Raw genomic sequence first — 115,343 nt, forward strand, 5'->3', positions numbered from 1 at the left:
ATTCGATACCGAATCCAAGGGCATATTCCTTTGGATTGAGTGCTAGTTTCATTCGATACCGAATCCAAGGGCATATTCCTTTGGATTGAGTGCTAGTTTCTAACTTTTCAAACATATTAATTATGGCTAATCATCGGAAATACTTCGCTTTATTAATTCCTTTATTCTTATTTGGCTGCTCCAAAAATGATTTTTTGGACAAGAAACCCAATACCAATATTGTTATACCTCGCAGCGTCCAGGATATGAATCAGTTATTGGATAATCAGGCTATTTTTTTATACAATGGGCCTGCAATGGGAATTATGTCTTCTGATGAATATTATTATCCAACCACAGAGGTTTATAATTCAATGTCAACAAAAACCGAAAAAAATTGCTATATATGGAATCAGGATATTTATGACGGAGAGGTTACTATTCAGGATTGGAACGCGCCATATCAGGCTATTTACTATTGCAATGCCATTCTGGAACAGTGGAATAAACTTGGGGCTACCGACCAAGATAATATAGACGGAAAATTTGTAAAAGGTGCTGCACTATTTTACAGAAGCCTCTCCAACTATAACCTTGCTTCAATTTTTTCGCCTGCATATGACGAAAGCCGAAAAACGACTGACTTAGGCGTTCCATTAAAAGAATCCGCTGATATTAATGAAGTTAAACAACGATCTACACTGGGAGACACTTATAGTCAAATACTATCGGATTTAAGATCCTCAATAGGATATTTTTCAAATTCGTTTCCGACTCAAAATCGCAACAGACCTTCTAAAGCAGCCGCTTATGCCCTGCTTGCCAGAGTAATGTTAAGCATGCGTGACTATACACTGGCCGGAAAATATGCAGATAGCAGTCTATCCCTTTATAATAAATTGATTGATTATAACACAATAGATACGACGATTAGATATCCACTTACCAAATATAATGATGAGTTGATATTGGCAAACATCACTAATATATACTATGGCGCCGTAGTAACTGGGGCTCCCTCGGTTACGGCTACTGATAGCAATCTAATCAAAAAGTTTGATGGAAACGACCTAAGAAAACCAGTTTTTTTTAACCGGAGAATGGATACCTATTTTACGAAAACAGTATATGCTGCATCAGGCTACTATCCTTTCACCGGCCTTGCTGTGGATGAAGTATATCTAATAAAAGCTGAGAGTAATGCAAGAACGGGGAAACTAGATGCGGCAGTATCAGCAATGAATACACTCTTAGAAAAAAGATACAGAACAGGGACCTTCGTTCCCATCACAAATAAATCCGGTGATCTACTGGTCCGGATTTTATTGGAACGCCGGAAAGAACTGGTATGGCGTGGAACCAGGTGGACAGATTTAAAGCGTTTGAATAAAGAAGGGGCAAACATCGTCCTGAAAAGAGTGCTTGATGGTAAAGAATTTGTACTTCCTCCCAATGACCTCAGATATGTAATGCCTATCCCATCCGACGAAATAGCGCTAAGTCACATTCAACAAAACATTAGATAATCGATAACTATGAAAAATTTCGTAACACTTATTTACTTCGCGGCCATACTTTCGTTCAATGGATTTGGAAGTATTCAAAAGAAAGGTCTAATAGATTTTAAGGTACAAATTACCGATCCTAATCTTATTGGGAAAGATATTACAATCGAACATTATCATTATTACAACCCCGTCATTGGGGGTATATATTGCGAAAAATTTACTCAAAAAATAACTGGAGAAACAATATCCTTTTCAATTGACCAAAGTGAAAGGTTTGAATATATTAAAATTTCACTACCAGATCCCTACATGAGTATAGGGGATAATCTGTTCCTTGCTGAATCCGGAGATAAAATGATCTTAAACTTAAGTAAAGGTAAAATATCTTTCCTTGGAAAGGGGGCTGAGAAATATAATTGTCAACTGGAAATGACATCTATTGTTCCTGAAATAACGCCAGACATTCCTGCAGATCAGATTTCTATTTTAAAAAACGAACTAAACGAAAAAAATGGGGTATTAAAAAAACAACTTACAATTATTTCTAAATATCAGAATTCTTTGGACGTTGAAGATATCGAAATTTTAAGAGCAAATGTACGGTATCAGTCTTATTCCAATGCATTGACAGATATCATATTTCGTTTTCGTCAATCATCTGATTCTGTTGTAAGAAGGACAATACAGGAAATCTTTAACGAATTTATTGACAAAGTGGATTCTTCCGGCATGAACGCTGAGATGGAACTCAATAGCTCTTCATATATATACTATCTATATCTAAAGGAAAAATGCCTGGCGGATTTACATCATTCTGTTAACGATCCCAATAGCGATTATGGATTTAATGAACTTCATCAAAATATACTGGAAAAATATTCCGGTGCAGTTCGGGACAGAATACTTACCACATTAATTTTTTCCGTTAATTTTTTTGGTAAGGTAAATATGTTAGATGTGTTAACTAAAGATCTTGCATTAATTGGTGATCCGTCAAGCAAGGATTTACTTGTCACCAGGCACAATGCACTTGGAAGGGGGCAAAAGGCATATAACTTTAAATTAATCGACGRCCATGATAAATGGGTTTCACTGGATGATTTTAGAGGAAAAGTTGTGATTCTTGACTTTTATTTTAATGGTTGCAGCGCATGTGCAACGCTAACCAAGGCTATTGGTCCGATCTATGATGCCTTTATTGGAAATACGCAGGTTGCCTTCATCTCTATCTCAATAGACAATTCAAAAGAAATCTTTCATAAATCCATAAAGACGGGAATATATACCCATAAAGGCGGGATTAATCTTTATACCAATGGAGAAGGTGAAAATCATGAGATCATAAAATATTATGGGATTACTGGCTATCCTAAACTTATAATCATTGGAAAAGAAGGTACTATTGTAGATGGCGACCCTCCAATACCTTTATTAATCAATGGATCCACTTCAGGTGATAAACTTAGATCCATTATCGATCACGCTATAATAGCAGATTAATGATGCTTTTATTGTTTTTATAGAATGAGAAGATAGGCCAAAATATAGGCTATTAGGGAAGTAGGAATGGCTCTATTTACGGACACTTTCGCACTTTCATAAAGGTAAAAACCAACAAATGATAATTAGGGAAAAAAATTTGTTCCTATTGATGCGCACAATATTCTATCATCCGACACTTCCGATTTGGTATTTTCTGTTGTTCAGAAAATTTACATGTACTTGTAATATCAATCGCTGACAAGGCATTTTTCACACCTTTTCATATCAATATTCTTTGGGAAATTATGTTTTGTAATATCTTCCAAATGATCCTTCAATTACAGTATCATATGATGTAAAGAAACGGATTTAAACATGCCATCATACCAAAGAATACTATGGATAATAAACTTTGGCGACATCGGTCTTGATGTGTCCTCCGGCGGCTATTATTTGTGCTGCTGTAGGATTAGGAATCGAAGAGTTATTTAAGTCCCAGGGAGAGGTATATGCACAAATGTATGTGCTTGGAAATACGCACAACGCGGGATTATATCCGGTTGTTAATAAAGTATACTTGCCATTGTTCATTAAATTCACATAAGTATATACTGTCCGATTGCTTTTGGCATAAGCAGTTGCGAATCCAATAATTGCTGCCGTTGCAGCTAAACAAAAATTTATCGTTTTCATATGAGAGGAGTTTTACTTGTTATTTTTTTGTCTTATGGTTAAATTAAAAAACTAAAGTAATAAAGCACCTAACAATTTTCAGACGATGTAAATCAGGATAATGGATATTTTTTTCCTTATGCATTCGAAAGAATAAAGACTGCCCTTGTAAAGAGCAGTCTTTATTTATTTATTTACTTAAGGTACATAAACCTTTGCAACGTTGGTTTTGATATGACCACCTTTAGCCAAAATCTGGGCAGCGGTAGGTTTAACAACACCAAAATCAAAAGGAGATGTGTAAGAACAAATTCTAGTGCTTGGACCAACACAGTTGGCTGGATTATAAGCAACTGTCAATTTGGTATATTGACCGTTATTGTCTTTGTTCACATAAGTAAACACAGTACGAACAGTTGATGCGTAAGCAGAAGCCAAACCTACGAAAGCGGCCATAGCAGCCAAGGCGAATTTTACAGTTTTCATGTTTAGAAACTTTTAATGATTAATGATAATTGTTCAATCTTTACTTGCAAGTAATATTTTGTATGTTATTCCATTTCTTCCTTTTCATGACGGAATATACTTTTTGTCAATGTCATAACTGATGCATTACCCCCCAATACGCTATCCGACGTAGGGACTTTCGGAAAACTCATTGTTGTTCAGTATAAATAATAAGTATTTTGTGTGATGTCCTATTGGACTATTCAGATAGCATTGCTATTTACCAGCCCAGATATGGTTATTCTCAGTGGTTATTCTCAGTGGTTCTTTGCAATAGTAAATGCAGGGATTAATTCTATAATTCTCAGCTTCGCTAAAACAGCATTCGAATGTGTGATAACAATTCTATCACTGCTACCTGCTATGTGCCAGATCCATCTTCCTATCCTTTGGTTTAGCTCCCGAAGTTGCTTTTAATAGCCAGATTCCTATTCCAGTTAAGAGTAGTATGAAAATGTTTAACAATAAATGCTCGTTCCATGTCAATGAAGATATTATACCTCCGCACGTGCAAGGAACCTTATGATAATAGTTTAACTGGACTAATCCTATGTAACCAGTAAATAGTGTCATCAGAAACATAGATACATACAATCCTGCTTTTCTAGTTAAAGGCAATATAAGTAATATCACAGCTATAAATTCTGCGGCTGGTACAGCATAGGTTAGAAAAGTGCTGAAGCCCGGTGCGAATGGTTGCGCCTTCATTGATAGTTTATACTCTTGAAACTTCATAAGTTTATTAACAGGAGTATAAACAAAAAGGAATACCAGTCCCATGATTATTAACTCTAGTAAGATTTGCTTCTTTTTCATTACATAGTCTTTTGTAAATGCTTAAATTCAATGGAATTACTTGAAATGGAGTCGCTGTATTGTTCAGCCTTGGCAATTAATGAATCAATTTCCAGTCTTTTTCCAGGATCTGAATTAGTGCATTCCAGGAATATCCTGGCTAACCCGTCGCCTTCTGACATATTTCTCAATTTATTAGCAGCACTTTCAATATCTTCATTTATAAATGTAGCAGGGTGCTCACCAGAAACTATAAATGCCAGTAATACACCCAACGAATAAATATCTGTAGAAGGATCTGGTGACTCACTATTCATTTGCTCGGGAGAAATATATCCGAATGTCCCAAATAGGAATGGTGGCGCAGGTTCTTTTGAACTTAACTTATATGCAAGCTCAAAATCAATGATATGGACCTGATCATCTTCTGTAACGATAAAATTATTGTCCTGTATATCCCTGAAAACTATTCCTAGTTGATGAATAGTCTTTACTATTCGTACGATTTGTATGTAATAGTTTAGTAATTGTATTTTTTTGTTCCTAGATAGTTCTAACCAGGAAGATTTCTGCGTTATTTCATCCATTTTTATTGGAAGGAATACCCCGTCAATGTAGTCAATCACTAAGTAACAGTTATCATCCTGTTCAAAATAATCAACAAATTTAGCTGTAGGTACATGAACTCCGATTTCCTCCAACATCTGCCGTTGCCAAAGCAATCTGTCTTTTATAGTCCTTCCATGCGTGTCTTCCAAAGCACCATAACGGCCTTCCTTTACTACTACTGGTTTGAAAGCAAATTTTTTTAAGTTAAAGGCAAGGATAATATCCCCCTTGGGGCCTGGTCTTAAGTCTTTAATCTTTACGTACCATTTTCCATAGACTTTCCTTGATTTGATACCTCTGTATTTTTTATCAAGTTTAAATGGTATCCTGGATTTAGATGGTATGGAAAAGGTTATAGCAAATCCGTTATCATTATCCTGTGCTCCTATTATTGTCGCATATTGTCCATATATATTTTTACCGAGTCTGATCGCGTCAGGAACACCAGGTCCAGTATAGCCCTGGGTAATTGGGTTAAATATATTAACGACTTCAATTGCTTCCTGTTCCGAATTAGTGTAAATACTTAAGAACTTTCCTACCTCTGTAAACCCTAGCATTCCCGAATTAAGGTGATAGCTTTGCATTTCATCTTTAACGAGTCGAAATGCAAATTTCTTCTCACTTAGAAATGATATAACTTCTTTTAAAAATCTTACTGAATGCTCGGTACGCATGGAGATATAAACTGTCCAATTATTGTTGAATTCACCTTTACCATGATATAACCAAAAATCATCCTCTAAATATTCTAAACCATTTTCCTCCAACAAAGAGGAATATGTATAATAGATAACCGCGTCTGGAGAATTCATCATAATCTTTTTGACATGTTACGAAACAAACATTTTCATGGTTTGATGGCACCATTATTAAAGGCAGATAATACAACCATTAGCTTTCATAGGCTTTGCCTCCTCTCGCTTAAGTATCTGCTCACTAACTATTGGTCCCAGATCTTTTACTACTTGAAAGCTGCAAGGGGCATTGGGGTGATAGCGCATTAAATAGAAGTCATTTTCACTGACTCTAATGTAAATACTCCCCTCACATGAGTAGACATACTCAAATAATTTAGCTTTCGCCGTATCTGAATGTGAGAACAAAAAAAATAGAGTTATCAAATATGATGACATATTAAAAAAGAGGTTTTACGAGGTTCAAAGTTGGTTAAATCGAAATCTTCAGATCCCTATTTTCACGACATATAATAGACAATTTCATACGGCAGGTAACCCATGCAGCAATTAAATTTTCCTTCGATCTATTAGATCTAATGAATCTTRGAACTGCATATGAACTGGGTTTAGTCTGCAATCAGCATTTTAATTAATCAGATGTAGAGGCATAAGTATAACTATTCGGTGCACAAAATCTTGTACCCTCTGACTATTCATCTGCTTTCTGCATTTAAATATTGAAGTTCTACGATAATTGAAAATAGTGGGATTAGGGCTTTTCCCAATTCATTGTATGATCGCTGAAGGTTATTGTCGTTAAACTCTAAATCCATCCTGTCTAACTCTAATCTGGGGATATTATTCCGGGTTATTTTGGGTTTTATTTGTTGTTATCCTTATGACTGTAAAACTAAAAAAGACTACTGCAATAAATTGTCAGTTAATAAAAAATTGTGATTTTTTTTTTCTGCTGTTCTATTGCATTTAAATTGAGTAAAGTCATTATTCCAATTTTTCTCTACCTAAATAGAAAGGCAATTTCAAAGCAAATTTTGAACATTTTCCTATCCGGGAGTTGTACTACGCGGATCAATGGCTGGTTCTCGGTCAAAGTGGCCACTGTTCTAATATTAAATTTTTATTATCATTTAAAAACTGAAATAAGACTTCAGTAGAAGCATTTATTTTTCCATTTTTGTAATTGCGTTTTTATGAAATGTGGCTCATAACACTAATTGCCCCTTCAATTTTTGATGACAGATTTGCCTGATGAAATCCGGATTTCGACTGCTGAACTTGAAAAGTTTGCGGCCATATCGCAGTTTATAAAAGGTAAAAAAACATCAGAAAATGCAATCTGAAGATACTATTCGGTTGGTTCCTATATAGAGCAGATATTTACTATGCACAGCACTCACACATGGCTTTTTTTAGGGTTCACAACTAAGGTTATTAACTTGTATCCTGTACAGGTCATTAAGCCTCCGATCATATCGGTACTGCTGTTTCCAAGTCAAAGCCGTGTATCCTTTGGAAGCACCAATCTTTAGAATGACTACTTCCCCAGCAATAGAATATTGCGATTTTCTTTCTTCCCATTTTAATGCCCTCAAATAAAGCATTGTCATTATTGCGTTTTAGGGAGAAGTAAATAGCCCCCATTTCAATACAAGCGCTGAGAATATCCTTAGCACAGCATACCTTTAACTATAGCCAGTTTCCACCTAAACCAGCCACTGTATTAATATTAAGTTTTCATTATCATTCCCAAACTGAAGTTGAACTTCAGGGGGAGCATTTAGTTTTCCATTTTTCAATTATGCTTTTTATGAAATACGATGCGTCACACCCCTTGCCCATATTCAATTTCTCCGTGACGGATTTACCTGAAGAAATATGGATGCCTGTGGTTGGACTAGAAAAATTCGCAGTTATCTCGCAGTTTGGAAGAGTCAAAAGAGTACCACGAATGGTGACAGATAGAACTGGTACAATCCGTATTTATAAAGAACGGATATTCAGATCCACAGTCAGGCCCAGAAGCGTTTTTAAAGACGGCAACTATGGTTATGGGTTTTTATGTACTGTTTCTTATGGTTCTGCACATCATGTATTTGATCCCGTCCGTATGGTTTACTTCCTCTTCAAAGAAGAATACCCACTGGAAAATCTACACTATTTAATTTCTACTATAAATGGCAATGACCTTGATATCCGACCTGAAAATCTTGAATTAACATACGTTAGAAATTACAGGCTAAATTATCGCAGGTCTAATGATGGCAATGTTCTGGACAAGAAAATCAGGCTTTTCCGAAGGGCTACCTTCTCCCAGGATGTGATTTACCGTAAGTCATTGGTGTCCTGCTACTCACAAAGCGGTATTCGGATTACGACCTTTGAAAATCTGCAAAAGGCACAGCTATTAACCCAAATATCACAGGAGGAAATTCTGGATGCCATGATTCATCCTTCCACATTACTCAATAATCTTTACTGGCGCAGTGGTAAATGTGAAATGATTGATACCTCCATTATCAGGGCATATCTCGAAAGATCGGAGAGAATAAAAGCCGGTATTCAGCTTACCCAGTTTGATTTGAATGGTAATCCTATTGATGTATATTATTCAGTGGCTGATGCTGCTAAGGCGAATGACATAGCAGCATCTGAAATCCTGGATTGCTTAAATGGTCTGAAAGATGTCGCGGGTTGTTTCCTATGGAAACCGGGATTCTGTGATAAGCCGATACCTGGACTCTAATATCGGATTGCTGTTTTCTTATCGATTCAACTGCTGCACTTTAATATATACGGTTGATGTTTTTGTTCGAATCCTGGTTATCTCTCCAGGCAGAGCTTCTGCAGCAACACGGTCTCGGTATCGTCGAACGGCCGTCCATCCTGATGGAAAATATCGTGGTACCAAAGTTTAGGCTCTTCCTCTCCGCCTTTATTTCCCTGTGGATAGTTCGTTTGCGTTTTTCCGGCCACCAGCCCCCAATTGATCGCCGCTATATTAGCCTTCTTTAACATGGGTGTAATTATCGTAAACGTACTTTGATTTACCCGCTTCATGTACTCCGTGCAAAAGAGCGGCCTGTCATACTTTTTCAGGCTGTCTATGGCCTCTTTCATCGAAACAGAGTCCCTATAATTATGAAAACTGATCACATCAGAATTTTCCAACTGGAATTTATTGAAATCTTTGAAGTCTTTATTCCAGATCCCAATGGTAATCGGCTGGCTGAGCTGCACCGACCTTGCCCAGGTAACTACGTTTTTCAGCAGCGGCCAGCTTTTGTCCCCGTGTCCGAAATGTCCTGGTTCATTATACAAATCCCAGGCAATAATCCGCTGGTCATCTTTTAATGTGTTTAGAATATCCAGTACATAATTTTGTAAGGTATCCATGAGCTCCGGTTCACGGTCTATTCTGCTACCTGGATCTTTCAACCATCTGCTGTTGTGGACACAGGGTATTGGCGGCGCTTGTGGACCGCCATGGTACTCATCCCTCCAGCAATCATCAAAGAAAACGAACATTGTTTTTATCTTATGGCTATCTGCGATCTGCAGGTACTGGGCAATCCTTTGCTTAAATCCTGCGGAGTCCTGAACCCATGCTTCATGATGCAGGTAAACCCGCATCACATTTAACCCGATAGCTGCTCCATAACCCAACTCCCTGTCTATTGTTTGCGGATCGAATGTTTCTTTCTGCCACATTTCGAGCTGATTTACAGCACTGGAAGGAATGAAATTCGCACCACAAAGCCATTTCTGGGTTTGGTACCAGCTCTTTGCTTTTTCCTTATCCCAGATAGTTTGAGCATTTGTTGATTGCGAATAAATAACGAATAATAATACGATAGGGGTGAAAAGACCTTTCATAGTTTGGTGCTGGAAAATATGATTAAATCCTGGAAATCATGCGACATCCACATGCGATTTGAAGATAGGAAAAATATCCTATTTTCCGACCAAATATTAAGAATCCGGTTTTATGATTTATCGCTCCATTCTACTCTTTCTGTCAATAACGCGGAAAAGATGAGCAATAACACCATAGGAAATACCTGGTACCGGAATACAATGGGTGAGGCCAATATACCGAAACAAGCATTCCCCAATATTAAGATGCCGAAAAGTATGATCGTTCTCTTAAATAAACGGTCTTCCTGTCTGTATTTTTTGTCCCGGCACCAGCTAATGACTAACCATATAAAAACAAGGTTAAGTGCCCCAAATAAGGCAGGAAAAAGGAAAAGGATCGCCTTCTGAGCATGTAAAGACACCACTTTAACTTTATCATTCGGGTAGTCAAACCAGTAAGTAGCAATAGAAGATACCGATGTTTGCCCAAGGTTATACACCTCCAGTTTTTCTATCGGTGGAACGAAGTAATTAAAAGTATTTGGCAGGAGGAAATATCTGGCGAAAGGTACAGGGTAGCTTTTTGCCAGAAATGCACCATAGGCGGAATAGACTGGCGAAACAGCCCCCCAGGAAGCGATACCTCCACTACTGTCAACTCGATCTCCCATTTTTTGAGCCAGGTACCATTTTAAGGGAGCTTTGGGCTCTTTCAAATAAACCGCTCCATCTGCAGGACCAATGTTTTTCAGCTCCGATCCTTTTTTTTCGAAAAAGCGGAGTACCAATTGGTGAAATTCATTGCAGGCAGGTGGCGGCGCTTGATCCACCCGGATATGAGGTAACATGTACATCGCATTATTGGCCAGCTGCCACCCACCAAAAACTGAAAATTGTTTTGTCCCGGTAACTTTCCTCGTTTGTTCACTCGTGTAGCTTATAAAAATTCCCACCAATATGACTGGTAATAAAAATCCTAAAAGCTTCAAGGAGCGTTTCCATGAAGATAGCAGGTAGGCAATGCCACTGATAACCGGATAATAGATGGCATTGTACCGAACTGTAAAAGCATAAAAAATCAGCAGCGAATGAACCAACAGCAGGATTAACGTTGGCCTATGTTGGATTTGAATAAGCTGTGCCGCCCAAACCAGGCTAAGGGCAAGGAACAGCCCATCACTGGATATATAGTTACTCAGATACAAAATCAGCGGATTTAGCATCAATATGTAAAACAAAGTTTTTTGTACCAACACACCCGGCTGATAGTAATAAAAAACAGTGAACAATAAATACAGCGTGGCCCCCTGAATCAGGAAATACTGAAAAACAACAAGCGAGGTATCGGAATGACTTAAATGGTGAAAAAGCTGTATAAACTTGCTATAACCAATAGGCCATAGGTTTACTTTTAAGTCAGCAGCAGCAGCAAAAATATAGCTATAAGAGTCTGAAAAGAAATCCGCGTAGGGATAGAAAAATTTAAAAATGACCACCTCTACAATTAATAGTGGAATGGCGATCCACAAATACCTTTGGTTACTTTTTTCTTTCAAAGGACTGAGACTTAAAGCTTGAGGGAAAGCTGGCATAAATTATCATTTACTGTATAACAATAGGGATTTACGGGTATGCTCGATTGTCATGTATAGCTATTGAACGGCTTATTGTTCGTATTTTTTCTGCACAGCCGCTTTAACTCCAACGCTAAAACCATACACCATCGATTTTCAATTTATTATAAATCACTGCAACTGAAATACAGTCTGCGAAGAAATTACCTGTGAATATTTCCCTCCTGTCCGGTACCTTATCAAACATTTGTTTTCGCCTACAGAATATCTGAATCTTTGATTTCATCGTTTCCTTCCACGTAATTTAATGGATGATGTTTCCCCCGGTCATCAGCTATAGACCACTTTTCATCCCTAAGAAATATACCTCCGTTTTTTCCCTCATGCTGGTCTACGTCAATTGCAACCAATTTTCCCTGATAGTACATAGCTATGTTCTTCGCTAAAATGGTATGTCCAACAATAATCTGACTACAATTGTAAAAGTTAAGGGTACTGTCTATGGTAGCCATGCTTGCTCTTGGTGTCATAAAATATCCCCTGTACCAGAATGGGCCGTTTCTGTCGAAGAATACCTTTGCCTCTTCAGCTATTTGAGCTTTCTTCCTGCCGTAGTATGTTCTGCATAAGGTATTCAATTCTTCCAGAGACAGCCGCAATACATTTATCTGAGGTGAGATCCCTGCATGAAGAAAAAGCCGATCTCCGATTTTCTCCACAATATTTTTGGTCCTCAGCCATCTACCGAGTTCTGTATATTCATCATAGTATTGCATGTAATCCATTCCCATTCGTTTGGCACTTTCAAAATACTTGGGCTTCACATACCGTACATCACCACTTAAATTCATGATGTCGTGATTGCCTAACAGTGTGTGAACGTACCCTCCCGCTGATACTGCCTCCTGCTCTAATTTATACAGTAGCCATAAAAACTCCGGCACATACTCTCCCCGGTCAAAAAGATCCCCGCAAATCACCAGGTGGCCCTGGCCAAAAGTCCACCTATAATGCTTATCCATGACCTTATTCACCATCAGCAATTTGCGGAAAGACGCAAACTCTCCTTCAACATCTGAAACAGCGAATACCTTCTCTACCTGCTGCGTAACCGAAGGTTCCACCAGGAGTTCCTGCTTTATCGGAACTTCAAAATTCCAGTCTTTATGATCTCTAAATTGTACGGCTATGGCCATTCCGGCCTCCCTGATATATACTTTCCCGTCCAAAACTCCTTTGCTGATGAGCTTCCCCTCTTCATGAAACAGGTATGGACCATCCCAAAGTTTAGTGGAATCCTCCTGGCTGAAGGCATTGGAAAAAGCACTTAAAAGACCGATGACAGAGAGTAATAGTTTCGACATGATAGGATTTACTTTTTATCTATTTTTAATTTACCACCAAATATCTTCGGTTACGTTAATCAATTGTAAATGTTGGCTGCGAAGTTCACTAATTTCAAACTGCAGAAAATAAAAAAAGCCGGCGGTAAGGCCGGCTTATCTTTTAAGCACTTTATGAAAGTAACGCTAATGTCTACACGTTATGCTGCTGTAATCCACCAGGTATTACCAAACGGATCTTTAACACCTCCGGAACGGCCGTACGACTGATCCGTTACCGGCATCACTTCTGTCGCACCGGCAGCCAGCGCCTTCTTGAAAGTAGCATCGGCATCTTCCACATAAATAAATAATCCGGCATTGTCTGTTCCCCAGTTGTCACTGGTCTGGCCAAACATAATGATACTGTCACCAATGCTGATCTCCCCGTGCTTCAATGATTTCTTGTCATCCTGGTAACTGCGATGGCGTTCCTTTGCTCCAAATACCTGTTTGGTAAAGTCGAAAAATCCTTCTGCATTTTTCAGGATCAGATAAGGTATTACTTGATGGTGTCCTTCAGGTAATTTCATAATAACAAAATTTTAAGGTGATATTTCTACACAAAGGTGCGAAAGGTGTTCATCATAAAATTGGAAAAACCCGACATTATTCCCGCCAGTCGGTAGCACCGGAGTGACCGGAGAAAAATTGCTTTGGATGCAGACCGGAAAAAGTTTTGAAGTCGCTGATAAAATGCGATTGATCATAATATCCGCACTCCAGCGCAATGCTACCTAAACTCATCACGTCACGTTTATAGAAAGAAGCCGCCGCCTGAAAACGAATGATCCGCGAAAACAGCTTGGGAGATAACCCTGCATATTGCTTAAACTGCCGCTCAAATTGCCGCTCCGATAAATAATATTGCCGGGCGAGATCAGCGATGCTGGTGTCGGGTTTGTTATGGATGATATGCCGGATCGCAGAAAAGACGGGCAGTTCTATTGTATGCCGGGCAGCCAGCCGCTGTTCTGTGAAGCGACAGATGATACTGCAACGTTCCCGGTTATTGCTGGCAGCCATAATTTCTTCTTCCAGCTGTATACCTACGCTCTTTAGCAGATAACTCAGTTCTACAGCAACATTGGTGAGTTCAGACGCAGGTAGTGAAAACAGTAATGGAATAGCTTGCGGATAAAAATACACACCGAATATACTGAAGCCGGCGTCAATGGTGTAGCGGCGCAAAACATGGGTGGCTCCATGTAAACCGGCGGTGTAAGAACTACTGCGTTCCCCGTTATTTTCTATTTCATCAAAACGTCCACGATAATGAAATAACATCTCCACACAGGCATCTGCCATGTTATGATGGGTATACCCCGCCTCTCCTTCCATCATCCAGAAAAAGCGGATGATGTGTGCCAGATGAGGTGGGGGTGGAATAGTTTCGTAGCGCATACCTAAATTTACAAAGAATGTTGCTCTTTTAACGGGCTGCCATGGGCATTAGTCAATATAATCTGTTCTTCCCTGTCCGGACTCTATATGCCTGCCCGGAGAGAAGATATCAAAATAATACAGACTATCCTTTGCATATAGCGATTGCTGCGCCTTTAACCGGGCTTTAAAGCCGTTAAAATCCTTTTGACCGGAAGTAGTCCATGCGGTTTCTGCCAACGCCGCAATACGGGGAAATAACAGGAAATCCAGGCGATTATTGTTGTGAACGGTCTCCGTCCACAGGCAGGCCTGTACCCCCAGTATCAGCGATTCATGGCCAACGGTAGCCGGGATTTTCCCCATAGAGAAATCGTATACCGATTGCAGATTGTTGAGCTCACCATCTTTCCATCTCCGGCCAATTTTATGGCTGCTATCCTGCACAAAATCAAAATAGAAAGGTAAACGCGGACATACTACCACTGAATATCCCTTTCGTAAAGCCAGTGCCAGGCTCTCCGGTTTATCATGCCTCCACCAGCACACGATAGTGCTGTCTGCCCTTAAGGTGGTGGTGGCTATTTCATCCCAGGCAAGCACCCTGTTATGCAGCTTTAATACGGTGTCGGCCATACGTTGAATGAAATAATCTTCTACCTCCTTACGGCTCTGCAAACCATGCGCTTCCTTTAAACGCAGCACGCCACTGTCTTTATCCCAGCCTGCATTGCCGAAAGTCACTTCATCACCTCCCAGGTGTATCATCTGTGAAGGAAAAAGTTGATCCGTTTCCGTTAGTATGTCTGATAAATACTGATAAGTGCTTTCTTTGCCCGGATTGAATGTAAACTGTGGATACTTAGCCGTACCGCCGCCATCAAAAGCAGGATAGGCCCTGTTGGCGGCACCCGCATGTCCCGGCATATCTATTTCCGGGATAATGACAATACAACGCGCCTGCGCATAGGCCACTATTTCCCGGATATCATCCTGGGTATAATAAGCTGCGGCGGCTTTAGGGTCAACAATATTGCCTATGCCTCCTACTGTTGTCAGCAACGGGTACTTTTTAATTTCCAGTCTCCAGCCGGGCATATCGGTCAGGTGCCAGTGAAAACGATTTAATTTATAAAACGCCATCCAGTTGAGCAGCGACTTTACTTTCGCCTTGCCGAAGAAAAACCGGGATTCATCCAGCATTACACCACGCCAGCCATATTGCGGGGCATCGGAAATATTCCAGCAGGGAACTGCCAGTGTCTTTCCCGGTACAGTAGCTGTAGTGAGTTGTAACAGGGAGATGATACCATTAAATATACCTTCGCGATTGGTGGCCGTTATTACCGCTGATGCCGGGTTCATCGTAAGCGTATAGGCATCTTCGTTACTACCTCCTTTTTCTTTCTTCAACACAATGGAACTGGCTCCTTTGCTATTACTCACGGATACTTTGAGTTGATACCTGCGCAATAATTCCTCCTGCAGATACCCCGCCAGCGAACGCAGGGAAGTATCTCCCAGCCGGATGGTGGTTTTGCTGCTGATGGTAAATATGCCGGTCCCCTGCGTTGCCTTCACCGGCAAGGGTATTACCGGGCAAACGTTTTGGGCGGCAAGCGACGATGCCATAAAAAAGAGGACGATCATTAATGCGTGATGCTTCATATGTTGCACTGTTTTTTAAACAGACCTGTTTATAAACAAGTCCGCCGGTCGTTGAAGCGGCCGGCGGACAAAATAATAAAATATGCTCAGTACTTTGCCATATTAAATTTATTCTCTTCCGTAATGTGTATCGCATGCTCTCCAAACCACTCCACAAAGCTTTCCCATTTTTCATTATTAGCCAGTTCCCAATGATTAAAAGCGATTTTATCTCCTTCGCTCAGCAGCCAGTAATTATAGGCTTCCAGGTGGCCGGCAGCCTTCACTTCCCGCTGAAAATCGAAGAGTACTACCGGCGTTTTCTTCTGATGCCCCAATTGTTCATACACCTCCAGGAAATTGGTACGGATACGATGGAGGGAAGCCAGGTCAATACTACGCTCCCCTGCCAACGCTATGGAAAGCGTGGTTTCGTACACCGCGTTACCGAAAGGCACTTTCATGTTTTTCAGTGCCTCCGCCAATCCCTCTGGCCCTGACTTTGGATTAAACCGGATATTAATAACAGCATTTTTACTGAAGCTCACTGCCACACTGGTATCTGTTGGAAAAGTGATCTCTGATTTATAAGTATCAAACAATAACTTGCTGATTTCCGCTGTACGCGCCGTATTAGGCTCCAGGTTCATAAATATCTCCCCGTATATCATGCCCCATACTTCTTCCTGTGTAGATGTACAGAATATTTTTGCTGCCCGGTAATAGTTCGAAGGGAATGCAGGCGCCATTTCAATACCTTTCTCAAAAAAATTCAATGCTTTGCCATACTCCTTCACCTTCATTTCCATCACGCCTCTTTCCACGTACAGATTACCTGCTGCCGGAAAAAGTTTGATCCCATCTTCATAAGCATCAATGGCTTTTTTGGGTTCTCCCAGGTTGTCGTAGGTGTTGCCCAGCATCTGGTATACATTGGGACCAATGTTCTTTTTCCTGGTCAGCTTCTTCAGGATATCGCGGGCGCCTTTATAATCTTCCATCAGGTACAAGGCGTAGCTCTTTTCATAGCGGATATCTACATTATCCCCGTCCAGTTCCAGGGCTTCTTCCAACAGTGGAAGGGATTCTGCCGGCTTACCACTGTCCATTAATTTTATGGCTTCGTTCGTTTTTTCACGCGCCTTTTCGGCATTGGTTTGCGCCGCGGTACTCATTACACCAAAGATACCACAGAGCAGTAGTAAGGGGATGCGCATTTTCATATATATAGGCTTTTAGCAATGATTCAGATCATCACAGTATTCCATAATGTTATATAAAAAAGATGGCATTTTGAAAATGCGGACGGCCCCCTTTTAATGATAAAACCGGCATTTCTACAGGTCAATAGTCTTATCCTACAACTCAGCGGAAAATCGTTTGCCACCAACGTATCAAGCCGCACTTTTGCTATAAATCATTATGTATGCAAAGCTTACCTGTTTTATTGATCAGCAGCGTGATGTGTATCTGTTCCTTATTCAGCGATACCAGTGAGTTCAAACTGGTAAAGCAGGACAATGCCATATCGCTGTATGAAAGGTGGATCCCGGGAGCTGGTGGTGAAAATGTAAGGGAAATAAAAGCCGTATTCCTGGTAAAAACCGGGGTGCCTGCAGTAATTGGCCTCTTCAAAAACCAGGCCCGTGGCATGGAATGGAACACCAACGCCAGCGATTATAAAGTGGCCGCCACCGGCGACCTCCAACACTGGATCACCTATATAAAATACGATATTCCCTGGCCGATGGACGACCAGGACGCCTGCCTCTTATACCAGTACCACGAACCGGCAGATGCCGGCAGGGCGGCAGAAGTAATTTTCGAGAGTACGTCAGACAGCCGGTTTCCCTTGTATAATAAAACCACACGGATCACCGGCACCAGAGGCAAATGGATCATGGAACCAGCAGCAGGCGGGCAAATGAAGATCACCTATATGGTGACCACCGACCGCAGCAAGAAAATTCCCCGCTGGGTATCAGATCCGATTATTCACGATAACCTGTTCAGGACAATGACCAAGTTCAAAGGCCTGCTGGAAAAATAAACGTTTATGTCAGCTATCACCTACACACTGATTACCGGCGCCAGTTCCGGTCTTGGCAAAGAATTCGCCATCCATTGCGCCAGAAAGGGAATGAATATTATCCTCATTGCCTTGCCCGGCAGCAACCTCCGGTCTATCGCCGACAACCTGGAACTGGAGTATTCCGTCAGCGTTAAAGTATTCGAATTCGATCTGTCCGACAGCGACATACTGAAACAGCAACTACAGGTTATCATGGAAAAATATGCTATTAATTTTCTCATTAACAACGCCGGTGTGGGCGGCACTTCTTCCATTACCCATACCTCCCTGGAACGGATAGACGATATCATTATGCTCAATGTGAGGAGCACCGTACTGCTGACTCATTTGCTGATTCCTCACCTGTTAAGGCATCCCCAGAGTTATATTATGAACATTGCCAGCATGGCCGCTTTTACGCCCATCGCCTATAAAACGGTATATCCCGCCTCCAAAGCATTTATCTCTTCTTTCTTCCTCGGACTGAAAGAAGAACTGGCCAATACCAACCTGTCGGTAAGTGTAGTATATCCCGGGCCTATTATGACCAACTCCCATACTTCCCGCCGGATCATCAGCCAGGGACGGAAAGGAAAAATGGGACTGCTGCCGACTCCGGAAATTGCCAGGATTGCCATGAAAGGCACCCTCGCCGGCTGCCCGGTGATTATCCCCGGGCTGATGAACAAAATAAATCATGTGCTCATGCAACTGCTTCCCCTGTCACTGAAAATGAGGATCGTGTCGCGGGAGGTAAAGAAAGAAATACCATTTGCATTATCTGTCTAAAAAATATAAATGAAAAAAGTACTGATCACCGGCGCTAGTGGCTTCCTCGGCTCCAATCTTACCAGGGAGCTGTACAGGATGGGATATGATATCAGGATCATTGTAAGACCCTCCGCTAACCTGAAAGGCATTGCAGACATCCCCTGTGATGTGTTCTTTGGGCATATCGACAATAGCGAGCATGTACTCGAAGCGATGAAAGGCTGCGACATTGTGATCCATGCCGCCTGTATTACAGAACAGTGGGGCGTTTCCTTTGCCGAATACGAAAAGGCCAACTTCACCGCCACCCAGCATATTACGGCCGCCTGCCTGGCGCATAAAGTAGAAAAGTTCATTTATGTAAGCACCGCCAATACCATTGGCCCCGGCGATAAACACCATCCCGGCAATGAGCTGAACGGATTTACCCTGTTCAACGCCAATTCCGGCTATATCAACAGTAAATACCTCGCCCAGCAATATGTGCTGGAACAGGTGGCTGCCAGGCAACTACCAGGCATCGTGGTGAACCCCACTTTCATGATTGGCCCCAATGATGTGAAACCCAGCTCTGGTAAACTGATCCTGTACGGACTCAAACACCGGCTCCTGTTTTATCCCCCGGGAGGAAAAAACTTCGTACATATCAAGGATGTGTGCCGGGGCATCATCAACGCCATCGAAAAAGGGAAAATGGGCGACTGCTACCTGCTGGCGGGTCAAAACCTCAGCTACGGCGAATTTTTCCGGCTGCTAAAAAAGATCTCCGGGAAACGGCAACTCCTGATCCCTATCCCCAGGTTCGTGTTGAAAATTGGTGGTATGATCGGCTCATTGCCGGGTATCTCCGGAAAACTAAATTACAGCACTGCCTATATGCTATGCCTGGATAATTACTATACCGGCAAAAAATCAGAACGGGAATTACAACTGCATTATACCCCGGTAGAAGCCGCCGTTTCCGGTGCATTCACCTGGTTTAAGGAAAATAACTACATTTAGTAACATACAAACGCCAGATGAATTTTCAAGAGAATGAAAAATTGTTTTCGAGCAAAGTATTTCTGTACCTGTCCAGGATACTGATCCTGTATACGTTCAGCACCATTTTCAAATCCTTTGACCATACTTTCACCACCCGCTTGCGGATGCTGGATTTCCGCGGACAGATGTTCAGCGTGATCTATGTGGTATTTGGCCTGCTCGCCTGGGAGGGTGCTTCCTGGCTGGCCCGGACCATAGAGAAAAAAACGATTCACAAAAACACTTCCACCCGGCTGGTCATCCTGTGCAGCAGCCTGGTGATATATGGCCTGTTGATGGCCTTCCTGTTTAGTTTTTGCTATGGCGCAGCCGATGCACTGTTGTTTCATCGTTATGAAGCCTGGGAAAGTTTCCTCGGATTTAGTTATGACGTCAACTTCGGTATCTTCATGTTTTACCTGCTGATACTGGCATTTAACGGGATCATCTTTTATTATTCTGAATGGAAAGAATACCAGTTGCAAACAGAAAGACTAATGCGCGAAAATATTCAGGCCCGCTATGATGCGCTGAGGAACCAGATAGATCCGCATTTCTTTTTTAATTCTTTAAGTGTGCTGACAAACCTGGTGTATAAAAGCCCGGATCTCTCCGCCGATTATATTACTCAGCTGGCAAAGACCTACCGGTATATACTTGATAAGAAATTTGAAAACCTGGTACCCGTACAAACAGAACTGGACTTCCTGGATGCATATCTTTTCCTGATCCGCATCCGCCACCAGCAAAGTATTCAATTCATCACCGACATATCTGAAAAAGTCAAAACAAAAGGCATGATACCGCCGGTGACTTTGCAGATGCTGATAGAAAATGCGATCAAACACAATCGGTTTTCTGCACAAGATCCGTTACTGATCACCATTAAAAGTGAGGGTAATTTCCTGACCGTTTCCAATCACGTAAGATTAAAAGCCAACCCGGAAATATCCTCCGGCATTGGCCTGGAAAACATACAGAAACGATATGCATTGATCAGCAACAGCAACATCGAAATTTGTCAGACGGAAGATATGTTTATTGTAAAACTACCCATTATCACGTCCTCATGAGAATAGCAATTTTTGAAGATGAAATGCATAATGCCGAGCGGCTTACACAGTTATTGCATAAGTGTAATGCAGACATTGAAATAGCCGCTGTTATTGAATCCGTAGCCGAAGGGCTTAAATGGCTGGAGCAAAAACAGCCGGTAGACCTGATGCTGATGGATATACAGTTATCTGACGGCAACTGTTTTGAACTATTCAACAAAACAAAAGTCCGGACACCGATTATTTTCACCACTGCCTACGATGGCTTTGCCCTGCAGGCTTTCAAGGTAAACAGCATCGATTACTTAATGAAGCCGATTGACCTGGAAGAATTACGCAATGCCCTGAAAAAGTATGAACAGTTCAGGCCTGCCAACAATTATACGATAGATATCAGCCGGATTGCAGAAGAGTTCCTGCGCCGTGACAGTACCCGTTTTATTGGCAGGATCAACAATCAGCTGATCTATGTAAAGGCCAGAGATATCGCCTGGCTGCAATTTGCCAAAGGGACTACCTGGGCCACTACGTCCACTAATCAGCGGGTACCACTGGATTATTCGCTGGATCAGATAGAGAAGCTGCTGGACAGAAATCAGTTCTTCCGCATTAACCGGCAGTTTATTATTCATATAGATGCCATCAAAAAAATAACCACCTACTACAATAGCAGATTAATTCTTCAATTAGCTCCCGATGTTGATACTGATGTTATTATTAGCCGTGAAAGGGTTACTGAATTCAAAAACTGGCTCGAAGGAAAAGACTATCTCAGCCCGGATGAATAAGCATTCCGCTCACCAACCCGGTTAGCGGCGGTAAGATAACGGCCCTGGTAATGAAAGTACTTATTAATATTTCTTCATAACAGAAATTAATTTTTTCGTATACTTACATTATTGCCGTTTTATCGCTATGCTTTTAATTTATAAATGACAAAGGACGCATTCCCATTTACAAGCGCAGAAATAACCGAAGCGCTGCACAACCAGGATGTACCCATTTTCCGGCAATTATATAATACCTACAGCGAAGAATTATACCTGTTAGCATATCGCTGGGTAAAAGATAACAGCCTGGCTAAAGATATGGTGCATAACCTTTTCGTCTATTTATGGGAAAAGGGCGCGCAAACTATTATCACTGGTCATATCCGGCATTACCTCTACCGTGCCATTACCAATCAGGCGATCAATGAATTAAAGAAACGGAAAAGACAGGTAGGGGAAGAAGTATTGCAATTCCAGTCAGACCAGACCTCTTTTTACGAAACAGCAGATTATATACTCTTTCAGCAGGAAATATTACAGCACCTGCAATCCCTGCCTCCCCGCTGCCGGGAAATATTTATCCTTAGCCGTATACGTCAGCTTGAACCGGCAGAAATAGCCGAGAAGCTGGGTATTACCCTGAATACCGTGTATTTCCAGCTGTCTACCGCACTCAAAACACTCCGTCATTTACTGCCCGGAAAAAAAAGTTCAGATTAGCATCAAAGTTTATCCTTCCTGAAATGTCATTATAGTATACGCATATGGAAAATGAGCTAAACAATATCGTCATTGATTATCTGTCGGACCCGGATAATACCGCCAAAGCACATGCTTTTCAGCAATGGCTGGACGCCGGAGAAGATCGCCTGCAACTGTTCCACGATATCAAACAGGTATGGGAAACCAGCCGTCATTTGCCTCCAGCTGCCTTTGACCAAGCCGCAGGCTGGGAATTGCTGGCCAGTCAGTTGGCTATTCCTGCCACAGCAGCTACCGGCAAAGTAGTTTCCATCAGTAAAAAATGGTGGTGGGCCGCGGCCGTGATGCTCCCCATCATGATTTTCACCGGCTACCGTTACTTTAAAGTACCGGCAGACACCTGGACTACCTATGTAGCGAAAGGCAATGATACCGATAGTCTGCTCCTCCCCGATGGCTCTGCCATCGCCCTCAAAGCTGGCACAGAGCTGAGTTACCGCAGCAGGGAAGTAAAGATGATAAAAGGAGAAGCCTTCTTTAAAATCGCCAGAGATGAACAGCAACGTTTCAGCATACAGGTCCCCAATGCCACGATACTGGTATTAGGCACTTCCTTTAACGTAAAAACAGCCGGTAATTACAGCGATGTAGCGGTATGGGACGGCAAAGTAAGCGTTACTTCAAAAGAAGGACTACCCGTTACATTAACCGCCGGCAATCTTGCCATTGTAGACAACGACCATGGTACCGTAAAAAAAGCCGGTGGCAATTATGCCTGGCGTTGTGGCTGGGGTAATCATGACCTTTCTTTCAGCGACCAGGAAGTAGCATTGGTCATGCAAACTGTTGCCTCCTATTATCATGTGAACCTTAGGATAACAGATAAGGATATACTAAAAAGTAAGATCACCGTTCGTTTCAACAACGTACCATTGAGCGAAGCACTATTGGTGCTATCGGAAATGCTCGATCTTACCACCATTAAAACCGCAGATACGGCATACGTATTTCAACATAAATAAAAGCAGTCACATTTAGAAAGTTGAAAGTTTAAAACCAGGATCTAAAACGCAATTCGCAACAATTGTAACATTTTAACACGCAGTAAAAGCTGCCTGGCATTGCATTGCCTGTACTTCACCTTTTGGATTCAGCTGGTCCGGCAGGAAGGAGTATGCCCGCAAATCAATGCTGTAGTATCACTAAAATTTCAAAAAAAACTCAATGAAACTCGTCCCCTGTATTTCACTGATCATCATAATGATCTGCTCCGCACTGAGTGGCAAAGGGCAGGACAAGGCCAGCGCACTGACCAAAAGGGTTTCTGTAGATATCACAGACAAACCCGCTCCTGAAATTCTGTCGCTGATAGAGAAACAGGCTGGTGTACTATTTGCCTACCCCAACCAGGTAGTCGCCAATAAAAATAAGTTCACCATCCACCAGCAAAATGCCACGATCAGCAGCCTGCTGCAGATACTGTTCCCGGCATCACAATTCACCATTAAAGCCATCGGCACACAAATCATCATTAAACAAACCGCCGGCCCTGTAGCCCCCGTGGCCGACAGCACTGCTCCGCAGAAAATTATTGAAATGAATGCGGTAGTGGTAACCGCACTCGGTATAGGCAGACAACAACGCTCCTTAGGCTATGCTTTTACAGATGTAAAAGGCAGCGACCTTACTACTGCCCGCCAAACCAACGCTATACAGTCTTTGAGCGGCAGGGTAGCCGGTCTTGATGTCAGCACCACCAACAGTGGTGTAGGCGGTTCTGTCAAAGTAACACTGCGCGGTGTGAAAGTAATCGGCGGCGACAACCAACCCCTGTATGTTATTGATGGGATTCCTGCCAATAACTCTTCTCCCGGCCAGGCAGATAAATTTGGAGGATATGATCTGGGAGATGGTTCTTCTATCATCAACCCTGATGAAGTAGCCACCATCTCTGTGCTGAAAGGAGGCGCTGCCACCGCGTTGTACGGCAGTCGCGCTGCCAACGGCGTGATCCTCATCACCACCAAAAAAGGCAGCCGCAAAGGCCTGGAACTGGAACTTACGTCCAATGCTGTATTAGAAAGATTAAACAGCAGCTACGATTTCCAGGAAGATTACGGCAGCGGCAGGGATGGTATATTGCCCAGAGATGTGGATGCCGCCAGAGGCAACTCACAGGCCAGCTGGGGCCCTAAATTCAATGTCGACAGCATGGTATGGATCTGGAATGGTACCAAACAACCTTATGTTAAAGCGCAGAATGCCATCCAGCATTTCTTCCGGGAAGGTTTAACACTGACTAACTCCGTGGCCATTTCTTCCGGTGGAGAAAACACACAACTGCGCTTCACCTATACCAATATCCGGAACACGGACATTGTGCCCAACAGCGGATTACAACGTCATAACTTCGCATTACGCGGCACCTCACAGCTCACCAGCAAATTCAGCATAGACGCCAAACTCGCCTACGTAAATGAAAACGTCGACAACCGCCCTGCCCTCTCCGACAATCCTAACAATATCGGGTACGTACTGAGTGGCATCGCTCCCAACATAGATATCAACTGGCTGAAAACATATAAAGATCCCGTTACCGGTAACTACATTAACTGGAACAACAACAACTACCAGGTAAATCCGTACTGGGCTATTAACGAACAGCCCAATAACAGTAAACAGGACCGGCTTAACGGTTTCGTACAACTGAAATACCAACTGCTGCCTACCCTCTCTATACAGGCCCGCACAGGTACCGATTACTCCCGCTTTGGCTTCCGCGAATTCATGGAGTTCTCTACCCCTTTTAATGCTACCGGCGCCATTACTATGAAAGACCGCGTATTCCAGGAAACCAATACCGAATTGCTCCTCAACTACGGCAAACAGGTACGCAAGTTCTGGATCGGCGCTAACCTGGGTACCAACCGCATGGATTTTCGTGAAAATGTGCTGAATACTTCCGGTCGTGATATCAGCGTAAAAGGCGTGCAAAGCATTAATAACTTCCAGACCAAAATCAGTAATGAACTGATTAACCGTAAACGAATCAACTCCACTTACGGCGCCATCAACCTGGCATACGAGAACTACCTGTACCTGGATCTTACCGGCAGAAATGACTGGTCATCCACACTCGCTGCCAACAACAACTCCTTCTTCTATCCATCGGTATCTACCAGCTTTGTCTTTTCAGAGCTGCTGCCTAAAAACAATCTGCTGAACTTCGGCAAACTGCGCTTCTCTGTGGCACAAACAGGCACAGATGCCATTGATCCGTATCAGCTGAAGCTCACCTACGGCAGCAACCCGGATATCCCACTGGTAGGCGGCTATGCGATTGGTGGTGTGGCGGTAGACAAAGTACCTTTTAAGGACCTGAAACCCAGCATCAGCAAATCGTATGAAGCAGGTATCAACCTCATTTTCCTGAATAACCGTGTGAACATGGATGTCACCTGGTATCAGTCCAACACCCGCAACCAGATCCTGAATGCGCCCATTTCCTCTACCAGCGGTTATCCCAACGCCGTGATCAACTCCGGTAACATCCGCAACAGAGGTATTGAAGCGACGTTGCTGGTAAAACCGATTGTATCCAAAAACTTCAACTGGGATGTTAACATGAACTTTGCCCGCAACCGGAATAAAATCCTGGCACTGAGTCCACTCGTATCCGGTTACTATACCCTCGCAGCCGCCCGTTGGGCCAATGCTTCCATCGTGGCTAAGGAAGGAGAAGAATATGGTATTATCGTGGGCCGCCAATTCCTCCGCGATCCATCCGGACAATTACTGCTGGATGCCAACAACCTGCCGCAGTACGACCCTACCGATGCAAAGCTGGGCAATGGTCAGTATGACTGGATCGGTGGTATCACCAACCGCTTTACCTGGAAAAATATTTCACTCAACATTTTACTCGATATCAAACAGGGTGGCAGCATCTATTCCATGACCAACCTGCTGGCGTATGCTAACGGCAGACAAAAAGGTACGCTGGAAGGACGCGAAGGCTGGGCGATGTCTGAAGCCGCCAGACTGGCTGCAGGTAAAACACCCGCTGAGTGGACGCCCACCAATGGCCTGCCTATTAAAGGAGTAAAACAGGACGGTGTAGACGCTGATAATAAACCCAAATACAAGAGTGTAGATGCATTTGTAAATCCACAGACCTACTGGCAACGTGTTACTGACAACATTCCGGAACCATTTATTTATGATGCTTCCTTTGTAAAAATCAGGCAACTGAATATCGATTATAACTTCCCTAAATCTATACTGGGCAATGGTGTTCTCCGGGACTTATCTGTATCACTGGTAGCCAGGAACCTTTTTACCATCAGCAAACATATACCTAACGTAGATCCGGAAAGCAGCTACAACAACAGCAACGGACAGGGATTTGAATATGGCTCACTGCCTACACGGAGATCTTATGGTATCAATGTTTATGCAAAATTCTAAATCACTACAGATGAAACGCAATAGCTATACTCTTTTACTGGTTTTCTTTACTGCCCTCGTGCTGGGAAGTTGTACCAAAGATTTTGATTCCATCAATACCGACCCCACCAAAGGCAATAATATAGATCCGGGGCAACAACTGGCAGCTGCCGCCTATTATCTCAACGGCGGCCGTGAAACCGGTTATCCTAACCTCTACCTGTTTATGCCAAGGGTACAATATATTGGCGGCAGCTGGGGTATGCGTACGGGCAGCAAATATATCCGGGATGATTTTTACAATGAACGGCCCTGGGAAATTTTCTACGGCAAAAGCATCAAACAACTGGCAGATATGATTACCCGCTGTAAAGATGATGCTTCCCTGGTAAATTATGTTGCAGCAGGCCGCATCCTCAAAGTATACATCTTCTCCGTACTCACAGACTGCTATGGTGATGTACCTTACAAGCAGGCCGGCATGGCTTACTACGAGAAGTTATACACTCCTGTTTACAATACGCAACAGGAAATTTACACCGACTTTTTCGAGGAGCTGACTGCTGCCAACAAACAGTTTGACGCATCCAAAGCCCCTATTGGTAATGATATCGTATTCCAGGGATCTATTGATAAATGGAAAAAACTCGGCAACTCCCTTCGCCTGCGACTGGGAATGCGGTTATCTAAAATTGATCCCGCCACTGCAGCCAAAGAGGTAAAAGCAGCCATCGCTGCAGGAGTGATGACCAGCAATGACGACAATTTTAAAGTCATCCATGAAAATTTCAACTTCCCGGATCTGCGCGGTAATGGCCTATCACAAGCCTTGCAGGAAGATCAGACGTATAATTACACTTTAGGGTGCAGCACGTTTGTTAACTATCTGAAAACAGAAAATGACCCCAGACTGTCAGCTATTTTTATTAACAAAGATGCCAGTGGGAAAGATATTACTGCCTTAACCAACTATATCACACTTGCCCCTGGTTTGTACTGGTGGGATAACTGGGGTGACTTTACTGCTGGTAATGGTACCGTAATTCCCCATGGTAATAAATTCTGTAAAATCAATACGCCTTTCTACCAGTTCCAGGCGTCCTTCCTGCATATGGGATATGCAGAAGTAGAACTGCTGCTCGCAGAAGCGGCCGCCAGAACCTGGACCGGCGATAATGCCAACACCCACTACCAACTGGGCATACGTGCTGCCATGAAACAACTGGAAATGTATCCGGGCATGACACCTATCAACGGACAACTGGTAGACGATTTTGTAGCCGCACATCCCCTCCTACCAGACAGTGCGCTGAAACAAATTAATATGCAGAAATGGGTAGCGCTGTTTCCCAACGGCTACGAAGCTTTTGCCAATCAACGCAGAAGCGGCTTCCCGGTGCTGGCAGATATCCAGGATGTAGGCAGTGAATCAGAAACGGGTAAGAAGCCTTTTAAGCGCCTGTTCTACCCTGGCACTGAAGCCTATAACAACACCGCCAACTACCAGGATGCGCTGAAACGTATTGGTGGTAAAAACGACTGGATGACACCAGTATGGTGGGATAAACAATAAAACTGACAACCTTAAAAGCCCCATATTGTATTGCAACAATATGGGGCTTTTAATATCTACACAATTAAACTTTTGAAACCATGAAGCAACTATTGACATCTTTCTCCGTTATCCTGCTTTTTACCGTAGCCTGCGCCAAAAACCGGCCAGCTAAAGAACCTGACACGAAAACCCCTCCTCTCAGGGTACTTGGATATTTCTTCAGCCCGGGCAATAACTGGGCCGGTGACCTGAGTAGCATAGACCTGACTAAAGTAACGGACATCAATCTCGCTTTCGTTAATCCGGATGCAGCCGGCAGCTTCAGCAATCATGCTATTGCTGCACTGCAACAGGTTACCAGCAAGGCACACCAGCAAAAAGTAAGGGTATTTTTTGCTATCGGCGGCGGCAATCCGCCGGCATCGTTTGAGCCACTTTTGTCTGCTGCCAACAGGGCCGCATTTATTGCGGCCATCGTGCAACTGGCTGTCACGGCGGACTTTGATGGTGTAGACGTAGACCTGGAAAACGGCTTGATTACGCGTGATACCGCCCGTTATGCAGCCTTTGTAAAGGAACTGCAGATAGCCCTGCATCAGAAAAATAAACTCATCACTTCTGCACAGGTACGCTGGAGCAGCACCGCGGATTTTATGTCTGCCGCCACGCTTCAGCAATTTGATTATATCAACATCATGTCGTACGATGAAACCGGCTGGTGGAACTCCAATGCACCCGGGCCACATGCCAGTTACGAAAAAGCGACCGGCGACTTTGCCTTTTACCGCTCCAGGGGTATTCCTGCCAGCAAATTATACATCGGGGTTCCCTTTTACGGATATGCGTTTGGTCCCGGCTTTCCAGCTACTGAGGCAGGCAGCACCTTCACTTACAGTGACATCGTTCAGCAATATGCCGGCGCTGAAAAAAGTGATTCGGTAGTAGTGAAAAATAAAGGAACGATTTATTACAATGGCATACCTACAATAGAAAAGAAAACAGATTTTGCCAAAGCAAATGGAGCAGCGGGAATCATGATCTGGCATCTGCAGCAAGATGTTCCGGTGACAGATAAAAGGTCGCTGTTACAGGCTATAAACGGTTGGTAGTAAAAAGAAGGGCAACGCATTAGCGTTGCCCTTCTTCGAATATCATACAACTTCTGCTAAATCTTCAGGTACTTATTAATCATTGCCCCCAGTTTTTCATAGCCCTCCTCGTTCGGATGCAGGCCATCCGAAAAAAGCCCTTCCTGAATTTTCCCGTCTGCCTGCAGAAATAATTCCCCGGCATCGAGGAACTGTATTTTCTTATTATCCGGAATACGGGCTATTAACTGGTTAATCCCCGCTACCCTGCTTTCCATATTCCTTCGTGGTAAAATGCCCATCAATATAATCTGCGTAGCCGGTTGCTTCGCCTGTATCACCTGCAACAGGTTCTTTAACCCACTCACAATCTCCTCATCCGTATTCAATTGCAGGTTATTGGTGCCTATCATTAACACCAGATAGGCAGGGGAAATGCCATCCAGTTCTCCATGCTGTACCCGCCACAATACATTTTCTACCCGGTCCCAGCCAAAACCCATGTTCACCGCATGTTTTGGTTCAAAGTATTTATCCCAGGAACTACTGCCCCTGATCACAGAGCCCACTGGTTTACCTCCCCAGAAATGCGTAATGGAATTACCCATAAATACCACCCTGGACCGGTGCGTTTTATTATACGCCAGTACTTCATTGTGCCTGGTTTCCCAGTCGTAGGTACTGGCATCACGGCGTTGTGTAACAGGTGTAGTGGTAACGCTGTTGCCCGTTTGCTCCTTTAAAATACTTTTGATCTTTTTCGTATAGGCATTGGCGTAATTCATCATCCCCAGATCACTGGGATGTACCCCATCCACCATACTTTCCAGATCCTGCCCTATTTCTTCTTTTGTCAGCAGGCTGATATTTTCAACACCGGCTTTTAACATGGAGTCCACCACTGCCTGCAAGGTCACATTCACACGCGCATATTCTTCCCTGCTTTTCGTATTGGTGGAATCATTACTATATCCGTCGTGGGCCGTCAATAAGATGGGAATACCCGGCCGCCTGCGTTGCAGTTCCCTAACGGTTTCGGTAATACGTTTTTTCAGTTCCGCTTCGGTAATATCTGCTGTTGTCAGATTAGGCAAACAATCCAGTACATACATGCCCGCATCGATTTCTGCCAGGAACTGTACCACTTCTTTTTCCAAACGCCCATTACCGGAAAACCCAAGATTGATCACCGGTCTGTCCAGTTTGCGCTCCAGGATATTGGTCCATGCCATTCCCGGGCGGGAAGCACAGCCTCCCTGGGCAATAGAAGTACCATACACTACAATAGGTGCTTCCTTACGCACCGGTATAGGTGTAAATACACTTTCCTCCGGTACTGCTACAGATAACCATTTTACAGAATTATAGAGCGGCAGGTACAGCGTATAGTCTACATTCTTCACATGATGGTCCTGCTTTTTCAGATTGGTAAACCGATAAACAATGGTATCCCCGAAACTATAGTTTCCGGCACAAAACATCCATTGCCCATCAATACTTTTTGCATACATATCCACACCGCTTACACCGGTAGATGGCATATGCGGCATGTTCAATACACTGGTGACGGTATATTTAATGACGATCTCATCTGCATCTGTTCTGAACCGCAGACTAAGCCCGGCACTATTAAGTGATAAATTCCAGACAGCCTTCCGCACCTTATCTTCTGCGCGCTGTGGTAACCGGTCGTAATAATGATTCAACCCATCCTTCCAGCCCTGTCCTTCCAATGCATAAACGCTGTTATCCGCAGCCGGTATCCAGGTTTTAAAAGCACGCTGCGCCTGTGCTGCACATACGCTGACCAACAAGGAGAATAAGGCCATTCCCCAGATTATTTTCCTCGTCATAAGTAGGATACTTTTTTCACTGTAGTTAAAATAGTAACAATCGTTTCGCAAGTTCGCGCAAATTGAGCGGACATAATATATTATCATGGAAAACATGATAACCTGGTTTTCCCCTTACAAGGTCCCATACCTTGCTGACATCATTTTTGCGAATCAGTTTTCAATATTCTGCTATACACCAGCAAACCTATCATGCTGCCCGGAACGATTAAATTAATATCCCCATTTCTTCATCACCTGCAGATCATCACGTACAGCATTCAATGGAGTCTGTCCCTGGTAAGATTCCTGTTCAATAATAAAATAGCGGGTGCCTCCGGACTTCTTACCCAGATCAATCACTTCTTTCACGGGTATAATTCCTTTGCCCAACACAGTGCTTTCATAATTGCTGCCCATTTCCCCTTTCGTGGTTTTGATTTCATCTTTTACATGCATCAGCTCAAAACGGCCGGGGTATTGCTTAATGATATCCAATGCCACACCACCTGCATGATACATATTACCGATATCCAACTGCTGGGCCACCAGGGAAGGATCTGTGTTTTGCAGGATCAGGTCGAAAATTTTCTGTCCGTTCAACTGCTGACTGAATTCAAAATCGTGGTTATGATAGCCGAATTTCATACCTGACTTTTTACACAGCTCCCCGCTTTTATTGAATACGTCCATGTAGGCTTTAAAGTCATCGTAGTTTTTACGCAGGCTTTCGTCCAGCCATGGGCTGATCACAAATTGCTGTCCAAGGATAGCGGCATCTTCCACCGTATATTTCCATTCATCTGTAAAATCATTTTTGGTAGCATCCCAATGTTGTTTTCCCATCACGGTATGTCCGCTGGGCATTAATAGGCCCAGGTCGCCCAACATTTTCTTGAAATCTGTGGCATTATAACCATAAAACTTCCGTTTGTTATACCCTGCATGCTCTACATACTTATAACCCATGGCAGACAACTGTTTCAGTGTGCCGGCCGGATCTTTTTTCATATCATCACGGATAGAATATAACTGGATGCCTAATACCGGTTTAGCCCCACTTGCTGCCAACAATCCTTTTGGCATCAGTGCAGTGCCGGCCAGTGCCAGGGTTCCTTTCATCAGAAAATTTCTTCTTGAAATACTCATAGTAAAAGATATTTTAAATGTTGACGGATACGTATGTTACAAAGAAAAAGCAAGATAGGTGTCCCCTGACTTTTTTCCTAGCTTACCACCACCACAGGAAATTACCACATATTGTTTCCCTGCTACTTCATAGATGGCCGGCGTGGCAAAGCCACAGGCGGGCAAGGTCGTTTCCCATAGCAGTTGTCCGGTTCTTTTATTAAAGGCCCTGAACTTACTGTCTGCCGTAGCAGCAATAAAGAGTAAACCGCCGGCAGTAACAACCGGGCCTCCATAATTTTCAGTGCCGCTGTGAATGCCTCTGGCTTTGAGTTCCGGGTAATCGCCCAGGGTATCTTTCCATAGCAGTTGTCCGGTGTTCAGGTCAATGGCGCTCAGTGTTCCCCATGGCGGCGCTACAGCAGGATAGCCATCTTTCGTTAAAAATTTATTATACCCGGTGGCCCGGTAAGGTAAATTCGTATAGGCATCTACGTTCTTCCGCAAGGCTACAAACGGTGATTGTTGTATTTCTCTTAAATCCAGGATAAAGGCTGCCAGTGCTTTTTTCTCGGTGCTGTCCAACTGTTTGAAAGCGGGCATCATTCTTCTGCCGGCATCTACCAGTTGGGTAAAGGCCGGTTCATTATACTTCTGCCGGATATTTACGAGAGAAGGGAAAGTGCTGCTGCCTTTGCGCTCCGGTCCATGACAGGCCATGCAATAGATGGTATACAATCGTTGCCCTGCCTGCAGCTGTGTTTCTTTTGCTGCCGTATGCTGATCTTTTGCATCCACCATGGTAAGTATCCAGGGCATTTCGCTGGCATTTACATAAAGGATACCTGTTTCAGGGTCTACTGCGGGGCCGCCCCATTCTGCGCCGCCGTCAAAGCCCGGAAAAATCACGGTGCCTTGTCTGGAAGGCGGATTAAAAAGATGACCGGTTTTGTAAGTAGCCAGTCTTGCCCTGATATCCTGGTAGGAACTATCCGGCACTATTTTGTTCAGGTCCTGCTCCAGCAATGCCTGTCTTACAAAAGGTTTAAAAAAAGAAGGAATGGGTTGCGTGGCCGATAGCTGTTCTCCGGGCAATGCAGTATCTGCCGGCACCGGGGTTTCTACCACAGGATACAATGGTTGCCCGGTGTTCTTATCCAGTAAAAAAATGAATCCTGTTTTAGTCACCTGTACTACGGCGTCTATTTTCCGGCCGTCTTTCTTTATGGTTACCAACATAGGAGCAGTAGGCAAATCTCGGTCCCATACATCGTGATGCACGGTTTGAAAATGCCAGATCCGCTTGCCGGTTGCCGCATCCAGTGCCAGCACACAATTGGCAAAAAGGTCATTGCCTTTACGCCGGCCGCCATAAAAATCGTAGGAGGCAGATCCTATCGGGGCAAAGACAATCCCTTTCTCTTCATCCAGACTAAACCCTGCCCAGGCGTTGGCGCCGCCGGTATGCTGCCATGCGTCTTTGTCTTCCCAGGATTCGTAACCGGCTTCACCGGGCTGCGGAATAGTATGAAAGATCCATTTCAGTTTGCCGGTGCGGACGTCATATGCCCTGATATAACCGGGCGCGCCGCCAGCCTCTTCAGCTACACGGGTGCCTACTATAATCAGGTCCTGATAGATAATTCCGGGTGTAGTAGAAGTAATATACAGCTCGTCCATGTTACGCCCCATATCATGATGCAGGTCTACATACCCGCTGTCACCAAAAGAAGTAATGGGCTGTCCGTTGCCCGCATGGATACAATATAGCTTTGCGCCGGCAGTATAAAATATGCGCCGGTCAGCACCACTTTCATAATAAGTAACGCCACGGCAGGCGTTGAACTGGAAATAGCCTTTGCCTTTTACTTCTCCCGAAAGGTTCACCGGATCAAATACCCAGGCAGCTTTACCGGTAGCGGCATTAACGGCAAATAATTTGAGTTTGGGAGAAACCCCATAAAGCATATCTCCCACTACTACCGGATTTACCTGTATCTGCGACATTTCTTCGGCATCACCGGTATGATAGGCCCAGGCTACTTTCAGCTGAGATACGTTGCTGGTATCGAGTGCTGTTAAGGCGCTGTAGTGGATATTCTCCTTACTGCCACCATATACCTGCCAGGTACGATGTGCATTGTTGCGGGAAGTACAGGCCATCGATAAWGTGGAAATAATCAGCAGCCGGGTTATAGTGGAACGCATCAGAAAAGCAATATTGGTTCTCAGTTCCTTTAAAAATATCATTTTTAAAATGATTTTTTCAGAAAACTACACCAAAGGCTGCCAACGACCGGATCAAGTTGAAAGCTTGGGGATAGTGTAAATTTTAAGGTCAGCATTACGTTTTCATTATGTAGATTCCGTCCAGGCAATGCTTAGCACCCGCTAAGTACCTATAGTTGCCCCGCAGTAGAGGTGGACTTGATGCGGGGATGAGGTCCGGATGTATAACCGGGATGAAACTGCATCAGCAAATGGATGGAGGTGAGAAGTGGCCATAGCAGCGCTGCTTCAGTGCCAGGCTGTAGTTGCGGAAGGAAATATACTATTGAAAGAAAGCAGGTATAAGGGGTTTATTCATCAAAATATCTCCAGGAGGCAAGATGGCTTTATTCCAGTTGAATGATAGCTGGATATGCGTGTGTATAGGTAAGGTTGGGAAGCAATTTCGTCCGCTTTGGGTACGTACGTTTATGAGCATATCTGGGTACTTGTGGCGCTGCCACCGCAATAATGTCTGCGGCCATATATTTTCTGTTGCCGGATGGGCCGTCTTTGTACATGGCTCTTACCTGGAAAACCACTACCAGTGAGCCCTGCCCGGGTACATCCAGCGAAACATTTGTTTCCTGGAAAGTGGTATCTGGGTCTATCATGAGCGTAACCGTTTCGCTACCCGCCACCTGGCGTGATGTAAAATCAATACGCGTTGCGATCACTTTTACTTCCATGGCAGTAATGCCTTTATACCCGATGATGGTTTGTGCGGGAATATTTAATATTCCGTTACTCAGAAGCCGGGGAGCCACTGCAAAAAAACGATCTATTCCGGTATGCTGATTGAAGCGGAAGCCTGTCAGGGCCGCATGATGATCGCCGGCAGCAATGAGCAGCTTGTTCAGCCGATTGATGTGGCCGCCATCACAATGGATATCCAGGTGGCCATAGAAGGCATGACGGATAAAAGCGCCTTTCCTGCTGGCGATGCCAAAGCGCCGGGATGCGCGGCAGGTAGCAGCCGTTTGCTGCACGCTTTCAGGCATGCTACGCAGAAAGTAGTTGCCATTGCGTTTATACCCAATGAGAGGACCGAGTTTTCCCGTAAAGGGAATGATAGACATTTGTTTTGCCATCGGAGATTATTTTGATTACTATAAATATAAGATAATTCGGGGAACGCGTTTTCGGCGCAGATGGAAGATTAGTTAAAGGGCAGGTACCCGCTTTGCAAACATCCCTTTTACAATGCCTATCACCATCCTTCGGGGAAAGAACCGGGCGGATAAAGACTGCAGATAATTAGAGAAGCCCACTACATTATACGTTTTTCCTTTCAACAACGCCTTCAGCCCATCTTCTGCTACGCGCGCCGGCGTATCAAAAGGCATTCCCTGCGTGTTGGCATTGGCTACTGCAAAAAATGCCGTTTGTGTATTACCCGGGCATACGGCAGTTACTGTGATCCCCCTGTCTTTATACTCGCCATACAATGCTTCTGAAAAGCTCAGTACAAATGCCTTGGTAGCACAGTATACCGCAATGTAAGGACAAGGTTGAAATGCCCCGGTAGATGCTACATTAATAATGCCGCCAGTACCGCGTTCCAGCATGGCAGGCAAAAACAAATGAGTCAACTGTACGACTGCATCGATATTGACCTGTATCATATCGGTATATACGGGGGCTGTTTCATCCAGGAAATGCGCCCATTTGCCAAAGCCGGCATTATTAACGAGCAGGTCTATACGAAGTTTATCCTGTTGCACCTGTTCATACAAATACTTTGGAGCATCGCGTTGGGTGAGGTCGGCAGTATAATAATGCACCTGCACTTTATGTTGCTCCCGGATGGCTGCTGCTGTTTGTTGTAGCTTATCGCCGGAGCGGGCAGTGAGTACCAGGTGGCAGCCGGCGGCGGCCAGCTTCCATGCAAATGCTTCTCCGATGCCGGAGGAGGCCCCGGTTATAAATGCGGTTTTTCCTTTTACGTTGTTCAGTGAATTGACTTTCATATTGATCCGTTTGTGATCACACAAAGGTGGATCAACAGGAGAACAATCCACTTGACCTATGTTAGGAAATTATTTCGCGGCGGATACGGCTCAGAGATTCCGGTTTAATGCCAATGAAAGAAGCGATGTATTGCAGTGGTACATGCTGAACAATATCCGGGAACTTATCAATCAGTTTGAAATAACGTTCCCTGGCGGTGAGACTGACCAGATCTTTCACTTTCTGTTCATTATACTTAATCACTTCTTCGTAGATAATTTTCCCGAACTCAGCCCAGCGCTGGTTGTGCTTCAGCAGCTCTTCCAGGTCTGTACGGGATACCCGCAGTAATTCGCAGTCCGTAATACATTCAAACACCTCATGTGAACGGGTTTGGCTGATATAGCTGTTAAAGGCCGTCATAAAGCCCATGGGGCAGTTAATATGATTGGTCACCTCCCTGCCTTCGCCATCAATATGATAAAGCCTTAAATAGCCGCTATTAATGAAATACATATAGCGGGCAATGTCGCCGCTGCTCACGAGAACATGTGATTTTCTGAAATTTACCGGTTCAAAGACTTCCCGGATCAGGTGCTGATCAAATTTATCTATGCGGACCAGGTCAGCAAGGAGCCGCGTGATTTTCTGATAGGGCATAGCCGATGCTGTTTTATGTAGTCTGCAAATATAGAATGCATTTTCCTAATCTGCCCGCTACTTTTTTGACATTAAAAAAGGGAAGGCTACTGCCTCCCCCCTTCTATATATTGCTTGCCAGCCTTTAAGATATTACTATTGCTTAACCTTTCACTTTAATTACCAGCATGCCATCCGGTACGTCTCCCGGGTGCAGCATAGACAGGTCTACCACACAATCTTTCCCCTTCTGCTGCCACTTAATCGCTTTACTACTACCCAGTATACTTACCACTGCGCCTTTGGCAGGTGCATAGTTGCGGATAGTGAGCAGTGGCTGATAAGCAGGTAAAAAGCAATATAAAGCKCCTGGTTTGGCGGTAAAGAACAATTCCACATTAGCATGGTCCTTTGATTTTTTTACCAGGTTGGAAATGCTATAGCCCGACATGAAAGCTTCGTCTTTCACTTCAGGGCGTTTGCCTGCGCTCCACTGCCGGCTTTCCTTCCATGGTTTGGTGTCATACACCCCCTCTCCGTTCAGCTCCAGCCATTTGCCGATATCCAGCAACTTTTGCTGCATGATCACCGGAATGCGGCCATCTGCGGTGGGTCCTATATCCAGCAGGAGATTACCACCTCTTGACACGATATCTACCAGCATTAAAATCAGGTCACTGCTTTTCTTATAGTCATCGGCAGTTTCCATACGGTTATATCCGTATGACTGTCCGATACCCTGGCTTTCTTCCCAAATAACACCAGGCTGCATACCACTGCCGTATTCAGAAGTCAGATAGGTAGCCCCATTATTTTTGCCACGGGTATTGCTACCCCAGCGGTCATCCACGGCTACTTCATCTTTCACTGGCGATTCGTTATACAACCAGGCCAGCAGCGAAGGGCTATTCCAGGCTGTATCCGACATTTCCCATTCTCCATCAGAAAAAATAACGGAAGGCTTATAGCGGGTCACCAGGTCCTTAAACTGAGGAGTCATTACTTCTTTTACATAACGGGGTTTGTCTTTCAGCCACAAAGGATTAAACCATTCATACAGCGAGTAATAAAACCCCATGCGCAGCCCTTCTTTACGCACTGCTGCTGTCAGGTCTCCCAGCAGATCGCGTTTAGGCGTACCCGTAACAGCATTCCAGGAATGCCCCCAGGATTCATTCGCCTGTTTATTGTCCCATAAACAATACCCTTCATGGTGTTTGGAAGTCAGCACTACATATTTGGCACCGGAGCGGCGAAATACATTGGCCCACTGCTGCGGATCAAACAGGGAAGCCGTAAACTGGCTCTCCAGCTTTTCATAGGGTACCCCTACCCCAAAATTCTTATCATGGAAGGCCTGTACTTTATCATGTGAGCCTTCTGTGGTTCCTCTCAGGTTATACCAGTACCATTCAGAATAACCACCTGGTCCTACCACGGCATAAGAGGGCACGGCATATACCCCCCAGTGAATGAAGATGCCGAATTTGGCATCATTAAACCAGGCAGGAATCCCACGCTTGTTCAGAGAGGCCCAATTGGCCTCATACTTTTGTGCGAAAGCAAGGGAGCTACACAGGAGAAAAAAGAATATTCCAACACAACGTTTTTTCATAACAGGTCTTTAAATGCTTAGAGTGCTCAAAATTAACAACTTCCTTCTCCTATGTTAATGCTATTTTCTCTGATGATAATAATTACTTCCCTGTCTGCACATATTACTATGTTATCTGCACATTTGCGGGTCTTGTCTATACCCTTTCTGCAGGCGCCGCCAATAGCGGTAATTTTATCGTGTCGCAGGGGATACCCTGAAAAATCAGTAGCTTTAATGCATACATCAGATGAACATCAATATTCCATTCAAGAAAGTGATTATCGCACTCCATGTACTCATATGGAGCGCATTACTATTGTTGCCCTATATCGTTTCCAATGCTGCCAACGACTATCGCATCGGTACCTTTCCCGGCCTCTTCTTTACGATCTGTGGATTTATCCATATGGCCATCTTTTACACCCATGCATTATTCCTCTATCCCCGGTTATGGAATAAACATTACTGGTGGCTTTATTTCCCGGCTGTACTCCTGTTGGTGGGCGCCTCCTTTCCCCTGAAGTACAGCATCATGGCGCACTGGTTTCCTACGGTACTCGGTGATATGGCATCCTATAGATATGTGTTTGCCCCATCGGTAGGTGCCTACATCGTCAGCCTGGTATATTGCAAGGTGGGAGACCGGATTCGTGCAGAAAGAATGCAAAAAGATAAACAGGCAGAACAACTCAGCACAGAACTCAAATTTCTGCGCTCACAGGTAAGTCCGCATTTCCTGTTCAACGTATTGACCAACCTGGTATCGCTGGCCCGGAAAAAATCAGATCAACTGGAGCCTGCACTCATCATGCTCTCCGACCTGATGCGCTATATGTTATATGATACTACCGGGAAAAAAGTACTGCTCAAGAAAGAGATAGTCTACCTCAATAGCTATATCGCCCTGCAAAAACTTCGCTTCGGCAACGACGTAAATATCAACAGCCATATTGATACCGCTAACAACGCAGGACATTATACCATAGAGCCGATGTTGCTGATTCCTTTTGTAGAAAACGCCTTTAAACACGGTACCGGTTATACGCAGCAACCGGAAATTAATATACAGCTGCTCGTTACCAACGACCTGCTTACCTTTGAAGTACAAAACCGGTTCGATAATGATCCTGCCGCCAGCAAAGATGAAAACTCCGGCATAGGACTGGCCAATGTGAAATCCAGGCTACAGTTGCTGTATCCAGGCAGCCACCAGCTTACCATCAGAAGTCAGCAGCACGTGTTTCATATCACCTTAATTTTGAAACTCACATGATACGATGTATAGCCATAGACGATGAACAACTGGTACGTGAACTGTTGGAAGACAATATTCAGCAGGTGCCTTTTCTGCAGCTGGTAAAAACCTGCCGGAACGCCATGGAAGCACTGGAAATATTGCAGCAGGAACAAATAGACCTCATCTTCCTCGACATCCAAATGCCCAGGCTCAATGGACTACAATTGCTGCAATCATTGCAACAGCCACCTATGGTGATACTGGTAACTGCCTACGAACAATATGCACTGGAAGGCTTTAACCTGCAGGTAGTCGATTACCTGCTGAAGCCCTTTAGCTTCGAGCGCTTCCTGAAAGCCTGCAACCGCGCCAATGATCTGTTCCGCCTGAAACAAAGCCCCCCTGCTACTACAGATGATACGCATTCCTTTTTTGTACACGTGGAATATACGCAGGTAAAAATTGTGACGGCCAATATCACCTATATAGAAGCACTGAAAGATTATATCAAAATACATCTCTCCAATTCCCTCAAACCAGTACTCACCCGCATGACCATGAAGGCCATGGAGGAGAAACTACCCGCTGCCGCGTTTATACGTACACATAAATCCTACCTCGTGGCGGTACAAAAGATCACGACCATTAAACGTGACCTGGTTTGCATTGGTGACATAGAAATCCCCGTAAGTGAATTCTTCAAAGAAAATGTCAACAAGCTACTGAATCAGTAAGTCTTTCCCGTTTTGTCGCGACACTTTCCCATCCCGTCTACTCTCCGGATAAGCGCTTGTTCTTCCGCATAATTTTGCTTGTACATCATCCTACAGGTAATGAAAACAAGTGCTATTTTATTGCTGCTATTCAGTTATACAGCCGGTGCACAAAACAGAACACCGGTAACAGATACGACTGGCAGGCCTACGCCCGCAACAGCGGATACAACGTTAAAACGTACAACAGATACAACGATCCGGGCTACACAGGCTTCTGATACCGCCATCAGAAGCAAACGCTCCCTGCATGAGGTAGTAGTAAGTGCCGGCTCCTTTGAGGCCAGCGACAAGGCCAAAGGAGCTTCTCTCACACCTATTGATGCTGTTACCGTAGCAGGCAGCGGCGGAGATATCAGTCAGGCGTTGCGTTCCCTGCCGGGTGCACAACAAATCGGTGAACAGGAAGGATTATTCGTACGCGGAGGAACAGGCGAAGAAACCAAACAATTCATTGACGGCACCCTGCTCCGTACCCCTAACTACCCTTCGGTACCAGGCGTACCACAGGCAGCCCGCATTAATCCTTTTCTGTTTAAAGGCATCCTGTTCAGTTCCGGTGGTTATTCCGCTTTATATGGAGAAGCCATGAGCAGTGCGTTGATACTGGAAAGTGTAGACCTGCCCGAGAAAACATCCGCCAGTTTCTTTGTTTTCCCCGCCAACCTGGGTGCCGGCATGCAACACCTGGCAAAGAACAATCGCAGCAGCTATGGGGTGAGTGTGGGTTATAGCAACCAGTCGCTGTACAATAACATTGTTCCACAGAAACCTGATTACTTCAGTGGTCCACTCTACCTGGATGGCAATGCTAATTTCAGAATCAAAACAGGCAAAACAGGTATGCTGAAATTCTATACCAGCTGGGGCCTCAGTGATGTAGGTATGAACAATCCGGATATCGACAGTGGGATATTAAAAGCCGGCTACCAGGTAAAAGGATGGAACAGCTATAATAACCTCAGCTTCCGCAGCTACCTGAATGATAACTGGAAAATAGAAGTAGGCACCGTTTACAGCTATAACCGGCAGGAAACCATACGGCAGCTCACCAATGAAAAAGGCAACAAGGTGATTATTCCGTATATCCCTTACAGTTATAAAACCGGTTACCGGAATATTACCACTGACTTTGCACAGGCACGTATCGTTTTAACACATTTCTTTTCACAGGGACAGGCATTGCGTTTTGGTGCAGAGCAATTTTACACCCACGACCATGGCAGGACCAACGACAGTACAATCGGGCTAACAGATCATCTTACGGCTGTTTTTGCGGAAAGTGATATTTACCTGGCCGACAACCTCGCTGCCAAAGCAGGAATGCGCATGGAATATGCTTCCATGCTGCGTAAAATGGTATGGGCGCCGCGTATTAGTCTGGCGTACCGCCTGCACGACGGCAGCCAGTTCAACATAGCCTATGGTATCTTTTACCAGGAGCCGGCCAACGACTATTTATATCAGTCAGATCAGCTAACATTTTCCAGTGCCACCCATTATGTGCTGAACTATACAAGGAAAGCCAACAATCGTTTTTTCCGGGCAGAAGTATATTACAAGCAATACAAGGACCTGGTAAAAACAATGCCCGTACTCAGCAATAACGGTAAAGGCTATGCGCAGGGATTTGAGCTTTTCTGGCGGGATAAAAAAAGTATTAAAAACCTGGACTACTGGATTACCTACACGTATCTCGATACCAAACGTAACTTCCTGAATTATCCTTATGAGCTGCGCCCATCCTTTGCAGCACCACATACCACCACGGTGGCTGTTAAAAAGTTTTTCCAGGATATTAATACCAGCGTGAATGTATCCTGGGCCATGGCTGCCGGCAGACCTTATTACAATATTGGTCCAAATGGCATATCGGATCAGGGCAATACCAAAGGGTATAATGCGGTGAACCTGCACGTGGCCTATCTCTGCTCCTTTTTTAAAAACAAGAAATGGAAAGACTTCTCCGGTGTGGCGATGGGCATCAATAACCTCGCCGGAACCAGGCAGGTGTTCGGATACAATTACAGTTACAACGGTTTGATTAAACAGCCTGTCACCATGCCGGCTACACGAAATTTCTTTATAGGCATCTTCATGAGTTTTGGTATAGATCGTACCGATGACTTTCTTAATAACAATTTATAAATCTCTCAAAAAAAGAAAAATGAAAAAACTACTCATTTGTTTGTCTGCAGTATTTATTAGCTATAGTGGATTTGCACAATCCGATGCTCTGCAGCAGGCAGTTAACAAACTGGATCAGGCACAAACCGTAAAGGATTATGAACAACTGGAACAAACCTTTTCCAACATCAAAGCAGAAGCTGCCTGGCTGCCATCTTATTACGCAGCTTTCTGCAACGCAAAGATTGGCTTTCTCTTACAGGAGGATGGCGAAAAAATAGAGCCTTACAGCATCCGCGGAGAAGAACAGGCGAAAAAAGCACTGGCACTATTAGATAGTTCCAAACAGAAAAAGGAAGCGGCAGAAGTATATACGGTGTTGAGTATGGTATATCGTACCAAAGTGTTCATCAACCCTATGACTTACGGCCGTAAGTATGGTACATTATCAGAGCAGGCATTGAAACAGGCAAAGGCATTGGATGCACAAAATCCCCGCGCATTATTTGTGGCGGCGTGGGTGAAATATTATACACCTAAAATGTGGGGAGGAGATAAAGAACTGGCCAAACAACTAGCTTCGCAAAGCCTGCAGTTACTGATCAACCCTGGCACAGACGTATTTCCTCACTGGGGCAGATCAGAAGACCAGCAGCTGCTGAGTAAATTCAAGTAACCTTTAAATCAGAAGATCATGGGATTCGTGTTTATCATCTTACTGCGCATTCTTTTTGTGGCATGTATGGTGTTTATTATCGGGTATGTTTTTGGCGGTTTTTCGAAAAAACCGGCCCTGCGCACTATCACCAGAGTAGCGACTATACTGGCAATCGTGTTATTTTTGATTACCAATGCATTTTTTATGCGGATGGCTTTCGCTCGCGGTAACGGCCACTGGTGCCATGACCGGGGAGACGTAAAAGTGGAGGCGCCCCGGCCTTAAATAAAGTTAGCTGCCCTGGTGTCATATCAGGGCAGCAGCTTTTAATGAAGTAGTTACTTTTGAAATCAGTTCATGCGTAGTGCGCTCATAGGCATCATCCGACTCATTACTCACCCAGCAACTCAGGATCACCTTTACGGCACTGCCTTCTATAGCGGTAAACCACACGGCCTTAGGCTTGTCGGGTACTACGTCTTTCATCCCTGTTACAATATCCGTCATGATTTGTTCCGCTTCTTTCAGCTTATCAGACATGGGAATGGAAAAGGTGAGCGTGATGCGCCGCAATGGAGTAAGCGAGTGATTGATGATCGGTTTCTGAAAAATTTCTTTATTGGGAATGATCACATGCAGACCGTCTGCTGTGATCATCGTGGTAGACCTTAGCTGAATAGCATTCACTGTACCAGTGAAGCCATTCGTTTCAATGATGTGCCCTACTTCAAAAGGCTTTCTGAAGGTGATAAATATACCGGAGATAAAATTCGCCGTCAGATCCTGGAACGCGAAACCCAACGCCAGACCTATGATACCCGCGCCAGCCAGCAAGGAAGTAACGGCTTTATCCAGACTTAAAATATTCAGTGAAATAAACAGGCCGAGTAGTATAAAAATAATAAAGAGAACACTGGATATCAGGTTGGCGATAGCAGGCGTTTCAGAGAACCTTTGAGAAAACCGGAGACTGATTTTACGGGCAAACCGCGCCAATAAAAGGAAAAGAAAAAACATGATAACGGCCAATACAAGATTGGGCGTCATCTTCACAGCGGCGATCAGCCAGTTATGCAGTTTATCAAAAATCAGGTGACTGTAGCTGCTGAATGGTTCGTTCATAAGAGATCAGGTTATTACTATAGAATTAATTGCACAATGGTGGCCATTATCTCCACAGGACTCCGGCAGCAAGCGCCTTCCCTGGATGCCTGTCAAGAGCCTATTCAGCACTGCTATGCACTCCTGCCATGTGTGTCCGTTGACCTGCGCCATTTATAATATGGCGCCATCGCAATACATGAAAACCAAAGTCATGCCACGGACTTTCTATAGCATATTGCTGTCTAAATAAGCGGGAGCAGCGAAAGGCTGCTCCCGCTTAATACTTCTCCATTATTTATATCCTGCATTCTGCACCAGGTTAGGATTCGCATCCAGCTGGGCTTGCGGGATCGGGAACAGCTTCCGGAACGGCTGATCTGCCGGATGGAACTGCCAGGTGCTATTCCATTTACCAAAGCGGATCAGATCCTGACGGCGGCATCCCTCCCAGATAAATTCGCGGCCACGCTCTGCGAGGAGATTATCCAGCGTAAGCGTGGTGATAGGATTACCCGTTTCAAAATTGCGGCCACGCACCTGGTTTACCAGTGGCAGCGCCGTTCCCCCCTGCCCTAAACGTAACAGGCACTCTGCTTTCAACATCAATGCATCCGCATACCGGAAAATAACGAGGTCATTATCCTGATCGGAATAAGGCGTATTTTTCTCGATCTCATATTTTACTATTCGTACGCCTTCTGTTTGTGTAGCATTAGCCAGATCCCCGATAGTACGGGAAAAAATCAATGGCGCCCCCTGCTCTGTTTTCAGCGGTGTACCGTCCTGGGAATATTGTTGTCCTTCCAGGAACATGGTTTTACGTTTATCGGTATCCTCATAGGCTTCATAGAAGTCCTTCAAAGTACACCAGCCATTCCAGGGCGAGCTGGGCAAACCATAGGTATAACGATTGTTATAGTGCAGTGTCAGATAGTGCAGCATCATACCCTTTGCATTAACGGCATCGTAAGGCACCACAAAAATATTCTCTTTTGAATTTTCATTTTTGGTAGAAAAATTCGTGAAATAATTGGGTTCCAGCTGATACCCCATGCTGGTAACGGAGTCGCACATACGAATACAATCGGCCCAGCGTGGGGTACCGGTATATACTTCTGCATTCACATACAACTTGGCCAGCAACATAAAAGCCATGCCCTTGGTTACTTTACCATAGTTTTTAGTGTTCAGCGCGGCAGGCAACCCGTTGATGTTATCTTTAATTTCCTTTTCTATAAAAGCAAAAGCTTCCGCACGGGGCGTATTCTTTGGCGGCTCGGTTTGTTCGAAAGAAGTTACAATGGGAATATTACCAAATGCATCCATGGCCAGGTAGTAGTGAAATGCACGCAGCACTTTCATCTGCGCAATGATCTGGTCTTTGGTAGGCAACACCACATCAGAACCCTGTAACTTCTGCAGGATAGCATTCACGGGGTTCACACCATCGCGGTAAATGAAGTTCCACATATCATTGATATACTGATGTGTGATAGGAAACTCATGGCTGATGAGCACCCGCCATAAGCCACCTTCGTTCCAGTCGGCGCCACGGGAAGGCACGGTTGTTTCATCCGTAGTCACTTCATTCATTTTCCAGTAGCTGTCGCGGTAATTGCGCAGTTTGGCGTATGCCCCGTTAGCAAAGGCATTCAGCTCGTCCTCTGTTTTGAGGAAGTTCTCGTCTGTGCCACGGTCGTAAAATGTTTCATCGAGTTTGGTGCAACTGAACACGGAGATTACCATCCCGGCCAGCAATGTATATTTCAGAAATGTTGCTTTCATGTGGATCGTTTTTATTTAAAGTTGACCGTAAAGCCTAATGCAAAAGAGCGTGTTTTTGGATATACGTTACGGTTATCAATACCAGGCGCCAGTCCGTCTATCGGCAATTCCGGATCCAGCCCGGAATATTTCGTGATCACAAACAGGTTTTGTCCGGAGATATATACCCGTGGATTGGCGAACAGCTTACTCTTCGCAGCAGGTATGCTATATCCCAGGGAGAAGTTGTCCAGGCGCAGGAAAGCACCGTTTTCAATAAAGCGGTCGGATACATACGTACCTTTTACGTTGCTGTCGGCATACTTCGCCATGGCATTACGGCCGGGTAAACGGCTGAAACGGTCACTCAGCACCAGGTCGGTGGCATTGAAGATCTGGTAGCCAAACAGGCTGCGTAATAAAAAGTTGAGGTCAAAGTTTTTGTAACGGAAGGTATTCGCCAGTCCTGCCTGGTATTTAGGCAAGCCGTTACCCGCTACGCGGCTGTCGCTGCGGAAGTCAAAAGTACCGCTGCCATCCAGGTCTTCGAATTGCTGATTTCCATTGGCATCTACACCGGTATAATGCGGAATATAAAAGGTACCGATAGAGTAACCAGGTACTACTTTTACGATCTGCACGGCTGTTAAGCCACGGGCACCTACGGTTCCATCATAAATTGCATCACTCTTGTACTGATCGTTGGCGATAGAAAGGATTTCGTTATAGTTGCGGGAAATATTGAAAGAAGCATTCCAGCTGAAATCTTTGTGCTCAATAATAGCACCCGTCAGCGACAGCTCCACTCCTTTATTGCTGATCTTACCTACATTCGCCAGCATAGTGGGAAACAGGTAAGGCGGGGAAGGCACGTTGTAATTAAAGAGCAGGTCTTTGGTGCGCTTATCATAGTATTCCAGTGTTCCGCTCAGCCTTCCCTTAAACATAGTAAAGTCAAAGCCGGCGTTAAATTGTGCGGCGGATTCCCAGCGCAGATTGGGATTTTCATTTTGTCCGATCTGGTAAGAAGTCACCCAGCGGCCATTGTCCAGCACTTTACCACCGGGACTATAAGTAAGTGGTGATTTATAATTCTGGATTTCCTGGTTACCGGTAACGCCATAGCCTACACGAAATTTCAGGTCCTGCAGCCAGCTGCTGTTTTGTAAAAAGGGCTCCTGTGTAATACGCCATGCCAGGGAGGCAGAGGGGAAGGTTCCCCATTTTTTATCTTTACCAAAACGGGTAGAGCCATCTCTGCGGACGGTACCGGTCAACAGGTACTTATCGTTGTAACTATAGAACACGCGGCCAATGAAAGATACCAGCGAGTTTTCTTCTGCACCGGAAGCCACAGCAGGCTGATCGCCCTGACCAGCACCCAGGTTGTTATAGCTGAAGATATCAGATACAAACTGTGTATTGCCGGCAGACATACTGTTCTGGAAGAAATTCTGATAAGAGTAACCAGCCGTTACCTTCAACACATGTTGCTGCCATTGCTGGCTATAGGTGAAATAGGTTTCCAGGGTTTTGTTATCCCATGTTTTAGAGGCGCGGGTAGCAGTACCATTACTGCCGGCGCCTTCTGTTACCGGTGATTTTTTAGAATAATACAGGCCACGGTCGCTGGACGCACGTTCCAGTCCGAGCAACAGGTCATACGTCAGGTGACTGGTAATATCATACGTGGCTTTTGCAGAACCAATAAACCGGTTCAATGCCCGCTGATGTTTAATCTGGTTCGCCAGTGCTACCGGGTTATAGTTATCGTTGATATCAAGCTTTTCGAAGTAGCTGCCATCTGCATTATAGATGGGGGCGGTAGGATTATAGGCGATGGCCTGTTCCCAGATGCGGTTGTCACCATTGCCATCGGGATCTGCGCCTACATATTTGTTCTTCTCTCCTACGTAGTTCATGGACAGTCCCAGCCGGAGGCGGTTATCGAAAACGCCCTGATCCAGGGTAATACGTCCGATAGTACGTTCCAGGCCGGAGTTGAGTACCACGCCTTCGTTGTTGAGATAATTGACAGAAGCGCTGTAGCGGGTATTATCTCTTCCTCCGCTCATAGAAATATTGTGACTATGGCTGATACCGGTGCGGGTAATGGCTTTCTGCCAGTTGGTAGAGGCGCCCAGATCGAATGCGGAAGCGTCAATATTATTATCCTTCAGGTATTTGCGGTAGTCTGATGCGTTCAGCACACCGTAGGTGTTGGACATCTTCTCCATACCTATATAACCGCTGTAGGACACCTGCGGAGCACCTTCTTTACCACGGCGGGTAGTAACGATGATAACGCCGTTGGCCCCGCGGGAACCGTAGATAGCCGCTGCAGAAGCATCTTTCAATACATCAATCGACACAATATCATCCGGCGGTACGGCATTGATATCGATACCGGGAATACCATCTACTACAAAGAGTGGCTGACTGCTGGCAGATAACGAAGACGCCCCTCTCAGGCGGATACTCACCGTTCCATTGGGGTTACCGCCTGGTTTGCTGATCACCAGGCCRGCTACTTTACCTTGTAATACCTGAACAGGGTTGCTGATAATACCTTTATTAAATTCTTTGGGGGTGATGCTGACGATAGAACCCGTGAGGTCTTTTTTCTGGGTAACACCATAACCGATCACCACCACTTCTGTTAATGCGCTGGAAGATTTTTTCAACTGCACCTCCATGGCCGGTTTTACCGCCAATTCAAGTGGTTCGTAGCCTACGTAGCGGAATAACAGCGTTCCGCCGGAGGGAGCATCCAGGGAGAAGTTGCCGTTTTCATCGGTGAGGGTACCGATAGTGGTGCCTTTTACCTGCACCGTTACGCCGGGCAAGGGAACATGATCATCGGCGCCGGTGATGCGACCTTTTACTTTTATGTTTTCCCATTCGGTATGTTCAGGAATGATCACCACCAGGTGGCCTTCCAGCTCTTTATAGGTAAAGCCGGTACCGGTGAGTACTTTATCCAGTACACTTTGCAGGGATTCTTCCCGGGCAATGATGCTTACCCGTTGTTGCAGATTTACTTTGCGGTTGCTGTACAGAAAGCGCACATCGGACTGCCCCGCGATGCGGTCCAATACCTTTTTGATCTCTGTATCTTTCATGTTCAGGCTGATATGCTTCTGGGAATATCCCGTGGCAGCCACCTGCATACAGGAAAGCAGGACAATAAAGAATGATAGCTTCATAATGATCAAATGCTTGAGCATAGCCGTTCTTCGCCGGCATGCATCCGATTGGTTGACTTTTTCCATAAATTTGTGATAATAGGTGATACAATAGCAATGCCCTGCCATCCCGTCCAAAGGAGCTGGCGCGTTGCTGATTAACCTTCGCACAGGGAATGTTAGTAGCATTTCCTGTGTTTTTTTCATTGAACTGTTATGTGGTTGTTAGCTTTTCATAAACGGTTTTTAATTGAACGTGTGCTTAATAAATGATGATTTGCGTGCCACTGTTATCGAAGTGAAAATCCTCTGTCAGCTGCAATGCCTGCAGTGCCTGGCTAACACTTTCTGACGCGAAGGAGCCACTGAATACATATCTTTTTACCTGATCATTGCGGAATATAATTTTCACCCCATACCAGCGTTCCAGCAGGGTAGCCAGTTGTGCAAAGTCGAGCGACTCAAACTGCAGCCGGTTGCTTACCCAGGCTGTTTCGGATATCGTACTGTCGATCGCCGGCAGCGCATTGGCTTTTGCCTGTACTACTTTTGATATCACCTGCTTTAGTTCCAGTTTTTTTTCCGGAGATGAGATCGCATTGTTGTTATCGTATGCTACTTTTTCGTAGGGACGTAAGCGTATTTTATGCGCAGGTGTTTTATTAAGATATACTTCTACTGCACCTTCCAGCAAAGTGGTTTCATAGCGGAGATCGCCGGGATAGGCTTTCACGTTAAAGGAGGTACCCAGTGCATGAATATTCATCGCGGCGGCATGAACAATAAAAGGGCGTTTCGGATCTTTAGCTACTTCAAAGTAAGCCTCCCCTTCCAGCCATATTTCGCGACTGGAATTATTAAGGTCTAACCTAACGCGGCTGGATGCATTCAGGTGTACGATGCTACCATCGCTGAGCTGGAATTGCCGCCGTTCACCATTGCGGGTTTGCACTAATTCCAGATCAGGCGGTTTCGCCCGGTCACCCGGCAATAACCAGCTGGCTGCATTGAGTAAGAACCCTACGACTACGGCAGCAGCCACCCATTTCCACCAGTCGTGCCGGAACCGGACAACTTTCGTAGCTTCCGGAGGTTCTGCTTTGGCCATCATCTCACTAAAAACAGTATCGGCAGGTGCCTCCTCTACAGGAACGGCCTGCCAGTATTGTTCCAGCAAAGTAAGCTCCTGCGCCCATTCCGGGTGCTGCTCCAGCAATTGCGTCAATTCCTGCTGACCGGCATCGTCCAGCGTGCCACTCAGTTTTGCGGTCATTAATTCATCCAGCCGGTGACTGTCCATGTATGATTTGTTTAAACGAACAAATGTTCCCTACGGGGAGAGACACTAAAATGAAACCGATTACTTACAGGAAGAGAAAATATTTTTTAGCGGACAGGAATTTTCTGGTCGAAACCGCTGCCATAATGTTGCAATGCCTGTCGCAGGCGGCTGGTAGCTCTTACCAGTTGGGTTTCTACGGTGCGTGGGGAAATTTCCAGGATGGCGGCTACTTCTTTATATTTAAATCCTTCTTCGCGGACCAGGCGGAAAATGGTACGTCCCTGCGGAGATAATGTGGCGATGGCTTTGTCGAGCCACCCCTGCATTTCCTTCCATTCCAGCTGTGGGTGCACATCGCCGGTCAGCGGGGCGTTGTCGGCTTCCAGTTCCAGCCACTGATGCTTGTAGTGGTCACGGTGGTGATTATAGCAGCGATTACGTACGGCGGTAAATAAATAGGTCTTCACATGCAGGATTGGTTCACTGTTCTTCCGGTTTTTCCAGAGCTGAATAAAAACATCGGAGACGATTTCTTCTGCGGCTTCCCTGCTGATAGACAGATCTGTTGCAAAACGCACTAATCCGCCGTAAAAATGATTAAACAACTTCCGGAACGACTGTTGATCGTCCGCTATGTAAACAGCATCCCACATTGCCTGTAAATCAGTTCCTGGCATAGACCCTTATTAGACGAAAAACATTGACCGTCAAAATAGCTAAATAATTATGATTTTTAGCAGTGCGTTAATGGCAAAGATGACATAAAACTGCTGTAATGAATGCCAAAACGGCATCTGCGTCATTCTGGAAATAAATTTGAGCGCATTTATCATTATGGATAACTCAATTTCATTTCTTACGCACGAGGCGTCGAACGATTGGAGTTTATTAGATGCCTATTCCCAGACCGTTACCGGTGTAGTGGGTACTGTTGCTGAATCGGTGGTACATATAGAAGTACAGAAAAAGGTAAGCGACCGGCGTACGCGGGAAAGGCGCACGCAGGCGGGTACCGGCTCCGGCTTCATTATTTCTTCTGATGGCTTCATCATTACCAACAACCATGTGGTAGAAAATGCTGAAAGCATTAAAGTATCTTTTGTTGATGGCAGGAAGGTAAGTGCCGAAATCAAAGGTGCCGACCCTTCCACAGATATTGCCGTACTGAAAATTGATGAAACGGGGCTTAAAGCAATGCCACTCGCCGATTCATCCACTTTACAGGTAGGCCAGATTGCCATCGCTATTGGCAACCCTATGGGGCTGCAATATACTGTCACCGCCGGTGTGGTGAGCGCATTGGGACGTACCCTCCGCGCCAGCAACGGCCGGTTGATAGACGATGTGATACAAACCGATGCAGCCCTCAATCCGGGCAACAGCGGCGGTCCGCTGGTCAACTCCAGGGGACAGGTCATTGGTGTAAACACCGCGGTCATCGCCTCCGCACAGGGGCTCTGCTTCGCCATCTCCTCTAATCTGGCCGCCCAGATCGCAGGACAACTGATCCTGCACGGCAAAATCAGACGGGCACAACTGGGCATCGCCGCACATCCGGTGAATCTCAGCAGCCGTATGATTGCCGCCAACAAACTATCCGTCCAAACCGGGGTATATGTGTACGAAACAGTACCGGACGGAAATTTCTACAACACCGAACTACATATCGGTGACATTATCATCGCCTTCGATGACAAACCAGTGGCTTCTGTAGACGCCCTTCACCTACTGCTGTCAGAAAAGCAGATCGGGAAAAGGATCACTGTAGATGTGCTCCGGGGAGGAAGAAAGGTAGTGGTAGAAGTAATTCCGGGAGAGATTAAACAATGAATATTTAAAGGCTGACGCGAAAGGATTCGCGTCAGCCTTTTATCGTTAGTCTTTGCGGGTGCTCCCATCATAGTTATAGTCATCCAACGTCCAACCAATCGCCACCTCATTGACCCAATCAATAAAGCTGTCATTGGTGACTTCAGGAGCATCACCATGCTGATAAATATAGTGTGTTTGAAAAAAGACAACCGGGCAGGAATCATTTTTTGTAATTCTTGTATCGAAACAATAATAATTCCCGCCGCCATCCGGAGAAAAAGGAACTAAATAATCAGGCATAGGTACATGCACCTCCCGGTGTTCGAAATTATAGATGTTGCTTAAGGTATTAGGAGATGTACACGTTCCATCTATCCCATACACCTCGGTGCCCATCAGATCAAATCCATTCATTTTCGAAATGAAGTATTTATAGTCTACTGGCAGCGTCAAACGATAGGCGTCTTCGAATTCAGCGATGCGACTATCTGTAATAGTCCCACCCAAGGTAATAATTGCCGGAGAAAACTTATTTAATTCGTTAATAAGATGAAGGACCGCTTCTTTCATAGGTATCTACTTTCCGGTAACAATATTACACAATAAATCAGGCGCGGCATTAAACAAACCCGATTCTCCATTCAACCATTCCTATTTGCTCCCCTTCCACTAATTGCTTAAATTCCTGTTCAGAATATCTTTATTATGAAAAATTACCCGTTACTACTCCTCACACTAACCTGCCTGCTTGCCTTTCAGCCGGCTCCTCCGGTAAAAACCATCCTGCTCAAAAACATCACGCTCATAGACGGCAATGGCGGCGCACCTGTGGAACATACCGATATCCTCATCAAAGGAGGTATGATCGTTAAAGTTGGTCCGAACCAAGCTGCTAATGGCGCCACCGTTATCAACGGACAAGATAAAACAGTAATGCCTGCACTCATCAGCAGTCATGTACATATTGGAATGATACAGGGCAATAATAATAAAACAGATCCTTATACCCGGAAAAATATATTATCACAGTTGAAAAAATATGCCGACTATGGCGTGACCAATATCCTGGTGATGGGTTCTGATGAGCCTATGCTCTTTGAAACGGGACTGCGGGATTCGGCTGTTAACGGACTATTACCTGGTGCAAGACTGTTCTCTGCCGGTTATGGCTTTGCCGTATTTAAAGGCGCACCTGCTATGAAAAAGATCTATCACCCGGCCACCGTAGCGCAGGCTATCCGCGAACTGGACAGTGTAGCATTACTCAAACCCACCGTTATAAAAATGTGGGTAGATGACTTTGGCGGCTCCTCCCCTAAAATGGACAGCACTATTTATAAAGCCATCATCACACGTGCACACCAGCACCATATACGGGTGGCAGCCCACCTGTATTACCTCGCAGATGCCCACCACCTTGTCAGCAATGGACTCGACATCATCGCACATAGTATCCGTGATCAGGAAATTGATGCGACACTGCTGCAACAAATGAAAACAAAAGGGACCATTTACATTCCTACTCTTTCCCTGGATGAGTATGCCTATATCTATGCCCGTAAGCCGGAATGGATTGATGATCCCTTCTTCAAAGCATCGCTGGAACCCGGCGTATATGAAACGATTACCTCCCAGGCTTACCAGGACAACCTGAAAAACAGCCCTTCCTACCAGCGGAATATACATGCCTTTGAAACAGCTCTGAAAAATGTGAAGATCATAGCAGATGCAGGCATATTGGTGGCACTCGGCACCGATTCCGGCGCGCAGCCAGTACGCACGCAGGGGTTTTCTGAACACCTGGAAATGGAACTGCTGGTACAGGCAGGGCTCACGCCCTTACAGGCAATCACTATTGCCACCAGAAATGCGGCGAAAGCATTGAAAATAAATGACCAATATGGTACTATCTCCGCCGGGAAAACGGCGGACTTTATAATACTCGATGGCAACCCTGCACAGGATATAAAAAACACCCGCAAAATATCGGCGGTGTATAAAGCAGGTGTTGAAGTAAGTAAAGGTCCATTGTTGCCATAAATATTTTTCGCACCTTCACGGCAAGAATACCTGTTAATGAAAAAAATACCAATAAGACATATCAATGCTGCACAAAAAGAACTGAATGCCGCCGAAAGCTTTAGCATCCGGGATATGCAGGATGTTCTTGCGGGTGAAGACATGGTACAGGAACTTCACAGACATGACTTCTTTTATGTACTTGCGCTAAAAAAAGGAGCTGGTCAGCATGAAATAGACTTTACCCCTTACCCAATTGGTAATCATACCATTTTCTTTATGCGCCCCGGTCAGGTACACCAGCTCACCCTAAAGGCAGGAGGTACGGGATATATGATGCACTTTAGAAATGAATTCTATTCTTCTGCTGACAATACAGCTAATCAACTATTACGCAGAGCCAGTAGTAATAATCAGTATTCACTTGATGCCGACAGATTTCAAAAGTTGCTGACGATCCTGGCTAATATCTTCCAGGAAGATACCGACAAACAGGAACAGTACCAGGAAGTGATCAAAGCAAATATGCGGATATTCTTTATCGAATTAACCCGAAAAAATAACCATATCCCGGCCGATAATGCGAACCTTTACGTACAGGAACAACTGGAAGCTTTCCTGGCGCTTTTGGAAACACATGTTGCTGACCATAAACAGGTGGCGCAATATGCTGAAATGCTGAACCTTTCTACCTATCAACTCAATGCTATCACAAAAACAACGTTAGGCAAAACCTGTTCTGAAGTGATGAATGAATATATTATACTGGAAGCCAAAAGATACCTGCTGGTAACATCTAACCAGGTAACCCAGATCGCGGATCTCCTGGGATACGAAGACGTTTCCTATTTCATCAGATTCTTTAAAAAGCATACCGGTCACTCGCCGGAAACATTCAGACATAACTTCAAATAAGTCCCACACAACTACATCTTTGTCCTATCATGGCTGATGCGGGTGATGTTACTTTTGCAACAGATAAAACGATGTTGCTAAAAAGTAATCTCTCCATATGAAAACAAAGAATAAGTTAATTGCTTCCCTGAAAATCTGGATCATCATTTATCCATCTATCACCCTGTTTCTTTATTTGTTTGGCAAGCCATTATCTGCACTTCCATTATATCAGAGAACACTTTTATTAACGATCACGTTAGTTCCCTGCATCATATTTCTTGGACTGCCACTGCTGGATATGATCATCCGCCAGATCTCCTCCTGGCACGATAACAAAAAATGATTATTCTTTAAAAATTTAAACCCAAAAATATGACACAAACCTGGAATGAGATGTACAAAAACAAATGGGATGACCGATATAAAGAGGCAACCTATGCCTATGGAAAAGAACCCAATCTCTTTTTCAAGGAATGGCTGCAGAAATTTGAACCCGGGTCTATATTGATGCCGGCAGATGGCGAAGGCCGGAATGGGGTGTTTGCAGCTATGCTGGGGTGGAAAGTAACTTCATTTGATCTGAGTGCTGAAGGAAAGGCAAAGGCATTACAACTCGCCACCGAGCAGCATGTTACCATGGAGTATATGGTGGGAGACCTGGAGCAGCTACCCTTTGAAAACGCTTCCTTTGATGCCATGGGATTAATTTATGCTCATTTTGATGCCGAAAGAAAATCTATCTTTCACAAAAAATTAAATGACTATCTCAAACCTGGTGGGATCATTATCCTGGAAGCTTTCAGCAAAAGGCACCTGGAACTGAAAAACCTGGACCCTAAAGTAGGCGGTCCCGATGATTTGGATATGTTATTCTCCGAAGCAGAGATCCGTGCTGACTTTGAAAACTATGACCCGATCATGCTGGTCGAAGAAGACATCCTGTTAAATGAGGGTGAGTATCATATCGGCAAAGGGGCTGTAGTTAGATTTGTAGGACGAAAGCGTTCTTCGTAACTTCCATTATACCGGGTTATTTCTTTATAAAAATAAAAATTCACACCAATGAAAATTATCATCGTAGGCGCAAGTGGTACCATCGGAAAGCACGTGGCAAGCTCCCTGGAAAAAGATCACGAGATTGTAAGAGTAGGTTCTAAAAGTGGCGATATTCAGACAGATATTACCTCGCCTGCATCTATAGAAAATTTATTCAAACAGGCAGGTGCATTCGATGCACTGGTATGCACCGCAGGGGATGCCTATTTCGGTCCTTTGAAAAATATGACAGATAAGGAATTCAGAATAGGCATTGAGAGCAAGCTAATGGGGCAAATCAACCTGGTACTCATTGGGCAACACTATATCAACCCGAAAGGTTCCTTTACTTTAACCGCCGGCGTACTCACGAATGATCCCGTGGTAAGTGGCGCTAACCCGTCTGCTGTCAACGGAGCTGTAGAAGCTTTTGCACGAGCCGCAGCCATTGAACTGGAAAACGGTATACGTATCAATGCGTTAAGTCCTACCGTAGTGGAAGAGTCCCCGGCCTACTTCCCTTATTTCCCGGGACATATTCCTGTTACCATGAAACAGGTGGTATACGGCTATCTCAAAAGTATACTCGGTGCAGGTACCGGACAGGTAATAAAAGTGATTTAATTTTCTATTCTATAAAACAGTTCGTATCCGCAGGTCATTATTGTAACAACAATAGCCTGCGGATATGAACTTATGCGGGCAGCCAGCTCGCTCAACAAAACCGCACAAACAGGTGTACAGATCCGGACATATTTAAAAAATAAAATTATCAAAAAGATTGATAATCCTGCGCCTTAACTACTGGCATCTTTTTTAACACTATCCGGCGTCAACCTGTTACTATGATAACAAACTATTTCAAAGCTGCCTGGCGGAGTTTAAAGCGCTTCAAAACGCATGCTGTCATCAATATATCCGGACTTGCACTGGGCATCGCCTGTATCATACTGATTTTTGCCATGGTGAAGTATCACCTGAGCTTTGATACCTTCCACCCTAATAAAGACAGGATCTACAGGATCGTCACCGCCTTTCATGAAGATAAAATACGTTATAATGCCGGCGTCCCTTTTCCTTTAGGAGATGCCTTCCGCAACGATTTTGCCGTATCCGAAAAGCTGGCGAGGATAGCCTCTCTGGGTAAAAAAGTGATCTCTACTTCCCATGATAAAAAGTTTGAAGAAGATATTGCTTTTGCAGATCCCTCCTACTTCGACATCCTCCACTATCCTTTATTAACCGGCACCTCTGCCAGCATTTTAAAGGAACCTTATACCACTATTATCACCGAAAGAATTGCTAAAAAATATTTTGGGACCACAGATGCTATCGGCAAAACCATTCAGCTCGATGACACCCTGCATTTTACCGTAACGGGCATCTTGCAAAATATTCCTGCCAACACCGACTTCCGTGCTGAAATTTATTTCCCGTTTGATAACCTGAAAAATCATTCGCCCTGGTTAGTGGAAAAAGACTGGTGGCTGAACGTGAACAGAGGCATGCAATGTTTTGTGTTACTGAAACCTGGTGTGGCAGCAACAGATGTAAATAATAAATTACTCCCTGCTATCTCCGCAAAATATTACGATAAAGAGGCGGCAAAATTATTCCAATTCGAGCTGCAACCTATTGCCGACATCCATTTCAATCCAGCGTTAAATGGATACATCGAAAAGAAAAATCTGTGGGTCATGGCCTTCATTGGCCTGCTGCTGATCATTACTACCTGCATCAATTTCGTGAATCTTACCATTGCACAGGCACTGGGGCGCTCCAAAGAAATTGGCCTGCGCAAAGTATTAGGTAGTTACCGGGGACAAATTTTTCTGCAGTTTATCATTGAAACAGCCGTAGTTGTTTTTATCGCCATGCTCCTGGCCTATTTGCTGGCTCAACTGGTGTTACCATATCTCAACCACCTTTTCGATGTACAGCTGCGGATCAATATTTTGGGAGATACCTACCTCCTGTTGTTTTTACCTTTGCTATTCCTATCGGTGGTGTTACTCTCCGGTGCATATCCCGGAATGATCATCGCCGGCTTTCAACCGATACTGGCCCTTAAAAACAAACTGTCGCAAAAAAATGCAGGTGGCCTGTCACTCAGAAAAGGACTCGTCATTACGCAGTTTGCGATTTCTCAACTACTGATTATCGGTACCATTGTGATCGCTAACCAGATGCGCTATTCCACAGAAGCAAACCCCGGATTCCGGAAAGATGCCATCGTGATGTTACCAGTGCCGGATAATGGCGCTTCAAAGCTAAGTACCCTGCGATCATTATTATCCCAGATCCCGGGAGTGGAGCAGGTTACTTTTTGCGGCAACGCTCCTGCCACCGTCAAATCTCCTTCAACCAGCATCCTGTTTGATACCCGGACAGAAGCAGAGAAGTTTGCTATTTACAACAGAGCCGGCGATGCCAATTATGTAGGCACGTTCGGTTTACAACTCCTGGCAGGTCGCAACCTGTTGCCATCAGATACCGCCCGGGAGTTCCTGGTGAATGAAACTACCGTGAAAAATCTGCAACTGGCTTCCAATGAAGCCGTGTTAGGCAAACAAGTCGATATAAACGGAGGTAAGGGCAGCGTGGTAGGTGTGGTAAAAGATTTTCACACACGCTCGTTCCATGAAGCCATAGACCCTATATTTATCTCCACCATCAGCGATAACTATTCCAATTGCGCCATAAAGATTAATATGGATCAATTCCAGAAAATGGAACCTGTGATGGCAAAAGCCTGGAAAGATGTTTACCCGCAATACTTTTATAAATACGCTTTCCTCGACGAACAACTCGCCGAATTCTATAAGCTGGACATGATGATTTTCCGGCTGATCAAAATGTTCACCGGCATCTCTATCATCATTGGCTGTATTGGATTGTATGGCCTTGTATCTTTTATGGCTGCCCAAAGAACCAAAGAAGTAGGGATCCGGAAAACACTGGGCGCCAGTGTAGAAAGTATTGTATGGCTGTTCAGCAAAGAATTTATCTATATGTTGCTGATGGCTTTTGTGGTGGCAGCACCGCTGGCCTGGCTCGTCATGAGCCGCTGGCTGGATACTTTTGCCTATCGTATCAACCTGGGCGTCAGCGTTTTTGTGCTCGCCATCGTTATCTCTATTATAGTAGTAATGCTCACCGTGGGTTACACCGCTATAAAGGCCGCCCTCATGAACCCGGTGAAAAGTCTGAAATCCGAGTAGACTTACCATTTAATCCTATATTCAAAGAAGGGGATCGCCGCTGTTAGCAGTGATCCCTTCTTCATTTCCCTGCCCCCTTCACTTTTAACATACTGGCATTAATGGCTACCACTACGGTACTGACAGTCATCAAAACCGCTCCCGCAGCAGGACTCAGCAAAATACCTTGTTTATATAATACCCCGGCCGCTAACGGTAACGCCACTACATTATAGCCCGTTGCCCAGGCCAGGTTCTGAATCATTTTACGCCAGGTGGCTTTCCCAAACAAAATAAGATTCACTACGTCCTGAGGATTACTGTTCACCAGTACAATACCCGCCGTTTCTGCCGCCACATCACTTCCACTGCCAATCGCAATACCCACATCCGCCTGTGCCAACGCCGGTGCATCATTTATTCCATCGCCCGTCATCGCCACAAACTCGCCCTGCTGCTGCAATTCCTTTATTTTGTCCAGCTTCTGATGCGGCAATACTTCCGCGATGAAACTATCCATCCCCAACGTTTTACTCACGCTTTCTGCCACCACTTTATTATCTCCCGTGAGCAATACCGTTTTAATATGATTTTCCTTTAACGTAGCAATAGCCCCCGCAGATTCCGGTCTGATCTGGTCTGCCAGCGCAATAAAGCCTGCGATCACATCATTGATCATTACGTAAACGACCGTCTCCCCGGATTGTATGTCTGCGCTCACATTACGGTCCTTAAACTGCTCCGCGATAAAACCCGGGCTCACCACTTTCACATCTTTGCCATCTACCCTTCCTGTAATTCCTTTGCCCGTAATCGCTGTCACATTTTCCGCCACCGGTATCGATAACTGCAATACTTTGACCTTACTGATAATCCCCGTAGCAATAGGGTGCTCAGAGCTCCCCTCCAGCGCCGCCGCCATTTGCAGGATCATTTCTTTCGATATCCCCTGCTGTATTGCGTCAAAACGTACCACTTCAAAACGCCCCACTGTAAGGGTACCCGTTTTATCAAATACGATGGTGGTAATTTTACGTGAATTCTCAAAGTCGGTACGGTTCTTAATCAGCAACCCATGCCTGGCAGAAAGTGCCGTGGATTTGGCAATCACCAGCGGCACTGCCAGCCCTAACGCATGCGGACAACAAATAACGATGACCGTTACCATCCGCTCTATGGCGAAAGATAAATCCCTGCCACTTAACCACCAGTATAAAAAAGTAGCTACCCCGGCAAGAATAGCGATCAGCGTCAGCCAACGTGCCGCCTTATCTGCCAGCAACTGCGTTTTTGATTTGGATTGCTGCGCATCCTGCACCAGCTTCACTACCTGCGATAAATAAGAATCTTCCGCCCCATGTGTTACCAGCACTTTAATAGCGCCATTGCCATTGATAGACCCCGCAATGACTTTATCATTTTTCTGCTTCTGTACCGGTTTTGATTCACCCGTCAGCATACTCTCATTCAAATAGGTTTCTCCTTCCGTAATGCTGCCATCTGCAGCTACTTTTTCTTCCGGCTTGATTAAAATGATATCTCCGGCTTTGAGTGTAGCTGTTTTTACTTCCATGATATGCTCCCCATGCACCAGGTGTGCATCATCCGGCATCAGCTGTACCAACAACTCCAACTCCCTGGATGCACCGGCTACCGATTTCATCTCAATCCAATGCCCCAGCAACATAATTAGGATCAGCGTAGTCAGCTCCCAGAAAAAATCCATTCCCGACAAACCTAATACGGTGGCTACGCTGTAGATATATGCCACAGTAATAGCAAATCCTATCAATGTCATCATACCCGGCTCCCAGGCCTTCATCTCTTCATACCAGCCTTTCAGAAATGGCCAGCCACCGTATACAAAGACTACAGAGGACAGTAGCATCAATACATATGCATCTCCCGGAAAACTAATAGTAATACCCAACCAATGCTGAATCATTTTTGATAATAACATCACCGGGATGGTTAGTATCAGCACTATATAAAAACGTTTCCGGAAATCGGCAATCATCATGGCATGATGATCGTGATGTCCGCTGTCCCCGCCGTGTCCCATGGCTACATGATCATGTGCTGGCATATCATGTTCCTTTTTCATCTCCTTGTGCTGATGCTGATGTTGATGTTCCATTGCTGTTAGTTTAATAGCTTAATGTAATCCCCGCGCCTAATCCCATGTCACTGTCGTAATGCGTTGAAAATGCAAAGTTCTTCGTCACAATGTACCGGAACCCTGCCATGTATTCTTTATCGGTGTTCACCATAAAACTGAAGCGCAACCGCTTTGTTACCGGTACATCATCCCGCATCAGCTGAAACCGCAGCCGCCCGTCTGTATCCACAGAGGCATCTGCCACAATCAGCATTGGCAAGGTATACTCCAACCCTACGTGAAACACCTGTCTGAAATCTTTGGTATTCTTTTGTCCGAATAAATTTTTCTCCGGTTCATCCATTTTACGGTAACGCACATCCCAGCCTACGTAAGGAAACAGCCATTGCATTTTACCAAAGTATCTTCCAAAATGACTCTCGCTCTCATAACCATGCCGGTCATTTAATCCCAGGCGCCATTCGGTAGATAAACGGTACCGCGTATTCGCTACCATGATTTCTCCGTCACTACCGGTGCTTTCCAGTCCTACTCTGGCCATGGTATGCAACATGCGATCATCTTTCTTCAGCATACGGTAAGCCATCGCCGGATCCGGCACCTCCGGATTAGGTGGTGAATTTTCATAGCTGAACACACGTCCCATCCCACTCATCATGTGATAGAGAATATGACAGTGAAAGAACCAGTCCCCGCTTTCTGTGGCGGCAAATTCAATCGTATCCGTTTCCATAGGCATGATGTCCAGTACTGTTTTCAGCGGAGAATATTCTCCCTGTCCGYTCAATACCCTGAAAAAATGTCCATGTAAATGCATCGGATGCCGCATCATCGTATTGTTGTACAACACGATTCTTACAATCTCTCCTTTCTTAATTAAGATCTTATCTGTTTCGGAAACGGTTTTGTTATTGATACTCCATACATAACGGTTCATATTACCCGTTAGTTCAAAGTTCAACAGCTTCACCGGTCCTGCAGGTAAAGTGGTTTTCTCCGGAGCTTTTAACATGCCATAGTTCAGTGTTACAATATCTCCGGCGGTACTGTCCATCTGCATGCCATGCATATCATGGGCCATAGGAGCAGGTTTATCATCGCCGGTGATTTCTGGATACATCACGGTGTTCATGTCCATTTGCTGATTCGTCATCTGCATGCCATCACTGGTATCCAGGTCCCCATTCATCTTCATCATGCCATTCATCATCTTCATCCCTTCAAAATATTTCAACCGGGGCAATGGTTTAGCCAGCATTTTCATGCCCTGCCCCAGACATAGCGAAGTACTCCCTGTACGATCTTCCGCAGTAGCCATAAATTCATATTGCATATTCTCCGGTATGGTCACTATCACATCGTAGGTTTCTGATACGCCTACCAGCAAGCGGTCCACTTCTACCGGTTCCACATCTGCGCCATCATTGGCTACCACCGTGATTTTGCCGCCGGCATAATGCAACCAGAAATAAGTGGAAGAGCTACCATTTATAATGCGTAATCTTACTTTATCGCCGGCCTTGAACTGGGGCTGTTCCGCCACTGCTTTACCATTTGTGAGAAACCGTTCATAATATACATCACTCACATCCATGGCATTCATGCGTTTCCATTCATTGGTCACCTTGGTAGAAAAATGTTTATGCTGAATGGCTTCGGAATAACTCTGTACAGATCCTTTCTTAATCGCAAACCAGTCGTTGGCGTTGTGCAGATAGCGGTTCACGGTATGCGGATGCATATCTGTCCAGTCGCTCAGCAACATCGTATATTCCTTTGCGTTAGTTTCATTTCTTTTATGGATAACAATGGCGCCATACATCCCGCTCTGTTCCTGGAACATAGTATGACTGTGGTACCAGTAAGTACCATGTTGCACAATGGGAAATCTGTACAGATGTGTTTCTCCTGCTTTTACAGGACTGGTAGTAAGGTAGGAAACACCATCGTACTGGTTGGGTAAAATTAGTCCATGCCAGTGAATAGACGTTTCTTCTTTCAGGGTGTTGTGTACGTAAATTTCAGCGGTATCTCCTTCCGTCAGATGTAAGGTAGGTCCGGGAATGGTACCGTTAATAGACAGGGCGTGCTTCGTTTTACCGGAGTAATTCACCATGGTATCACCTACATACAGATCGTACCGGATCACCCTGGGTGCCTGATTTAAAGAAGCCTGTGCAGCAACTACACTACACAGGCTCATCAATGTTATATACAGAAATACTGCTTTCATAATTCAAGTTAAAGTACTATTTGATGGTATCACTTACTTTACCACAGGTCAGCATCTGATTACCATAGTAAGGATTTTTAATAGCATTGCTGCTGCTTAACCAGTACGCTTTTTTCATAGGGCAGTATTCCTGGTATACTGGTTGTGCGGACAGTGGGACCGCTTTGACCAGTAAATAAAAGTTATCGGAGAAGGTTTTGAAATATTCCCGCTGTTTGTTGATATCTTTTGTGCCAGACATTGCTTTAGCATCGGCCAACAGTTTCTCCGACAATGGCATGTAAGCGGTATGTGTAGCAGCGGGCATGGATGTCATATCTACACTGGCAGCGGCTTTTGCGAATTCATCTGCCTGAGCGGCTACTGCCGTTGCATTACTGCTGATCAGTGCATCTTTAATCTGATAGTAGTGAGAAAGTAAAGGAGACAGTTGTGCAGATACTGTTTTATCCTGTGCCATACTTTGTTGAAAAAATGCGGCTACCAATACTATTCCTGCCAGTAATATCTTTTTCATGTTAATTTGTTTTACTTTTTTAAGAATTTCATCCATGCCCGGAGACGGGTATATTAAGACAATGCTTCTGCTTTATAACCTGCTTTTTCTATTGCCACTCTGATTTCACTTTTATCTAAATTTTCTTTTGACACGGTCAATACTTTATCCGGGCTGGCCAGGTCAACGCTCCAGTTATCAGCGCCGGCGAGGTTATTTAATACAGGCGTTACCGTTGCTATACATCCTGAACATTTAATGTTTGTTTTAAACTGTACTGTTTCCATTGTATGATTCTTTTTTTCGTGAGATGAATGTTTATTTGATGTTGTAAAATTACCTACGAAGGAAGCGTGTATTGTTATACAATTCATGATTCCTTTTACATAATTATAGTTTTGCCATTTTGAGGCGTAAGCTGTTGCTGACTACACTCACTGAGCTTAATGCCATCGCAGCCCCTGCAATCATGGGATCCAGCAAGAAACCATTGACCGGGAATAAAATACCCGCCGCAATAGGAATACCGATGATATTATATATAAACGCCCAGAAGAGATTTTGTTTAATGGTGCGGACAGTTTTTCCGGATAATTTGAATGCCCGGGGAATACTGTTCAGGTCAGAGGTGATCAGGGTCATCTTTGCCACGTCCATGGCAATATCGGACCCCTTACCCATGGCGATGCTCACATCTGCCTGAGCCAGTGCCTGCGAATCATTGATACCATCACCGGCCATGGCCACCACTTTACCAGCCTGTTGTAATTCTTGTACAAAAGCTGCTTTAAAGGCTGGCAGCACTTCTGCCCGGTAATGCTTAATGCCTACCTGTTGTGCTACTGCCGCCGCGGTGTGGGCATTGTCGCCTGTCAGCATATATACTTCAATTCCGCTGCGCTGCAATGTTTCAATCGCTGCTTTGGAAGTGGCTTTAATTTTATCTGCAATTGCGATGACGGCCAGCAAGCTAGTGCCGGTAGCAAAGTAGATCACCGTGTTGGCGGCCGCCTGTAAGGCGCCTGCTTTGGCGGTAATCGCGCCATCCATGATCACACCATGTGCCTGCATCAGCTTCAGATTACCTGCATACCAGGTGCGTCCGTCATAATTTCCTTCCACCCCTTGTCCGGTAATGCTTTCAAAGTGTTGCAGGGTAACAGGTTTGGTATGATCCCCTTCCAGGTGAGCTACCACGGCTTCTGCCAGCGGATGCTCCGATTGGCGTTCCAGCGTGTATAAAACTGCTGCAGCATTAGTATCTCTAATGTTCCAGATAATATCTGTCACCACCGGCTTGCCTTCTGTAATGGTACCTGTTTTGTCCAGAATCAGGGCATTTACTTTATGCGCCAGCTCCAGGCTTTCTGCATCTCTGATGAGGATATTATTTTCGGCGCCCTTGCCTACACCTACCATGATAGCGGTGGGTGTGGCCAGTCCCAGCGCACAGGGGCAGGCAATCACCAGCACAGTAACAGCCGTGAGCAAGGCATGACTAAAAGCATTATCTGTGCCCAGCACCATCCATGTAATGAAAGTTAAGATAGCAATACCTATCACTACCGGTACAAAGATGCCGGCAATTTTATCGACCAGTTTCTGCACCGGCGCTTTACTACCCTGAGCTTCCTGCACCATTTTAATGATCTGAGCCAACAACGTATCTGCCCCTACTTTTTCAGCGCGGAACTGAAAGCTCCCTTTCTGATTGATAGTACCGGCAAACACGGAGTCACCCACCTTCTTAGCCACCGGTACGGGTTCACCGGTAATCATACTTTCATCTATATAAGAGGTACCGTTGTCTACTTTACCATCCACCGGGATCTTCTCACCGGGCTTTACCACCAGCAGGTCATTCACCTGTACCTGTGCAATGGGAATTTCGGTGGTACTGCCATCGCTTCCTACCAGCAATACGGTTTTAGGCTGTAAGCCGATCAGTTTTTTGATGGCAGAAGAAGTATTTGATTTTGCTTTCTCTTCCAGTAATTTTCCGAGAGAGATAAAGGCGATGACTACTGCTGCTGCTTCAAAGTAAACATGTGCATGCAAGCCACGCTGGTGCCAGAATTCAGGGTAAAAAGTATTAAAGGCACTGAACAACCAGGCAATACCCGTGCTCAATGCTACCAGGGTGTCCATATTGGCTTTACCATGTCTGGCTTGTTTCCAGGCGTTCACAAAAAAGTGACGGCCCAGGAAAAATACCACAGGCGTGGCAAACGCCATCATAATATAGTTACCATAGGGCATATCCATGAAAAACATGCCGATAATCACTACCGGCAACGACAACACGGCCGACCAGATGGTTCTTTGTTTTACCTGTTGGTAGTGCTTTTGCTGTGCAGCAGCCTGTTCTTCTTCCTGGTTTTCCTTGTTGATCAGCAAATCGTACCCCACACTGCGGACGCTGCTTTGCAACCCTTCCGGTGTAACCACAGTAGGGTCATACACTACCCAGGCACGCTGGTTGGCGAAGTTCACGCCTGCATCTTCCACACCCGGTACTGATTTCAGCATAGATTCTACGCTGACAGCACAGGCGGCACAGGTCATTTCCAGCACCGGGAATGATTCTTTAATCTGATTCTTTGTACGTGCAGCAACAGGCTGCGCGGATATAGCGATTGACATAATTGACTTATTTTATTATGCAAAGCTACTCCTCGCAGGAAGGGGAATTGTTACACTATTTAGTATTAGTTGTATATAATTTTAAGTATTACCGGAACAGATCCCGATGCCCTATCTGCTTCAAAATCACCATTTCTCACGTTAACGATTATACCGGATAACGTTTAACAGGCAGGCTGTCCGTTAAATTATTAAGATATATAGTATATATTTTGATTTTTATACTTCGCTGGCATCTATCGCTCATTTCCAGGTAGCAACATGCTGTTTAATAAACCATTCCTATATAAAAGTTATAAAATAAAAAATGTCTTCCTTACATTTATCTTCGCATAGCGATTCCACGGGGTTTCCCTGACAACTTTATTCAGACAATACCACAATTATGAAAAAAAGAGTTTTATTATTGGCGGCTACCATGATAAGTTCCATGGCTTTCGCTACCGTTCGTTTACCCAACATTTTCGGGGATAATATGATCCTCCAGCGTGATAAGCCTATTCCTGTATGGGGCTGGGCAGATAAGAATGAAAAGATTACCATCCGGTTTAATCAGGAAACAAAGACCGTCAAAGCAGATAAAAACGGGCAGTGGAAAGTATTGCTGAATCCCGAAAAAGCCGGTGGCCCTTATAACCTGTCGGTAAAAGGTCATAACGACATTACGGTACACGATGTACTCATGGGGGATATATGGATTTGCAGCGGACAATCAAACATGGAGTTTCATGTCAAAGATGTATTCAATGCCGACAAGGAAAAAGCGGCTTCCGCCAACCCTGATATCCGGCACTTTTATTTACCGAAAGATATTTCCGCCACACCCAAAACAGATATTAAGCAAAGCGCCTGGTTACCCGCCAGTCCTGAAAATACCGGCGAATTTACAGCCGTAGGCTACTTCTTTGCCCGGGCACTCAACGAACAGCTACATGTACCCATTGGCTTAATACATACATCCTGGGGCGGCACCATCGTGGAAACGTGGATCAGCCGCGAAGGCCTGGCTGACAACGAAGCCTTCAGTGATCTGATGAAAAACACACCGGTATTAAACCTGGATTCTTTCGCTCTCGTCAACAAAAACAGGGTAGCAAAAACCATTCAAACATTACAGGGCAGTTTGCCGGATGCTACTACTGTAGCCTCCTGGTCGTCAGAAAATATCGCCGACCAGTCGTGGCTGAAAATGAAAGTCCCCGGTGCATGGGAAACACAACAGCTGCCTGATTTTGATGGAGAAGTATGGTTCCGCAACAACTTTAATATAGCTCCCGCAGATGCCGGCAAACCGGCAGAACTGAGTCTGGGTCCAATAGACGATAACGATGTTACCTATATCAATGGCACACGGGTAGGCAGCACTAATCTATACAGTGCCAGCCGTGTGTATCAGATACCGGCAGGTGTATTAAAAGCAGGCAATAATGTGATTGCCGTAAAAATCCAGGACACCGGCGGCGGTGGCGGCTTTACAGGGGAATCATCTGATCTGTTTGTAAACATAGCCGGCCACAAACAATCACTGGCAGGCAACTGGGCGTTCCGCATTGCTTCCGTGATCACCGCAGACAATAACGTTGGCCCCAACAGCTACCCTTCCCTGCTGTATAATGCCATGATCCATCCGATATTACCTTTTGCTATTAAAGGCGCCATCTGGTACCAGGGCGAAAGCAATGCTGACCGCGCCTACCAATACAGAAAAGCCTTTCCGCTGCTGATCAACGACTGGCGCAGATTATGGAACCAGGGCGAATTTCCGTTTTACTTTGTACAACTGGCCAGCTTCAACTCCGCCAACGGTACCAGTCAAAACGGTAGCAAATGGGCTGAACTGAGAGAAGCACAAACCCTCTCTCTCAACGTGCCTAATACAGGCATGGCCGTTATCACCGATATAGGTGAGCCTAAAGATATTCACCCGAGAAACAAACAGGATGTAGGCAAAAGATTGGCTGCGGTAGCATTGCATAACACCTACGGACAAAATAATATATTCAGCGGCCCTGTATATCAGTCCATGCAAACAAACGGTAACAAAATCACACTCAGCTTTACCAGCACCAGCACTGGCAGCGGTTTAACGGTTAAAGACAAATACGGTTACATCAGGGGATTTGAAATAGCGGGCGCTGATCAGCAATTTCATTATGCCAAAGCATACATCGATGGCGATAAAGTAGTGGTATACACAGATGAAGTAAGCAGCCCGGTAGCCGTACGTTACGGATGGGCAGATGATAATCTGGAAGATAACCTCTTTAATAAAGAAGGCTTTCCGGCAGCCCCCTTCCGCACTGATAACTGGAAGAGTGTTACGGAAGATAAGAAATACAGCGTGCGATAAGTATATACAGATCATGCGAAGTGTTTCGGAAAAACACTTCTTAGCAATATAAAAAACAACGAGGGGCTTTGCAGTTAATGCTGCAAAGCCCCTCGTTGCTTAAGATCGTTTTAAAACAACAATGGTGCGGGCAATAAAACAACTTCTTCCCCTGCTACTACTGCAGCCAGCGATTGCACCAGTTTTCGTACCTGCGTCAACGTTCCTTCATCTGTAATCACGCCCTGATCGTTTACTTTTGTTTTCACGCCGGATACTACCAATTGTGCATCCTCACTTATTTTTGACTCAATAATCAACAAGGTACCCAACAAAGACTGATGTGCCTTATGGCCTGAAGTACCCGCTGTAATTAATGCCACCGGCTTTTTAGAGAAGTGCATGGAGGACACCGTCCAGTCTATCGCATTCTTTAATGTTCCCGGTACCCCAATCGCATATTCAGGCGTGCAGATCAACACCGCATCCGCCTGTGCCAACTGCTCCCGGAATGCCTGTACCGGCGCAGGTGCACTATCAGGTTCCATATCCAGATCAGGATTGAAATGCGGAATAGCTGTTAATCCCTCCAATATCCGCACCTGGAATATATCAGCGCTCAGGTCCGTGATCGCCTTAATGAGGTGGTGATTGGAAGAAGATTGTCGTGTACTGCCACAAATCGCCAATACATTTATTTTGTTACTCATAATAGTTTATTATTTTTATTGGTGCTGCTCCGGTAAATCGGAATTCAAAGATAAATCAATCCACATGAAAGAAATGAGGGTACTGAAATCACTGATGCTAGTATTGGTTTGTCACCTTACCACTACCGCCCAAACAAGAAATCTCCTTCCATACGTAAACACCCTCACCGGCACTGCTAACAGCACCACTGTGACTGCGCAAAAACACGGCACAGGCACCGAGCAACTAGCCAATACCATCCCCGCTGTAGGCATGCCCTTCGGCATGACGCAGTGGACTCCTCAAACCAGGCTTACGGAACAGAAATGTGTAGCGCCCTATTATTACAAAGACAATCTTTTCAGCGGCTTCCGCGGTAGCCACTGGCTCAGCGGTTCCTGTACACAGGACTATGGCAGCTTTACCATTATGYCTCTATGTGGCACACTGAAAACGTCTCCTAACGACTACGCCAGTACGTATTCACATCAGTCAGAAATAGCAACGCCGGCTTATTATGGAGTTACGCTGGATAAATACCAGGTAAAGGCGGAAGTCACGGCTACCGCACGTTGCAGCATGATACAATTCAGCTTTGACCGCGATGATGATTGCTATATCATTATACGCCCCAACAGTGACCGCGGCAGAGGCGCCATTTATATAGACCGCGCCAACAACGAAATCTCCGGCTACAATCCTGCCTACCGCATTTACCAGGGACAAGGACAACCCGCAGGGTTCAGCGGCTATTTTGTAGTCCGCTTTGAAGAAAGCTTCCAGGACCCAACCGTATTCAGTGAATCATCCCTGGTGGCGGCAGACAGTATCAGCCAGCAACCCAACATAGGCAGCGCCGTAAAATTCAGGGTACACAAAGGCAGCATCCTAAAAATGCGTGTAGGCACTTCGTTTACCAGCATCGCCGCGGCCCGGGAAAACCTGGCCGCAGAAATTAATCACTGGAACTTCGATGCACAGGTAAAAGCAGGCAATGAAGTATGGAACAAAGCATTAAATAAAATATTAGTAGAAGGACCGCAGGAGAAAAACAAACGCATCTTTTACACAGCACTGTACCATACCATGCAGCATCCCAGGCTTTTCAATGATGTAAAAGGTACCTACCCTGCATTTTCACAATCCTACCAGGTAAAACAGCTGGCCAACGGTAACTACTACGATGACTTTTCTATGTGGGATGTTTACCGGGCACAGTTACCACTATACGAAATACTGGACCCGGCGCTGATCAACGACTTTGTACGTTCGCTCTTATTAAAAGGGCAACAAGGAGGCTGGCTCCCGATCTTCCCTTGCTGGAATAATTACACTGCCGCCATGATCGGAGATCATGCCATTCCATTCATTGCTTCTGCCTACAACAAAGGTATACGTGATTACGATGCAGAAGAAGCCTACCGGCTGATGCGGCAGAATGCCTTTGACACAGCATCTGCCGCTGTCTACAAACAGGGCAAAGGCCGCAGGGCACTAATCTCCTATCTGCAATATGGTTATGTGCCATTAGAAGACAATGTACCTTTTGCCTTCCATCCCAAAGAACAGGTATCCCGTACCCTGGAATATGCATTTGATGATTACGCCCTGTCTACCATCGCCACTGCATTACATAAAAAAACAGATGCACAGCTACTTCGCCGGAGAGCTAAAAACTATATGCATGTATTTGATCCGCACGTGGGTTATGCAAATGGGCGCTATGCTTCCGGCAAATGGTATGAGCACCCCGATCCCGATAAAAAGGCTTTTTTCATTACAGAAGGCACACCGCGGCAATACGGCTTTTATGTTCCTCACGATATTCCCGGCCTGATCAAAATCATGGGCGGCAAACAAAAATTTGAGCAGGCACTGGATAGTATTTTTGAAAAGAAAGAATACTGGCATGGTAATGAACCCGGTCAGCAAATTCCATTTCTCTATAGTTACATCGGTAAACCCTACCTGCTGCAACGGCGTGTGGATGAAATCCTGGCGGAGGAATATGATGATGGTCCCGGCGGATTATGCGGCAATGATGATGCCGGGCAAATCAGCGCCTGGTATGTATTTGCCGCTATGGGATTTTATCCGGTAAATCCGGTCGCAGCGGAGTATACGTTTATAAGACCACTGTTTGACCAGGTCACTATTCAGACCGGATCGGGTGCTACCACTACCTTCATCGTTCGTGCGGCGCCGGGAAAAAAAGCACTGTTTATTGATACGGTTAAAAAAGACGGAAAAAAATATAACCCTACCACCCTCTCTCATAAAGATCTGATGCGGGGCGGTGTATTTGAAATAAGCGCCACAGACGATAAAAAAATGCCTGACTAGCAGCAGACCGGCATAACAATACCTCACTTTTTTTTGTATGTTGCAGCAACGGCTCTAACCTATAGTCGATTGTAACACGTTGGACACATGAAAAGAAGCACTTTTATACAACAGATCACCGCAGGCATTATCCTCCCATCCTTACTGGGTACCAATAAGCTACTGGCAGCTGCCGGGGAAACTGCCTTCGCAGATAAACTCCTCACCGCGCCGGTAGGTGGCGGCTTCAAAATGGATGATTACTGGGTATGGGATCCTTCTGTAGTAAAAGGTGAAGACGGACAATATCACATGTTTGCCTCCCGCTGGTCAAAAGAGCTGGGCTTTGGCAACTGGGTTACTAACTCACAGATCGTAAGAGCGGTATCTCCCACGCCGGAAGGCCCTTATACCTTTGCAGAAGTAGTACTGTCACCCCGCGGCAGGGATTACTTTGATGGCCTCGTAACACACAATCCCAGGATTGTAAAATATAAAAACAAATACTTGCTGTATTATCTGGGCACCTCCTACGACTTCAAGGTACCCGATAACCGTGATGATGTTTGGGCAGATGGACGCGCACAACGCGCCTGGATGCATAAACGTGTAGGCCTGGCCGTAGCCGACTCCGTTTTTGGCCCCTGGAAAAGAATGGACACACCGGTGATATCACCGCGCCCCGGAAAATGGGATGCTTCCGTTACCTCCAATCCGTCACCTGTAGTAAAACCAGATGGCAGTGTATACCTCATGTATAAATCGTCTTCCAAAGATCATACGCCTCCTCTCTTACTGGGCGCCGCAGGAGCTAAACAATACGATGCCGTATATGAGCGGCTTTCAGACAAACCTATCTTCTCCTTTCATAGCAAAGAAAACATGGACAACGATGTGGAAGATCCGTTTGTATGGTGGTCAGGCAGGCAGTATGAACTGATTATGAAAGACCGCTTCGGACATATTTGTGGGGAAGAAGGCGGCGGGATTCATGCCACTTCAAAAAATGGTATCGACTGGAAATTATCGAGTCCCGTAAAAGCCTATTCGCGGACCGTGAAATGGAATGACGGCACGACCACTCACCAGGCTAACTTTGAAAGACCGTTCCTCCTATTTGAAAACGGTAAACCTACACATCTGTTTGCAGCTACGGGTTCCGGGCCAAGACCTTATGAAGTAGATAAAACCTGGAATATGGTCATCAACCTAAAATAACTTATTCAGTATTATGGGAATAATCATCCTCTTCGCATTTTTTCAAGCGACACCGGTTTCTTTTCAAAATACTACTTTTCAATAACTATCAAAGTATACCCTGTTATTTTGAAAAAAAGTACCCCATTTTGATAGGGTTGGAAAATCAAAGCCCCGGCCATATCCCACATAATCAATTATAAAACAAGCACTTATAGCACAAACCCCTTACTGGCACTTCTTTGGTGATGCCAGGTATCTAATCCATTCAATTCAGACAAGCTATGATGCTCCGCTTAAAAACAAAATTCACACTTGGACTGGTTTTTCTATTTGCCGTAACATTAGCGATTGGCATGCTCGGTATCTTCCGTATTTACCAGTTGAGCCGCAATGCACGGCTGATGCTAAAGCAAAATCACAACTCCCTCATCTACTCCAACAACATGCTGCTGGCGCTGGAGCAACATCCGGTAGCATGGACCATCTTCAACGAAAATCTTCTCCGGCAACAACACAATGTAACAGAACCCGGAGAAGATATCGCCACCCGTAAAGCAGCAAACCTGGCCGGCAATCTGGTACTGCAGCCAGACAACGATACTATGAAAGCGGCTTTACGCGCTGCCATTTTACATGTGGCAGCAATTAATCAGCAGGCCATTCTGCGTAAAAACCAGGTATCCGCCGACACCGCATCTACGGCGATTCTGTCACTCGCCCTCATTATTGTACTACTGATTGCCGTATCCATCATATTCATCATCAGCTTTCCGCGCATTGTTACCTATCCTATCCGCCTACTGCATGCAGGTATCCGCGAAATTTCCAATAAAAATTATAATACCCGTATCCATCTTTCCCAGGGAGATGAATTTGGCGAACTCGCTACGGTGTTCAATATGATGGCAGGAAAACTACATGAATATGAACATGGCAACCTGGCACAGATCAGGTTCGAAAAAACCAGGATAGAAGCCATTATCAACCAGATGAATGATGGCATCATTGGTTTTGATGAACATCACCAGGTGCTGTTTATGAACGCCACCGCCACCCGCTTGTTTGACAATACCGATTTATCCTTATTAAATAAAACAGCCCCTGCCAAACATCCCTTATTAACGGCCCTCATAAAGCATCCGGCTAATAAACAACTGAAAATAATCAACAGCGGTCATCACCATTTTTTCACCAAAGAAGTCATTACCGTCAGCAACAATGGTGATGCTATCGGAGAAGTGATGGTGCTGCGTAATATTACTGCCTTCCAGGAACTATCTGCCGCCAAAACAAAATTCATTGCCACAGTATCACATGAATTAAAAACGCCTATCTCTTCCATGAAGATGAGTCTTAGCCTGCTAAGCGATGAAAGAATAGGCACACTACACACCGAACAACAACAGCTGCTGGACAGCATCAGCGAGGATGTGGAACGTATCCTGCAAATCAGTACTACCCTGCTGGATATCGCCGGAGAAGAAGTACTGGCCATTGAAACATATCCGGCTACACCAACCGGAGATATCCATATTATTCATTCTTAATTATTCATCACATGACTACGGGAACTATTTTATTGGTAGAAGATGAAGAAAAGCTTCGCCACTTACTAAAACGGATCATCGCACTGGAAGGCTTTCATATCTATGAATGCGCCAGTATGAAAGCTGCCCGGCGCATACTGGACACAGAACCCATCGATGTAGTACTAAGCGATATCATGCTGCCCGATGGCAATGGTATAGACCTGGTTACTTATCTCCGTGAAAAAAATTTACCTGCCGAAATTGTATTGCTCACCGCCTATGGCAATATACCTGACAGCGTACGCGCCATTAAAGAAGGCGCTTTTGATTATATCACAAAAGGTAACGACAACGCCAAAATCATTCCCCTGCTGTATCGTGCGCTGGAAAAAGTGCAACTGCAAAAACGGATTCAACACCTGGAAACACGCATTGGTAAGCAATACGCCAGCTTCGATGATTTACTGGGAAGCTCCGCCAACATTACAGCAGCCAAAGAGCTGGCCATGAAAGCAGCACCCAGCGAAGCCGCCGTTCTCCTCCTGGGAGAAACCGGCTCCGGCAAGGAAATGTTCGCACAAGCCATCCACAGCGCCAGCAGCCGCGCAGCAAAGGATTTCCTCGCGATCAACTGCAGCGCTATCGGTAAGGATATACTGGAAAGTGAAATCTTCGGTTATAAGGCAGGCGCTTTTACCGGTGCCATCAAAAATAAAAAAGGACTGATAGAAGAAGCCCACCAGGGCACCCTCTTCCTGGATGAAATAGGCGAAATGCCACTCGACCTGCAGGCGAAATTATTACGTGTACTGGAAACCAGTGAATTCATTAAAGTAGGCGATACAAAAGTAACGAAAGTGGATATACGAATTATAGCCGCTACCAACAGAAACCTCGCACAGGAAATAGAACAGGGCCGCTTCCGGGAAGATCTCTATTACCGCCTCAACGTATTTACCATACAACTGCCGGCACTGCGGGAAAGACCGGAAGACATCCCAGTATTTGCCCGCCATTTCCTGGAACTCTTCGCCGCCAAAACCAACCGGCAGATCAATGGCATGAACCGGGAATTTATGGAATACCTGAAACTCCATGAATGGAGAGGCAATATCCGTGAACTGAAAAACGTGATAGAACGCGCCGTCATCGTCTCCGCACAACCCATCCTGACCCTGGAAGCACTACCCATTGAAATGAAGCTGCAAAAGAGTCCGCTACGTCAAAAAACAGGTACTTTCGACCTGGCTGCCATGGAAAAATTACATATACAATGGGTGATTAAATATGCCAGCGGGAATAAATCCAAAGCAGCAAGACTCCTGAATATAGGCCTCTCTACGCTTTACCGTAAAATGGAAGAATATAGTCTTCAACTGTAGGCATAAAAAAAACTGCCAGGTAAAAAATTACCGGCAGTTATCGTTAAGCCTATATTAAAAATCAAACTTTCTCTCTTAGAATCTTACGATCAGGTCCATCGCAGCAGTAAACTGATCTTTACGGGTACCATTATCGTAAGGTGTAATGTCATCACCGTAGGCACGTTCATACCTCACTTCCGGACGAATTCTGAGCAACTTATTAAAGTGATGTACCCACCCGATCGTATGACTGCTGTAAGCAGTCGTATAGCCGGTACGGTTACCCTGCGGATCATTCAGGAAATCATTGCGGATAGACAAATAATCCTTCTCAGCCGACAATTGTATCTGGAAATAGTTCACCAGTCCCACTGCATTGGCAATACCAGGAATCGTGGCACCGAGGCCAGTTCCCATATACCATTCTTTACCCGGACCCTCAATAGCCGTTCCACCTACTGCCGCATCATGTTGCCAGATATAATAAGCTTCGGTATTCATATGTACTTTGTTACTGAAACGGTGTCCCCAGGTACCTACCACCATTTGCAGGTTGTCATGCGCTTCTTTATAATATCCGCGGCCTAATGAGTTAATACCACCGTACAGGGAATTGTTGTTATTGGAAGATACCCAACGTACCATCGCCAAACCATTCACACTGGCAGATTTACTCCAGGGCGCCATATCATTACCCGTATGTATACCACCAGACAGCTGCCAGTGATCGTTTAATTTTAAAATAGCATGCACCCCTGTAAACGTATATGGATCTACTGTAAACATGAGAGAGTGAGAATACAGGTAGTTATCCGGCGCCCACTGCGCTTCAATATCCGCAGGAGAAATAAACCGACCCACTTTTATCAATAATCCCTGCGCTACTTTTGGCAAATACAGCATACCATATACCTGTGTAGGATCATAACCATACAGGTTATTCTTCTTTAACAACTGATCACTGAAAATACCTTTGGCCAGCGTATAACGATAATCAGTACCATAAATATTATCTATCACAAAACCCCAGTCTGCATGCTCTTTCTGCACAGTGTTCGGCTGTCTTTCTACCCGAAGAATCGCCTGATCCAACACCACGCGGTTGGGTACCAGGTTATAGGAAGTAGGCGCATTGGAGTTTTTAGAAGTACTACCGTTTACACCCACATCTATCCAACCGTAAATTTTAATCCGGCTTTTACTTTTAGCCAGACCCAGTAATTTTGTTAAGGGATAATCAGGTGCATCCCATGGGGCACCAATAACTGGTGTGCCTACCCATTCCCCGCTGGGGAAAGGAGGTGAAGAAAGTGGAGAAGGGAGACTCCTCCCATTGGAACCATCTACTGCTACAGTGTTTGTTTTGGTGACTGCTGTGTCTTGCTGTGCATATCCATAAGACAGGGACATTGTCAGGATAAGCGACATTAATAATCCTTTTTTCATGCTTTGTTAAAGTTTATACTTAATCTTCCGATAGTATATCCAATCACATGCCCTGATAGCTGCCATGCAATGCCAGATCCGCACAACTCAGCCCCACAGCCGATCATAGATAGTCAACCAATATCGACTCACCCAAAAAAGAAGCAGAAAAATGATGTCAAAATGAAAAAGTATGTCAAAATGAACAACTCTTTTAGTAAAATTGCAGGATAAACCCGGCATGTTATTAATTTGACTAATATTCTCATTATAACATGGTGATAAAATCACCTTACACCAGAACAAGTAAACGGTAAATTCAATACTGTAGCAGGTTTAACATTCCTTTTACCGCGTTATTACGTTCGGGCATTTCTCTTGCATTTGTTATGGCATAAAACAACAAAATCATGAAAAGGTTGAAGAGTATTACAGGAATGGTCCTATTACTGATGAGCATCAGCATGGCCGTAAGCGCACAAAAAAAGATAACAGGAATCTATCGTAATATGAATGATTACCTGGGAAACCAACTTACCTATGCCCGGGACAGCAGCAATACACCCGCAATTAAGCTTTACACACTTGCGCCCAAAAGTTATGTTACCATACAATACAAGGGTAACCACATACACCTGAACAAAAATGAAATATTTGCCTATCGGCTGAACAATGGTGAAGTGTATAGAATAATTGGAAACCACAGTTACCAGCTGCTGAATAATAATCCGCGGTTATTATTATATAAAAGAAAAATACCAGCTTCTCCCAAAGAAGGACCGGAAGATCAGTTTAAATACTATTTCTCTGCCGCCAATGGCAGCCTGCAATCACTGACCGCCTGGAATGTAAAACAGGCCTTTGCAGATCATGCTACTTTACCGGATCAGATAGATGCACTATTTAAAAGAGATGCTGAACTATTGACTTATGATAGTTTTCATAAGATGTATAAACTCGAATGGTTGTTGAAATAGCAGTTAGCCATTAGCTTTTAGCTGTTAGTGTTTCTGCTAGCACCGCTGATCTGAAATGCTAACAGCTAAAAGCTAATGGCTAACAGCTGTTTTCAATATAAAATCTACTATCGGTGTGGGGTCCGGGAAACTATGCGGATGATGCGCAAAACCCGGTTTATGCATTACCGTTATATCGCCACCGGCTGCACGAATTTTTTCTTCAAAAGGCAACGTGTTTTCTGCCGGAGGCACATCTACATCTGCATCCGCCAATACGTGCAGCATCGGATATTTCCCTTTCACGATCTCTTTTACTTTATATAACGGGCTGCCTTTAAATGCCAATGCCGCTTCATCTGTGGCCAGGTTATAATCCTTTTTGAAAGTCTCCCATTCCTTGCGGTTAGGCATTTGCTTTTTAAACTGAATACCAGGCCAGCTCACCAGATCCAGTACGGGATTGTCTACATACACAGCAGCTACCTTATCCGGATTCACGGCTGCCCAGTTATACACATATACTGCGCCCCTGCTCATTCCTTCCATCACGGCTTTAGGAGCTAATCCTTTTTGGTGAAGCATTGCATAAAAATCGTCCCATAGCTGAATGGCTTCTTTGTTGCCAAACAACTCCGAAGCATCACAATACACCAGGTGGAAACCTCTTTCCAGTAAGGCAATGTCGGTCTGCGGTTCATGTCCCCAGAAACGGGCCCGCCAGATCCATGGATAGCCCCCTGCTTCCCGCGCAGGTGCCACTACTTTACAGGCATGTCCTTTGAAATTAAAATCAGCACAACGATAACCAAAAAAGGGGCTAATAGATACCTGACCAGGCAGGTGGTTTGTCAGGTTCAAAGAAGACGCCTGTTTAAAATGAACAACTTCACACAGCGTCTTCGCCATCATGGTAGTACCTTCCAGTTCCGGATGAATACCATCCGGTAACAAGGCCGGTTTACCAATGAACAGGGCATTCAGATTTACTACTTCCAGAGAGGTTTCAAAAGCTACCTGTCTTACTTTAGGTAAAATTTTATTTGTAATCACCGGATCCCAGATCTGAGTAGTATCGGGTACAAAAGACACAATCGGTAATAATAGCAGGATGCGGGGATGAGTAGGCAACGATTGGAATGCATGGATCATATCCTTATAATCCTTCTCATATTCATCCAGGTATACCCGGTTCACCAGCTTACTATCGTTACCTCCCAGGTCAATCAGCACGATGTCCGGTTCACTGTCCAGGGCATCCTTGTATTGTTGGGTATTCCGGTAAGGATGATCTCCTTTTTTTAATAAAGTAGTGCTGCTCACGCCGTAGTTGGTCACCTGGTAACCCGCTCCCAGCAATTGTCCCAGCTGAGCAGGATAAGATTGCGTTTCCGGGTGGGCGAGTCTGGCGCCGGCGCAGATACTTGCACCCAGACAAGCAATTTTAATCGGCTTTGCGGGACCTGCAAAAAGAGGCATGCTATAAAGCATGGTCAGTAATAAAATAAAATACCGGGATGTCATATGCATAAGTTATACGTGGAATAATGCGGTGTTAAGATAATAAATTATTCCACTTATCCCCTTACAGTTGTTCTTTTACCCAATACAGCAATCCGTTTAACTTCCCAAAGCCATTAGTGGCGAACAGATACTGCCCGCCACTAATCTTACCTTCAATGTCCGCTGCTATTTCTTCGTATTTATATAGTTTCATCTGTTTATCCGCTACGGTTACCTGATAAAGGCAGGCGAATTATAACAGCTAATTAAACAGTACTTCATCTGCAAATACCCATCCCGGGGATCCCTTGCCTGGATGCCATTCTGGTAGCTTTGCCACTGGTGCCAGCACCACCTTTACACAAGCCAGTGTGGTAAGCGGAAAACTGCATTCAATATCCATGGCGGCGGCAGGATCATCTTTTTTACCGGCAGCTGGTAAAATACGTTTCAGCAGTTTCAGATGTTGTGCATCTGCACCTCCCCATATCTCTACTTTGGCAGGAGGGAAAATATACCCGTTAATATTTCGTAAGATACCTACCGAGATGGTTTTCAGCGGGACCGCTTTTTTAAACAACAACACCGCCTCCATAGACGTTCCGTTGTATCCCAGCCATTTCCCGTTGCCCTGGTCCATACCTCCTTTCTGTCCGTCTGTCAATGTTTTAGCGCCACTACCCGCATACGTACCGCTGGGTTGCGTGAGCAGCACCCCACTGTCAGGGGTATACGAAGATTTGTAAAAACTGTATTGTACCGGATCACTCGCATACCAGCCCTGCTTGCAGGCGATGGCACGAATAGTGGTATTGCCTGCCAATAACAGACTATCTTTAAACACAGGAGAGTTTATACTATCCGGCATAGAGCCATCTGTTGTATAACGTATTTCCACGCCCTTAATAGGATGCTTCAACAACAACTCTATGCTATTGGTAAAAATCATGGCTGTATTCAGCAGTTGAGGCTGATTCAGCTTCAGTGGTTGCTTACCATCATCCATAAATCCTTTGATCACTGCTACCTGTTTAAAGACTGTTTGCGCCTGTTGGAGATCTGCAGCCGATAACGCGGTGTTCCACAGGTACAGCTCTTTTAAAGCAGGCGCTTTTTTCAACGCCTGTAGCTGTGCCAGCGTAACAGTAGTACCCGACAGGGAAAGACTTTCCAGGTGGGGTAACCCTGCCAGCGATGCCAGCGTTTGTCCTTTCAGGTTAGTAAAGCTCAGATTGAGCACCCGCAGCTGATCAAACTGAGATATCGTTTTCAGATCTGCATCCTGTACCGGCATCTTCTGCAGGTGCATTTCAATGATCTGCTTTTTCAAAGGCAACAGCTCTTCAATAGACTTACTGCTGAACTGATCTTTGTTATAGCAGTTCACAATTAGTGGTGCAGCATGCAGGGCTATCGGGTAAATAACGCGGTAGTTGTTATTCAGTTTCTGCACCAGCTTTTCATCTGCCTCAGCAAAATCATATACCGCCTCTACCTTCGCTGCAGGTTGCAACATAGTAGCGGCTATCAGACGGAGACTATCGTGCACGGGCAATGCGGCCACTTTTGTTTTGAAGTCAGCGCCTGCTTTTATCCAGTAATACAATAATGCGATTTCTTCCGGCGTCAACTGAGGCTTACCTGCGGGAGGCATATGCTTTTTAGCATCTAACGGCATATGCAGTCTTTCCAGCAACAGGCTCACTTCCGGCTTACCGGCAACAAACAGCTTCCCGCTCTTACCTCCTTTCAGGAGTTGTTGAGGTAAGTCCATAGCCAGTTCTCCTTTTGCTTTGCCCGCGTTGTGGCAATTCATACATTTTTCTTCCAGCACCGGCTTCACCAGGTGCTCATACACCAGCGCCTGATCAAATGGTACCTGCGGGCCTTTCCCGGCTGGTGTTACCGGCGCCAGTACAAAGTTCTCACCATGCGTAATATCTGCGCCAAAATGGCCTGTAATGACCAATAGCAGCATCGTGATGGCCACGCCCCCTTTCTGCAGCAGCGGACGGGGTATCGCAGACTGCCCCAGCCAGTATAAAGCGGAAGCCAGCCAAAACATACTCACCCCACTCCATTTATGCCATTGCAATATACCACTGCCGTTGTACCCTTCCTCTTTGGACAAAAACAAGCCCATGATAACGGTAACGGCTGCACTGAGTGCACCGGCTAATAATAAAACTGCTGTCAGTTGCTGCTTCCAGGATTCCGCGGCAGGCTCACGTAAACGAATAAACGTTAACACGCCGGCAATCATGATCAGCACAATAGGAAAATGCAACAGCAAAGGATGCATGCGTCCCAGTACCTGCAGCCAGGGCGGTAATACCACCTGGTTATTAAAGATCAGTAAAAAGAGAATGAAAATATTTGCTGCAAACAGTACGTTACTGCCTGCAGACTGCCACCGAAAGCGCTGTTTCAATATCATTACACCCTCCTGAGTTTATAGGGATATACTTTCCCAGCATTCCACTGCGCTACGTATAAATTTTCGTCATTGTCCACACATACATCATGCGGATGAACAAATATTTTTTCTGCCTGCTGCATCGGCTGCAGCTGACCATTGGTATATACCGGTGCGGTACCGCCAATATTGGAAACTACCTTATTATCCTTGTCCAGCACCGTCACAAAACCGCTGCCATTCAAATCCATATTGGGTGAGCGCAATACGGCTGCATACAAATGATCTCCTTTTATGACCGCACGGCAAACACAGGCCCCTGGCAGTGCAATCACTTCCAGCAATTTTCCCTCCATGCTGAAGCGTTTGAAACAGTTACGCGTTCTATCAGTAACAATCAGCGTAGGCGTACCCTGACGATGATCCACGCAGATGCCGTGTGCATTGTCCAGGTGTTCATCTCCCGTACCTTTTCCGCCCCAATAACCCAACAGCTTTCCATTGCGGTCGTAGCGCATCACATACTGCGCACCATAACCATCAGCAATGTAGAAATCGCCGTTGGCTGCTACCGTGGTTTCAGTAGGTACAAACTCTTCTTTCTTCTTATACATACCTGTTTCCGCAGGATAATCGATGGTCAGCAGTATTTTACCGTCCATGGTAGTTTTATACACCTGGTGCTTTTCTGTATCCGTAATAAACAGGAATTCGGTGCCGTTCTCATTACTGAGGGTAAGACCGTGTGCACCAGGAAATTCATGACCCCAGTTTTCCAGTAATTTGCCGGATTTATTGTAGACGAGAATATTGTTTTTCGTTTCATTGGTCAGCAACAGGATACGTCCTTTTTTGTCCTGCACCATTTCATGGCAATCCTTCACCGGATACCTGCTGCTATCCAGGGTTCCCCACTTCGTATCGAGCGAATAGCGCATATTATTGTGGCCATATACCGGTCCTTTGGGCTTCGCAAAAAGATCGCGGGAAATGTAAAAGGAGGCGGTTACTAACGCCGATGTCTGTAGGAATTTTCTTCTTTCCATAATACGTTTATTTTATCAGGCCATCAATCCCGGTATTACTTTACCGGCAACATCTGTAAGCCGGTAACGGCGACCCTGGTGTTTAAAAGTTAATTTTTCGTGATCCAGTCCCATGAGGTGTAAAACAGTAGCATGGAAATCATGCACATGTACCGGATCCTTAATAATGTTGTAACCAAATTCGTCTGTTTCTCCGTACACGCCCGGCTTTACGCCACCACCGGCCATCCAGATGGAAAAGCAGCGGGGATGATGATCGCGGCCGTAGTTGTCTGCCGTCATTTTACCCTGGCAAAAATTAGTGCGGCCAAATTCACCACCCCAGATCACCAGTGTTTCATCCAGCAAACCACGTTGTTTCAGGTCAGTGATCAGCGCCGCGGATGCACGGTCTACATCTTTCGCCTGTCCGGCCATTTCATTCGGCAGATTGCCATGCTGATCCCAGCCCTGGTGATACAACTGGATAAAGCGAACCCCACTTTCAGAAAGCTTCCTCGACAACAAACAGTTGGCCGCGAAAGTGCCTGGTACCAGGCAGTCCGGCCCATAAAGCTTAATGATATCATCTGATTCTTTAGAGAGATCTGTCAGCTCCGGCACCGCCGTCTGCATACGATACGCCATTTCATACTGCTGTATCTTGGTAGCGATTTCCGGATCACCAAATTCCTTAAACGACTGATCATTCAATGCTGACAACTGATCCAGCATCTGCCGGCGATTAGCCATATCAATACCATCCGGGTTATTCAGGTACAACACCGGGTTTTCACCACTGCTGAACTGTACGCCCTGATGAATGCTATCTAAAAATCCATTGGACCATAATTTGGAATATACCCCCTGCCCGTTTCCTTTACCTCTGGAAAGCAACACACAAAAGGCAGGTAGGTTTTTGTTTTCGCTACCCAAACCATAACTCATCCAGGAGCCAAAGCTGGCACGGTTTCCCTGCTGCGCGCCCGTTTGAAAAAATGTCAGCGCCGGATCGTGATTAATGGCCTCTGTAAACATTGATTTAACGATACAGATATCATCCACTACTTTGGCGGTATGCGGAAACAGGTCACTGATCCAGGCTCTGGACTCACCGTATTGTTTGAAGTCGTAGTGAGACCCTACCAGCGGAAACGATGTCTGACCGGAAGTCATCCCGGTTAAACGTTGCCCCATGCGGATAGATGGAGGCAACTCCTGCCCCATCATTTCCCGCAGCTTAGGTTTATAGTCGAAGCTCTCCAGCTGAGACGGTGCACCGTTCTGAAACAGGTAAATAATTCTTTTGGCTTTAGGTGCAAAATGCGGCATGCCCGGAATAAACGGGGCTTCCTCTGCACCGGATTTACTAAAGATGTCTGGTATCAGCAAAGAACCCAGTGCCAGACTCCCCACGCCCAAACTTAGTCGTGACAAGAATTTCCGGCGGTTCATATTCAGGTGGCGCTCTATAAATTCGTTTTTCATCTTCCTGTATTTGAAAGGGTGACTGCCCGGTTATGTTTTTGACAATGTTTCTTCCAGATTATAAATAGTGGTGATCACCTGCATCATGGCTGCCCATGAAGCATTATCCAGGTTGGTAGCCATCGGATACTCACCCTGATGCAACAGCTTCACCGCGTTTGCAGGTTGTTGTTTATACAGTTGCTGCTGTTGCTCATAATACTTTTGTAACCGTGCGAGCTCCTGTTGCTGCGGTGTGCGGCAAACTATTAAACGAAACGCCTGTTCAATATTCCTGGCAGCATTATTATCTTTTTGCAATAGCCGTGAAGCCAGTACCCTGGAGGCTTCCAGTACGGTGGGATCATTCAGCATAATCAGCGCCTGCAACGGTGTATTGGTACTGCTACGTTTCACTTCACACTGATCACGGTTACTGGCATCGAAGATCATCATCGAAGGCGGTGGAACGGTACGTTTAATAAAGGTGTACAATCCCCTGCGATAAAGACTTTCACCATGATCCTGTTTATACCTGGCGAGGATACCCCTGCCTGAAGTAGCCATTTCCCATAATCCTTTCGGCTGGTATGGCTTTACACTGGGGCCACCAATGGTGTGTACCAGCAAACCACTGCTTTGCAGTACCAGGTCACGCACCAGTTCTGCCGGCAGGCGGAAGCGTGGACCACGGGAGAGGCAAATATTTTCCGGATCAATTTTTTGCTTTTCTTTGGATGTCACAGCCGACTGACGATAAGTAGCCGACATCACCAGTTGTTTCATGAGTCGTTTTATATCCCAGCCATGCTGCATGAAATCGGTAGCCAGCCAGTCGAGCAACTGCGGATTAGTAGGCAGATCTCCCTGCATACCAAAGTCGCCCGTACTTTTAACGATGCCTCTGCCAAAGATTTCCTGCCATTGCTGGTTCACGAAAACCCTTGCAGTGAGTGGGTTGCGCTTATCAAACAACCACTCCGCGAGTCCCAAACGGTTAGCAGGGTACTGCTTTATATCGAAGGGCAGTACCGAATGCGGTGTTTCCGGTGTAACTTCCAGCGTAGGGTTATCATAGTTACCACGGCCAAGGATATACGTTTTTCGGGTGGTATCTCTTTCACCCATCACAGATACAATCAGTTTATTGGTATCCTGTTTATTGATGAAATGTAATACGCCCTGCAGATCTTCTTTGGTGATCTCCATATACGGCGTCTTGGCGTAGGTTTCAGGGCCGCCTACAGCAGACTGCAATCCTACTTCTTTTACATTATTAAAGAAGGCGAAGAGCTCATAATATTCTTTTTGTGAAAAAGGATCGTACTTATGATCATGACAGTGGGCACACTCGATGGTGATGCCCAGCATACTTTTACCAAAGGCGTTGGTACGGTCAGTCACGTACTCTATGCGATATTCTTCATCTATCACACCCCCTTCTTCCGTGATTTTATGATTACGGTTATAGCCGGATGCCAGCAATTGTTCGCGGGTAGCGCCTGGCATGATATCGCCGGCCAGTTGCCAGGTAATAAATTCTTTGTAAGACAGGTTTTCATTGAATGCATGAATCACCCAATCACGCCAGGGCCACATACTGCGGTAGTTATCGTCCTGGTAGCCGTGGGAGTCTGCATAGCGGGCTACATCCATCCAGTGAATGGCCATTTTTTCGCCATAGGCGGTATCCTGTAGCAATTCATCCACCATGCGCTCATAACCTTGTGCGCTGGTATCCTTTGCAAAGCGCGCCATCCTTTCGGGAGAAGGTGGCAACCCCGTCAGATCCAGGCAAACACGTTTCAGGAGTCTTTCATGATCCGCTACCGGATTAGGTTCCAGCCCTTTTGTTTCCATATGCGCCAATACAAACCGGTCTATTTCATTGCGCGGCCACTGTGCATTGTTAACAGCCGGCAACGCGGGTGCAACCGGTGCTACAAAGGCCCAGTGAGGCTTGTATTGTGCGCCCTGTTTAATCCATTTCTCGATCAGTTTGATTTCATAACCGGTGAGCGACATATTGGAAGAAGGCGGTGGCATACGCATAGACGTATCCTTGGTGCTGATACGCTGGTATAATACCGATGCCATCGGATTTCCGGGCACCAGGGCATGCGCTCCGGGCGTTTCTCTTAATGCTTTATAGGCACTGTCTCCAATATCCAGCCGCAATCCGGCTTCCCGCTTATTAGCATCAGGACCATGACAGGCATAGCACTTGTCTGATAAAATAGGCCGGATATTAAAATTGTAATCTACAATTTCAGGTAGTTTTTCTTCCTGTTTATCGGCTGTTCCTCCACTATTACACGCATATAATACAATCAGGAAGCCGACGGTCAGTCTTACATAACGTTGGAACATATCTTTCTTAGTTAAATGTTCATTGCACACTTATTTTTGATAATCGCGGTAATTACAAAACATAGCAGGGATACCTGCCGATGATCAATCACTATAGCTGTTGGTTGTTTTTCTTGTTCTTTCGGTAAATATCGGCCATTAATACATAGGTTTTTGGCACTATCTTGCCTCAAACTAACACTATTTTACCAATATGTATATACATACCTACAAGAAAGCAGAAAGCCATCGAAGCGAACAGGAGCTTTAGTATCCGCTTCAGTAGCTTTAAGCTTTCTGCTAACTATGAAATGCCGGCATTTTCACCACCCCTATATACTTTCCATGATGACTTATGGAAACTGGCCGGCTTTTGCCGGTATAACGGTCATGAATATACGGTATGCCGTATTCATCTTTATAAAATACCTGCGAAGCAGGCAGTATATGCTGCAGATAATCCGGGTACGAATAATAGCGGGTAAAAACAGCGCTGTCCTGCAGCAACTGCAGACTTTCTGCCGCATGGGTGTGAATACAGGAGCCGATTCTGCTACTCTGGAAATAATAAACCTGTTGTTGGTAAATAACACTACCCGCAACGGTGGCAGGGGAATATGGAAAAAGATAACAGGCAAATTGCTGTGGGGCAAACTTTCTTTCGCGGGTACTGCGGTGAACGATTTTATAAACGGCTTCCTTGCAACTCCATAGCAACCAGAGCATGGTAGCAGGATGGACCGCCTTTTCAATCATATCTTTTTCATGGGACAAAAATAATTTATCCTGGAATCCTTTGCGGTAAATATTGCTTTCGCGCTCCGCCAGGTGAAGGTCTACAATGTCGTTGCCAATCACTTTTCTTTCAGCTTTGCTTCTACAATATCGATAGCAGCCTGCACATTCAGCATACGCTCCATTTCTTCGTTTTGAATAACGATATCATATTTTTCTTCCACATCCAGTACTACATCTACCAGGTTAGCGGAATTAATTTTCAGGTCGGTAATAAAATCAGTGGAAGCATTGATTGCTGCCAGGGCTTCCTGGTTCTTGGCATAAGGCCGTACTATTTCTCTTAATTGCGCAATGAATATTTCTTGATCCATGTTTTATTGTTTATGGTTGCAGGTATTTTTTCAATATAATACAGGCGTTCACATCTCCAAAACCAAAGCTTGCTTTCGCCACTAAATTTATGTCTTTATACAATAGTTGCTGCGGAATTCTTTCCGGATCCACCAGTGCCGCTATTTCCGGGTGAAGGTCTTCACAGTTAATATTAGGAAATACAAATCCTTCTTTTAATTGCAGTGCGGCGGCCACCAGTTCAATACTACCGGAGGCACTAAGACAATGACCTACCATCGACTTTAATGCATTGAGATAAGGAAAGTCTTTACCACCACGCTCCAGGGCAACACACCAATTCCTTACTTCTTCTGCATCTTTTCCGGTAGCTGTAAGGTGACCATTAATCAGATCAATGTCGGCACCCGACACACCTGCCTGTTCCAGTGCGGCTTTGATACAACGCTGTACTGCCATCGGATTGGGAGCTGTCATGGTACCTCCGTTACGCTGACCGCCGGAGTTAATATGGCCTCCTAATACTTCCGCATAAATAGTAGCGTTGCGTTCCAGTGCACTTTCCAGCGATTCAAGTAAAAGTGCGCCTGCACCACTACCCGGCACAATGCCACTGGCAGAAGCGCTCATTGGTCTGGATCCTGCAGCAGGATGCTCGTTATGCTTAAAGGTGCATACTTTCATGGCATCGAAGCCGCCCCATATATAAGGTCCGCTATCGCTGGTACTGCCTGCCAGCATACGTTTGGCGTGCCCATACTTAATACGTTCATATGCCATCAATACACTTTCCGCTCCGGTAGTGCAGGCAGAAGAATTGGTGGTTACCTGGTTTCCCAGTCCCAGCTTGCCTCCCAGGAAAGCACTGATACCGCTCGCCATGGTTTGCGTAACGGCGGTGCTGCCTAAACGACGCACCTGTAACTCATCTACTTTATAAATGGATTCGCGGAATTTATCTACGCCCGAAGTGCCGGCACCAAATACAGTACCGCTATCCCAGTCGGGCACGTCTGCCGGGAATGGTAATTGTGCATCTGCCCAGGCCTGCATCCCGGCTATAACGCCATAGATGATGCCCGAGCTGCTGAGCTGTTTCAGTTCCAGCTCATCAAAATATTGCTGCTGCAAGGCTTCGGAAACTTCTGGTCTGCCTGCAATCCTGCAGGAAAATTGCAACGCAGCCATTTGCTCCTCATAACGGATACCGGATACACCGTTTTTAATAGCATCCCGGAAAGCCGCTACCCCTACGCCATTGGGCGATACTACACCTAGTCCTGTTATAACAACCCTGTTACTCATTGCTTCTATTAATGATCATGCCTGCTATGATACCATCGCAGACTAACTCACCGGCAGCATTGTGTAATGCCACGCGGCATTTCAATTTATTGAACCGGAAATATATTTTCTCCGCTGTTGCTTTCACGGTTTCTCCGGGGGAAACGGGCAGGTAAAAATCTACCTGTGTGGAAGTCATGGCTACAGTGGGTACCTGTTTACGGACCTCTTCTCTCAATAAATAAATACCCAGACAAGCCAGGCCAATCTGTGCCATCACTTCTGTCAGCAATACACCGGGGGTAACGGGATAACCTTTAAAATGGCCCTGGTAGCAGGGCAGATCTGCTTTAAATGTATATGTACCTGTTACCTTTTCTTCATCAATATATTCCAGCGCATCCACAAACAAAAAGGGAGTCGCATAAGGTAAATGCAGTAAGATGTCCTCTTTAGTCATAGCCTATTGAATATGCGTTCCTCCGTCCACTGGTATGATGGCGCCATTAATCCAGGCGGCTTCGTCTTTACATAAAAGATATACCACATTGGCCACATCTTCCGGTGTTGTCAACCGCTGAAAAGGGTTCCTCTCTTTCCCATACGCCAGTAACTCCTTACTACCGGGAATTCTTTGCAGCGAGGCGGTATCCGTGATGCCTGCCCGGATACAGTTAGCCCGGATGCCCTTTGGAGCAAATTCCAGCGCCATACTCCGGGTGATGGCTTCCAGTGCAGCCTTGGCTGCAGACACCGCTGCATAGTGTTGCAGGGCCTTATAACTACCATCACTGGTAAAGGAAAGGATACGTGCATCTGCGGCAAATAGTTGCCCGTGCAAGGTCTCCGCGGCCCATTCATGTAAACTCACCGCCATATGCTGGAGGGTAATGTTAAAGTCATCTCCCTGCAATGCCGGCAATGCTTTGAGGTTGCCACGCGCAATGCTGTGCAGCAAACAGCGGATACGCCCCTGCTCTCCCATCGCTGCCTTTAGTTGTGATAATACCTCCGCGCGTTTTTCGGGATTCAACACATCAATATTAAAAGAAAGTACCTGTACGCCGAGGGCTTTGATATCTCCCAAAGCCTGCTCTATAGCAGGTAACTCCACGCGGGTATTACGGTGCACAATGCAAACGTTCATACCATGTGCTGCCAGCTTACGCGCCGACGCCAGCCCCAAACCGGTACTGCCACCTAATATCAACGCCCAGTAAGTATCAAACTCTTTTACCATTGTAATAAAATTCGCTGTGCAGAAAATCCCGGACCAAAACTCAACATCAGTCCTTTGTCACCTTTGGGAAGCTGCTTTTCCATAAATCTTTCCAGTACATATAACACAGTAGCGCTGGACATGTTGCCGTATAAACGTAAAATTTCTTTGGTGTCGTCCAGCTTCTTACCCATGTTCCGGAAAAGTTCTTCTACCAGGTTGATAATTTTTTTACCGCCCGGATGAAAGATGAGGTGATCAACTTCCGCTATGGTCATATTGTTTTTAGCGAGAAAGGGATGAACAATATCCCCGAAGTGTGCTTCAATTTTTTCCGGTACTTCTATGTCTAACACCATTTTCAGGCCGGTATTGGAAAGATGAAAACCCATCAGGTAATCTGCATCATAGAAGTGATACATTTCTTCCGCAATGATTTCAGGTCCGCTATCCTGTTCATGTGAAGATAAAATAACGCAGGCCGCGCCATCACCAAAAATGGCTGCGCTCACCACATTCGCCATAGAATAATCATCCAGCTGGAAAGTGGCGGTGGGCGACTCTACCGCAATAACAGCGGCACGTTTACCAGGATTCGCTTCCAGCATTTTTTTAGCATAAATGATTCCGGACACGCCTGCTGCGCATCCCATTTCTGTTACCGGCAACCGGATGATATCTTGCCGGAGTTGCAATTCATTAATGAGATAGGCATCCAGTGAGGGAATCATGATACCGGTACAACTCACGGTAATAATATAATCGATGTCGGTACCTTTCAATCCGGCTTTATGCAATGCACTTTCCAAACACGTACGCCCCAGTTTAATGGCTTCGCGTATGTAAATATTATTCTTCTCTTCAAAACTGGTTTTGGTAAACACTTCTTCCGGTCCCATAATGGAATAGCGCTTATCTACACCCGCGCCTTCAAAGATCTTCTTTACTTTTCTGATGAAGCGGTCTTCCTGTCCGTATAACCAGGTATCTAAAAAAGGTAATATTTCAGGAGTAGATCTTGTATAGGGAGGGATGGCTTTAGTGACAGTCTGAATTTTAACGCTCATAAATTATTAATTATCCATTGATAGCGGAAAGCCCATTTCCATTGCAGGGAATATGCACCGATATTAAGTTCTGCTGATAAGTGATGTAATTCTTTTTTCTTAAATCCCCGGAGAATAGATACCTGACCATCTGCTCTTACCATGCTGTTTAAATTAAACACGAAACAGATCAGCTGAAACAGGCGATACGCCAGGGCGCTCCGGTGAAGATCATTGATAACAATGCCTATCTTAGCCTGTTGCCGGAAAGCCGTCATCAGGAGGCGAATTTCTTCTTCTTTAAAATGATGTAAGGTAAGCGTACATAAAATAATATCATATTGCTGCTCCCGAAATGCCGGCGCCATAATGTCCTGGCAATGATACTGAATATCCGGATATGCTGTTGATAATTCCCGTGCATGCGTGACCGTAGTAAGATTTGCATCTACACCGGTAAGTTGAAAACGCCGGTGTAATTTTTTGCCGAACACAGATAATTGTCTCAGCATATCACCGTTACCACAACCCACATCGAGGATGGTAATTGTTTGATGGGCAGGAATATCTTTTATCAGGGCTGCCACTCCTTTCAGTGTTACCCGGTTGCCACCCAGCAGCCGGTTGATTTGTGCTATTTTACGTAATGTTTCTTTTAACAATTCCCCATCCATGTTAAAATCATCCATAATTTCGGGCGCCTGACTTCTTTGCCGGGTATTTATACGCATTCCAGTGCTGCTTTTAGCGGTTTGCCATGCGTACGTCTGATAATCCCTGGCAACAGGCCGGGGAATAAAATAAGTCCTTTCATCATGGTAGCAGATAATTTCTCATTCCGGAACAGCCGTGATAAAACACGGCCGGTACGCATACGGCTGCTGAACATTTTATTCCAGGCTTTTGTATAGTCCTGTTCCAATGCCAACCTGTTTTTTACGGGTGCTGCAAAATACTGTAACACCTTTTCTGAGGCGATCTGCGCACTTTGTATCGCCATCGCCATACCGTTGCCGCAGAGCGGGTGAATAAGACCGGCAGTATCTCCTGTCATTAAAATATGATGGACTACTTTTTCTTTTTCTGAAAAAGAAACCTGGCTAATAGTGAGTGGCTTATCAAACAGCAGGGTGCTGCTTTCGAAAATATCTTTCAGGTGTTGATTACGATGTAATACCTGCTCCTGATGTGCTCCTATATTCTTATAATTTTTGAAGCTTTCATAACTAACGAGATAGCAGATATTCAATATATCATCTTCTACTTTGGATACACCGCAATAGCCTCCATCGAAATTATGAAGCCCTACCGTATCTGCCGGAAAATCGCCCCTGTAATGTGCTTTCACGGCCAGCCAGGGTGATTTCTCGTTCATAAAGCTACGGGACAGTTTACCATCCAGGGCAGCTCTTTTGCCATAGGCACCCAATACTACGGGGGCAGAAAACACCCCGTTTTCGTGGGTGTCTATAAAGAAGCGGTCGTTTTCAAATACCACGTTGGTAACGGTATCCCCGATCAACGCCACGCCGTTCTTTAGCATTTGTTGCATCAGGAACTGATCAAAAGCATAGCGACTCACGCCAAAGCCTCCCATGGGGAGCTGCGTTTCCAGTGTTTTGCCGTAATGATCTGAAATAATAAGCCGGTCGATCCGGGAAGGATTCAATGCTGCGGGATCAGCCCCGAGCGATTGCAGATAAGGTAACACTTCATTGGAAACATACTCTCCGCAAACTTTATGCGAAGGGTATGTATTCTTTTCAATAACGGTTACCTGTAAACCAGCTTTCGATAAATGAATAGCACTGGTCAGGCCGGAAAGGCCGCCTCCTATAATAATGACATCTCTGGAACCCATACCCCTATGGTTAAAACAATAACAAGCTCCGACACAACACCGGTAGCTGTTCTCAATATAATGAAATTATAGCTGATAAAGGCAGCGAAAAAAAGGATTTGTGGCACTTACTACCGCCTCCGGCTATACGAAAAATGATTTTACCGCATATGCATTTCACACTTTTAATATTCAATAAATATATAATTTACAAAAAGCACATACGTCTGTTTACCATGTCAATATAAAACTTAACATTGCCAATATTATATAATTGTTAATTTTGCACCTAAATGTTTTTGTAAATAAATTATTTATCCATGACCGATTCCAGGAAACCGACCGGCAAGCATCTGAAAAAGGATGCTGGTTTAAAAGTAGCCGAAGTATTAACTGCCGCTTTGGGTGATTTAAAAGAGACTTTAGGAGAAAAGAAGTTTCTTCGTAACATTAAGAAGGCCACCAAGGCCATGATAGCAGGATTGTCAGAGAAAAAAGAAAAAGCACCTGCCAAGCCTAAAAAGAAAGCTGCTGCCAAAAAAGCCGTAGCCAAAAAAGYAACTGCTCCGAAAGCCGATACTCCCAAGGCTGATACGCCTAAAACTGCCGCTAAAAAATCTGCTCCCAAAAAAGCAGCCGCTAAAAAAGCCTAAGCCAGCAACAGCCGGATAATCTTACCTGTAGTGTCTTTATTGTGCCGTCCTGCCAGGGCAAGTGATTGTCGTGCCCCTAAGCAAATGGTTCAGTAAAGATACTTTACTGGTGCGGCGGTAGCTGCGCATACATATTGATATCGTAGGCTTTGTCGTCCCAAAGCATCCATTGTTGCAATAATCCCTCATGCCGGAAGCCGGTCTTTATCAATACTTTCTCCGAAGCCTTATTTCCCGGCAGCACCTCCGCTTCAATCCTCTTCAGCTCCAAAGCAGTAAAACCGTATTCCAGTACCGCTGCTATCGCTTCGGTCATATACCCTTTGCCCCAATACTCTTGCACCAGCGCAAACACCAGCACTCCTTTATGACCCGGAACAAAACTGTTGAAACCAATCATGCCAATCAGTTCCTGCCGGCCTGCCAAGGCAATCCCCCAGCGGATACCCTGCTTATCTAAAAAACGTTGCTTTAAAAAATCCACTACCCTCCTTACATCCCCTACCTCCGTTAACGGTACTACATGATAGTATTCCGTCACCCGCTTATCTGTTAAAAGATAAAACAGATCCGGTTGATGGGCATGTTGTATTTCAATGAGGTGCAGGCGTGGGGTTTGCAGTACGGGGAATTGATCCGACAATGCTTTCATGATGTATGTGGGTCGTTTTTAGAAACTAAATATAGCATAAAAACGGTTGTACCACACATCCAAAATGTAGTAATGCTTTGGCAAAAAAAAGTATCTTGTTTTCAAATTTATTCCACGACATGCGATTAATCACTCAGCGTCCGGCAGCAACACTGCTGGCAGTATTTATTATGGGTACAACTGCCATCCACGCGCAGCAACCCTCCTTTAATGAAAAGGGTATTTCCCGGCCTCTATTGGAACATTACCTGGATCATGCCGTTACCATGACCGAATTCCTGGCCGTAGATCCTTACGCATTAGATGCCCCCTATCCCAACAAAGAAGATGATATCCGCCTGATTCACAACCTGGGTGCAAAGTTTATCGGCAGAGCAATTTATCGCTGGGGAAGCGAAGCGGTACTCGCCAACAAAGACTATCTGGCCAATGCCAAACGCCTGGTACAGGAAGTACAGAAAAGCGATCCGGAAATAGTTTTTCAGGCAGCATTATTTGAACAGATCACCGAACAGGTCAACACCATTCCCATACCCGACTGGGCTTTTAAGGCACTTGGATACCCTGCGGAACAACGGCATTTCCGTTATGACGACATGCTCAATCTCAATGGGAAACTCGTGAACCACTGGAGTAAAGGCAATAGTGTACCCGATATTACCCGCAAAGAAACACAGCTATGGTTTATGTTCCTCGCCGGCACCTACATGGAAGTTGGCTGTGAAGCCCTACACCTGGGACAGATCGCGCTTATCGGCATGGAAGATCCTGCATTGACCACCTGGGCCGCCTTCCTGGAAAAATTGCGCGCCTATGCCAAAGATCATACCCGCCATCACTGGGTATTGCTCGATGCCCATACCCCATCCGGTGGCATGGTGGTAAATGGAAAAAGTTTACTTGATTTCAACTCTTTTCCACTGCGCATCAAATCTGTTCCCGAACATCCGCAACAAGGTATCCTGCAAATGGGTTTTACCGATGCCCTTTTCGGGAGAAGCAAAGGCGGCATTTCACCCAGTGGCTGGAAAGCCGCCTCCATGCCTTATCTTGTAGAGTTGGATAATTTTGGCGTTAGTAATCATCCCGGCGTACCAGATACCACCACCATCTACCCCTGGGGCTATGATGAGATCAGCTGGTTTTATCAGCAACCGGAGCAATACCGCAACGACTGGCTGCGGTATGCCCATGCATGGGTGGCCTCCCATGATACAAATGGCCACCTGCAAATGCCTGTAACACGCATCGTTACGTTGGGCTATAAGAAACCCAGATTGAAATTCCGGGCGAACACCCGTTCTGCAAATTGCCCGGATGGGATGAATACAGAGGAGACGATTAAAGAGATATGGCATGCAACAGATGCAAAGAAATAGGGGAAAAAGTAAAGGGTGACCGTGATGGTCACCCTTTACTTTTTTATAGTCGTCAACTGTTTATTTTTTCCTTACAAATTTAGCCACCTGTGATCCGGACACCTGCGTACCCGGTACTACTACCTGGCTGAGGTCAATCGTCATAGTCATATTATCGCCTTCCACCACTACTGTAGCATCGGCACCCTGTGTAGGAACTCCTCCCATTCCGGTCGGATCTCCAACAAATCCTTCATCCATATGAATCTTATTCGCACCTATTTCTTTGTAGGGAGAAACGACATCATAAGGCGGTACAGTCACTACAATTGGCTGGGTCACATCCTGAGAAGGTACGCCAGGGGCACTCACCGTCATTTTCATAGTGCCATTGATAGAGTAGGCCAGTCCAGTGACGGTGATATTTTTACCATCAAAAACAAAAACACCCGCATTAGCCGTTGTCGTATATTCACTATATGATTTCATGGTAACTCCGCTCTCTCTCTGAGAGGTACTGCTCTTTACCGTTAGACCCACAAAATTCCAGGTGCCTTCTATTTTAGCACTGCCTGCAGGCGGCGTAACAGGCGGAGGTGTACCAGGCGGGTAAACAGGATTCACATCCGGTCCGGCCATTTCAAGATTACAGGCAGCAAACGATAAACTAAAACTAGCTAACAGGAGCAGGGATCTAAAGGCGCTCATCTTCATAAATTTGGTATTACAACGGGATTATGGCAGCGAAGATACTACCATTCATTGTACTGTAAAAGGGAATGTACAGGATACTTATCTAGCTGACAGCGCCTTCGCCAGCTCTCATCTCTTCAAAAAATGGTGTACGTCTTTCTTCCACACATTGTACGGCATACAGATACAGCGCAGCACTCCAGGTTTGCCACTCCTGCCCTTTTGCAGTACCATCCTGTGCTTTCAGCCACTCATTGAATCCATATTCCAGGGCCCCGCTGTTGGAAATAGTAATAACGCGGGTTAACTCAACCAGCTTTTCTTCTGCCAGCTTATACTTTTTTGCAGCCACCAGTGCCGCCACATAAAAGCCACAGATAAAGGGCCAGATCCCACCGTTGTGGTACTCACCTGGCAGATTATAAATCGCATATCGTTCATGCCAGTCATAATCACCCGGTTTCGTATAGGGGAAGAAGTTAGGAGGCAGTTTTACGGACAGTTGCCCGTTTTTCATCAGCTCCCCACATTCTTCTTCAATCCAGGACACCATTTCCGCCGCCCTGGTAGGCGCTGCAATGCCGGAGAGAATAGCCAGACTATTGCCCAGCAAGTCAAACCGTTCACTGCTCAACACCTTATAGGACCACATCGCATAATAAGGTTTATGCTTTACCATCAGCCCTTCATGTACATGATGATGCTGCACTCCAGCGGTGATCGTAAAACGACCCATGTCCTGCTTTACGCGATCCGCCCGCGCATGTTGCCCCAGTATGCGCAGGTAGCTGTACACCAGCGTATTTACAAATAAGCCGTAGCCAAGCACCCATTGCTCATCGCGCCAGTCGCTGGTAGGTTGCTGCGCTACCAGGAAACGATCAGAAGGACTCTGATATTCCATCCAGGTCAGGGACCTGTTCACCGCCTCTTCCAGGAACGTGGGATCATTGGTGAGTTTGCGGTACATGCCTGTGATCAGGAGAAACAAAGGCGTGCTGTCACTCGATCCCAGATCTTCTTTATCATGTACCAGTGAAGCAATATGTCCATGCGGGGTTTGATTTTTCGCCAGCGTTTCCAGCACCTTTCTGATACTTTTTATCAGCACTTCATTACCGGTAACGGCTATACCAAAAAATGACAGCAGCAAATCTCTCGTATAAGGTTCAGGGTATCCCCATCCGGCCGTGCGCGGCAAACCATGAAAGGGCCCGTTCACATTATGCAGTAGTACCTGCAAAGCAGCGTCTCTTGCCGCGGTTATTGTTAACCAGGTAGATGCTTCCATGTTCAATGAATATTAAGTTTTTCATTCAACACCCGCACAAATTGCCGGGCTACCGTACGATAATCGAATTGATCGACTACCCTTTGCCGTGCTGCCTTTCCTAACTGATCCCTATACGCCGGATCGTTCATTAACCGTTGTAAATACCGGCCTATATCATTCACATCTGCCCTATAGTCTACCGTACGGGGGGTACCAAATACTACTTTATGATCAGCTGTAAAACCAGACTCCAATCCTAAAATGACTTCATTCACTACAATCCGCTCTGCCACACCTGCCATCAGCGCTGTTTCTTCATGGACCAATGTATCCAGCATGCCCATTGCATGAATGCCGATCACCGATTTTTCACAGGCCCCAGCTTCTATCTGCGGCATGCCGAATCCTTCCAGCCGCGACGGCGCCACATAGATATCGCAGGCATTGAGGAGGTAAGGCATATAATTCCTGGATACGATACTGGTTACATACTGGACTTTGTTTGTGAGTCCCAGTTGTGCCGCCAGCTCCAGGTCCAATTCATTCTGCAGCCGGGTACGGGGCTGCGGCCATACTTTGCAGATATACTTCCAGTTGGATGGTACTTTATCTTCTAACGTTGCCAATGCCTGCATCACCTCTCTGGCGCCCTTTGAACAGGCATCTCCTCCTACTGTCAACAACATCAGCTCATCCGGCGCTATCCCCAAAGATTCCCGCACGGCATTTACCTGCGGATGGTCCCGGCCCATGGGAGTAAACTTGTCTGTATTACATCCCACTGGTAATACCATTATCTTTTCACCGCTGATGCCATCGCGGATATACATTTCTCTCACCCATTGAGAAGTTACCAGTATCAGCGGCAGTTTATTGAGCACATCCTGGTAGTTGGCAATGTAACCGTCTGCCACCAGCCAGGGAACTGCCTGCAGTCCAAATTTCTGCGGATGCAGGATCAACTGGGGTGTATGGCCCCAGTACCCGACTCCGAGTACCACATCGGGCTTAAACCAACGGTAATACCATTCCTTTTCCAATGGAGAATCATAGTGAACCGAAAAGGCCTCTATGCCTATTTCCAGCAAACCGCGGTACAATAAATCCCCTTGCGTTGCGAGTCCACCCGGTGCGGGCGGATAATCATACAACAATAGCACTTTCATAATTCAGGTGGTAAACTGTTCAGCCATTGCAGTGCTTCTTCCGGGTTACTAAAACACCAGAATGACTCCGCCAATGGTGTGGTGGCTGCTTCCCAGCTATCGCTCTTAAAACCATAAGTATTGGTGACTACCTCATATTTGCGTTGCCAAATGTCTTTCTCCAGCACATGATAAATAGTCGCTTCGGGTACTGCTTCCGGATAATAGGCCTTCAGCCCGTCTTCATAAGCAAATACCCACAGTTCATCTGCTATAATTTTACCTTGCTGCCACAACCGGATCACTGCCCGGCTTACTTCTTCGTGACGCAGGTGTCGTGTATATTCTCCCTGTGGATGATGTGTAATAATAAGGTCATAATGTTGCACAGGCAGCAACGTCAGGACCTGCTTTTCTACGGTTGTCAGCGGCAGCGGTGTTTGTTCCGGGCCGTCATTCATATCTCCCATAATCCCCTGCGCACCGAATACCTGTAATGCTTTAAAAAATTTAGGCGCCCGGTCTGTATCACTGGCTCTGCAAAGACTCACCACTGTCCAGTCCCAATGTTCATGATACAGGATAGTGCCTCCTGCCCACAAAGTTTCATCGTCAGGATGTGCTACTATTATTGCCGCGGCTTTCTGGCTCTTTATTACAGGGTTCTCTATACTCATGATGGCTATTTTAATTTGATGGGAGGGTTAATGCATGGTTCTTAAAGTTACTGAAACTCAGGGAGGGTAACAAAGCATATTTTACTTCCTTTTCCCCATTAATTATTACTTCCAGCATTTATTTATGATCTTACATGAAATTTTACGGAAACATCATGAAAAGACTTGTAGCTATCTCCGCTTTCATAGCACTCAGCATGGGACTCAAAGCACAAACAATGCAATGGTATAATACACCGAAAAAATGGTCTGCCGCCGATAATAAAATCAACGTCACCGTTGATCCCGGCACCGATTACTGGCAGGTAACCCACTACGGATTTATCCGCGACAACGGCCCGTTTTACTACCAGGAACAGGAAGGTGATTTTACAGCCACGGTAAAAATTACCGGTCAATATAAAGAACTATTTCATCAGGCCGGCCTGATGATCCGCACCAACGACAAAAACTGGATTAAAACCGGTATTGAATATGTAGATGGCGTACAGAATGTAAGCGCCGTAGTGACCCGTGAAGTATCTGACTGGTCAGTTGTACCGCGTCATGACAGTCCTAAAAGTATGTGGCTGAAAATGCTGCGTAAAGGGGATTATGTACAGATTGAATATTCTTTTGATAATAAAAAATTTGATATGCTTCGCCTGGCGCATTTTCCTCCGGGTGGAAAAGTGCAGATAGGCCCCGTAGCAGCGGCTCCCGGGAAATTACCATTTAATGTGGTATTTGAAGATTTTAAGGTGGTGCCTTTGAAATAATCAAATAAGCGCGGCTGATAGCCGCGCTTATTAATTTTGTTATGCCCTGTTGCAGGAATTATTTATGGGATGCTTCTTTGGCGGCCTGAATGATCACAGCAGCTACTTTCTGTGGTTGTGATACATATACAGCGTGACTACCTTTGATCTCTGTCACCTTGGTATTGGAACGTTTATACATATTACGCTGGATATCGGGATTGATGCTTTTATCTTCCGTAGCTACAATACCGAATGTAGGTTTGGTTCTCCATGCAGCCTCCGTAATTGGGGTTACAAAACATTTGCCGTAAAAGGTGCCCTGTGAGGCATACATAAACTCCGCATCTTCTTTGCTCAGATCACCGCAGAAACCCGCATGGAACTTTGCTTTATCATAGTAAACGATACCTTTTTCATTGGGAGGCAATACGCCGTTTTCTGGTGCAGGCTGGGCAGTCTGGAACCATTGTAAAGCTGTTTCATTATTATCTGGCTGGAAAGCGGCGATATACACCAGTCCGGCAACTTTCGGATGATTTCCTGCCTGTGTGATAACGGCACCACCCCAGGAGTGACCGGCAAGAATCGTAGGACCATCCTGCGCATCCAACACAAGCTTTGTTGCAGCCACATCATCTTCAAGAGACGTCAAAGGATTTTGTACAATAGTGACATGGTATCCCTGTTTGGTCAGTGCTTCATAAACGCCTTTGTAGCCGGAGCCATCTGCGAACGCGCCGTGTACCAATACTAYATTTTTTACTACTTGTGCATTTGCTTCAGTTACTGCACCAAATAAGGTAGAAAGGGCCAGTGTTACAGCCAGGATAGCGCTTTTAAATATTGACTTTGTCATCTTTTTTGTTGTTGAAGTTTTTTGTTTGAATCAACGATACAAAGATGCGATGAAAAGCAGGTGGCAGCGATGAGCGCATTTCCCGATTAGTTGTGATTATTTCCCTTCTTTAGCTATTCCTGAAGAATTTCTGAAATCCGAAGGTGATACCCCTATATTTTTTTTGAAGAAGTTGGAGAAGTAGGCTACGTCTTCAAATCCGAGTTCAAAGGTGATGTGTTTAATTGATTTGTCGGTATAACTCAATAGCCGTCTTGCTTCCACAGTGATCCTTTCCTGGATGATCTGTGAAGGCGTTTTCTGATTAAAAATCGCAAAAAGATTAGATAAGGTTTTGGGGGACTTACAGAGCTGCTGCGCATAAAAACTAACGGAGTGCTCCGACTTGAAATGTGCTTCTACCAGCAGGTTGAATTTTCGAATGATATGAAACCTTTCGTCGGGAAGTTTTTTAACTGGTACATATCCTGATTTCGCTAACCGGGTTACGTAAATGATCAAACGCTTTAATAACACCAGGAGCATTTCATTCTGGATATGATCCGAGGTATTTAATTCCTCAATGAAAACATTAGATAGCAGTTGCAACTTTTGCTGAGCATGATCATTCAGCTTAACGAACATATGATCTGTACTGCTAAACAAGAACCCCACACAACTCACTTCACTATCGTGATCGATAATACAATAGAATTCCCGGTTAAATTGCCAGGCAATAATACTTTCGGAATTTTCAAAGCTGAAAGACTGGCTAAACAAGAGCGTCAGCAACGTATTGCCAGGAAATTCATATTCAGTTCCATCGATGGTAACGATCTGACTTTCTCCTGGATTCCAGGCAATCGTAAAATACTTGTTGAACCGGTCTTTGGAAAAAAACAAACGGTCAAAACCTGCTTCTTCCTTAAAAAGCAGCAACTCCCCGCCTGTATTATCTTCCTTTATTTTAAGCTTCATTCCTGATTTAATGAATGATGATTGAAATGCAGCACAGTACTGGTGCTGTTTGATCAATACCCAAAATACGAAAGAAGAATGGAAGGCCAAAGTTTAAGTGCCGGGACCTCATATCCTCAAATCCACAGGCCCCATTTGCCGCTTGTGGCAAATGGGGCCTGTGGAAGAATTGAAGAGCCTTATTATCAGATGGACGCGAATTGTGCCGCATCTGCGATGACAGCAGCCACCTTTTGCGGTTGTGAAACATATACGGCATGGCTACCTTTGATTTCAGTGACCCTGGTATTAGAGCGACTGTACATATTACGCTGGATATCGGGATTGATACTTTTATCTTCCGTAGCCACGATACCAAATGTAGGTTTGGTTCTCCATGCAGCCTCCGTAATCGGAGTTACAAAGCATTTACCGTAAAACGCACCCTGTGAAGCATACATAAACTCAGCGTCTTCTTTGCTCAGATCACCACAGAAACCGGCATGGTACTTTGCCTTATCATAATAAACAATGCCTTTTTCATCGGGAGGTAGCACCCCATTCTYGGGAGCAGGTTGGGCAGTCTGAAACCATTGTAAAGCGGTTTCATTATTATCTGGCTGAAAAGCGGCGATATAAACCAATCCGGCAACTTTAGAATGGTTTCCTGCCTCTGTGATCACCGCACCGCCCCAGGAGTGGCCGGCCAGGATAGCAGGACCATCCTGGTTGTCCAGTGCAAGCCTCGTTGCAGTTACATCGTCTTCGAGAGAAGTCAATGGGTTTTGCACCACTGTAACATGATAGCCTTGTTTGGTAAGATGCTCATAAACACCTTTGTATCCAGAACCATCAGCGAATGCACCATGTACTAATACTACGTTTTTTACTGCTTGATTTTTCATTTTGTTTAGTTTTTAGCGTTTTTGTTTGTGTTGATGATACAAAGGTGCAGCGAAAATGAAGGGTGGATAATGAGCATATTTCCCGTCTATTTGTAATTAATTCCCTTTTTTGAAATTCGTGGTTGAATTATCTGTGCGTAACGACCTAAACCCGTTTCTGAGTTTGCACTATAAAGGAATGAGGTGCCGGGCCACTGATCTGTAGTCAGATGCTCATGTAGTATTATTAGGGAGAAATCGGGGATATGAACCAAGGGCCTACTGCTTGGAAGGCAGTAGGCTTAATGTGCGAAGGAGGAGATTACCCGGGCTCAAGTTAGCCCAGGTCAATGCTTCCGTTTTATTTTTTAAGGACCTAGTTTACCCTGTAATAACTAAGTGATACTCACTTATTGATGTACCAGATGTCGTTTGAGTTTAAATAACAGCATATGCCTTTACTATTTTGCTATGGAGTCTGTTTTCTCTAAAGAGTGCTACACTCGCCGGCACCAGTTCACTCCACCATGGCATTCTTCCGTTTGTTGGTAATTTCGTTTCATCTAAAAATAGCCAGGCCTTGGCTTCGGCAACAGTGATGCACTTGTTATCTGTAGGGATAGTAGTGGCAGGGCGTTGACGAAAATAACCAGCGGCTACTTTTTGTTGGATGAATTGATGAGTGACGAGGGAGTTTTGTGCGGACAGGTGGTGTGCAAAACAGAGGAATAGTAGGGTAATAATGTATTTCATATATAATTTTTCAGATTCAATGCTTAATCTACTCTATAAGAATTCCAAAGTTGCCTTTTGGATGTTTATGCAATGTTTTTACCTAACCTTTAAAAATAATACACAGTTTCTGCAAAGCTCGCTTGAAAATGATCGGAAGTATCATCCTCTGATCTGTGCTTCGGCTTTAGGCACACTCATTTATCTAAGCGAGCAGAAGGAATTGTAGCAACGGGTGTCATTTAAATTTAGCCATGGCACTTTGATGTTAATTGATAATACGGACCTATCTAACAAATAATAAAATTACATTTGAAGCATATATCCTTTAGCCGTAACCTTATAATTAACTCCATCTTTTTCACTATCAACAATTCCCAAATTCAGAAGTACATCAATAGATTTTCTTATTTCATTTATTGAAAAAGAATGAGTCAATTCATACTTCTTCTTCAATCTAATCAGTTCCTTTTCTAAACTTTCAACAGTAGTACACAATCCAAGTTTCAAAACAGAAAAGATCATACTATCTACCTCTCTATTTAAGTAAGTTAAGTTGTATAATACTAAAAAACCATTACGCTCAATAGCTTGATAGACTATATTAAACAAACTTATCAAAACTCCAATATTAAAATCAATTTCTTTTCTATAGTTCAATCTTAACTCTTCCCCCTTATACACTAAAATAGTATAAGGAATCATTTTAGACTCCTCATAAACAACCTTATCAAACAATAATTCTATTTGCTCAGATACTCTATCTTTTATGAAAATTAGCTCTTCTTTAAAAAACATCGTATCGCACCAACTATCTGTAGAAAACTGTCCAGAAGGGAACACATTTCGAATATCATTCAAATCAATTGAGATACTCCTATTTGACACATCACTTGAAATACAAACTTTTATCATATATAACGCTAAATAGTGATTATTTAGTAAATGTTGCTTGAACACCATTTTCAATATCTGTCACGGTAACATGTTTAAAACCATGTTTATTTGCTTGTCTTCCTGACCATGTATTCCATGCGGCTTTGTCTTTTGATAGTCCTTCTGCTAAACCTTTCCTATATTGAACTAGATTATCAGATATCCCATTCTTATAAATTGGCGATTCGACCCAGGTGCCTTTAAAAATATCAGCAAACGTATCTTCCATCCCCCGATCAAAAATCTTGGCTCCCAATCCCATGCCTTGTAACTCTTCATCAAGGTTTATTTCAATTGACATATAGCCGTCAACAAAGGGAACGCCATTTCCTCCTGTTCCATTATGCCATTCGTAAAAACCAATTTGTTCCTTATTATATCTAAACCACTGCTGGCTCGTTAAACTTTCATCTTCAGTGAACTTTAATGGATCAAACCTTTTAATTGTTTTTTCCAATGCGAATTCTGTACTTAATGCAAAACTGGTAAAATTCATTAATGTATTTAAACCAGCTCCAACTCTCTCTTTATAATCTGTAACACCTACATTATCCAAACCCCGAGCACTATTTTTTCCATCAACTGCAGAAGTATAGAGGATCTTTGCATCATTAACCGTTCCATATACCAATCGTGTCAAAAGCGCCCATGTATGAGTTGGTGACTTGCTATCCACCCAATTCTTAACCTTCTCGGCCCAATTGGGCTTTGTTGCAGTAATAGTCCCTGTATTTCGCAACTTAACAACCCAGGCCTTATCCATTTGCATTACAGCCTTTTGTTTCATTGCATTTGTAAACAGGGTTAACTCTTCTTCTTCACCGTCTCTGTCAATGGCCTGTATCGGCGTATTACCTGCAAATTGGTATGGTGTGTACCATGGATATTCTTGCGTTAATGGATCAACACTTAAGAACTTCCCGATTCGTGGGTCGTATATACGCATCCCATAATCCTGCTGATTCCCCTCTCCTTTCACCTCATCATCCTTCTCTTTCCCGTTAAACCCATATCTATAATTCCCCGCATCAAATCCCCTACCCTGTAGTCCCATACCAAACGGTGCATAATCCTGCGCACTCGCCACGGCTGCTTCGAAATGGTCCACTGTATTGCCATTGACGGATACCGCTTTCTTAGCATCCGTCACAGTTGCCAGTACATTTCCCAAATGATTACTTAATTCAAAGAACTTATTACCTCTTGTAAAGGTAGCAAACGTTCCGAAACCTAACCCCTGCAATCTTACCAACTGCGTAGTATCATCATTCTGCACCTGGGTGGCCATGTTATTGATTCCCAGTCGGCTGCTGCCATAAAGATGCGTTTCCGTCTGACTGAGCAATCCACTGTTAATAGCTTGATCGCCACTTACATACACGCTCATTACGTTTCCGGAAGCATCCCTGATATAACGGGTTTCTATTCCTTTGGCAACTTTACTGATACGGTTACCAGCAACATCGTAGGTATAAACAATGATGGAGCTATCCGCCTTTTTTATCTGCTTGATTTTTCCATACACCGTCCATTCTATGTCAATACCAGCCTGTATATCCTTTATCATGTTGCCGATGCTGTCATATACATAGTTATTGCTTACCTGACCATCAATATCATTATCATATGCAGTAGGCGATACATCATCACTGATCGACAGTAACTGGTTTTTACCTGGCTCATAGTGATATCGCATGCTATCCATCGACATTGACTTGCCTGCCCAGGTACTGTTACCATGACGATCATATGTCAATATGTTACCATTAGGGTCATAACTGATTCTTTCTCCAAAATCAGATACGTTAATGGGAGCCCAGGTATTCGTAGCTGCATTCAGGTTATGTGCGGTGTTCATCGCCACCAGTCTGTTCAATGCATCATATGTATAAGAGTACATCAGCGGCGTACCTACCTTAGGAATATTTACACTCATGGCACTGATGTTGCCGTTGTACAGTGATTGTAGTGTACCACCCGCCGATGCGAATGGATGAACGGTGCTGTTTATTGATTTATAATCATTATCACCAAAATAATGTAACGCGAAACCAAATGCGTCTTGTGCAGTAATACCATCTTTAGCACCATCTTTCCCTATATCAAATGCACTGGTAGCGGTAGTACTATTAACTCCCTTGAGCCACCCCTGTAGCGTATAGGCGTAATCCATTCCCTGCACCTGCTGTTGCCCAATCACAGATCTGGCTAAAGGTCCGTGCTTATAGTACTGATAATATGCATCATTCTCCCAGTAAATGCTATCACGGCTGGTTTCAACATTGGTGATCCTGTTCTCCGCATCATAACTATAGCGGTGATAGAACGCATCTCGTTGACCTGGCTGGTAACTAACACTATTTACTTTTCCACTAATCAGATCATAATTGTATTCAATCTTCTTAAAGCGGTTACCAGGGTTAGGTGTATTGGCGCTATAATCCTGCAACAACGTACGTACGTTGCCGTGAATATCATAATTATAGTAGGTGGCAGAAGCCTGCCCACCAGGTACGGTATCTGCGATGTGATCATAAACAGCGCTCCAGGATACCCTGTTACGCAGATTCTTTGCCTGCCAGATATCCTGTTCCAGGAAGGTATTGGGCAAATCATACACCGTTCTGGTAATCTGCGATCTGCTGTTACCTGCTACTGCGATCCATTGAGACAATGAAGTCGCATCCCGGCAAATCTCCGGTGTCATCCCAGCACTACTGGAAATCTCTCCGACTTCTGTAATACGGCCAAGGTAATCATAAAGCGTATAGCTATAGGCGTTAGCTAATGCCTGCTTCCTGTTCTGAGAAACAGCCAGTCTGCCCAAACGGTCATACCAGAAATGGCTCAGGTTACCATCCGGAGAATACTGCGCCACCACCTGATTTAAGGTATTGTAGCGGTACTGAGTAGCCATGGTATGAGCAGGTACTAAAGTCAGCCCCGCTACCCTTGCTGCTGCTACACGACGGGCCCAATCAGGCGTAGCATCTTTCACAACGCCGGCCGGAGGAATCGTCTTCACCAGGTTACCTGCCTGATCGTAATAATACAAGGTATAATGATGCTCATAGCTGGCATGCTGCACCGCAAACCGCTCTCCATAAACAGCAGATAAAGCCGTTCTCAGGTAAGACCTGTCAAAATCATTGATCAGTGAATCACGATATACATTGAATAACTCTCTTCCTTTTGCATCTGCAAAGATCGAGCTATCAGAGCAATTAGTGATTTCAGGGACGGTGATATCCGGGAAGGTAGCTTCCGTGTTACCACATAACAGCGGCCCTTCCAACAGCTCATAACAACTGTCTATGCCCGGACAGCTCTCCGTGCTAAATGCCGGTGTACATATTTTTTCTCCTATAGCAACCGTACTGATATTGTTAGTAGTGAGGGAAATATCCGTTACTGGTCCCAGCGGTTTTCTTATACAGGAGCTGGTAATATCAACAACACCCAACGATTCCGGTAGATCGGTACACCCGGTCTTTCCCTGAGCATCCGCCAGCATCAGCATCGCGTGATTGTTGTTTAATCCTACACCGGCAAAGCCGCCATTACGGTTCTGCACCAAACGCGTTACCCATTCACTGGCAGGAATATTTACGCGGCTACCCCACCTCGGTATATTATTGGCATCGAGTTTATACCAGTAAGCATCTTTGGTAGACTGAGAAGCAATCACTCCTCCGTCACTGGTTCCCGCCACTATCCAGGAAACCGTACTGGCCTGTGGATCCAATGAAACGGGACTCAACATCTTTTTGGCGGCCACAATGCTACCGTCGGTATTGAGATCCAGTAATACTCCATTCACTGTAGTGTTGCTCGCATCTTTCAGATTGGCAACTGCAAGTCTGTAACCAGTAGGCGTTTTTAATATATTGTTGCAAATGTTACCTCTTCCCTCCAGGTCATACTGGTTGACACCGAGTCCATTACCATTTTGCTTATTTACCTTGATAAGCGTCACATCCAAGTTGGTACCTTCCATAATCGAAGAGGCCAGGACCAACGTATCATTACTTTCTAATAGATTAATAACATCTCTGTTCACTGCGGAACCTCCCTGTCTTAACCAGGTCATATCTCCGGTAGCTGTCAGCATACCAGTTATCCAGTCTGTATTAACACCGGCAGTGCGGCGTAAACCCGTAAAGGCATAGCCACCATCCGATGTTGCGATGATATCATTGCCCCACCCACCATGATCCTTACCAAAATCTATTACCTTATTCCAGGTAACGCTACCTGCTGCATCCAGCTTCACAATCAGAATAGCACCCAGATCATAGCAGTAAGAATTGGTGCTGCCTATGGCAATATAGCCGCCATCCTGAGTAGGCGTTAACTTCGAGAAGGTGTCATCACCGGAGCCACCGTAGGTTTTAGCCCAAAGCAGATCACCTTTCTTATTGGTTCTGATAATATATCCATCTTTTCCCCCATTGCTGCAACCAGTCGTATAACCAGCAAGAATGTATCCATCATCCGGAGTATTACGTACATCCGTAATTACATCTGTACCTCCATTGGAATAGATGTTAATCATTCGCTTACTCTCAGCACTACCAGGCACACAAATATTTCTGTTTGTATGAACAGGACCTTTACTACAGCTGTCTCTAAATTTCAGGTAGTCATAGGCCAGGTAATGATACCCGAGCCGATTATTCATATATGCCGCAAACAGGCGGTTCTTCGCATGCTGTACGGAATCATTACTCAGGTTTAATGCAGGTTGCGACTGAGGATAAGCCTGTAAGTATGTAGCATACAAACTGTCGGTAACATAGCAAGGTACACAAGCCGGCGCCGCATTACAGTCCAGCAAAGCGGGAATATTGATCGGCTGCTGAAGATAGTTACAGCTCGGCGTGGCATTGGTACAGGCATCTATCAGCGCATTCAGATCTGATTGTGGAATCTTTACGCCACGGGTACGCTGCAGGTAAGTAGATAAATCTATGTCTGTCGGTTCTTTCTTCAGGTTGTATTCATTACGCAATGACTGCAGCTTATCACACTCGCAGGACTTCGGACGCATGAAACTACCCGGCTTGCTCACTGCCGCCTGTTTGCCATAGGCAGAAGGATCAGTAAGCAACTCTGCATTACACACATAAGGATTTCTCAATGGCAGATGACGCGCATTATAACCGGCAATCACTTCTTCAAAATTGCCGGGTACACCAGGGACCGGCTGTTTCATTGTTCTGGAACCATAAGGATGCTCCTGGTCGGCTCCCCCTTTACATACAATCACCAGGCTATCAGTAATTTCACGCAAAGCTGCAGAGTCATAGTTACACGGCGCCAACTGCTGCATCCATACTTTCACATAGGCCCGGCAGTTATCGTCATACATTTTAGCCATCGCGTCTTTTGCAACCGTACTCGCTTTGGACGTATCCTGACCCGGGTCACCCAGTGTCACATACTCGGCCATATCCTTCACCGATGAAAAATGAGGCATCTTTTTCATACCCAATAACGCAGATGCTCTTACTCCACCGGAAGCTTCTAACCAATCATTGGTCACATCATTTCTGATCTGTAGGTATAAAGTGCGGAAAGAGCGCCAGGCCATATCCAGGTCACCTCCACACATCGTTGTCTCATTAAAGGCGGCAGACTCCTCCTGGTTAAGCGCTACACAACCGGCCGCCATGTCAGGACATTTTACCGCCAGTGTCGCCATTACCCAAAGGGAATAGCTTCCCTTCCGGTATTGTTCCAATGCACTTTTTAGCGCCGCAAAATTCCTGGTCATCAACGGGTCGTGTACCCCTGAACCGGCAAACCGGCTATTGGTACCAATCGGATCAAGGTAACCTTTCTGTTTAGCAGCAAAGTAGGTAGCCGTCTTCTCAAAATCCTTGCCCCACAACTGGGCATCTTTTAGATTATCCTGGTAGTTTTTCCACTTCAGATATTCCGGGTGAAAAGGTAACAACGCGTCTGCCCAGGAAGATCTAAAGGCATCCGAAAACTGGTCCGGCGATAGCGCCTGCGGAATACCATTCTTGCGCGTAAGCGGGTTCATCACGGAATCGATCTCACCGGAGGCATTGTTATACCGGAAATCGGGACGGGCATAGGGAGCCGGACTGCCGTCATCTCCTCCTTTGAAAATAGAATACTTGTTAGTAGTGTTAGATAAATCGGCGTACTGCCCCGAAGGAGGCATCATGTCCTGCAACATCGCCAATTTGATATCATCTCCATCGGTATGCAGACTATCACAACCTACACATGCAGGATGACAATCCTTCTTTTGCGCTTCCTGTAATTGCTTTTCTATTAACTTCTCTACCGTAGTACATACTGCCGATGGAAGGAAAATACTATCGCGATAGTAATCCATCGCCTGCTTGCTGATTTCAAGCGTCTTCGTAACATTATAAACGCCCTTATAGAGCATCCGGCTAAACGACACTTTAATAGTATCAGGTAAAGATGGATGCTGCCCGGCAATGATAGCTGCCGGATCGTAGTTACGGAAAACCACTTCTACCGGTTGTCCGCCTAAACGCTGGTTGCGGACATCATCGGTAATGCGGATCCGTAAATCATATAAACCGGTATAATAAGTAATCGCACTATCGCATCCTTTTTTCTGTAATACAGGCGGAGCCAACAGATAATTAAAGCTGCACAGGCTACTATCTGCATCTATCAACAGCGGAAACATACTTTGTATGCCACGTTCTGTGATGATATTATTATCTACACCGGACAAAGAATCAGTAACTGTCAGCAACTTCTTTGAAGGAAGATCGTTCAGGTTCTTATTCCCTCTTTCTCCTGTCAACGCTGTAGCAATCGTACGACCATGCATATCCACGTAGCTGACAGACAGCTGCCCGTTGGCATCGGAAACCGCATTCTTGAAATAATGGGAGGCCACACCTACTTCCGTTCCAAACAGCGCATCTAACTCAGACTGTACTGGCCGGTTATAATAATATTTGGTTTCATGGTTGCTGCCTAACCGATAGGTAGGTCCTACTCCACTCTGCCGGCTTACTCTGCCGGTATTATCTTGTGTATACTCCGTTTCGGTGAATGCATATCCTTCCGCATCCGGGATATACTGAGACATCCCTTTATTTACTTCCGGGTTAGCCGGAGAATAATACCGGTTGGCACCGGAAGTAGTATCCATACGTTTGGCACTGGCGCCCACCATCTCTGTATCATCGGCAATGTAGTCGTAGTTGTCTTTGTCATATTCTACCCCGTTCAACGGTAAGTTGAGCCCCGGTGTATATTTCATCACCTTATCCAACGTAGGAGTAGGTAACACCTGGATAACAGGCCTTCCCTGGTAATCATAAAAAGACTCTGCCACAACAATGTTTTGTGTGATATTATCTTTGGTCACCGTTTGCCGGTTACGTAAACTACCATCGAAATACTGCACCACCACTTTGCGCTTACCATCTTCTGCAAACGATATAGACGATTGCCAGTTCAGGTTGCGCTGATGTCCATTAAAACTATATTGTCCTAATCCCGCGCTGAACTTTGTACTCCAATCTGTTTCTACCCGTATGTCATTAGGTTTTTCCTGTGCCGCGCGCACACGGAAATATAAAACACCTACTTTATCATATAATAAGGGAATCGTGTAATTAGTACCTGCAATGGTAACCCGGGTGGTATTATTAGCGAAAATATCTTTTACATCCGGCGTGATCCACCCCTTTACCTCGATGGCACTGGAATCAATATAGGCCCATTCCAGGTCGTACGCATCTGCCCCTACAATGGCTTCCCAGCTAACAGGCAACTCATCGGCCTGATCTCCATTGGCGGGTTGCTGAAAATTAATGGCTTTGATCACATCCTCCGTACAGGATAAATTGTAYACCGGACGGATCTCCATCTCATTATCCAGCACCAATGCAGCACTAATATCTTTACCAGCATTGGTAGTAATACCCAATACTTTTACGGTGACCTGGTGTGCATTATTAAATACAAAACTATTCCGCTGCGTATAGGTATGCGCCGTATCGTAATTAAGTGTCAGCGTTACCGTAGAAGAATCTGCATTCCCGTCCGGCTTCACATAAAATATACGAACATCTGCTGAAGCAGTGAAAGGAGCTCCCAGGTAAATAGTGGCGTATTCGTTGAGCCGGAACGTGATAATGTTCCTTAGAAAATAAGCCGCATCCAGTTTCACTTTGGTAACAGGATCAAAGTAAATACTGTCCTTCAGGGTTACCGAAGAATCCTTGACCAACTGTCCTTTGCTACCATCCAGTGTTTTTTTCAACAAAATACCCCTGCTATTTTGAGCATGGACATTATTCATGAAAAGCAGTAATAGTAACAAGCAACTACACCTGGTAATCACTTTCAGCAAAATAGTCTTCATATATTTCAATAGGTTCGGGAATGCTTTTATAATGGCACTTACACGGTACAGCGGTTACTCTGCTGTTTCTTTTAACAATGCACTCCTGGTTTCTTTAATCGTTTTAATACCTCTTTCTGTTTCTTTCTTCACACGGGTAAGGGTACCATCATCATCATACTCATAGAAAGTAGCAAAGTTGTTCTCATCCAGTTCTCCCATTAACCGGAGGTTCTTAGGATCATAGACATATGATTTCATATTGGCATTATAAGGGTGTACCCGTATATCATCGAAGTAAACGGTTGTATTATTGGTAGTAGCTATTACCAGGCTGAAGGCGGTGGATCCTGCCGGCACATCTATCACTTCTTCATACCGTTGCCATCCTTCAATAATGGCGCCTTTCGGTTTCGCAGAAACCGTTACCCGCACCGGGCCTCCAACAAACAGCGTTACATTGATATTATCGTAACTGCTGCAGTGACAGTCCTGCGCCTGTTTCACCCACGCACTGAAGAGTACTTTTTTACCTGCCAGCGGTGAATAAATAGGTAATAATACATCTCTGTTTACCCGCACGCTTTGCAATTCCGGGCTGACAGAACAATTAGTGGCCCCCATCCGGAAATCCGGTGCCATCAGTATTTTGTCGGTATCTGACACGATCGATGAAAACAGGATACTATCTCCCGGCTGTACCCGCAAACTATATCTACCGGTATGGCTTTGTGTAGTATCCATATTATTAATGTACCTGGAAAAATCAAAATGGCGATCTACCGGACAGCTACCATCGTTACAACCATTG

91 protein-coding genes (1 of these 91 running past the window's edge) are annotated in these 115,343 nt (G+C 44.9%); 34 read left to right on the plus strand and 57 right to left on the minus strand.

What is annotated here, in order from left to right; translation table 11 throughout:
- The first annotated feature begins 122 nt into the window (after window positions 1–122).
- Window positions 123–1,505: a RagB/SusD family nutrient uptake outer membrane protein gene (locus AC1DP6_RS17170; RefSeq protein ID WP_477055924.1), complete on the plus strand. Its 1,383-nt coding sequence runs from the start codon at window positions 123–125 to the stop codon at window positions 1,503–1,505.
- A 9-nt stretch (window positions 1,506–1,514) separates the two neighbouring features.
- On the plus strand, window positions 1,515–2,987 hold the full coding sequence (locus tag AC1DP6_RS17175; RefSeq protein WP_477055925.1) for a TlpA family protein disulfide reductase: 1,473 nt from the start codon (window positions 1,515–1,517) through the stop codon (window positions 2,985–2,987).
- A 378-nt stretch (window positions 2,988–3,365) separates the two neighbouring features.
- On the opposite strand, the gene AC1DP6_RS17180 is transcribed toward AC1DP6_RS17175, so the two are convergent.
- The 4 genes from AC1DP6_RS17180 to AC1DP6_RS17195 form a co-directional block, all read right to left on the minus strand.
- Entirely contained in the window at window positions 3,366–3,662 is a 297-nt protein-coding gene (locus AC1DP6_RS17180) for a hypothetical protein (RefSeq protein WP_477055926.1), read from the minus strand.
- Between the two features lie 177 nt (window positions 3,663–3,839).
- Window positions 3,840–4,127 carry a hypothetical protein gene (locus tag AC1DP6_RS17185; RefSeq protein WP_477055927.1) on the minus strand — a complete coding sequence of 96 codons (288 nt, stop codon included), beginning with the start codon at window positions 4,125–4,127 and terminating at the stop codon, window positions 3,840–3,842.
- Window positions 4,128–4,502: 375 nt separating this feature from the next.
- Window positions 4,503–4,964: a MauE/DoxX family redox-associated membrane protein gene (locus AC1DP6_RS17190; protein ID WP_477055928.1), complete on the minus strand. Its 462-nt coding sequence runs from the start codon at window positions 4,962–4,964 to the stop codon at window positions 4,503–4,505.
- On the minus strand, window positions 4,964–6,370 hold the full coding sequence (locus tag AC1DP6_RS17195; RefSeq protein ID WP_477055929.1) for a serine/threonine protein kinase: 1,407 nt from the start codon (window positions 6,368–6,370) through the stop codon (window positions 4,964–4,966). The genes AC1DP6_RS17190 and AC1DP6_RS17195 overlap by 1 nt, the downstream gene beginning before the upstream one ends.
- A 1,690-nt stretch (window positions 6,371–8,060) precedes the next feature.
- On the opposite strand from AC1DP6_RS17195, the gene AC1DP6_RS17200 reads away from it, so the two are divergent.
- Window positions 8,061–8,996 carry a hypothetical protein gene (locus AC1DP6_RS17200; RefSeq protein ID WP_477055930.1) on the plus strand — a complete coding sequence of 312 codons (936 nt, stop codon included), beginning with the start codon at window positions 8,061–8,063 and terminating at the stop codon, window positions 8,994–8,996.
- Window positions 8,997–9,073: 77 nt separating this feature from the next.
- Here AC1DP6_RS17200 and AC1DP6_RS17205 read toward each other — a convergent pair whose 3' ends face one another.
- The 7 genes from AC1DP6_RS17205 to AC1DP6_RS17235 form a co-directional block, all read right to left on the minus strand.
- Window positions 9,074–10,126, minus strand: coding sequence for a glycoside hydrolase 5 family protein (locus AC1DP6_RS17205; RefSeq protein ID WP_477055931.1), 1,053 nt, complete (start codon window positions 10,124–10,126; stop codon window positions 9,074–9,076).
- 110 nt (window positions 10,127–10,236) lie between these two features.
- Window positions 10,237–10,956 (minus strand): hypothetical protein, encoded by a 720-nt coding sequence (locus tag AC1DP6_RS17210; RefSeq protein ID WP_477055932.1) that lies wholly within the window; start codon window positions 10,954–10,956, stop codon window positions 10,237–10,239.
- Between the two features lie 983 nt (window positions 10,957–11,939).
- Window positions 11,940–13,046, minus strand: a complete 1,107-nt coding sequence (locus AC1DP6_RS17215) for a metallophosphoesterase (protein ID WP_477055933.1) — start codon at window positions 13,044–13,046, stop codon at window positions 11,940–11,942.
- Window positions 13,047–13,225: 179 nt separating this feature from the next.
- Entirely contained in the window at window positions 13,226–13,597 is a 372-nt protein-coding gene (locus AC1DP6_RS17220; RefSeq protein ID WP_477055934.1) for a VOC family protein, read from the minus strand.
- A 76-nt stretch (window positions 13,598–13,673) separates the two neighbouring features.
- On the minus strand, window positions 13,674–14,468 hold the full coding sequence (locus AC1DP6_RS17225) for a DUF6597 domain-containing transcriptional factor (RefSeq protein WP_477055935.1): 795 nt from the start codon (window positions 14,466–14,468) through the stop codon (window positions 13,674–13,676).
- A 48-nt stretch (window positions 14,469–14,516) separates the two neighbouring features.
- On the minus strand, window positions 14,517–16,115 hold the full coding sequence (locus tag AC1DP6_RS17230; protein WP_477055936.1) for a beta-N-acetylhexosaminidase: 1,599 nt from the start codon (window positions 16,113–16,115) through the stop codon (window positions 14,517–14,519).
- An 86-nt stretch (window positions 16,116–16,201) separates the two neighbouring features.
- Entirely contained in the window at window positions 16,202–17,317 is a 1,116-nt protein-coding gene (locus tag AC1DP6_RS17235) for a tetratricopeptide repeat protein (RefSeq protein ID WP_477055937.1), read from the minus strand.
- Window positions 17,318–17,520: 203 nt separating this feature from the next.
- Here AC1DP6_RS17235 and AC1DP6_RS17240 point away from each other — a divergent pair, with 203 nt between their 5' ends.
- From AC1DP6_RS17240 to AC1DP6_RS17285, 10 genes are all read left to right on the plus strand, one after another.
- Complete coding sequence (locus AC1DP6_RS17240; protein ID WP_477055938.1) at window positions 17,521–18,144, plus strand: START domain-containing protein; 624 nt, start codon at window positions 17,521–17,523, stop codon at window positions 18,142–18,144.
- A gap of 6 nt (window positions 18,145–18,150) precedes the next feature.
- On the plus strand, window positions 18,151–18,954 hold the full coding sequence (locus AC1DP6_RS17245; RefSeq protein WP_477055939.1) for an SDR family NAD(P)-dependent oxidoreductase: 804 nt from the start codon (window positions 18,151–18,153) through the stop codon (window positions 18,952–18,954).
- A 9-nt stretch (window positions 18,955–18,963) separates the two neighbouring features.
- Window positions 18,964–19,938, plus strand: coding sequence for an NAD-dependent epimerase/dehydratase family protein (locus AC1DP6_RS17250; RefSeq protein ID WP_477055940.1), 975 nt, complete (start codon window positions 18,964–18,966; stop codon window positions 19,936–19,938).
- Window positions 19,939–19,955: 17 nt separating this feature from the next.
- Entirely contained in the window at window positions 19,956–21,032 is a 1,077-nt protein-coding gene (locus tag AC1DP6_RS17255; protein ID WP_477055941.1) for a sensor histidine kinase, read from the plus strand.
- Window positions 21,029–21,802 (plus strand): LytR/AlgR family response regulator transcription factor, encoded by a 774-nt coding sequence (locus AC1DP6_RS17260; protein WP_477055942.1) that lies wholly within the window; start codon window positions 21,029–21,031, stop codon window positions 21,800–21,802. Before AC1DP6_RS17255 ends, AC1DP6_RS17260 begins: the two co-directional genes overlap by 4 nt.
- A 144-nt stretch (window positions 21,803–21,946) precedes the next feature.
- The gene (locus AC1DP6_RS17265) at window positions 21,947–22,504 is read left to right on the plus strand and encodes an RNA polymerase sigma factor (RefSeq protein WP_477055943.1); all 558 of its coding nucleotides are present in this window, start codon (window positions 21,947–21,949) and stop codon (window positions 22,502–22,504) included.
- Between the two features lie 44 nt (window positions 22,505–22,548).
- Window positions 22,549–23,508: a FecR family protein gene (locus AC1DP6_RS17270; RefSeq protein ID WP_477055944.1), complete on the plus strand. Its 960-nt coding sequence runs from the start codon at window positions 22,549–22,551 to the stop codon at window positions 23,506–23,508.
- 202 nt (window positions 23,509–23,710) lie between these two features.
- Window positions 23,711–26,953, plus strand: coding sequence for a SusC/RagA family TonB-linked outer membrane protein (locus AC1DP6_RS17275; protein ID WP_477055945.1), 3,243 nt, complete (start codon window positions 23,711–23,713; stop codon window positions 26,951–26,953).
- A 10-nt stretch (window positions 26,954–26,963) separates the two neighbouring features.
- Window positions 26,964–28,505 carry a SusD/RagB family nutrient-binding outer membrane lipoprotein gene (locus tag AC1DP6_RS17280; protein WP_477055946.1) on the plus strand — a complete coding sequence of 514 codons (1,542 nt, stop codon included), beginning with the start codon at window positions 26,964–26,966 and terminating at the stop codon, window positions 28,503–28,505.
- 80 nt (window positions 28,506–28,585) lie between these two features.
- A complete protein-coding gene (locus AC1DP6_RS17285; protein WP_477055947.1) occupies window positions 28,586–29,596 on the plus strand; it encodes a glycosyl hydrolase family 18 protein in 1,011 nt (336 codons plus the stop codon).
- Window positions 29,597–29,652: 56 nt separating this feature from the next.
- On the opposite strand, the gene AC1DP6_RS17290 is transcribed toward AC1DP6_RS17285, so the two are convergent.
- The 7 genes from AC1DP6_RS17290 to AC1DP6_RS17320 all read right to left on the minus strand — a co-directional run bounded on the left by AC1DP6_RS17290 (window position 29,653) and on the right by AC1DP6_RS17320 (window position 39,007).
- Window positions 29,653–31,428, minus strand: a complete 1,776-nt coding sequence (locus AC1DP6_RS17290) for an SGNH/GDSL hydrolase family protein (protein ID WP_477055948.1) — start codon at window positions 31,426–31,428, stop codon at window positions 29,653–29,655.
- Between the two features lie 213 nt (window positions 31,429–31,641).
- On the minus strand, window positions 31,642–32,556 hold the full coding sequence (locus tag AC1DP6_RS17295) for a sugar phosphate isomerase/epimerase family protein (RefSeq protein WP_477055949.1): 915 nt from the start codon (window positions 32,554–32,556) through the stop codon (window positions 31,642–31,644).
- A 36-nt stretch (window positions 32,557–32,592) separates the two neighbouring features.
- Entirely contained in the window at window positions 32,593–34,785 is a 2,193-nt protein-coding gene (locus tag AC1DP6_RS17300) for an outer membrane protein assembly factor BamB family protein (protein ID WP_477055950.1), read from the minus strand.
- Window positions 34,786–35,150: 365 nt separating this feature from the next.
- Entirely contained in the window at window positions 35,151–35,894 is a 744-nt protein-coding gene (locus tag AC1DP6_RS17305) for a hypothetical protein (protein WP_477055951.1), read from the minus strand.
- Between the two features lie 72 nt (window positions 35,895–35,966).
- Window positions 35,967–36,773 carry an SDR family NAD(P)-dependent oxidoreductase gene (locus tag AC1DP6_RS17310; protein ID WP_477055952.1) on the minus strand — a complete coding sequence of 269 codons (807 nt, stop codon included), beginning with the start codon at window positions 36,771–36,773 and terminating at the stop codon, window positions 35,967–35,969.
- A gap of 61 nt (window positions 36,774–36,834) precedes the next feature.
- Window positions 36,835–37,413 (minus strand): Crp/Fnr family transcriptional regulator, encoded by a 579-nt coding sequence (locus AC1DP6_RS17315; RefSeq protein WP_477055953.1) that lies wholly within the window; start codon window positions 37,411–37,413, stop codon window positions 36,835–36,837.
- Window positions 37,414–37,555: 142 nt separating this feature from the next.
- Window positions 37,556–39,007: an alpha-L-fucosidase gene (locus tag AC1DP6_RS17320; protein WP_477055954.1), complete on the minus strand. Its 1,452-nt coding sequence runs from the start codon at window positions 39,005–39,007 to the stop codon at window positions 37,556–37,558.
- A gap of 229 nt (window positions 39,008–39,236) precedes the next feature.
- On the opposite strand from AC1DP6_RS17320, the gene AC1DP6_RS17325 reads away from it, so the two are divergent.
- The 5 genes from AC1DP6_RS17325 (at window position 39,237) to AC1DP6_RS17345 (ending at window position 44,069) form a co-directional block, all read left to right on the plus strand.
- Complete coding sequence (locus AC1DP6_RS17325; protein WP_477055955.1) at window positions 39,237–40,262, plus strand: sensor histidine kinase; 1,026 nt, start codon at window positions 39,237–39,239, stop codon at window positions 40,260–40,262.
- Entirely contained in the window at window positions 40,259–40,960 is a 702-nt protein-coding gene (locus AC1DP6_RS17330; RefSeq protein WP_477055956.1) for a LytR/AlgR family response regulator transcription factor, read from the plus strand. The genes AC1DP6_RS17325 and AC1DP6_RS17330 overlap by 4 nt, the downstream gene beginning before the upstream one ends.
- A 99-nt stretch (window positions 40,961–41,059) precedes the next feature.
- Entirely contained in the window at window positions 41,060–43,147 is a 2,088-nt protein-coding gene (locus tag AC1DP6_RS17335; RefSeq protein ID WP_477055957.1) for a TonB-dependent receptor plug domain-containing protein, read from the plus strand.
- A gap of 19 nt (window positions 43,148–43,166) precedes the next feature.
- Window positions 43,167–43,802 (plus strand): hypothetical protein, encoded by a 636-nt coding sequence (locus AC1DP6_RS17340; RefSeq protein WP_477055958.1) that lies wholly within the window; start codon window positions 43,167–43,169, stop codon window positions 43,800–43,802.
- An 18-nt stretch (window positions 43,803–43,820) separates the two neighbouring features.
- A complete protein-coding gene (locus tag AC1DP6_RS17345; protein WP_477055959.1) occupies window positions 43,821–44,069 on the plus strand; it encodes a hypothetical protein in 249 nt (82 codons plus the stop codon).
- Window positions 44,070–44,090: 21 nt separating this feature from the next.
- Here AC1DP6_RS17345 and AC1DP6_RS17350 read toward each other — a convergent pair whose 3' ends face one another.
- From AC1DP6_RS17350 to AC1DP6_RS17370, 5 genes are all read right to left on the minus strand, one after another.
- On the minus strand, window positions 44,091–44,906 hold the full coding sequence (locus AC1DP6_RS17350; protein WP_477055960.1) for a mechanosensitive ion channel family protein: 816 nt from the start codon (window positions 44,904–44,906) through the stop codon (window positions 44,091–44,093).
- 273 nt (window positions 44,907–45,179) lie between these two features.
- Window positions 45,180–46,673, minus strand: a complete 1,494-nt coding sequence (locus AC1DP6_RS17355; RefSeq protein ID WP_477055961.1) for a RagB/SusD family nutrient uptake outer membrane protein — start codon at window positions 46,671–46,673, stop codon at window positions 45,180–45,182.
- An 11-nt stretch (window positions 46,674–46,684) separates the two neighbouring features.
- Window positions 46,685–49,858 carry a TonB-dependent receptor gene (locus AC1DP6_RS17360; protein ID WP_477055962.1) on the minus strand — a complete coding sequence of 1,058 codons (3,174 nt, stop codon included), beginning with the start codon at window positions 49,856–49,858 and terminating at the stop codon, window positions 46,685–46,687.
- Between the two features lie 241 nt (window positions 49,859–50,099).
- The gene (locus AC1DP6_RS17365; RefSeq protein ID WP_477055963.1) at window positions 50,100–51,137 is read right to left on the minus strand and encodes a FecR domain-containing protein; all 1,038 of its coding nucleotides are present in this window, start codon (window positions 51,135–51,137) and stop codon (window positions 50,100–50,102) included.
- Between the two features lie 86 nt (window positions 51,138–51,223).
- Entirely contained in the window at window positions 51,224–51,796 is a 573-nt protein-coding gene (locus tag AC1DP6_RS17370; protein ID WP_477055964.1) for an RNA polymerase sigma-70 factor, read from the minus strand.
- A gap of 157 nt (window positions 51,797–51,953) precedes the next feature.
- On the opposite strand from AC1DP6_RS17370, the gene AC1DP6_RS17375 reads away from it, so the two are divergent.
- A complete protein-coding gene (locus tag AC1DP6_RS17375; protein WP_477055965.1) occupies window positions 51,954–52,949 on the plus strand; it encodes a S1C family serine protease in 996 nt (331 codons plus the stop codon).
- A 45-nt stretch (window positions 52,950–52,994) separates the two neighbouring features.
- Here AC1DP6_RS17375 and AC1DP6_RS17380 read toward each other — a convergent pair whose 3' ends face one another.
- On the minus strand, window positions 52,995–53,501 hold the full coding sequence (locus AC1DP6_RS17380; RefSeq protein ID WP_477055966.1) for an SMI1/KNR4 family protein: 507 nt from the start codon (window positions 53,499–53,501) through the stop codon (window positions 52,995–52,997).
- Window positions 53,502–53,636: 135 nt separating this feature from the next.
- Between AC1DP6_RS17380 and AC1DP6_RS17385 the strand changes: the two genes are divergently transcribed.
- From AC1DP6_RS17385 to AC1DP6_RS17410, 6 genes are all read left to right on the plus strand, one after another.
- Window positions 53,637–54,971: an amidohydrolase family protein gene (locus AC1DP6_RS17385; protein ID WP_477055967.1), complete on the plus strand. Its 1,335-nt coding sequence runs from the start codon at window positions 53,637–53,639 to the stop codon at window positions 54,969–54,971.
- Window positions 54,972–55,007: 36 nt separating this feature from the next.
- The gene (locus AC1DP6_RS17390) at window positions 55,008–55,865 is read left to right on the plus strand and encodes a helix-turn-helix domain-containing protein (RefSeq protein WP_477055968.1); all 858 of its coding nucleotides are present in this window, start codon (window positions 55,008–55,010) and stop codon (window positions 55,863–55,865) included.
- 97 nt (window positions 55,866–55,962) lie between these two features.
- Complete coding sequence (locus tag AC1DP6_RS17395) at window positions 55,963–56,190, plus strand: hypothetical protein (protein WP_477055969.1); 228 nt, start codon at window positions 55,963–55,965, stop codon at window positions 56,188–56,190.
- Between the two features lie 29 nt (window positions 56,191–56,219).
- On the plus strand, window positions 56,220–56,861 hold the full coding sequence (locus AC1DP6_RS17400) for a class I SAM-dependent methyltransferase (protein WP_477055970.1): 642 nt from the start codon (window positions 56,220–56,222) through the stop codon (window positions 56,859–56,861).
- A 48-nt stretch (window positions 56,862–56,909) separates the two neighbouring features.
- Window positions 56,910–57,506, plus strand: coding sequence for a short chain dehydrogenase (locus AC1DP6_RS17405; protein WP_477055971.1), 597 nt, complete (start codon window positions 56,910–56,912; stop codon window positions 57,504–57,506).
- 221 nt (window positions 57,507–57,727) lie between these two features.
- On the plus strand, window positions 57,728–60,103 hold the full coding sequence (locus tag AC1DP6_RS17410) for an ABC transporter permease (RefSeq protein ID WP_477055972.1): 2,376 nt from the start codon (window positions 57,728–57,730) through the stop codon (window positions 60,101–60,103).
- A gap of 61 nt (window positions 60,104–60,164) precedes the next feature.
- Here the strand turns inward: AC1DP6_RS17410 and AC1DP6_RS17415 are convergent, their stop codons facing one another.
- The 5 genes from AC1DP6_RS17415 to AC1DP6_RS17435 all read right to left on the minus strand — a co-directional run bounded on the left by AC1DP6_RS17415 (window position 60,165) and on the right by AC1DP6_RS17435 (window position 67,573).
- A complete protein-coding gene (locus tag AC1DP6_RS17415; RefSeq protein WP_477055973.1) occupies window positions 60,165–62,219 on the minus strand; it encodes a copper-translocating P-type ATPase in 2,055 nt (684 codons plus the stop codon).
- A gap of 10 nt (window positions 62,220–62,229) precedes the next feature.
- A complete protein-coding gene (locus AC1DP6_RS17420) occupies window positions 62,230–64,434 on the minus strand; it encodes a multicopper oxidase domain-containing protein (protein WP_477055974.1) in 2,205 nt (734 codons plus the stop codon).
- A gap of 16 nt (window positions 64,435–64,450) precedes the next feature.
- Window positions 64,451–64,951, minus strand: coding sequence for a DUF3347 domain-containing protein (locus AC1DP6_RS17425; RefSeq protein ID WP_477055975.1), 501 nt, complete (start codon window positions 64,949–64,951; stop codon window positions 64,451–64,453).
- A gap of 53 nt (window positions 64,952–65,004) precedes the next feature.
- Window positions 65,005–65,217, minus strand: coding sequence for a heavy-metal-associated domain-containing protein (locus AC1DP6_RS17430; protein WP_477022497.1), 213 nt, complete (start codon window positions 65,215–65,217; stop codon window positions 65,005–65,007).
- Window positions 65,218–65,320: 103 nt separating this feature from the next.
- Window positions 65,321–67,573 (minus strand): heavy metal translocating P-type ATPase, encoded by a 2,253-nt coding sequence (locus AC1DP6_RS17435; protein WP_477055976.1) that lies wholly within the window; start codon window positions 67,571–67,573, stop codon window positions 65,321–65,323.
- 385 nt (window positions 67,574–67,958) lie between these two features.
- Here AC1DP6_RS17435 and AC1DP6_RS17440 point away from each other — a divergent pair, with 385 nt between their 5' ends.
- On the plus strand, window positions 67,959–69,923 hold the full coding sequence (locus AC1DP6_RS17440; RefSeq protein WP_477055977.1) for a sialate O-acetylesterase: 1,965 nt from the start codon (window positions 67,959–67,961) through the stop codon (window positions 69,921–69,923).
- 110 nt (window positions 69,924–70,033) lie between these two features.
- Here the strand turns inward: AC1DP6_RS17440 and AC1DP6_RS17445 are convergent, their stop codons facing one another.
- Entirely contained in the window at window positions 70,034–70,612 is a 579-nt protein-coding gene (locus AC1DP6_RS17445) for an NADPH-dependent FMN reductase (protein ID WP_477055978.1), read from the minus strand.
- Window positions 70,613–70,676: 64 nt separating this feature from the next.
- Here AC1DP6_RS17445 and AC1DP6_RS17450 point away from each other — a divergent pair, with 64 nt between their 5' ends.
- From AC1DP6_RS17450 to AC1DP6_RS17465, 4 genes are all read left to right on the plus strand, one after another.
- Complete coding sequence (locus AC1DP6_RS17450; protein ID WP_477055979.1) at window positions 70,677–72,935, plus strand: GH92 family glycosyl hydrolase; 2,259 nt, start codon at window positions 70,677–70,679, stop codon at window positions 72,933–72,935.
- An 87-nt stretch (window positions 72,936–73,022) separates the two neighbouring features.
- The gene (locus AC1DP6_RS17455; RefSeq protein ID WP_477055980.1) at window positions 73,023–74,132 is read left to right on the plus strand and encodes a glycoside hydrolase family protein; all 1,110 of its coding nucleotides are present in this window, start codon (window positions 73,023–73,025) and stop codon (window positions 74,130–74,132) included.
- A 263-nt stretch (window positions 74,133–74,395) separates the two neighbouring features.
- Window positions 74,396–75,661, plus strand: a complete 1,266-nt coding sequence (locus AC1DP6_RS17460) for a histidine kinase dimerization/phospho-acceptor domain-containing protein (RefSeq protein ID WP_477055981.1) — start codon at window positions 74,396–74,398, stop codon at window positions 75,659–75,661.
- An 11-nt stretch (window positions 75,662–75,672) separates the two neighbouring features.
- Window positions 75,673–77,025: a sigma-54-dependent transcriptional regulator gene (locus AC1DP6_RS17465; protein WP_477055982.1), complete on the plus strand. Its 1,353-nt coding sequence runs from the start codon at window positions 75,673–75,675 to the stop codon at window positions 77,023–77,025.
- Between the two features lie 75 nt (window positions 77,026–77,100).
- On the opposite strand, the gene AC1DP6_RS17470 is transcribed toward AC1DP6_RS17465, so the two are convergent.
- Window positions 77,101–78,453: an outer membrane beta-barrel protein gene (locus AC1DP6_RS17470; protein WP_477055983.1), complete on the minus strand. Its 1,353-nt coding sequence runs from the start codon at window positions 78,451–78,453 to the stop codon at window positions 77,101–77,103.
- 389 nt (window positions 78,454–78,842) lie between these two features.
- On the opposite strand from AC1DP6_RS17470, the gene AC1DP6_RS17475 reads away from it, so the two are divergent.
- Window positions 78,843–79,409 carry a hypothetical protein gene (locus tag AC1DP6_RS17475; RefSeq protein WP_477055984.1) on the plus strand — a complete coding sequence of 189 codons (567 nt, stop codon included), beginning with the start codon at window positions 78,843–78,845 and terminating at the stop codon, window positions 79,407–79,409.
- A gap of 72 nt (window positions 79,410–79,481) precedes the next feature.
- On the opposite strand, the gene AC1DP6_RS17480 is transcribed toward AC1DP6_RS17475, so the two are convergent.
- From AC1DP6_RS17480 to AC1DP6_RS17545, 14 genes are all read right to left on the minus strand, one after another.
- Window positions 79,482–80,912, minus strand: a complete 1,431-nt coding sequence (locus AC1DP6_RS17480; protein ID WP_477055985.1) for a GDSL-type esterase/lipase family protein — start codon at window positions 80,910–80,912, stop codon at window positions 79,482–79,484.
- A gap of 61 nt (window positions 80,913–80,973) precedes the next feature.
- On the minus strand, window positions 80,974–81,105 hold the full coding sequence (locus AC1DP6_RS17485; RefSeq protein ID WP_477055986.1) for a hypothetical protein: 132 nt from the start codon (window positions 81,103–81,105) through the stop codon (window positions 80,974–80,976).
- A gap of 48 nt (window positions 81,106–81,153) precedes the next feature.
- Window positions 81,154–83,328, minus strand: coding sequence for an FN3 associated domain-containing protein (locus tag AC1DP6_RS17490; protein WP_477055987.1), 2,175 nt, complete (start codon window positions 83,326–83,328; stop codon window positions 81,154–81,156).
- Window positions 83,328–84,353, minus strand: coding sequence for an NHL repeat-containing protein (locus tag AC1DP6_RS17495; protein ID WP_477055988.1), 1,026 nt, complete (start codon window positions 84,351–84,353; stop codon window positions 83,328–83,330). The genes AC1DP6_RS17490 and AC1DP6_RS17495 overlap by 1 nt, the downstream gene beginning before the upstream one ends.
- Window positions 84,354–84,368: 15 nt before the next feature.
- The gene (locus tag AC1DP6_RS17500; protein WP_441575504.1) at window positions 84,369–85,820 is read right to left on the minus strand and encodes a DUF1501 domain-containing protein; all 1,452 of its coding nucleotides are present in this window, start codon (window positions 85,818–85,820) and stop codon (window positions 84,369–84,371) included.
- Window positions 85,821–85,850: 30 nt separating this feature from the next.
- Entirely contained in the window at window positions 85,851–88,169 is a 2,319-nt protein-coding gene (locus AC1DP6_RS17505; protein WP_477055989.1) for a PSD1 and planctomycete cytochrome C domain-containing protein, read from the minus strand.
- Window positions 88,170–88,448: 279 nt separating this feature from the next.
- Window positions 88,449–89,006 (minus strand): 4'-phosphopantetheinyl transferase family protein, encoded by a 558-nt coding sequence (locus AC1DP6_RS17510; protein ID WP_477055990.1) that lies wholly within the window; start codon window positions 89,004–89,006, stop codon window positions 88,449–88,451.
- Window positions 89,003–89,257: an acyl carrier protein gene (locus tag AC1DP6_RS17515; RefSeq protein ID WP_477022514.1), complete on the minus strand. Its 255-nt coding sequence runs from the start codon at window positions 89,255–89,257 to the stop codon at window positions 89,003–89,005. The genes AC1DP6_RS17510 and AC1DP6_RS17515 overlap by 4 nt, the downstream gene beginning before the upstream one ends.
- Window positions 89,258–89,267: 10 nt before the next feature.
- Window positions 89,268–90,542, minus strand: coding sequence for a beta-ketoacyl-[acyl-carrier-protein] synthase family protein (locus AC1DP6_RS17520; RefSeq protein ID WP_477055991.1), 1,275 nt, complete (start codon window positions 90,540–90,542; stop codon window positions 89,268–89,270).
- Window positions 90,535–90,981, minus strand: a complete 447-nt coding sequence (locus AC1DP6_RS17525; protein WP_477055992.1) for a 3-hydroxyacyl-ACP dehydratase FabZ family protein — start codon at window positions 90,979–90,981, stop codon at window positions 90,535–90,537. Before AC1DP6_RS17525 ends, AC1DP6_RS17520 begins: the two co-directional genes overlap by 8 nt.
- A 3-nt stretch (window positions 90,982–90,984) precedes the next feature.
- Window positions 90,985–91,761 (minus strand): SDR family oxidoreductase, encoded by a 777-nt coding sequence (locus AC1DP6_RS17530; RefSeq protein WP_477055993.1) that lies wholly within the window; start codon window positions 91,759–91,761, stop codon window positions 90,985–90,987.
- Complete coding sequence (locus tag AC1DP6_RS17535) at window positions 91,755–92,807, minus strand: type III polyketide synthase (RefSeq protein WP_477022518.1); 1,053 nt, start codon at window positions 92,805–92,807, stop codon at window positions 91,755–91,757. Before AC1DP6_RS17535 ends, AC1DP6_RS17530 begins: the two co-directional genes overlap by 7 nt.
- Window positions 92,804–93,517, minus strand: a complete 714-nt coding sequence (locus tag AC1DP6_RS17540) for a methyltransferase domain-containing protein (RefSeq protein WP_477055994.1) — start codon at window positions 93,515–93,517, stop codon at window positions 92,804–92,806. Before AC1DP6_RS17540 ends, AC1DP6_RS17535 begins: the two co-directional genes overlap by 4 nt.
- Window positions 93,508–94,647, minus strand: coding sequence for an NAD(P)/FAD-dependent oxidoreductase (locus AC1DP6_RS17545; protein ID WP_477022520.1), 1,140 nt, complete (start codon window positions 94,645–94,647; stop codon window positions 93,508–93,510). Before AC1DP6_RS17545 ends, AC1DP6_RS17540 begins: the two co-directional genes overlap by 10 nt.
- A gap of 299 nt (window positions 94,648–94,946) precedes the next feature.
- Here AC1DP6_RS17545 and AC1DP6_RS17550 point away from each other — a divergent pair, with 299 nt between their 5' ends.
- The gene (locus AC1DP6_RS17550) at window positions 94,947–95,279 is read left to right on the plus strand and encodes a hypothetical protein (RefSeq protein ID WP_477055995.1); all 333 of its coding nucleotides are present in this window, start codon (window positions 94,947–94,949) and stop codon (window positions 95,277–95,279) included.
- A 103-nt stretch (window positions 95,280–95,382) separates the two neighbouring features.
- On the opposite strand, the gene AC1DP6_RS17555 is transcribed toward AC1DP6_RS17550, so the two are convergent.
- Window positions 95,383–95,931, minus strand: a complete 549-nt coding sequence (locus tag AC1DP6_RS17555; RefSeq protein WP_477055996.1) for a GNAT family N-acetyltransferase — start codon at window positions 95,929–95,931, stop codon at window positions 95,383–95,385.
- Window positions 95,932–96,050: 119 nt separating this feature from the next.
- Here AC1DP6_RS17555 and AC1DP6_RS17560 point away from each other — a divergent pair, with 119 nt between their 5' ends.
- Window positions 96,051–97,310 (plus strand): hypothetical protein, encoded by a 1,260-nt coding sequence (locus AC1DP6_RS17560; RefSeq protein ID WP_477055997.1) that lies wholly within the window; start codon window positions 96,051–96,053, stop codon window positions 97,308–97,310.
- 60 nt (window positions 97,311–97,370) lie between these two features.
- On the opposite strand, the gene AC1DP6_RS17565 is transcribed toward AC1DP6_RS17560, so the two are convergent.
- From AC1DP6_RS17565 to AC1DP6_RS17580, 4 genes are all read right to left on the minus strand, one after another.
- Window positions 97,371–97,997: a hypothetical protein gene (locus AC1DP6_RS17565; RefSeq protein WP_477055998.1), complete on the minus strand. Its 627-nt coding sequence runs from the start codon at window positions 97,995–97,997 to the stop codon at window positions 97,371–97,373.
- Window positions 97,998–98,085: 88 nt separating this feature from the next.
- The gene (locus tag AC1DP6_RS17570; RefSeq protein WP_477055999.1) at window positions 98,086–99,273 is read right to left on the minus strand and encodes a glycoside hydrolase 100 family protein; all 1,188 of its coding nucleotides are present in this window, start codon (window positions 99,271–99,273) and stop codon (window positions 98,086–98,088) included.
- 2 nt (window positions 99,274–99,275) lie between these two features.
- The gene (locus AC1DP6_RS17575; RefSeq protein WP_477056000.1) at window positions 99,276–100,421 is read right to left on the minus strand and encodes a glycosyltransferase family 4 protein; all 1,146 of its coding nucleotides are present in this window, start codon (window positions 100,419–100,421) and stop codon (window positions 99,276–99,278) included.
- Entirely contained in the window at window positions 100,418–101,077 is a 660-nt protein-coding gene (locus tag AC1DP6_RS17580; protein WP_477056001.1) for a PIG-L deacetylase family protein, read from the minus strand. Before AC1DP6_RS17580 ends, AC1DP6_RS17575 begins: the two co-directional genes overlap by 4 nt.
- A gap of 155 nt (window positions 101,078–101,232) precedes the next feature.
- On the opposite strand from AC1DP6_RS17580, the gene AC1DP6_RS17585 reads away from it, so the two are divergent.
- A complete protein-coding gene (locus AC1DP6_RS17585; RefSeq protein ID WP_477056002.1) occupies window positions 101,233–101,835 on the plus strand; it encodes a DUF1349 domain-containing protein in 603 nt (200 codons plus the stop codon).
- 58 nt (window positions 101,836–101,893) lie between these two features.
- Here AC1DP6_RS17585 and AC1DP6_RS17590 read toward each other — a convergent pair whose 3' ends face one another.
- The 7 genes from AC1DP6_RS17590 to AC1DP6_RS17620 all read right to left on the minus strand — a co-directional run.
- On the minus strand, window positions 101,894–102,673 hold the full coding sequence (locus tag AC1DP6_RS17590) for an alpha/beta fold hydrolase (protein WP_477056003.1): 780 nt from the start codon (window positions 102,671–102,673) through the stop codon (window positions 101,894–101,896).
- 96 nt (window positions 102,674–102,769) lie between these two features.
- Window positions 102,770–103,630 carry a helix-turn-helix domain-containing protein gene (locus tag AC1DP6_RS17595; RefSeq protein ID WP_477056004.1) on the minus strand — a complete coding sequence of 287 codons (861 nt, stop codon included), beginning with the start codon at window positions 103,628–103,630 and terminating at the stop codon, window positions 102,770–102,772.
- 185 nt (window positions 103,631–103,815) lie between these two features.
- On the minus strand, window positions 103,816–104,514 hold the full coding sequence (locus AC1DP6_RS17600; protein WP_477056005.1) for an alpha/beta hydrolase: 699 nt from the start codon (window positions 104,512–104,514) through the stop codon (window positions 103,816–103,818).
- A gap of 417 nt (window positions 104,515–104,931) precedes the next feature.
- Window positions 104,932–105,246, minus strand: a complete 315-nt coding sequence (locus AC1DP6_RS17605; RefSeq protein WP_477056006.1) for a hypothetical protein — start codon at window positions 105,244–105,246, stop codon at window positions 104,932–104,934.
- Window positions 105,247–105,531: 285 nt separating this feature from the next.
- Window positions 105,532–106,140, minus strand: a complete 609-nt coding sequence (locus AC1DP6_RS17610) for a hypothetical protein (protein WP_477056007.1) — start codon at window positions 106,138–106,140, stop codon at window positions 105,532–105,534.
- A gap of 19 nt (window positions 106,141–106,159) precedes the next feature.
- Window positions 106,160–114,454, minus strand: coding sequence for an RHS repeat domain-containing protein (locus tag AC1DP6_RS17615; RefSeq protein WP_477056008.1), 8,295 nt, complete (start codon window positions 114,452–114,454; stop codon window positions 106,160–106,162).
- 153 nt (window positions 114,455–114,607) lie between these two features.
- A protein-coding gene (locus tag AC1DP6_RS17620; protein WP_477056009.1) for a hypothetical protein crosses the window boundary here: on the minus strand, window positions 114,608–115,343 show its end. Its footprint extends 2,717 nt past the window's final position; only the last 736 of its 3,453 coding nucleotides appear in the window; the start codon falls outside the window, past its right edge — the gene reads right to left on this strand; the stop codon is at window positions 114,608–114,610.

The sequence above is a fragment of the Chitinophaga sp. 01L420 genome, from assembly GCF_056399985.1.

Bases quoted from the DNA above. Each gene is read 5' to 3' on its own strand.
- AC1DP6_RS17265 (WP_477055943.1), top strand. From the start codon at position 21,947: ATGACAAAGGACGCATTCCCATTTACAAGCGCAGAAATAACCGAAGCG.
- AC1DP6_RS17325 (WP_477055955.1), top strand. From the start codon at position 39,237: ATGAACATCAATATTCCATTCAAGAAAGTGATTATCGCACTCCATGTA.
- AC1DP6_RS17330 (WP_477055956.1), top strand. From the start codon at position 40,259: ATGATACGATGTATAGCCATAGACGATGAACAACTGGTACGTGAACTG.
- AC1DP6_RS17235 (WP_477055937.1), bottom strand. From the start codon at position 17,317: ATGAAAATGCGCATCCCCTTACTACTGCTCTGTGGTATCTTTGGTGTA.
- AC1DP6_RS17245 (WP_477055939.1), top strand. From the start codon at position 18,151: ATGTCAGCTATCACCTACACACTGATTACCGGCGCCAGTTCCGGTCTT.
- AC1DP6_RS17525 (WP_477055992.1), bottom strand. From the start codon at position 90,981: ATGACTAAAGAGGACATCTTACTGCATTTACCTTATGCGACTCCCTTT.
- AC1DP6_RS17275 (WP_477055945.1), top strand. From the start codon at position 23,711: ATGAAACTCGTCCCCTGTATTTCACTGATCATCATAATGATCTGCTCC.
- AC1DP6_RS17305 (WP_477055951.1), bottom strand. From the start codon at position 35,894: ATGGCAAAACAAATGTCTATCATTCCCTTTACGGGAAAACTCGGTCCT.
- AC1DP6_RS17350 (WP_477055960.1), bottom strand. From the start codon at position 44,906: ATGAACGAACCATTCAGCAGCTACAGTCACCTGATTTTTGATAAACTG.
- AC1DP6_RS17370 (WP_477055964.1), bottom strand. From the start codon at position 51,796: ATGCCAGGAACTGATTTACAGGCAATGTGGGATGCTGTTTACATAGCG.
- AC1DP6_RS17285 (WP_477055947.1), top strand. From the start codon at position 28,586: ATGAAGCAACTATTGACATCTTTCTCCGTTATCCTGCTTTTTACCGTA.
- AC1DP6_RS17380 (WP_477055966.1), bottom strand. From the start codon at position 53,501: ATGAAAGAAGCGGTCCTTCATCTTATTAACGAATTAAATAAGTTTTCT.
- AC1DP6_RS17170 (WP_477055924.1), top strand. From the start codon at position 123: ATGGCTAATCATCGGAAATACTTCGCTTTATTAATTCCTTTATTCTTA.
- AC1DP6_RS17425 (WP_477055975.1), bottom strand. From the start codon at position 64,951: ATGAAAAAGATATTACTGGCAGGAATAGTATTGGTAGCCGCATTTTTT.
- AC1DP6_RS17220 (WP_477055934.1), bottom strand. From the start codon at position 13,597: ATGAAATTACCTGAAGGACACCATCAAGTAATACCTTATCTGATCCTG.
- AC1DP6_RS17575 (WP_477056000.1), bottom strand. From the start codon at position 100,421: ATGAAAGTGCTATTGTTGTATGATTATCCGCCCGCACCGGGTGGACTC.
- AC1DP6_RS17605 (WP_477056006.1), bottom strand. From the start codon at position 105,246: ATGAAATACATTATTACCCTACTATTCCTCTGTTTTGCACACCACCTG.
- AC1DP6_RS17255 (WP_477055941.1), top strand. From the start codon at position 19,956: ATGAATTTTCAAGAGAATGAAAAATTGTTTTCGAGCAAAGTATTTCTG.
- AC1DP6_RS17585 (WP_477056002.1), top strand. From the start codon at position 101,233: ATGAAAAGACTTGTAGCTATCTCCGCTTTCATAGCACTCAGCATGGGA.
- AC1DP6_RS17565 (WP_477055998.1), bottom strand. From the start codon at position 97,997: ATGAGCGCCTTTAGATCCCTGCTCCTGTTAGCTAGTTTTAGTTTATCG.
- AC1DP6_RS17280 (WP_477055946.1), top strand. From the start codon at position 26,964: ATGAAACGCAATAGCTATACTCTTTTACTGGTTTTCTTTACTGCCCTC.
- AC1DP6_RS17415 (WP_477055973.1), bottom strand. From the start codon at position 62,219: ATGGAACATCAACATCAGCATCAGCACAAGGAGATGAAAAAGGAACAT.
- AC1DP6_RS17385 (WP_477055967.1), top strand. From the start codon at position 53,637: ATGAAAAATTACCCGTTACTACTCCTCACACTAACCTGCCTGCTTGCC.
- AC1DP6_RS17400 (WP_477055970.1), top strand. From the start codon at position 56,220: ATGACACAAACCTGGAATGAGATGTACAAAAACAAATGGGATGACCGA.
- AC1DP6_RS17520 (WP_477055991.1), bottom strand. From the start codon at position 90,542: ATGAGTAACAGGGTTGTTATAACAGGACTAGGTGTAGTATCGCCCAAT.
- AC1DP6_RS17195 (WP_477055929.1), bottom strand. From the start codon at position 6,370: ATGATGAATTCTCCAGACGCGGTTATCTATTATACATATTCCTCTTTG.
- AC1DP6_RS17180 (WP_477055926.1), bottom strand. From the start codon at position 3,662: ATGAAAACGATAAATTTTTGTTTAGCTGCAACGGCAGCAATTATTGGA.
- AC1DP6_RS17515 (WP_477022514.1), bottom strand. From the start codon at position 89,257: ATGGATCAAGAAATATTCATTGCGCAATTAAGAGAAATAGTACGGCCT.
- AC1DP6_RS17365 (WP_477055963.1), bottom strand. From the start codon at position 51,137: ATGGACAGTCACCGGCTGGATGAATTAATGACCGCAAAACTGAGTGGC.
- AC1DP6_RS17310 (WP_477055952.1), bottom strand. From the start codon at position 36,773: ATGAAAGTCAATTCACTGAACAACGTAAAAGGAAAAACCGCATTTATA.
- AC1DP6_RS17205 (WP_477055931.1), bottom strand. From the start codon at position 10,126: ATGAAAGGTCTTTTCACCCCTATCGTATTATTATTCGTTATTTATTCG.
- AC1DP6_RS17295 (WP_477055949.1), bottom strand. From the start codon at position 32,556: ATGAGTATTTCAAGAAGAAATTTTCTGATGAAAGGAACCCTGGCACTG.
- AC1DP6_RS17200 (WP_477055930.1), top strand. From the start codon at position 8,061: ATGAAATACGATGCGTCACACCCCTTGCCCATATTCAATTTCTCCGTG.
- AC1DP6_RS17545 (WP_477022520.1), bottom strand. From the start codon at position 94,647: ATGGGTTCCAGAGATGTCATTATTATAGGAGGCGGCCTTTCCGGCCTG.
- AC1DP6_RS17225 (WP_477055935.1), bottom strand. From the start codon at position 14,468: ATGCGCTACGAAACTATTCCACCCCCACCTCATCTGGCACACATCATC.
- AC1DP6_RS17375 (WP_477055965.1), top strand. From the start codon at position 51,954: ATGGATAACTCAATTTCATTTCTTACGCACGAGGCGTCGAACGATTGG.
- AC1DP6_RS17495 (WP_477055988.1), bottom strand. From the start codon at position 84,353: ATGGAAAGAAGAAAATTCCTACAGACATCGGCGTTAGTAACCGCCTCC.
- AC1DP6_RS17540 (WP_477055994.1), bottom strand. From the start codon at position 93,517: ATGCGTATAAATACCCGGCAAAGAAGTCAGGCGCCCGAAATTATGGAT.
- AC1DP6_RS17610 (WP_477056007.1), bottom strand. From the start codon at position 106,140: ATGATAAAAGTTTGTATTTCAAGTGATGTGTCAAATAGGAGTATCTCA.
- AC1DP6_RS17185 (WP_477055927.1), bottom strand. From the start codon at position 4,127: ATGAAAACTGTAAAATTCGCCTTGGCTGCTATGGCCGCTTTCGTAGGT.
- AC1DP6_RS17270 (WP_477055944.1), top strand. From the start codon at position 22,549: ATGGAAAATGAGCTAAACAATATCGTCATTGATTATCTGTCGGACCCG.
- AC1DP6_RS17190 (WP_477055928.1), bottom strand. From the start codon at position 4,964: ATGAAAAAGAAGCAAATCTTACTAGAGTTAATAATCATGGGACTGGTA.
- AC1DP6_RS17430 (WP_477022497.1), bottom strand. From the start codon at position 65,217: ATGGAAACAGTACAGTTTAAAACAAACATTAAATGTTCAGGATGTATA.
- AC1DP6_RS17485 (WP_477055986.1), bottom strand. From the start codon at position 81,105: ATGAAACTATATAAATACGAAGAAATAGCAGCGGACATTGAAGGTAAG.
- AC1DP6_RS17405 (WP_477055971.1), top strand. From the start codon at position 56,910: ATGAAAATTATCATCGTAGGCGCAAGTGGTACCATCGGAAAGCACGTG.
- AC1DP6_RS17340 (WP_477055958.1), top strand. From the start codon at position 43,167: ATGAAAAAACTACTCATTTGTTTGTCTGCAGTATTTATTAGCTATAGT.
- AC1DP6_RS17250 (WP_477055940.1), top strand. From the start codon at position 18,964: ATGAAAAAAGTACTGATCACCGGCGCTAGTGGCTTCCTCGGCTCCAAT.
- AC1DP6_RS17440 (WP_477055977.1), top strand. From the start codon at position 67,959: ATGAAAAAAAGAGTTTTATTATTGGCGGCTACCATGATAAGTTCCATG.
- AC1DP6_RS17230 (WP_477055936.1), bottom strand. From the start codon at position 16,115: ATGAAGCATCACGCATTAATGATCGTCCTCTTTTTTATGGCATCGTCG.
- AC1DP6_RS17470 (WP_477055983.1), bottom strand. From the start codon at position 78,453: ATGAAAAAAGGATTATTAATGTCGCTTATCCTGACAATGTCCCTGTCT.
- AC1DP6_RS17445 (WP_477055978.1), bottom strand. From the start codon at position 70,612: ATGAGTAACAAAATAAATGTATTGGCGATTTGTGGCAGTACACGACAA.
- AC1DP6_RS17490 (WP_477055987.1), bottom strand. From the start codon at position 83,328: ATGATATTGAAACAGCGCTTTCGGTGGCAGTCTGCAGGCAGTAACGTA.
- AC1DP6_RS17345 (WP_477055959.1), top strand. From the start codon at position 43,821: ATGGGATTCGTGTTTATCATCTTACTGCGCATTCTTTTTGTGGCATGT.
- AC1DP6_RS17535 (WP_477022518.1), bottom strand. From the start codon at position 92,807: ATGAGCGTTAAAATTCAGACTGTCACTAAAGCCATCCCTCCCTATACA.
- AC1DP6_RS17215 (WP_477055933.1), bottom strand. From the start codon at position 13,046: ATGTCGAAACTATTACTCTCTGTCATCGGTCTTTTAAGTGCTTTTTCC.
- AC1DP6_RS17570 (WP_477055999.1), bottom strand. From the start codon at position 99,273: ATGGAAGCATCTACCTGGTTAACAATAACCGCGGCAAGAGACGCTGCT.
- AC1DP6_RS17395 (WP_477055969.1), top strand. From the start codon at position 55,963: ATGAAAACAAAGAATAAGTTAATTGCTTCCCTGAAAATCTGGATCATC.
- AC1DP6_RS17465 (WP_477055982.1), top strand. From the start codon at position 75,673: ATGACTACGGGAACTATTTTATTGGTAGAAGATGAAGAAAAGCTTCGC.
- AC1DP6_RS17475 (WP_477055984.1), top strand. From the start codon at position 78,843: ATGAAAAGGTTGAAGAGTATTACAGGAATGGTCCTATTACTGATGAGC.
- AC1DP6_RS17560 (WP_477055997.1), top strand. From the start codon at position 96,051: ATGCGATTAATCACTCAGCGTCCGGCAGCAACACTGCTGGCAGTATTT.
- AC1DP6_RS17355 (WP_477055961.1), bottom strand. From the start codon at position 46,673: ATGAAAGCAACATTTCTGAAATATACATTGCTGGCCGGGATGGTAATC.
- AC1DP6_RS17240 (WP_477055938.1), top strand. From the start codon at position 17,521: ATGCAAAGCTTACCTGTTTTATTGATCAGCAGCGTGATGTGTATCTGT.
- AC1DP6_RS17210 (WP_477055932.1), bottom strand. From the start codon at position 10,956: ATGTTACCTCATATCCGGGTGGATCAAGCGCCGCCACCTGCCTGCAAT.
- AC1DP6_RS17455 (WP_477055980.1), top strand. From the start codon at position 73,023: ATGAAAAGAAGCACTTTTATACAACAGATCACCGCAGGCATTATCCTC.
- AC1DP6_RS17290 (WP_477055948.1), bottom strand. From the start codon at position 31,428: ATGACGAGGAAAATAATCTGGGGAATGGCCTTATTCTCCTTGTTGGTC.
- AC1DP6_RS17315 (WP_477055953.1), bottom strand. From the start codon at position 37,413: ATGCCCTATCAGAAAATCACGCGGCTCCTTGCTGACCTGGTCCGCATA.
- AC1DP6_RS17595 (WP_477056004.1), bottom strand. From the start codon at position 103,630: ATGAAGCTTAAAATAAAGGAAGATAATACAGGCGGGGAGTTGCTGCTT.
- AC1DP6_RS17500 (WP_441575504.1), bottom strand. From the start codon at position 85,820: ATGAAAAACGAATTTATAGAGCGCCACCTGAATATGAACCGCCGGAAA.
- AC1DP6_RS17460 (WP_477055981.1), top strand. From the start codon at position 74,396: ATGATGCTCCGCTTAAAAACAAAATTCACACTTGGACTGGTTTTTCTA.
- AC1DP6_RS17435 (WP_477055976.1), bottom strand. From the start codon at position 67,573: ATGTCAATCGCTATATCCGCGCAGCCTGTTGCTGCACGTACAAAGAAT.
- AC1DP6_RS17390 (WP_477055968.1), top strand. From the start codon at position 55,008: ATGAAAAAAATACCAATAAGACATATCAATGCTGCACAAAAAGAACTG.
- AC1DP6_RS17335 (WP_477055957.1), top strand. From the start codon at position 41,060: ATGAAAACAAGTGCTATTTTATTGCTGCTATTCAGTTATACAGCCGGT.
- AC1DP6_RS17555 (WP_477055996.1), bottom strand. From the start codon at position 95,931: ATGAAAGCATTGTCGGATCAATTCCCCGTACTGCAAACCCCACGCCTG.
- AC1DP6_RS17530 (WP_477055993.1), bottom strand. From the start codon at position 91,761: ATGGTAAAAGAGTTTGATACTTACTGGGCGTTGATATTAGGTGGCAGT.
- AC1DP6_RS17260 (WP_477055942.1), top strand. From the start codon at position 21,029: ATGAGAATAGCAATTTTTGAAGATGAAATGCATAATGCCGAGCGGCTT.
- AC1DP6_RS17580 (WP_477056001.1), bottom strand. From the start codon at position 101,077: ATGAGTATAGAGAACCCTGTAATAAAGAGCCAGAAAGCCGCGGCAATA.
- AC1DP6_RS17410 (WP_477055972.1), top strand. From the start codon at position 57,728: ATGATAACAAACTATTTCAAAGCTGCCTGGCGGAGTTTAAAGCGCTTC.
- AC1DP6_RS17505 (WP_477055989.1), bottom strand. From the start codon at position 88,169: ATGTTCCAACGTTATGTAAGACTGACCGTCGGCTTCCTGATTGTATTA.
- AC1DP6_RS17480 (WP_477055985.1), bottom strand. From the start codon at position 80,912: ATGACATCCCGGTATTTTATTTTATTACTGACCATGCTTTATAGCATG.